This is a genomic window from Vibrio sp. R11-SG3-ISO9 (genome assembly GCF_059834255.1).
Window position 1 is genome coordinate 1 of the sequence record NZ_JCBDGU010000002.1, and the last position, 99,086, is coordinate 99,086.

The window sequence follows — 99,086 nt, forward strand, 5'->3', positions numbered from 1 at the left end:
CGTTAGCACCCGCCGTGTGTCTCCCGGATAGTACTTACTGGTATTCGGAGTTTGCAAAGGGTTGGTAAGTCGGGATGACCCCCTAGCCTTAACAGTGCTCTACCCCCAGTAGTATTCGTCCGAGGCGCTACCTAAATAGCTTTCGGGGAGAACCAGCTATCTCCAGGTTTGATTGGCCTTTCACCCCTAGCCACAAGTCATCCGCTAATTTTTCAACATTAGTCGGTTCGGTCCTCCAGTTGATGTTACTCAACCTTCAACCTGCCCATGGCTAGATCACCTGGTTTCGGGTCTATATCCAGAGACTGAACGCCCAGTTAAGACTCGGTTTCCCTACGGCTCCCCTAAACGGTTAACCTTGCCACTGAATATAAGTCGCTGACCCATTATACAAAAGGTACGCAGTCACCCTCGAAGGGCTCCTACTGCTTGTACGTACACGGTTTCAGGTTCTATTTCACTCCCCTCACAGGGGTTCTTTTCGCCTTTCCCTCACGGTACTGGTTCACTATCGGTCAGTCAGTAGTATTTAGCCTTGGAGGATGGTCCCCCCATATTCAGACAGGATATCACGTGTCCCGCCCTACTCGATTTCACTGATTATGATGTGTCGGTTACGGGGCTATCACCCTTTATTGCGAGACTTTCCAGACTCTTCACCTGCATCATTAAAAGCTTAAGGGCTAATCCAATTTCGCTCGCCGCTACTTTCGGAATCTCGGTTGATTTCTCTTCCTCGGGGTACTTAGATGTTTCAGTTCCCCCGGTTTGCCTCTTGTTGCTATGTATTCACAACAAGATACTTACTTATGTAAGTGGGTTTCCCCATTCGGAAATCCCAGACTCAAAAGGTTTTTACTACCTAATCTGGGCTTATCGCAAGTTAATACGTCCTTCATCGCCTCTGACTGCCAAGGCATCCACCGTGTACGCTTAGTCACTTAACCATACAACCCGAAGAGGTCTTTATGTATGGTAAACAACCAAGGTTTTTGGTTGTAATAAGAAGGGTTAATTCTTATTACGTGTTTGCCGGACTCAATTTTTGCTCTTTATTTTCACTTTTAAAAAGTGAAGACAAAAAGCCAAGACACTTGAATGTGTTTGTGTTGTGTTTATCCTAATAAGGATAAACATTGAGAACTTTTAATTTGATTTAAATAACTGTGTTATTTAAATCAGTCAGCTTTCCAAATTGTTAAAGAGCTAGATCACTTCTTAATGAAGTAACCATTTTTAAAAGCACTACTTGAAAATGCGCTTAAAGATGGTATCCCGTAGGGGAGTCGAACCCCTGTTACCGCCGTGAAAGGGCGGTGTCCTAGGCCTCTAGACGAACGGGACACTAAGATATCTCTTAACTTTCTAAACCATATCAATCTGTGTGGACACTTATCGTGAATATCTTCGTATAAGGAGGTGATCCAGCCCCAGGTTCCCCTAGGGCTACCTTGTTACGACTTCACCCCAGTCATGAACCACAAAGTGGTGAGCGTCCTCCCGAAGGTTAAACTACCCACTTCTTTTGCAGCCCACTCCCATGGTGTGACGGGCGGTGTGTACAAGGCCCGGGAACGTATTCACCGTAGCATTCTGATCTACGATTACTAGCGATTCCGACTTCATGGAGTCGAGTTGCAGACTCCAATCCGGACTACGACGCACTTTTTGGGATTCGCTCACTCTCGCGAGTTGGCTGCCCTCTGTATGCGCCATTGTAGCACGTGTGTAGCCCTACTCGTAAGGGCCATGATGACTTGACGTCGTCCCCACCTTCCTCCGGTTTATCACCGGCAGTCTCCCTGGAGTTCCCGACATTACTCGCTGGCAAACAAGGATAAGGGTTGCGCTCGTTGCGGGACTTAACCCAACATTTCACAACACGAGCTGACGACAGCCATGCAGCACCTGTCTCAGAGTTCCCGAAGGCACCAATTCATCTCTGAAAAGTTCTCTGGATGTCAAGAGTAGGTAAGGTTCTTCGCGTTGCATCGAATTAAACCACATGCTCCACCGCTTGTGCGGGCCCCCGTCAATTCATTTGAGTTTTAATCTTGCGACCGTACTCCCCAGGCGGTCTACTTAACGCGTTAGCTCCGAAAGCCACGGCTCAAGGCCACAACCTCCAAGTAGACATCGTTTACGGCGTGGACTACCAGGGTATCTAATCCTGTTTGCTCCCCACGCTTTCGCATCTGAGTGTCAGTATCTGTCCAGGGGGCCGCCTTCGCCACTGGTATTCCTTCAGATCTCTACGCATTTCACCGCTACACCTGAAATTCTACCCCCCTCTACAGTACTCTAGTTTGCCAGTTTCAAATGCAGTTCCGAGGTTGAGCCCCGGGCTTTCACATCTGACTTAACAAACCACCTGCATGCGCTTTACGCCCAGTAATTCCGATTAACGCTCGCACCCTCCGTATTACCGCGGCTGCTGGCACGGAGTTAGCCGGTGCTTCTTCTGCAGCTAACGTCAAGAAATGCCGCTATTAACGACACCCCCTTCCTCACTGCTGAAAGTACTTTACAACCCGAAGGCCTTCTTCATACACGCGGCATGGCTGCATCAGGCTTGCGCCCATTGTGCAATATTCCCCACTGCTGCCTCCCGTAGGAGTCTGGACCGTGTCTCAGTTCCAGTGTGGCTGATCATCCTCTCAGACCAGCTAGGGATCGTCGCCTTGGTGAGCCATTACCTCACCAACTAGCTAATCCCACCTAGGCATATCTTGACGCGAGAGGCCCGAAGGTCCCCCTCTTTGGCCCTTAGGCATTATGCGGTATTAGCCATCGTTTCCAATGGTTATCCCCCACATCAAGGCAATTTCCTAGGCATTACTCACCCGTCCGCCGCTCGACGCCGTTATCGTTCCCCGAAGGTTCAGATAACTCGTTTCCGCTCGACTTGCATGTGTTAGGCCTGCCGCCAGCGTTCAATCTGAGCCATGATCAAACTCTTCAATTTAAGATTTTGTCGACTCAATGAATACTGATTACATTCCCTATTCTTACGAATAGTGACTGTGAATTGACTGTGCCGATAATAAATTATCGATTGGTCACTCAGTTCATTGATATCATTTTGATACCGAAGTATCTGTTTGCCTTTGCTTTTAAAAGCGAAAACAAACTTAGTGATATTCATCAACGAGTGCCCACACAGATTGATAGGTTTAAATTGTTAAAGAGCTTCTCTTCGTTGTGACTTACATCACTTCGGAAGAGGCGGCCATTCTAGCGACTTAATTCTCAGTGTCAAACACTTTTTGAAAATTAATTTCTACTTTCTAAAAGTAGGAGCGAAATATCGCTTTAAGCTAGTTGCCGAACTAACATTCTTCGCTGAAGCCTTGTGGCGTCTGCCGTGTCAGTGAGGCGGCATTATAGAGATGCTCCTCACATTGGCAAGCATTTATTGAAGAAAAATAGAAAAATAGAGGCTAAGAGACCAAATAACGCTCAAAGGTTTATTTGTACAAAAATATACGCATTTTTATACAAAATACTCACAACACCCTGTGGATAAGTTAAGCGTTATTATCGAAAAAGTACGTAATCCTAGCTCTTGGATTTAAGTACTCTTGTACTTGTTGTGGCAATTTACTCGGATGAACCGCACTAGAGATCTTTATATCTTTACTTGCTAGATCGATGATCGGAGCTTGAGTACTAGGTACACTCGGGTCATAAATCAAAACATTAGGGTAAAGGATATGATCTGCATTTACTGAGATAACAATACCGATAGAGTCATTGGATAACTGGACTACCGTTCCTGGAGGATACACTCCCATTAACTTAACCAAGTGATTCAAATTCTCGTGGCTATATAGGTGCTTACAACTCTTATATAGATGAGACAATGCTAAGTATGGAATTTTTTGATCCGCTAGAATCCTATTGTGGCACAGAGAATCAAAAGCATTCGCCACGGCGACAACTTTGGCGAACTCATCGATCTCATTCTCTTTGAGCCCTTCAGGGTATCCAGAACCATCATTCATTTCGTGATGCTGAGCAATCACTTTATGAACGCTTTCAGGCATACCTTCTATAGCACCCACAATATCTACACCGTATTTGGTATGCAGCTTTAAGTAGTTTGCTTCTGGCACAGTCAGAGCTGTTTGCTTTCGAAGAATCGCCACTGGGATTTTCACTTTGCCGATATCATGGAAAAGTGCACCCAACGCCAACTCTTTTAATTGCTCACTACTATACCCTTTAGCTTTACCGATCATCAAAGCAATGACCGAGACATTAAGTGAGTGAAAATAGAGATCTTCAAATTCACCCTTACCCGTCATTAAGTGCAGTGAAACATTATCATCACTCAAAAACTTATCGACGATATCATCAACTAAAGACTTTACTTCTTCAGCGGCATCTAAAGGACGATTTCTGATTTTGGTCATAATGGCGCGCATTCGAGCGAGAGAGCGTTCAAACTCTTTTTCACAATGACTCACTTTACGACGGTAAGAGCTTAAAGTTTCGATTCGCTCACGTTTATGTTTCCACATAGCCTCAGCTTCTAACGAAACGTCTGACATTTCATCTAGAGGTTCTAAAGCGGCTTGCTCTACAGGAAGAGGGGTTGTATCACTCTGACTTGGGTTTATATAGACGTGCTTAATGCCGAGATGACGAATGACTCGAACTTGTTCTTCATCTTTGATTTTAAAGCTATTAAATAAAAATGGGTGTTCATTCCACTTAACCGGTAATCGTATGTGTAGGCCCGGCTGAATACGGTCCACTGTAATCTTTATGCTGCCCATTTTATATATAACTTTGATTATAAAACTCTATTTATAATTCTAATCAAATGGGACAGCAATTTCATTATGCAACTTTACACATTTAACTCATTGAGTCGCAATGTATCATCCAGCGAATACCAAACTTGTCTTCTACTTTGCCAAACCTCGCTCCCCAAAAGGTGTCTGCCAATGGCATCATTACTCTGCCGCCCTGCTTCAAACTCTCAAAGATCTGTTCCTGTGTGGCAATATCTTCTGTAACTAATGAGAGCGCGAGGTTATTACCTTGTAGTTCCTTGGCATGCACGCCATCGGACATCATTAGCTTCATACCAAAAGCTTCAAATTCTGAGTGCATAATCCAATCGGGTTCTGCCCCTTCGACCACTTGCGGTGCATCTTTAAAATATTGCTTAGATAGGATGACGCCACCAAAGCATTTTCTATAAAACTCTAAAGCTTCGTCGCAGCGTCCATCAAAAAAAAGGTAAGGGGTCAGTTTCAGCATAGATATCTCCTTGTTGTCTATTTAAAACATAGACAACAGAAGACAAATTGAAAGGTAATCTTATGATTTATTTAGGATAAAATTAGTATTACTTAGGGAAATCTATTCGAAAGGGAACAAAGACGTTTGATTACGCCCAGATTGCTTAGAACGATAGAGTGCCTTATCTGCAGATTCCAACCACTCCAAATGGCTAGCAATACAAGAAGAAAGCTCGCATACACCCAAGCTAACAGTAAAATTAATCGGACCAGATGAGGTATCAACCACGTACTTTTCGACTCTTTTACGCAGCCGCTCAGCAAAATAAAGTGCCTGATCAGCCGTCGTACCAGGAAGCAGCACCGTAAACTCTTCTCCTCCATAACGACCACATAAGTCTGAGTTTCTTGCTGTTTTTTTCAGTAACCGCGCTGTTTGTCGGATAACCTCATCGCCAGCGCCATGACCGTAGGTATCATTAACATTCTTAAAGTGGTCGATATCAAAGATCACTAATGCAGACGGCTGAGAAAGCAACTTTGCGCTTTCGTACTCTCGAGCTAAGCAAGACTCCCAATATGCTCGGTTGAATAACCCCGTTAGTCCATCTGTACGACTCATCGTTGACAAGCGCTCATTTGAATCACGCAGTTGCAGTTTGCTACTCGCCACATCGGATACATCCTGTACCATCAAACAGACGTGAGATACCCGACCATTCAACGACGTTAAAGGCGTCATCACTAGGTTTTGATACATATTGATACGTTGATGTGACAACGGAGAGTAGTTTTTGAAATCAAAGATATGCGGTCTATCTTCCCAGTTTGAAAAGATTCGACTTTTTAGTTCACTGCAGGCGGATATTTGAGCCTTAAGCCACTCTTGAGGAAGGTTAGGGACGACATCAAATAAGTTTTGATGAAGGATTCTGTCACCGTTGATGCCGCTGTAGCTCTGCATAAAGCTATTCCACAAACACACATTATGCTCGAGATCTAGCACCACCAGCCCGACATCAATAGTATCCATGACTTGCAAAGCCCAATGTAACTCATCCATTTCGAAGGTGATCTGACTCATTACAACACCTCCATTAAACGGTATAAAGTCTCAACTGACTCACCGTCTAAAAGCAGTAGCACTTCACATTCAAAATCTAAATGCTCTGCCAGGTAAGTAAACTCCACCGTGAATGCACTTTGCTCTACATGATGGATCGACAAAAATTCATCTTGCTCATTTTTAGAAACGGTAACAGGTTGACGCAGAGAAAAGTCGACCACCAGCTGGCTTGCCAAAGAGTTCAAATAAGTCGAGACCAATAAATTAGCGATGTTGAGAATCATCTCATTGTGGTTTGATTCGCTCGTCGGAAAGCCCAACGCATGCCCCAGTCCACCAATGTCTTGTCCTCGCATACATACCAAGGACTCGCCATGAATACCATTGCCCACAAACCGCTGAGTAACCGCATGTACCGAGTCTCTATGCAAGGCATCAGCAATGATCATATTCAGCTCACTCGCTTCAACAACACCGACATTCGGTACTGGTAGATCGATAAACTTACCAATACGATCGGAAATCACTGCAGCACCGCGCCCAAGAGCAATATTAGTAACCTCTCGGAACTTACTGAGCGGATCGATATCTGGCTCTTCTTGAATCGAATGTTGAGATTGGACTGCGGTAGGATTTTTGAAGACGTAGCTTTGAATAAGTTGAGTCACTTCGTCTTGATTAAATGGCTTAGCGATAAACGAAGAAGCGCCAAGCTCCATGCATCGCCTTTTCGCTTCTTGCTGAACATCCCCAGAAATCACCACTACATCGGTACTTATCCCGTAATCTTGCAAATACTGGAGTACTTCATAACCGTCCATCTCTGGCATAGTTAGATCAAGAAACATCAGATCGATACTATTTTCAATGACAGTCGCAATCGCTTCACGTCCGTTTGAACACATGAAGGTAACGATGCCGAAAGCTGCTGGCGAGATACAACGCTGAAGAGACTTTCTTGCTAGAGATGAGTCGTCACAAATGACTATGTTCATGCCAATACTCGTATTTTACGCGTAAGATTGAGAGCTTGTAGCAGAACAAGACTCGCGATTGGATCTATCTGTTGTTCAAACAATGCAAATATCAGCTTCAAAAGCTATTGTTTATACAAACGCCAAACTCTCGAGCATTATTTAAAGAAATTATGACAGCATTATTATGATACAAAGCACGAATGATACCAGTTTCACCCCTCCCCTTCTAAAGCGCACCTCTTAGTTTTCCCTCTCATTAATTATAAAACTATCAATAATTAGTAAGATCTTGCTTCCATTTATTAAACGAATGAAGAATCAATAAAAACTCATGGGTGAACAAAAAGTCTAAGCGACCCACGCCTAGACTAACTATTTTGATATACCGTTTAAAAACCATATTTTTGTTTGATTGGCTCGCAGACCAATTTGTATCTCGCATCGGCAGCTTCAGCTCCGGCAAACTCTACCATTGCTTCTGAATACCCCATAGCAGTGCCAAACTCTTCCATGATATATGGATCTTCTTTAACGCTCTTAGTTCGCTCTTTGGATAGTTCAACAATGAACTTTGCGTAATCTTGATTTTTATCTAGCCCTGCCGCCCAACCAAAGCAATGCGCTGCATCTTGTTTAGGAAACTCATTGAAGTCTTCACCCTTTACTTCTGCCATAGCGGTACCAGCTGTTAGCGCTGCGATTAGAGAAATGCCCATAACTCGTTTTTTCATCTTGTTTGCCTTATGTCTGAATATAAAGCGATGTTATCCCCCAGCGTATGAATCAGGCCTGAACACATTTGTTATGTTTATCTTTTGCCCCCCTGCACCTCCATGCTTTCCATATTGACCCTATGAATCAATTTTCAATTTGTTGGAACTGTGATGAAGCTAGAGTATTTACACTTAATTTAACAAAAAATTAACAAATGAAAATGCAATTGTCATAACTAGCTTCTAAGTTAATGTTTTTTTTAGAGTAATTAACCAAACACCTTCAATACCTAAATTGGCTCATTATTCCGCGCTGGAAAACGCGCATCAATAAAAACACAAAAACAAAGGAAGTTACTATGTCATTGTCTCGCAGAGACTTTATAAAAGTCGTCTCTTCAGGAGCCGTTGCTACTACACTGACTGCTTGTGGAGGTGACGATAACAACGCCGCCGTTGCATCTTCATTCGAGCATGGCATTGCCAGTGGTGACCCAACTCAAACTCAAGTGATTATTTGGACTCGAGTAACCACCGCAGCCAGCTACGTAGACGTAGCATGGCAGATCTCAAGATCTGAAGATTTTTCTATCATTGAGCAAAGCGGTACTTTTGCCACGGACACGAGTCGAGATTTTACGGTTAAGGTCGATGTGCAAAACCTCAACCCGAGCACTCAGTATTACTACCGCTTTATGGTGGGCGAGAACACCAGCAGCGTTGGGATGACACAGACTCTACCTGAGGGCAGCGTGGATAAAGCATCTATGGCTGTCGTGTCTTGTGCAAATTATCCCGCCGGTTATTTCAACGTCTATAAAGAGATTCTTAAGCAGAATCAAACAGAGTCGTTCGATGTAGTTTTACATCTTGGTGACTACATCTACGAATATGGCGCCGGTGGTTATGCCAGTGAAGATGCCGCTAAGTTAGATCGTGAGCCAAGTAAAGGCACCGAATGCATTACTATAGATGACTATCGAAAGCGCTATGCTCAATACCGCCAAGATCAAGACCTCCAAGCTTTACACGCTGCATTGCCAATGATTGCGGTTTGGGATGACCATGAACTCGCGAATGACGCATGGAAAAATAGTGCAGAAAACCACCAAGATAATGAAGGCAATTTTATCGACAGACGCGCCGCCGCCGCCGCCGCGTGGACTGAGTGGTTACCAGTTCGCGAGAATACCTTCTCGAATATGTTAATTTATCGTCAGTTCTCGTTTGGTGATTTGATCAACCTAATGATGCTCGATACTCGCTTAGTTGGGCGAGATCAGCCATTGGACTACTTTTCGCTTAGCGCACCGACGATGGAGGCGATTGGCGGACTCGTTGCACAATCACGCAGTGCTGATAGAGAATTACTTGGCACTGAACAACTGGCTTGGTTGATGAATGCGTTTAACAGCCAAGATGCCAAGTGGAACGTTCTTGGGCAACAAGTTCTTATGTCCCGTATGGAACTTCCGAGCTCGGTTATGTTAGCAATGTTTCAGCTATTCAATGCCACAGACGAGCAGAAAATGGATGCACTTCTCGCGGTGAACAATGCGATTTCAAATTACCTTGCAGATCCAAGCTCAGATACGATTAAGCTGCCATATAATCTCGATTCTTGGGATGGGTACTATGTTGAGCGAGAACGAGTGTATCAGATAGCCAAAGCGAGTGAGGGTCATTTTGTTTGCTTAGCAGGTGATACACACAATGCATGGACCAGTGAGTTAAAGGATGTGTCCAATAACTCTGTTGGTGTTGAGTTTGCGACAAGTTCGGTTAGCTCTCCAGGCTTAGAAGAATATTTATCGCTAGAACCTGTTGCGATCGCACAAATGGAGTACACATTGCCGCATTTGGTCTCTGAGTTGCAATGGACAGACATTAAACAACGCGGCTTTATGCGTGTAACCTTTACACCAGACAAAGCACAATCTACTTGGTACATGCTCTCTAGTGTTAAAGATAAAAACTATCAAGTGACCACAAAGACTGCATCAACAGCAGATGGTGTCACACTCACTCTTGAATAAGCTCTAGCTCATTTTTCTTAAACACTTTCCATACGCCAAATATAACAAAGCCCCAACGTGAATCGAGGCTTTGTCATATAGAATATGGTACCAGTAGGTGACTTGACTGGGCTTGCACTCAAGCCGACACGCTGGATTTCAAATTCACAAACGCCCAAAACGACGAAAGGTCGCTATAAAAGCGACCTTTCTATATATGGTACCGGTTAGGCGGACTGATTGGACAGGCATTCCTGCCGCCACCACGAAGGCAACGCTTTCCAGGCTCCAGATACAACAAAGCCCCAACGTTCGTTGAGGCTCTGTCTTAAAATATGGTACCGGTAGGCGGACTTGAACCGCCACGCCCGAAGGCAACGGATTTTGAATCCGTCGTGTATACCAATTTCACCATACCGGCATTATCTGGGGGCTATTGCCCTTTCGATGCTTGGCATTATACGTATGCTTATGAATGTCGCAAGTATAAAAACTTGAAATTACGTGTGTTTGCCGATAATTTCGCCACTAAGTTATAAGCTGTGCGCAATGTCTCTTTCCACTTTTGGGCTTAGCCTATATTCTGACGCCAAATTTTTAAAAGAAGTATTGTCATGACCTCTACTAATACACTACCACCAGCTGGTATGTTTCGCCGTTTAGGTGCTCTGTTCTATGATGCGCTGATTGTCCTTGCTATTGAGATGATGGCAGGTGGCGTAGTTGTTGCTCTGCTCCACGCCCTTATGGCAATGGGACTGTTTAGCCATGCAGGTTACGCAGACGTGAGCGACTTCTTGACTAACCATCCCATCTGGAGTCCAGCTTATACCTTTTATCTCGTAGCCGTTTGGTGTTACTTCTTTGTATTCTTCTGGACTCGCGCTGGACAAACTCTCGGCATGCGCGCTTGGAAGCTTCGCGTGCAAAACAGCGATGGCTCTGCAATTAGCGTCACTCAGGCTCTGATTCGTTTAGCTACATCAGGGTTTGGATTGGCCAACTTGTGTGTTCCGTTTGATCCTAAGAAGCGTGGCTTCCATGATATCTGGGCTAAGACCCAAGTTGTGGTGCTACCGAAAGCGCAATAGCTATAAAAGAATCACTTCAGAAATAAAAAAAGGGAAGGCACTCGCCTTCCCTTTTTCTCATCTATAGTTTTCGCCTTAACAGCATCAAGGCAATACCAAAGAATACGATACTTGGTGCGACCGCCCCAAACACAGGTGGTATCTGATAAACCAAACTGACCGGTCCAAAGAACTCACTGGATATGTAGAAAGTAAAGCCTGCAATCACACCCGATAAGATCCTCGCGCCCATGGTTACGCTTCGCAGTGGTCCAAAGATAAACGACAGAGCCATCAACATCATTACAGCAATCGACAGAGGCTGTGTTACCTTACGCCAGAAAGCGAGCTCATAACGAGACGCGTCTTGTTCAGAAGCTTGCAAATAAGAGACGTAATCATATAAACCACTTAATGAAAGCTCTTCTGGCTTCACGGTTACAATCGCCAGTTTGTCTGGAGCAAGCGAAGTTTGCCAAGAGTAACTCGGTAGGCTCTCTTTGGTAATTTGAACATCATCCTCGAATGAGGTGATCTGCACGTCTGACATTGTCCAAGTGTTATTACCGTCGTAATCAACCTGCTCAGCGAAGATGGTCGACTGAAGCTCTTTGTTTTGGTCAAAGCGCCACATGTTCATGCCATAAAGTCTTTCATCATCGACCTTGGCAATAAAGATAAAGTCATTGGCGTCACGAGCCCAAACACCACTTCGCGTCGAAACAATACTACCGCCAGAGATAGAGATAGCTCTTAAATCACGAGCCATCTTCTGCGCTTGCGGTGCACCCCATTGACCAAGCAAAGTTACGATGATCATCAAAGGTACTGCTGTTTTAAGCACCGATAGACCGATATCTAACTTAGAGAAACCTGCAGCTTGCATAACGACTAGTTCAGAACTGGCAGCTAGCATACCTAAGCCGATCAACGCCCCTAATAGCGCCGCCATTGGGAAGAACATTTCGATGTCACGCGGGATACTGAGAAGAACAAAGTACAAGGCCTGTAGCAAATCGTAAGTACCGCGACCGACCTTTCTTAGCTGCTCGACATATTTGATGATCCCAGACAGACCAACAAAAGTCACAAGCACCAAAGCAGTGGTAGAGATAATGGTTCTGCCAATATATAAATCGAGAATCTTAAACACGGCTTAGGCCAACCTTTTCTTCTTGAATTTTTCTTTCATGCGCCTTACTGGCACGCTATCCATAAAGTTTGCAGAGACAGCTACAATCAACAGCAAGGCATTGATTGGCCACATACCAATAGTGGCTGGGATGCTGCCCTCTTCTATTGACGACTTCGTTGCACTGATCGCTAAGAAGTACGTTAGATAAATCAGAATCGCTGGCCCCATTTTGGCAAAACGACCTTGTCGCGGGTTTACCGCAGACAACGGCACAACCAACATAGTTAGCAGCGGAATACAGATAACCAAAGAGATACGCCATTGCAGCTCTGCCTTGGCATTATTGTCTGGGTGGTTAATGAGATCCAGAGTCGGAATTGCTTCCCAGTCACGTCCTTTCTTCTTAACATCTCGCTGACCAATCAGGCCTTCGTACTCGTCGAAGTGCGTCATCATATAATCAACACGCGTCGGAACTCCCTCATAGCGCGTACCATCATACATAGCGATCACTTGTCGGCCATCACTTAGCTCTTTTACATCACCAGAGGACGAGAACATCACGCTTGGTAGAATCGAATCGCGAGGCGTAATCTGCGCAACAAAGACATTTTCCAGCTTATTACCTTTAATATCATCAATGAAGACAACTGAAGAACCGTCAGGGGTGCTTTCAAATTTGCCTTTAGGTAATAGATCGACACTGTTTTCTGCCGCTACTTTTTCGTAGAGCTGCTCAACCTTGTCTTGCGACCAAGGTGATAGCCATAGCGAGTTGAATGCCGCAACGCTCGCTGTAATCAAGGCTAGGTAGAGTGCAGCCTGAATTAAAAACTTATTACCGATACCAGTGGCGTTCATCACCACAATTTCACTTTCAGCGTAAAGTCGTCCAAATGTCAGCAAGATACCGATATAAATACTCAGCGGTAACATCAACAGCCCCATCGCAGGCATGTTCAGGCCAACAATCGATAAAATGAGACTTGCGGGAATATCACCGTCCGAAGCGTCAGCCAAAACACTGATAAATTTTTGGCTAAGAAATACAAGAAAAAGGACAAAAAAGATCGCAAATTGGCTCTTGATTGTCTCGCGGATCAAATATCTAACAATAATCACGCTGAAATTACCTATACAAAACTTGTTTTTTTGATTGAATCACTATAATTTCCCGTTGAACCTTTTATTTTTTAAATTTTTAGCTAAGTGTTAGCGCTCTTCTATAAGGTTAGTTCCATTGTAGGATCCAACAAGTAAGATCGCATTATCTAACATTTAGTTCTATTTGTCTTCAGGATGTAGGAGTACGCATGGAGTTCAGTGTAAAAAGTGGCAGTCCAGAGAAACAACGCAGCGCATGTATCGTTGTCGGTGTATTCGAACCACGCCGCCTTTCTCCTGTAGCCGAACAGCTAGATAAGATCAGCGATGGCTACATCAGTTCACTACTTCGCCGTGGTGACCTAGAAGGTAAACCAGGCCAGATGCTACTACTGCATCAAGTACCAGGTGTACTTTCAGAACGAGTTCTATTAGTAGGCTGTGGTAAAGAGCGTGAACTAGGTGAGCGCCAATACAAAGAAATTATCCAAAAAACCATCAGCACGCTTAACGAAACAGGTTCTATGGAAGCAGTATGTTTCCTAACTGAACTGCACGTTAAAGGCCGCGATACTTACTGGAAAGTTCGCCAAGCGGTTGAAGCGACTAAAGATGGCCTATACACATTTGATCAGTTCAAGAGCAACAAGCCTGAGACTCGTCGCCCACTACGTAAGCTGGTATTTAACGTACCAACGCGTCGTGAACTAAGCCTAGGCGAAAAAGCGATCTCTCACGGTCTAGCTATTGCTTCAGGTGTAAAAGCGTCGAAAGACCTTGGCAACATGCCACCAAACATCGCGAACCCAGCATACCTTGCATCTCAAGCTCGTCGCCTTGCTGACGATTTCGACACAGTGACGACTAAGATCATTGGTGAAGAAGAGATGGAAAAGCTAGGCATGACTTCTTACCTAGCGGTAGGTCGTGGCTCTAAGAACGAATCTATGATGTCTATCATGGAGTACAAGGGCGCACCAGATTCTGATGCAAAACCGATTGTACTTGTAGGTAAAGGCCTAACGTTCGATTCAGGTGGTATCTCACTGAAGCCAGGCGAAGGCATGGATGAGATGAAGTACGACATGTGTGGTGCTGCATCTGTATTCGGTACGATGAAAGCGCTCGCTAAACTGAACCTACCAATCAACGTTGTTGGTATTCTTGCTGGTTGTGAAAACATGCCAGGCAGCAATGCTTATCGTCCAGGTGACATCCTAACAACGATGTCTGGTCAAACTGTTGAAGTACTAAACACTGACGCGGAAGGCCGTTTGGTTCTTTGTGATGCACTCACTTACGTTGAGCGTTTCGAACCAGATTGCGTGGTTGACGTAGCAACGCTAACAGGCGCATGTGTTATCGCTCTAGGTCACCACATCAGTGGCGTTCTATCGAACCACAACCCACTTTCTCACGAGCTAGTTAACGCTTCTGAACAAGCAAGTGATCGTGCATGGCGTCTACCGATGGCAGACGAGTACCACGAGCAACTAAACAGCCCATTTGCTGACATGGCAAACATCGGTGGCCGTCCAGGCGGTACTATCACCGCAGGTTGTTTCTTGTCTAAGTTCACGAAGAAATACAACTGGGCACACATCGACATCGCAGGTACTGCGTGGAAGTCTGGTGCAGCGAAAGGCTCGACTGGTCGTCCAGTCTCAATGCTAGTCCAATTCTTATTGAACCGCAGCGGCCATGAGACTGAAGAGTAATCTTCAAAATAATAAAAAGGGCCTACGGGCCCTTTTTTAGTAACTTATGATGGGAAATTAGTCCCTCACTTATATCGAGTTTTAGTAGCGCTATGCAGACAGCCACTTTTTACATTGTGTCGCCAGACAGCCCTCAAGCAGAACCACAAGGTTTTGCCGAGTACGTGCTGTTTCTCGCTCATCACTTTGCTAAGCAAGGCGCAAAACTCTACCTAAACTGCTACAACAAAGCGCATGCCGAGAGCCTTGCAGAAATCTTCTGGCAAGTCGAACCCGAGCAGTTTATGGCGCACAACTTGGTTGGTGAAGGTCCAAAATATGCCACTAATATTGAAATTGGTTACGAGGGCGTTAAGCCCAATTGGAACCGTCAATTGGTAATAAATGTGGCCGATAATCATACAACCTTTGCGAACGCCTTTGCTCAGGTGATAGACTTCGTGCCTTGCGAAGAAAAAGCGAAGCAACTCGCGCGCGAAAGGTATAAAATTTACCGTCAAGCTGGGTATCAATTACAAACAATTGAGATTCAGCATCCATAGTCAAACCTCATAGTTAAAGCTATCTTTGAATTAAGGTTCAAGAAGCTTCACTTATGAAGTTTGACCAAGATTAACCATTCACAGTATCCGTAAAGAGCACTATGGAAAAGACATATAACCCAACATCAATCGAACAAGCCCTGTATCAGGCTTGGGAAGAGAAAGGCTACTTTAAGCCACACGGTGACACATCAAAAGAAGCGTACAGCATCATGATTCCGCCACCGAACGTCACTGGTAGCCTACACATGGGTCACGCGTTCCAAGACACTATCATGGATACTCTGATCCGTGCTGAACGTATGAAGGGCAAAAACACCCTTTGGCAAGTAGGTACGGACCACGCTGGTATCGCAACTCAAATGGTTGTTGAGCGCAAGATTGCTGCTGAAGAAGGCAAAACTAAACACGACTACGGTCGTGATGCTTTCATCGACAAAATCTGGGAATGGAAAAACGAATCCGGTGGCACAATCACTAAGCAGCTTCGTCGCCTAGGCGCTTCTGTAGATTGGGACCGCGAGCGCTTCACTATGGATGATGGCCTATCTAACGCTGTTCAAGAAGTGTTTGTTCGCCTATACGAAGAAGACCTAATCTACCGTGGTAAGCGTCTAGTAAACTGGGATCCAAAACTGCACACAGCAATTTCTGATCTTGAAGTTGAAAACAAAGACAAAAAAGGCCACATGTGGCACTTCCGCTACCCGCTAGCAAATGGCGTGAAAACAGCTGAAGGTAAAGACTACATTGTTGTTGCGACAACTCGTCCAGAAACCATGCTTGGTGATACTGGTGTTGCTGTAAACCCAGAAGATCCACGTTACAAAGATCTTATCGGTAAAGAAATCCTACTTCCTATCGTAAACCGTCTAATCCCTATCGTAGGCGATGAGCACGCGGATATGGAAAAAGGCACAGGTTGTGTAAAGATCACTCCTGCTCACGACTTTAACGATTACGAAGTTGGTAAGCGCAACAACCTACCAATGATCAACATCCTAACGTTCAACGCAGACATCCGTGATGCGGCTGAAGTATTCACTACTAACGGTGAAGCTAGCGATGTTTACTCTACTGAGCTACCTGCTAAGTACCACGGCATGGAGCGTTTTGCTGCTCGTAAAGCGATCGTTGCTGAGTTTGAAGAGCTAGGCCTTCTAGACGAAATCAAAGATCACGACCTAACGGTTCCTTACGGCGACCGTGGTGGCGTGGTTATTGAACCAATGCTAACTGACCAATGGTACGTGCGCGCTGCACCTCTTGCTGAGCCTGCAGTTAAAGCAGTTGAAGATGGTGAAATCCAATTCGTTCCTAAACAGTACGAAAACATGTACTTCTCTTGGATGCGTGACATTCAAGACTGGTGTATCTCTCGTCAGCTTTGGTGGGGTCACCGTATCCCGGCATGGTACGACAACGATGGCAACGTATACGTAGGCCGTACTGAAGAAGAAGTACGTGCAAACAACAATCTTGCACCTGTAGTCGTTCTTCGCCAAGACGACGACGTACTAGATACATGGTTCTCTTCTGCACTATGGACGTTCGGTACTCAAGGCTGGCCTGAGCAAACGGAAGATCTGAAGACGTTCCACCCTTCAGACGTTCTAGTAACAGGTTTCGACATCATCTTCTTCTGGGTTGCGCGTATGATCATGATGACCATGCACTTCAACAAAGATGAAAATGGTAAAGCTCAAGTACCATTCAAGACAGTTTACGTAACGGGTCTAATCCGTGACGAAAACGGCGATAAGATGTCTAAGTCTAAAGGTAACGTACTTGACCCTATCGACATGATCGATGGTATCGACCTTGAGTCTCTAGTAGAGAAGCGTTGTGGCAACATGATGCAGCCTCAACTAGCGAAGAAGATCGAAAAGAACACACGTAAGACTTTCGAAAACGGTATCGAACCATACGGTACTGACGCACTGCGTTTCACTCTTGCTGCTATGGCTTCTACTGGCCGAGACATCAACTGGGACATGAAGCGTCTTGAAGGTTACCGTAACTTCTGTAACAAGCTATGGAACGCAAGCCGTTACGTACTGATGAATACAGAAGAGCACGATTGTGGCATGTCACTTTCTGCTGAAGAGCGTGCAAACATGGAATTCTCTTTAGCGGATAAGTGGATTGAATCTCAGTTTGAGCTAGCAGCGAAAGAGTTTAATGCTCACCTAGACAACTACCGTCTAGACATGGCAGCGAACACGCTTTACGAATTCATCTGGAACCAATTCTGTGACTGGTACCTAGAGCTAACTAAGCCAGTTCTATGGAAAGGTACAGAAGCTCAGCAACAAGCGACTCGCTACATGCTGATCACTGTTCTAGAGAAGACACTACGTCTTGCACACCCAGTGCTTCCTTACATCACTGAATCTATCTGGCAGAGCGTTAAGCCACTAGTAGACGGTGTTGAAGGCGACACTATCATGACTCAAGCGCTTCCTCAGTTTAACGAAGAGAACTTCGATGCTGAGATCGTAGAAGACATCGAATGGGTTAAGACTTTCATCACAGCTATCCGTAACCTACGTGCGGAATACGACATTGCACCTAGCAAAGGCCTAGAAGTAATGATCAAAGTTGCTAACGAGAAAGATGCGGCACGTATCGAAGCGAACAAGGTAGTTCTAAACTCTCTTGCTAAGCTAGATAGCCTAACGGTTCTTGCAGACGACGCTGAGACGCCTGCATGTGCGACTAAGCTAGTTGGTCAATCTGAGCTGATGATCCCAATGGCAGGCCTTATCGATAAAGATGCAGAACTTGCTCGTCTTGATAAAGAAGTGAAGAAAACTCACGGCGAAATCAAGCGTATCGAAGGTAAGCTAGGTAACGAAGGTTTCGTTGCTAAAGCACCTGAAGCGGTTATCGCCAAAGAGCGTGAGAAGCTAGTAGGCTACCAAGAGACACTAGCTAAGCTTGAAGAGCAGAAAGCGACTATCGCTGCACTGTAATTGGTTAATTAACTTACCAATTCGAGCATATAAAAAGGGCAGATAATTCTGCCCTTTTTTGATCTTGTCGTTTATCGCTAATGAGCACTTTTTAGCGAATCTATACGCTCGGTTAACTCTGGATGGGTGCTTAACCACGCAGGTATTTCAGCCTCATTTTCAGAGCTCTCTCGTAACAACTCAAACATCTCAATCATAGGCTGATTGGTGCCGTGTATCTGCCACATTGAATCCGACGCAAACCTATCCGCTTCTCGCTCTGCCTGCTGCGACTGACCATTATTGGCGACGAAAACCCCGACCCCAGCTAAGTTATCGATCACACCTGAGCTCTCACCTGTCAACATTGCGACAGAGAGTGAAAGCAAGCTAGAACGAACAATCGCTTTCATGACGTGTTGTTGCTCAATATGCCCCAACTCATGCATCAGGATACTATCCAATTGCTGCTCGGTTTCCGTTAGCGCTACCAAGTCATCAAGCACGATGATGGTACTGTGGCTCAAGGCAAAAGCATTCGCACCGAGCTCAGAGGAGCGAAACAGCAAACGGACGTCCTCATCAATACCGATCGCTACCAAATGACTTTCAAAACGCTGGCGAATCATAGTTTGCTGCGACAGTGTTAAGTTCGATGGCTCAAACAATTGCTCATCCAAAGAGACTAACACCCTATCCTCTACCATCTTTGAGGCTGAGTCAGGAAGGTAAGCAACGACTTTCTCTGTTAGCCAAGGAATGCCGTGAGTAAATGTTCCAATGGTCAGCGCCAGTATGACGATACAAGATAGCAGAATCGCCGTAACATTCTTCTCTAGCTTGCCCATCCAATCATGCTGACCATGCTGTTTTAAAAACGCCGTCAGTTCATCACTCGGTTGCGCCACAAACAGCAAGCCGTCAGGAAATGCGATCTTACTTGGCGTTGAGCCAACACCGACACTGATTTTCACATCAGAAACGTTGGCCGAACTGCGTTGATTGCAGGCATTAATCACCAACATACCGTCGAGCGATATCTCTAATGTTGCCTCACAGCGTTCAGAGCTGCGAGGCGGATGAGCGACACCAGATAACATTAGCCAATACCAAGATCGACATCAAAGGCTTGTGCAACCTCATCAGAAACCGCTGACTTCACATCAGAGTCTTGGTCAGTAGCGACCAGCAAATCAAGATCGCCGTAAACAGAGGTATTGTCTGCTAAATAGTTCATCGTTCTTACCATAACCCAAGGACGAGCAAGACCTAGCGTGACGACTTGCAGCAAGAAGTTAACCACAACCAAGCTAACGTAGCCTTTAACCGTCAGAGTCGAAGCGAAAGTAAACTTCGGCTCACTCTCAGCTTCACTAGATTGAAGAACCAGTTGCGAGAATGTGTAGTTTCGAACACGCACTTTCAGGTACGCGCCTACGGCTAGACCGATAGCAATGAAACCAAAATAGTAGCCAATCATGATAACGGCTAGATCGCTATGTCCCATGAGATCAAGGTACGATTCTGGGTTACTCATCAGATTAACACCCGCCATCATAAAGAAAGCTCCGACTAAAACCGCAGTGATAACAAGCCACGCTATCGTCGCGATCATATAGGTCTTGAAGTAAAACGCGTTTTTGTAATCTGCGCTAAATTGGCGCTCACCATAGCGGTAGCCATTCGAGAAGTAATTAGCCATACCAACCAAAGACCAAGCCTGCAGGTAGACATAAGCAGGCAAGAGTATAAGGATGGCTGCTACACCAGCAGTCATATTAAGACTCATGGTAAAGATCACGGCAGCCATAGCTGCAACAAAACCAAGCATGGCAAGCATGCCACGACCTAATATAGACCAGTACGCACCAGCAACCGTGCCGTGAAACGAAAAGTGCACATTACGGAAGCTCGTCATTGCCGCGTCAAAGCGTGCATTGCTGCGAGCGAGTAAAGGTAGCAGCAGAACAAAAGCCACGATTAACCCCAAAGAAAGCTCAGGAGAAAACTGTTCTGCAATCGACCACACTAAGACACAAACAAGCGCAATAGCACGGCCTTTGAGAATCTGCATTGGCTGTCCATGGTACTCGAAGCTATCACCAGCTATCGATGTATGACCGTAGAAATAGCGCTTATTACGTACTTTGGCCCACGCTGAATAAATTCCAAGCGTAATCACTGATAGCAGGATATTGACTATCCATATGCCAAAGTACTCTTTACCTTTGCCACTAAAGTGAACTTTAGTTTCTAACCCTTTGGTTTCCATTTTTTACTCCATCTGACGTTTATCATTAAACCATGTACATCTAAGTGCACATTGGGAGAGAGCACGCTATAGAAACACGCCATGCTGATCAATCAGCTGAATTAATAAATCAAAGGAAGCTATCATAATTTTTACAAATAATTACAATAAGTTAGATAAGGACTAATGAGGTATTTATCACTAATAAACGCATACTATTTTTAAGACACCTTTTGCTTGTTCTTCTTTGATAGTTTCTACCTATCAAAACAATATTAACTTCCCATTAGATTTAATGATAATTATTCTCAATAATAAACATATCGAAACACATCAACGATTGAGTATTTATCATGAAAAAGACACTAACCTTTGCAGCACTTCATTTTACTATCGCGTTTAGTGTCGCTTACGTTCTGACTGGCGACATTCTAATTGGTAGTTTAATTGCCATGATTGAGCCTTCAGTGAATACCGTCGCTTTCTATTTTCATGAAAAGGCGTGGGCTCAGGTTCCAGCGCTAAAAGCTCGTCAATGGATGACCAAATTAAAAACGGCTAGCTTTGCTACCATTCACTTCAGCGTCGCGTTTACCGTAGTCTACTTACTAACAGGTGATGCCTTTGTGGGCGGCGTGATGGCGATGTTAGAACCAACATTGAATACAGTCGCTTACTACTTTCATGAGAAAGTTTGGCAGCGTAAATCAGAGGTCAATGTTCCTCAGTTCTGTCACCACCAGCACGCTTAAAGTAGAGAGATATGTCTAAGGAAAAGTCGAGAGTCTACTGGTGAATAAATGGCCGCCCTTGACAAAGTTGCGTACCGCAATTAGTTTAATTGCGGTACGCAACTTTATTTTAAGGAACAAGTCATCATGAATGCTCGTCAACTAAGACATTATTCTCGCCAAGCTGTGCGTTTGCTGGGGATGCTTGATAAACAGTGTGGCGAGATTGCGCTCACTCCAGTACAGGCACATGCACTTGGAGAGATCCAACTGCAGCCACTGACCATCAATCAACTGGCACAACGACTGAATGTCGATAAATCTAATGCAAGTCGTACTGTGTCTGGGTTAGGTAAACTTGGACTCGTGACAGGTATTGAGAATCCTCGCGACAAGCGCAGCCAAAATATAGCGCTGACTTCTCATGGTGCGTCCACCCTCTCGCAACTCGATCAACAACAAGACAGTTTCTTCGATTCTCTACTAAAGACACTTAATGAGGACGAACAGCAACAGCTCAAGCAGGGCTTAGAGGCATACCTCAAAGGTCTAACAAAAGTCTGCCAAAAGAATGAATTTGTGCTTCGTCCGATGACAAAAGCCGACAACTCACAAGTCGCTGAGGTTATTCGACAGGTGTCGGCCGAGCATGGCTTAACTGCTGACAAAGGATATGGTGTTGGAGATCCAACTCTGGATGATATGTATTCGGTCTACGCCCAAGACAATGCCATGTATTGGGTCATCGAGTACCAAGGTAAGGTTGTTGGCGGTGGCGGTTTTGCGCCATTAGCAGGTAAGCCTGAAGTGTGTGAACTACAAAAGATGTATTTCTTAGAGCAGACGCGTGGGCAAGGGCTAGCCAAACGTATTGTTGCCCTGAGTCTTCAGCTAGCGAAACAACAAGGGTACAAGCAGATGTACCTAGAAACGACAGAGTGTTTGGGGGCAGCTATCAAGCTCTATGAGTCTTTAGGTTTTGAGCACTTAGACGGCGCTTGGGGAGAGACCGGCCATGACGCATGCGAAGTTGTTATGGCCAAAGCGCTTTAATATATGGGGTAACCAAGTTACCCCTATCGAGATTAACGCAGAAAGTTGCTCACACACGAAGCTGGGTTAAGAGCAACAAAAGAGCTCTCTTTCTGCCCATCAAGCTCAACCTCTAACTCATACAAGTGCTTAGGGTTGGGCTTATTGATGTCAAATATCACCGGCGCTTCAACCTGAAAAACCACACCGGTGTGTTCAGCCCGCACATCAATAGGCATCACTAATGTCATCCCATTGAATTTGATCGATGCAGACACTAACCCAGATTTGAGAGTCTGGTAAATCACATCGACCTTGAACTCACAACCACCACCGTGGTGCCAGATCTGCTCTGTAACCACCTGTTCTAGTTTGATATGGCGAACAAACTGCAAGTAAGGAGCCTGCCAAATCCCAATACGTGAATCAGATTTAGCAACAGGCGTTGTTGGAGCGACTTCTTCCATATCCTCTTCCAACAATAATCCTTCTTCTTCCTCAAGGAATAAGATTTCAAAGCGATTACGGCCAGCTTGCATATATGGGCGGATATCTTTGCGATACTCTTCTTGGCTACCATCACAATCGAACACGGCCACACCGTTAAGGCGAACCTCGGCAAAGTAATCAATGCCAGCCATCACTAGCTCAACGAAGGGACACGCTAACATTGCATCATCGACTTCGATATCGTGCATTAAGTGCCACTCTTGAGCCGCAATCTCTTCTTCACTTAGCGTGTCTGGGAGTTTTGCGCTCAGCGGTGCAGGGAAAGTAATGTCATCTTGGGGTATAGAGAGGTCAGTGAGTGGCGATATTTGCCAAAGACCATCAAGTTGCAGCCGCATATCATTCCTTGAGCTAGATCAATTTTGACCGCATTATAATGAATACACGCACATAAAGACATTGGTTTTTATATGGGCAAAAAAATACCAGCAACTAGGTGCTGGTATCTTTCAATTCAGTAACGAGATTACTCTTCGTCTTCATCATCTTGTGGGTAGATAGCATCTTCACCTTCGTAGTAAGTGCCCCAACCGTCGTAAATGATGTCAAATTTTTCCGCTAGATTAACCAGCTTCTCAACTTGCTCGTCAATCGCTTCTGCATTAAGAGCCGACTGCATAGTCGCGTCGCAGCAAAGCAGCTTGTTGCCGTCTTCGTCTTCTGTCTCTTCTGCTTCTAATACTTCAAAGCCCATCTTGAATGCTTCAACAACCGCTTTCTCAAGTACATCGAAATCTTCAGCAAATAGGTGATGCTCAATTTCGTAAAGTGCATCAGGATCGCTACCGTCTTCGATCAGTGCTGCAATGATATCGCGAGTCTCTTCCTTTTGAATCTCAATTAATTCTTCTACTGATAGATATTCATCTTCGTGAGACATGTTTCTGCTCCAGAGTGTTGACTATGAAAGGATCAAATTTGATTGCCACGAAATATGGCATGGATCGCGCAGAAAAGCCACCTAGATCATCGGGCAACAGCAAACTTTATCCCTTATTAAAGACACTCAAACAGAGCCAAAAGTAAAATCGCAATCACAGAAACAAATATTCAACATATTATTAACCAAAAGCACTTTTAGCATTTCATTTCATCAGCTCATCAGGTTGTACTTGATTCGAAATGCCTGATTAATCACTGTGAATGCATACATACAATTTGTGTGACTTGCATAAGATCTCGCTCTATTCAATTAAAGTGCATATTAGTGAATAAAAAATCACTTTACCGATGTTTTTAATTTCTATTTCCTAGATGAATAGCAGCATAGAAACGCAGAAATCGATGATTTGTTTCCAAGCGGGTAAAATAGTCAAAAAATAACAAATGTGAACATATAGTAGGATTTTCATCCAAATTTAATCAAATAACCTATTTTTTCTATCTTTCACTGGGCTTGCATAATGCGATCAAGCTTGTCATAAATAGACGCTGGATTAAAAGTAAGGATGCAAAATGAGTAAGCTGTACGTTGGCTCCGAAGTCGGTCAATTAAGACGAGTTCTATTAAATCGACCAGAAAGAGCACTCACCCACCTCACCCCTTCAAACTGTCACGAACTTCTTTTTGATGATGTACTAGCAGTAGAAGCTGCGGGTGAAGAGCACGATGCCTTCGCATCAACACTTCGTAACCAAGGTGTCGAGGTGTTATTGCTGCACGACCTATTGGTCGAAACACTGGATGTTTCTGAAGCTCGTGAGTGGCTACTCAATACCCAAATATCAGATTTCCGCTACGGCCCAACCTTTGCGCGCGACCTAAGAAACTACTTAGCACAAATGGATAACGAACACCTCGCCACTATCTTGCTTGGCGGTTTGGCTTATTCAGAACTGCCAATTGCTTCATCGTCGATGCTGCCAAAGATGCACCGTCCATTGGACTTTGTGATTGAGCCGTTACCAAACCACCTATTTACCCGCGACACCTCTTGCTGGGTATATGGTGGTGTGTCGCTCAACCCAATGATGAAACCAGCGCGTCAGCGTGAAACTAACCATCTGCGTGCTATCTACCGTTGGCACCCAGTGTTCGCGGGCCAAGATTTCATTAAGTACTTTGGCGACGAAGACCTTCACTACGACAATGCCAATATTGAAGGCGGTGACGTATTAGTGATTGGTAAAGGCGCGGTTCTTATCGGTATCTCCGAGCGAACTAAGCCACAAGGTGTAGAAAACCTTGCTGCGAGCCTATTCAAGTCAGGCCAAGCAAAAGAAGTTATCGCGATCGATCTGCCTAAACACCGTTCGTGCATGCACTTAGATACCGTAATGACACACATGGATATTGATACCTTCTCTGTATACCCAGAGATCGTTCGCAAAGATCTTGATACATGGCGCCTCACGCCAAAAGAGAATGGTGAGATGCGTGTTGAGAAAGCGGATAACTACTTGTCAGCAATCGAAGGCGCGCTAGGTCTGGATCAACTGAAGATCATCACGACAGGTGGTGACAACTATGAAGCGGAGCGTGAGCAGTGGAACGACGCGAACAACGTTCTAACAGTAAAACCAGGCACAGTGATTGGCTACGAACGCAACGTTTATACTAATGAGAAGTATGACAAAGCCGGTATCGAGGTTCTGACAATTCCTGGTAATGAATTAGGTCGTGGACGTGGTGGGGCTCGTTGTATGAGTTGCCCAATCGAGCGTGACGGCATCTAATTTCAACCTCCTCCCTTCCCTTCTTAAAAGGTCAGCCAATATGTGCTGGCCTTTTTTATCAAATTAATAAAATAAATATTCACAAATATAGCATTTTTATGTTTAACTAAAGCCTTCATTGATTCTATTTGCTCAAGGAGCGAGATATGGCTTTTAATCTTCGCAATCGTAACTTTCTAAAATTGCTCGACTTTACTCCAAAAGAGATTCAATTCTTACTGGATCTGTCAGCAGATCTAAAGAAAGCTAAGTATGCAGGTACTGAACAGAAAAAACTGCTCGGTAAAAACATCGCACTGATCTTTGAAAAAGCCTCTACTCGTACTCGATGTGCCTTTGAAGTTGCCGCGTTTGATCAAGGAGCTCAAGTCTCTTACATCGGGCCATCTGGCTCCCAGATTGGTCAAAAGGAATCAATGAAAGACACGGCTCGAGTACTGGGTCGTATGTACGACGGCATTGAATATCGTGGCTTTGGTCAGAGTATTGTTGAAGACTTAGGTGCCTACGCAGGTGTTCCCGTTTGGAATGGCCTTACTGACGAATTCCACCCAACTCAGATCTTAGCTGACTTCCTGACCATGCTAGAACATGGTCGCGGAAAACAACTGCACCAAATCAGCTTTGCTTACTTAGGTGATGCACGCAACAACATGGGTAACTCGCTACTAGTTGGCGCAGCAAAGATGGGTATGGATATTCGCCTCGTGGCTCCGAAAGCTTTTTGGCCTGAAGAACAACTGGTTGAAGAGTGCCAAGCCATCGCACAAACAACAGGCGCGAAAATAACCTTAACGGAAGACGTAACTGAAGGCGTAAAAGGTTGTGACTACTTATACACTGATGTATGGGTCTCTATGGGTGAGTCACCTGAAGCTTGGGATGAGCGTGTTGCAGTTATGAAACCTTACCAAGTTAATATGGATGTAATTAAGCTTACTGGAAACCCACAAGTGAAGTTTATGCACTGCCTGCCAGCTTTCCATAATAACGAGACCGTGATTGGCCAGCAGGTCGCTGATAAGTACGGTATGAATGGACTGGAAGTGACCGACGAAGTCTTTGAGTCAGATTACTCTATTGTCTTTGATGAAGCTGAGAACCGCATGCACACCATCAAAGCGGTGATGGTTGCTACGCTTGGATAGGCCATTAATCTCATAACAATAAAAGGTTGATGTAATCGCTTGCGCTCACAAATTGAAAGCGTATAATTCTCGGCAATTTGTCTGAGAGTAGTGAAAATGACACCTATCAATATTATGACATCGTTGAATATTGCGCGTAAGCTGGCTGGCTTACAAGGTCGTCTATTCTGCTCAGAAACCTCTTTTTAAAGCCTCCCATTATGGGGGGCTTTTTTATGGTCATTACATTATTGTGGGGAAGAAGATCATGGCGAACTCGCTCTATCAAAAGCACATCATCTCAATTCCAGAGCTTTCTCGTGAAGAGCTAGAATTGATTGTTCAAACAGCTGGTCAGCTAAAAGCAGAACCGAATCCTGAGCTGATTAAAAACAAAGTTGTCGCGAGTTGTTTCTTTGAGCCTTCTACACGAACTCGCCTCTCTTTCGAAACGGCGATTCAACGTATCGGTGGCGACGTAATCGGTTTTGATAGCGGCGGTAACACCTCTCTAGCGAAGAAAGGTGAAACCCTAGCTGACTCTGTACAAGTTATCTCTTCTTACGTGGACGCTTATGTCATGCGCCACCCTCAAGAAGGTGCAGCACGACTGGCTTCTGAGTTCTCTAACGGTGTACCTGTGATTAACGCAGGTGACGGTGCTAACCAACACCCAACACAAACGCTTTTAGACCTATTCTCTATCGCTGAAACGCAAGGCCGTCTTGATAACCTTAACGTCGCGTTCGTCGGCGACCTAAAGTATGGCCGTACCGTTCACTCTCTGACTCAAGCTTTAGCTAAGTTCAATAACATCCGTTTCTACTTCATCGCTCCTGAAGCTCTAGCCATGCCAGACTACATCTGTGAAGAGTTAGACGAGGCTGGCATTGAGTATCAACTTCTAACTGATATGGACTCTGTGATTCCAGAACTGGATGTACTCTACATGACGCGTGTGCAGAAAGAGCGTTTCGATGAGTCTGAATATGCGCATATTAAGTCGGCTTACATCCTAACGGCTGCGCTGCTAGAAGGTGCAAGAGAAAACCTTAAGGTTCTTCACCCACTGCCACGCGTCGATGAAATCACTATCGACGTCGATAAAACGCCACACGCTTACTACTTCCAGCAAGCTGAGAATGGTGTTTACGCACGTGAAGCACTACTAGCCCTTGTTCTTAACGAAACGCTGTAATTGGAGAAATATCATGTCTAAAGGAACTCAGTTAAAAGTTGAAGCGATCAAAAACGGCACGGTAATCGACCATATTCCAGCAAACGTGGGTATCAAGGTATTAAAGCTCTTTGATCTGCATAACTCTCACCAGCGCGTAACTATCGGCCTTAACCTTCCCTCTTCTGCACTAGGTGGCAAAGACCTACTGAAGATTGAGAATGTGTTCGTGACAGAAGAGCAAGCGAACAAGCTAGCCCTTTACGCGCCGCACGCAACCGTGAACCAGATTGAAGAGTACGAAGTAGTAAAGAAGCTAGCTCTAGAGCTGCCAGACCAGATCAACGATGTATTTGAATGCCCGAATACCAACTGCATTACTCACAATGAGCCAGTCGAAAGCAGCTTTAAGATCTTTGAAAAGAATGACGATATTCGCCTGAAGTGCAAATACTGTGAAAAGGTTTTCTCTCGCGAGATCGTTACTGAGAGATAACATCTCCTTGTAGTACGTAAAGAATATGAAAACTATGAAATACCTCGCCTGTGCGGGGTATTTTATTCTTTACCTAATGCCGCTTTGAAGGCACACTGAATTTCGCTTTTTATCTAATAAAATGATGGAACCTATAATGACTAAAGTACTTCACACAGAATCAGCTCCAGCAGCAATCGGCCCATATGTACAAGGCGTTGACCTAGGCAACATGGTACTGACTTCAGGTCAGATCCCAGTAAACCCAGCTACTGGTGAAGTGTCTTCTGACATCGCAGAACAAGCTCGTCAATCTCTTGAAAACGTTAAAGCCGTTGTTGAAGCGTCTGGCCTAACAGTAAAAGACATTGTTAAGCTAACTGTATTCGTTAAAGACCTTAACGACTTCGGCACAGTAAACGAAGTTTACGGTAAGTTCTTCGATGAGCACGACGTAGCAAACTACCCTGCACGTTCATGTGTTGAAGTAGCACGTCTTCCTAAAGATGTTGGTATCGAAATCGAAGCTATCGCAGTTCGCAAATAGTCTCGCTCAGATACAAAAAAGGTTGCCACTGCGGCAACCTTTTTTAATATCTGAAAAACGCTAAAGCGATTGGTATTACTTGCTGTTCAGAGCTTTTACTTCTTCATCAAGCTCTGCCAGTTTTGCTTTCATCTGTTCGCGGCACTCATTCGCTAGCTCACGAACATTTGATTTATCAAAGCCTTCAACGCTAACTGGTGGTAGCATCTCTACGATAACGTGACCGTTATTCCAGCGGTTCAGTTTGATTCCACCCGTCGAGCTACATACGATTGGGATAATTGGTAAGCCAGCACCAATTGCTGCGTGGAATGCACCGGTTTTAAACGGCAATAGACCACGACCACGAGAGCGAGTTCCTTCAGGGAACATCCACACCGAAACATCACTGCCTTTTAGATTATCAACCACTTGATCAATCGTACCAACGGCTTTACTGCGGTTAGCGCGGTCAATCAGGATGTTGCCCGTTAGCCAGTAAAGCTGACCAAACAGTGGCATCCAAGCTAGGCTCTTCTTACCAACAGTAACCACTTTCGGTGTTACCGCCGAAGAAACTGTGAATAGGTCCCAGTTATTTTGGTGGTTAGCAATGTAGACGTGTTGACCACGAGAGTACGCGTCCTCTGGAATACGTAAGTCCAGAGTGATACCGAAGATCTTTGACATGCGGCCAAAGTAGCGACCGAAAGTGAATACGTGCTTTGGATTACGTGGGCTTAACAAGCAGTAACCACAACCAAACACAAACATGAAAATCGCAAATATTGCTACAGCGAAAATACGTAATATTGCTATCATTTTGTTCCTCAACAACCGCTTAACTAGGTCTGTTTTTATTACGCATGATGGTAACAGAGTCGCAAGCGGCAAAATACAATAAAAAAGCCGAAACCAAAGTTTCGACTTTCTTTTTTATTATCTCGTCATACGTCGTGGTATCGAGGCTTAGCTCGATTCACGAAAACGCGTGATGTTAGCGCCCAGTGCCGACAACTTATCTTCAATCTTATCGTAGCCACGATCGATGTGATAAATACGGTCAACAATGGTTTCACCTTGAGCGATACAGCCAGCAATCACTAAGCTTGCTGATGCACGTAGGTCCGTTGCCATCACTTGTGCACCACTCAGTTTTTCAGTCTCACCACAGATCGCAGTATTACCTTCAATCTCAGCTTTTGCGCCCATACGCTGTAGTTCAGGGATGTGCATGAAACGGTTTTCGAAAATCGTTTCAGTGATCACGCCACTGCCCTTCGCCATCATGTTTAGCAGCGTAAACTGAGCCTGCATATCAGTCGGGAAGCCTGGGTGTGGTGCTGTTACGATCTTAACCGCTTTCAGTTCACGGTCAGTCATATCAAGACTGATCCAATCTTCACCGGTTTCAATCTTAGCACCCGCCTCTTCAAGCTTAGCAAGAGCCGCTTCAAGTAGATGTGCGCTAGTATTGCGACAAACCACTTTACCGCCCGATACAGCAGCTGCCACTAGGAAAGTGCCAGTCTCGATACGGTCAGCAACTACAGCATGCTTACCGCCACCTAGACGCTCAACACCTTCAATGGTGATGGTGTCTGTACCAGCACCAGAAATCTTCGCGCCTAGCTTGTTTAGGAATTCAGCAGTATCGACAATCTCAGGTTCACGTGCTGAGTTATCGAGTACTGTTGTACCTTCTGCCAATGTTGCTGCACACATAATGGTGATGGTTGCGCCAACGCTAACCTTATCCATTACGATGTGAGCACCTTTTAGGCGACCATCAACATTCGCTTTCACATAGCCGTCTTCTAGAGTGATTGTTGCACCTAGCTGCTCTAGACCGTGAATGTGAAGATCCACCGGACGAGCACCAATCGCACAACCACCAGGCAGTGAAACTTGGCCTTGACCAAAACGTGCCACTAGTGGACCCAAAGCCCAAATTGAAGCACGCATTGTTTTTACTAGATCGTACGGTGCGCAAAACTCGTTAATTTCGCTACCATCGACATGTACGCTCCCGTTACGTGACACTTTTGCACCTAGGCGCTTAAGCAGCTCCATCGTCGTATCGATATCACGTAGGTGAGGAACATTACTTACTTCAACTGGCTCTTCCGCCAGAATTGAAGCAAACAAAATAGGTAGTGCAGCATTTTTTGCACCAGAGATCGTCACTTCACCGTTTAACGGCTGATCCGATCCAATAACTCGAAACTTTTCCATCATAAACCTTAAAGTGACATCAGTTTCTTATCACGTTCCCACTCTTCTGGCGTGTATGCCTTAATAGAAAGAGCATGGATGTCATTGCGTTGAATGTATTCCATTAGTGGGCCGTAGATCAGCTGCTGCTTCTTAACGCGGTTCATGCCGTCAAAACATGCGTCCACTGCAACAACTTCGTAATGGCTGCCTTCGCCCTTCACGATAATCTCTTGAAGGTTAAGTGCCTCTGCTAATAATTCTTGTACTTTTGTGCTGTCCACAAATAGCTCCTGCCTAATCTTTTAAGTGTTCTGCCATCATTGGCTGGATATTGCTCAATTGGAACAACGTTCGTAATTGTTCTGGCACGAAACTGAGCATTATATGACAGTTTTGATTTTTTGCATGCTCTATTAAGTGAATTAGCATCACCATTCCTGATGAATCGATGCGCTCAACCGTGTTGAGGTTCACTTGCACGCGAGATTCTGTCGTTTTCCATGCCTGCAATGTGCGCCAAATTGCAGGCACGCTGTCGCGGTCTAAATCACCACTCAGCTGAAACTCGACGGAGCTAAGCTCGCTCCATTGCGTTTGACTCATTTCTTCGAGCTCTCAAAACGAATAGGTTGTGCCGCTAGCTGATCTAATTCTTTAGCAACGGATAGAATTCCTTGTTGGCGAATCTTAGTGTTCCATTCTGACTGCTTACTTGAGAGTAGACTAATTCCCTCAGCGACCATATCAAAGGCTTTCCACTCACCAGTTTTCTTATCTTTGCGTAGCTTGAATTCAAGCTTGATGTTCGGTCTTGGCGAATCAATGATGTCGACCTTGATGCTAGTAATACGGCTGTCAGGTTTGATCTTCGGCTCTGGGCCAAACTGAATGGTTTGATCCGTGTATTGCGTTAGTACCTGAGCGTAAGAAGAAACGAGATATTTACGAAACGCACCAATGAAAACACGCACGTCATCTTTCTTGGCACCTTTCAGGTTTGGACCCAATAGTTTCAGCGCTGCGTATTGTGCGTTGACATAAGGCATCAGCTCTTCTTCAACAATCACCTTCAACAACTCAGGGTCTTGTTTGATGTTCTCTTGCTCCGCCTTCAAACGGTTAAATGCCACCTCAGAAACCTGAGCCATCATTTGATAAGGTTGTGTACGGTCGATGCTCTCTTCTGCCACAACATTGGTCGCAAAGATCATAGCTACGACCATCATAAACATTCTTTTTAACATGAATCTATTCCTCAGTTGTCGCTTCATCAGAGCCGCCAACGCTGTAAAGCACTTGGCCAATCAGATCTTCTAATACTAATGCAGATTTGGTGTCTTCGATAACATCACCATCAACCAGCATCTCTTCATCTTCAAAGACAAAGCCTGGTACAAGGCTAATGTACTGCTCACCAATCAAACCTGATGTCAAAATCTGTGCACTTGACGTTTCAGAGAACTGATCATATTTCGCATCAATCGATAACTCGACGACAGGCAGATAGCTTTCTGCATCTAGCTGAATGCTGTTTACACGACCAACAACAACCCCACCCACTTTAACAGGAGAGCGCACTTTCAAGCTGCCGATATTATCAAACGTCGCTTTCAGTGTGTAAGTATGGTTGGAACCTAGCCCTTTCACGTCAGCGACTTGAAAGATCATGATTAAGATTGCGCAAATTCCCGCGATAACAAAGCTACCGACCCATAATTCTAATTTTCGAGTTTGTTGCATGATTAATTCCCGAACATCAATGCTGTAAGAACAAAATCTAGCCCTAATACTGCTAGAGAAGAGTGCACCACGGTGCGCGTGGTTGCACGGCTAATACCTTCCGAGGTTGGTATTGCGTCATAACCATTAAACAGAGCAATCCAAGTCACGGTAATCGCAAACACCATGCATTTGATCATGCTGTTGCCAATATCTCGACCTAGCTCTACTGAAGATTGCATTGCCGACCAGAAGCTGCCGTGGTCGATGCCTTTCCAATCCACACCAACCAGTTGACCGCCCCAAATACCGACTGCCATAAAAATCATGGCCAACAGTGGCATTGAAATAAGACCAGCCCAAAGTCGCGGTGCGATAACGCGTTTTAGAGGATCAACTGCCATCATTTCAAGGCTGGAGATCTGCTCGGTCGCCTTCATCAAGCCAATCTCAGCCGTTAACGCAGAGCCTGCTCGCCCTGCAAAAAGTAGAGCTGTCACCACTGGTCCTAATTCACGTAGCAGTGACAGCGCGACCATCTGGCCAAGGTTACCTTCCGCACCATAATCAATCAGTACCACATAGCCTTGTAGGCTAAGTACCATACCGATAAACAGTCCAGAAACGACGATGATCGCCAGCGACTGAACCCCTACGCTATATAACTGCTTCACCAACAGCGGGAAGTTTTTTAAGCGCGGAATACCAAAGAAAGCGCCCCACAACATTAAGCTTGCACGACCAAATGCTTCGCACATAGCTAATGTTCGGCGACCGACTCCAGCGATATAATTTACAAACATCTAGAATAGATCCTTCTCTAAGCTTTGAGCTGGGAAACGAAACGGCACAGGGCCATCTGCTTCACCATTTAAGAACTGCTGCACTCGTGGATCTTCATTTTGTCGCAGCTCTTCAGGTGTCCCTTTCGCAATAATTTTGCCATCAGCGAGTAAGTAAACCCAATCGGCAATGCTCATTACCTCTGGAACATCGTGTGAAACCACAATTGAGGTGAGGCCCAGCGCTTGGTTAAGATTACGAATCAGCTCAACCAAAACCCCCATGGTGATAGGGTCCTGCCCCACAAAGGGTTCATCGTACATAATAAGGTCGGGATCGAGAGCGATTGCTCGCGCCAAAGCCGCACGCCTTGCCATACCACCGGACAGTTCACTCGGCATCAACTGTGCTGCGCCACGCAGTCCAACGGCCTCAAGTTTAAGCAGCACAATGGTACGAATCAGCGACTCATCCAGTTCAGTGTGCTCACGCAGCGGAAAGGCAACGTTATCGAAGACATTGAGATCAGTAAAAAGTGCCCCGGACTGGAACAACATGCTCATTTTTTTACGAGCTTGGTAGAGCTTACGGCGCGACAAACTAGGAATGTTGTCGCCATCAAACCAAATTTCACCTTGATCTGGAGGGAGCTGACCACCAATTAAGCGCAGCAAGGTCGTTTTACCGATCCCTGATGGTCCCATGATGGCTGTCACTTTTCCTTGAGGAACTTCGAGATCGATATTATCGAAGATCACTCGTTCCCCTCGAGAAAAGCTGAGGTTCTTAACTTTCACAAGCTCATTCTTTAGCATGCTTTTGTTATTTCCTTGCTCTAAAAAACGCCAATAATTGTGCCCATGATAAGTAGTCTGAATGAGAATTAAAAGCACTGTTCGATTAATTGTAGCAAATCGAAACATCGAGCAGGGAATTGAAAGTATTAAGAAATATCCCTACAAATGCACTTTCTTTACAACTTAGTCAGAATTAATTGAATCCGTGACTTCCCTTTTATCTAGCAACACGTCAAAATTAGCGGTTAATTGTCCATTTTTTATTAATTTTTAGGAATCATCATGCTTGAAGCGATTGCGTTTCTTATTATCGGCCTAGGTTTTTTGGTGTGGAGTGCAGATAAACTGGTTTACGGTGCTGCGGCATTGGCTCGCAACTTCGGAATCTCTCCCCTAGTTATCGGTATGACGATTCTTGCAATGGGTTCTTCAGCCCCTGAAATGATGGTTTCTGCAACCGCAGCACTTGACGGAAAAACTGATACTGCCGTAGGTAACGTGCTTGGCTCAAACATCGCCAACATCGCGCTGATTTTAGGTATTACTGCGCTTATCAAGCCGCTTTCTATTAGTTCTGCAGTGATCCGCCGTGAACTGCCGTTAATGATAGGTGTCACTCTATTAGCTGGTGCACTTCTGTGGGATAGCTACCTTGGCTTCTACGAAGGTATTCTTCTATTTGTACTGTTTGCTGCGTTCTTGTTTGCAATGCTGCAGATTAGCCGTCGTGAAAAAACCAACGGCGATGCCTTTATCGAAGAGCAAGAGTCTGAGATTCCTGAAGGTGTTAGCAACATCAAAGCCGCAATGTGGGTGGTTGTTGGTCTGATTGTTTTGCCTATCTCAGCGGATATGTTGGTGAACAACGCCGTCGTTATTGCGAAATACTTCGGTATGAGTGACCTTGTTATCGGTCTAACCATTATCGCTGTGGGTACGAGTCTTCCTGAATTGGCCGCTTCACTTGCAGGCGTAATGAAGGGTGAAGATGATATGGCTGTTGGCAACATCATCGGCTCTAACGTATTCAACATCCTTGCGGTTATGGGTATCCCTGGCATCCTAAACCCTTCTATTCTAAGCGAGTTCGCAATGGGTCGTGACTTCTGGGTCATGCTCGGTGTTTCTCTGCTATTGGTTGTTATGGCGCTTGGCAAATCACGCAGCGTCAACCGTATTGAAGGTGGCGCACTTGTGGTCTGCTTCTTGGCATACCAAGGCTACCTGCTGATGAACATGTCAGCGTAATCACAAACCAAGTATTCCTTTTATAAGACTCTGGAGTATCTGATGTCTCAGTCATTCGATTACCGTAGTGTTGCTAAACAAGTATTAGAGATTGAGGTTGCTGGCCTCAATCAACTAGACCAGTACTTTAATGAAGACTTCTGTCGCGCTTGTGATCTCATCCTCAACAACCAAGGCAAAGTGGTTGTGATGGGCATGGGTAAATCTGGCCACATCGGCAATAAGATTGCTGCAACACTGGCGAGCACTGGCACCTCTGCGTTTTTTGTTCACCCAGGTGAAGCCGCACATGGTGATTTAGGTATGGTTGAACCGGGCGACATCGTGCTTGCGATCTCTAACTCCGGTGAATCAGATGAAATTCTTAGCCTATTCCCAGTGCTAAAGCGCCTGAACATCAAGATCATCAGTATGACTGGCAAGCCAAAGTCAAACATGGCGACCCTGTCAGATATCCATCTTCAAATTACCGTACCAGAAGAAGCGTGCCCACTTGGCCTTGCACCAACCAGCAGTACAACAGCGACTCTTGTTATGGGTGATGCACTGGCTGTCGCTCTGCTGCAAGCTCGTGGCTTTACAGCGGAAGATTTTGCTCTGTCACACCCAGGTGGTGCGCTTGGCAGACAACTACTATTGAAGCTTGAAGATATTATGCATACCGGTGATGCACTACCTATGGTATCTCCGAATGCTCTAGTCCGTGATGCCCTGCTTGAGATCTCTCAGAAAGGCTTAGGCATGACTGCTGTTGTTGATGACCAAGGCAAAATGCTCGGTATCTTCACCGATGGGGATTTACGCAGAATCCTCGACAAACGCATCGATATTCACACTACTCAGATTGGCGATGTGATGACTCAAAACCCAACTGTGGCTGATCCAAACATGTTGGCAGTCGAAGGCCTTAACTTAATGCAAGAAAAAAGCATCAACGGGTTAATGCTTTGCCAAGATGGTGCGCTTGTTGGTGCGCTAAATATGCACGACCTACTGAAAGCAGGAGTAATGTAATGACTCAGACAGTATCAACACTTTATGGCTCAGTAGATGCGGACGTTTTTCAGATCGCGAAAGAGATAAAGCTGCTAATCTGTGATGTAGATGGTGTGTTTTCTGATGGCCTTGTTTACATGGGTAACCAAGGTGAAGAGCTTAAAACCTTTCATACCCGCGACGGCTACGGTGTTAAATCTCTAATGAATGCAGGGATTGAAATCGCCATCATTACCGGGCGCCAATCACAAATTGTCGAAAACCGCATGACAGCTCTCGGTATTAAGCTGATCTATCAAGGTCAAGACGACAAGGTTAAAGCTTATCAAGATATCTGCGATAAACTGAATATAGCTCCAGAACATACTGGCTACATCGGCGATGACCTGATTGACTGGCCAGTGATGGAAAAAGTGGCATTGAAAGTGTGTGTCGCGGATGGACACCCACTACTGGTTCAACGAGCAAACTACGTTACCAATATCAAGGGTGGTCATGGCGCGGTACGTGAAGTCTGTGACCTTATTTTACAAGCAAGGGATGAGCTAGACGTGCACAAAGGTCTAAGCATATGAGTTTAACTCGTATTATCTATTTAATTCTGTTGTTTATTGCTTCTTGGTCAGCTTATTACCTGTATGACAAAGAGCAAAGCACCGCAATTCAGGTTGCTCCTAACCTGGAATTGCCTGTATTCAGCGGAAGAAATCTAGATAATATCAGCTACGACCAAGCAGGCATTCGTAGCTATCAAATAGAATCAAGTCATCTAGAACACTACTCCAAAAGTGGCGATACCATTTTTGAAAACCCGGTGCTCTCGGTATTTCGTGATGGCCACACAATCGAGTGGCAGATGACCGCAAGGCGTGCGGTACTCGACGACGACCAAACGTTGACACTTTATGATAATGTAATAGTGAAAAACCTATTACCAGAAGCCAGCTTCGACAACATGACTATGGATAAGTTGGTTGTTGAGCTCACTAGCCGAGACTTTCATTCCGAAAGTACAGTTCGTCTGATCGGCCCATTATTTGAAACTGAGGGACAAGCTATGAAGGGCAACTTCGATAGCAACACTGCAACCCTCTTTGAAACTGTTCAAGGTAGATATGAAACTCTTACACCTTAGTTTACTTGCTTTCACGTTTGCAGCGCCAAACGCCCTTGCTCTGTCATCAGATACGGAGCAGCCTGTTTACATCGATTCAGACAGCCAACAGCTCGATATGAAGAGCAACAAGGTTACGTTTGAAGGCGATGTGAAACTTAAGCAAGGCAGCATTAATATTAACGCTGACAAAATCATCGTTACGCGTAATGCAAGCAGCGGTGAAATCGAGGCGATTCAAGGTTTTGGTAAACCAGCGCTTTTTTCACAGCTTACTGACGATGGTAAAACGCTAAGCGGACAGGCGTTTGAGCTGAATTATCAGCTGAGTACAGACAAGCTGATCATGACCAAAGAGGCACAACTGTCTCAAGACGGTAACCTAATTCGTGGTTCTAAGATCACCTATCAGATCTCTTCACAAAAACTGGTTGCTGACAGCGATAAAAACGAGCGTGTTTCAACCGTTCTTCAACCAGCACAAGTGAACAAATAACTATGGCAGTCTTAAAAGCGCAAAACTTGGCTAAGACCTACAGCAAACGTAAGGTTGTAACAGACGTAAGCCTGCAAGTTGAATCTGGACAAATCGTCGGCCTGCTGGGCCCTAACGGTGCCGGTAAGACCACTTCTTTCTACATGATCGTTGGTTTGGTTGCGCGTGATGAAGGCACCATCAGCATCGATGATAATGACATCAGTATTCTACCGATGCATAGCCGCTCACGTTTAGGTATCGGCTACCTACCTCAAGAAGCGTCGATCTTCCGTAAGCTCTCAGTTGAAGACAACATCATGTCGGTACTACAAACGCGCAAGGAATTAACGCCAGAAGAGCGCCAAGATAAGCTAGAAGACCTGCTTGAAGAGTTCCATATCCAACACATTCGTACCAGCAACGGTATGGCACTGTCTGGTGGTGAGCGACGCCGTGTTGAGATTGCTCGCGCTCTGGCTGCAAATCCTCAGTTTATTCTGCTCGATGAACCATTCGCGGGTGTCGACCCAATCTCAGTTATCGATATCAAGAAAATCATTGAACACCTACGAGATCGCGGTCTGGGTGTATTGATCACTGACCACAACGTTCGTGAGACGTTAGACGTGTGTGAAAAGGCTTATATCGTGAGCCAAGGACACTTGATTGCGGAAGGTTCACCGGAGGATGTTCTCAATAACGAACAGGTGAAACAAGTTTATCTAGGCGAACAATTCCGTCTATGATTATATAGAGCGTATCGAGAATTCTAAGAATAATAACTAGGTAAGTAATACTGAATGAAACCCTCATTACAACTTAAGCTAGGCCAGCAATTAGCAATGACCCCTCAGCTACAACAAGCGATACGTTTGTTGCAGTTGTCTACGTTGGATTTGCAACAAGAGATTCAAGAGGCTTTGGAATCGAACCCACTTCTCGACGTAGAAGAAGGGAATGATGACGCTCCTGCAAACTCTGAAGAAAAGCCAAGTCGTGACGAGAAAGAAGCAGCAGAAGCCACTGCTGAACCAGACTTACCTGACAGCTCAGATCTGATTGAAAAATCTGAGATTGGCAACGACTTAGAAATCGATACCACTTGGGAAGACGTTTACAGTGCCAACACCGGTAATACTGGTATTGCTATCGATGATGATATGCCAGTTTACCAAGGCGAGACCACCCAAAGCCTGCAAGATTACCTACTGTGGCAATTAGACCTGACACCATTTTCAGAAACCGACCGTACTATTGCGTTAGCGTTGATTGATGCTATCGACGACTACGGTTACCTCACTGTTTCAAGTGAAGACATTCTTGAGAGCTTCGACAACGAAGAGATTGAACTCGACGAGATTGAAGCCGTTCGCAAACGTATTCAACAGTTTGATCCGCTTGGTGTTGGCTCACTGAACTTGCAAGACTGTCTACTGCTACAACTTGCGACCTTCCCTGAAGATACGCCATGGCTTAAAGAGGCTAAGTTAGTACTTACTAGCCATATAGACCAACTAGGTAATCGTGATTACAAGCTGATCATCAAAGAGACTAAGCTTAAAGAGGCAGAGCTACGTGAAGTCCTGCAGCTTATACAGCAACTAGACCCGCGTCCAGGCAGCAAAATCACTCCGGATGAAACCGAATATGTAGTGCCTGACGTATCGGTGTTTAAAGACCTAGGTAAGTGGTTAGTTACTATTAACCCAGATAGCGTACCAAAGCTGAAAGTGAACCAGCAGTACGCCGATCTAGGCAGTAAAGGAAACAGCGCTGACAACCAATACATTCGCTCCAACTTGCAAGAGGCAAAATGGCTAATTAAGAGCCTAGAGAGTCGAAATGAGACGCTACTCAAAGTTGCGCGATGCATTGTTGAACATCAGCACGATTTCTTCGAACATGGTGAAGAAGCCATGAAACCTATGGTGTTAAATGATGTTGCTCTCGCAGTCGACATGCATGAATCGACAATCTCTCGTGTTACGACACAGAAGTTCATGCACACACCACGAGGCATCTTCGAACTGAAATACTTCTTCTCTAGCCATGTCAGCACTGATAATGGCGGAGAGTGTTCATCAACAGCAATTCGCGCTCTGATTAAGAAACTGGTGGCCGCTGAAAACACAGCTAAGCCGCTCAGCGATAGCAAGATTGCTGCTTTACTGGCTGACCAAGGAATTCAGGTAGCTAGAAGAACCATAGCAAAATACCGTGAATCTTTAGGCATTGCCCCTTCGAGTCAGCGTAAACGCCTACTGTAGGGCACCAACTGAAAAGGAAAGTCTATGCAAATCAATATTCAAGGCCATCACGTTGATCTTACCGATTCAATGCAAGACTATGTTCACACCAAATTTGAAAAGCTTGAACGCTTTTTTGAACACATTAATAACGTTCAAGTTGTATTAAAAGTTGAGAAAATTAACCAGATTGCAGAAGCAACACTGCATGTTAATCAAGGCGACATTCATGCGACAGCTACCGATGAAAATATGTATGCTGCAATTGATTCATTAGTTGATAAACTCGTCCGCCAACTCAACAAGCACAAAGAAAAGCTAAGTAGTCACTAACATGCAATTAAGCGAAGTACTTTCATTGGACTGCACCAAAAGTGCAGTCCAATGCACGAGCAAAAAAAGAGCCCTAGAAATCATCAGCCAGATTGCAGCCGAGAGCTGTGGTCAAGACTCAACAGAACTGTTCGAGTGCATGCTGAGCCGAGAGAAAATGGGCAGTACCGGCATCGGAAATGGTATCGCTATTCCCCATGCCCGTATGAATGTCAGCGACAAAGCGATCGCTGTTCTATTGCAGTGCCAAGACCCTATCGAGTTTGATGCAATCGATAACCGCCCTGTCGACCTACTATTTGCACTTTTGGTTCCTAGTGAGCAATGTAAAGAGCATCTAAAAACCCTTTCTTGTATGGCAGAGCGACTCAACGACAAACAAACACTGAAACAACTGCGTAATGCGCAAAGCGATCAAGAGCTTTACGACATTATGATCCAAGTGCCGACTTGCGAGCAATAACATGCGCCTTATCGTAGTTAGTGGTCAATCAGGAGCTGGTAAAAGTGTCGCTTTGCGAGTTCTTGAAGATCTCGGTTATTACTGCGTTGATAACTTACCTGTCGACCTGCTCGGCAACTTTGTTGAGTCAGTCAAAGAGAGCAACCAAAACGTTGCAGTAAGCATCGATATACGCAACCTGCCTAAAGAGCCTCATCTTGTCACAGAGACGCTGGTTCAATTAGAAGATGCCGCCAATATCGATGTTAGCGTATTGTTCTTGGATGCAAGCAAACAAACCCTGCTCAAGCGCTACAGCGAGACTCGTCGTATCCACCCGCTTTCGCAAGGTGACGACAAACTCTCTTTAGAGCAAGCCATCGACCTCGAGAAACAACTGCTTTCTCCACTGTCTGATCAAGCCGATATCTTGATCGATAGTAGCGATTGCAACCTCTATGAATTGAGTGAGCAAGTACGCCTTAAAATTGAAGGCAAAGAGAAGCAAGAGCTGATCATTGTTTTCCAATCCTTTGGTTTTAAGTACGGTTTACCTAGCGATGCTGACTATGTGTTTGATGTTCGCTTCTTGCCTAACCCGCATTGGGAACCCGACCTAAGACCGCTCACTGGACTTGATGCTCCGATTCACTCTTACCTAGAGAAACATCAGGAAGTGATCGAGTTGAAGCAGCAGATTCAAGGCTTTGTCGAGCAATGGCTACCGATGTTAGAAAAGAACAATCGCAGTTACCTCACGGTAGCGATTGGTTGTACTGGTGGTAAGCACCGCTCAGTATATCTGACTCAAAAAATTGGTGAGTACTTTGACCAACTGGGTCACCAAGTACAAATTCGACACGCTTCATTAGAAAAAAACCAACAGGCCTAAATCATGGAATTGACCCGCACTGTACTCATTCAAAACCGTTTGGGGCTTCATGCTCGCGCAGCAGTAAAACTGGTGGAGCTTGCCCAAAGCTTCAATGCAACCCTGACGATTCATAGTGAAGATGAGAAAAACGCAACAGCAGACAGTGTCATGGGGTTACTCATGCTTGAATCGGCCCAAGGTCAACACATTCGCATTCAGGCAGAAGGCGATGATGCCCAGCAGGCACTTGATGCCGTGTGTCACCTAATCGAAGACAAATTTGACGAGGGCGAGTAACTGGAACGGGGTAATGCCCCAACTGTTATCTCGCTATACAACGCCTACCAAGCCTAAATCTTAGTTCTCTATAAGTTAATGATTTAAATACGTCATAGAATTAAGTTACTATTCCTAGCATCCATAGAATAATGAGAAGAGGAGGAAAACATGGCAGAGCAATTAGAATTTGACCAAGCTCACCAAACCCTCCAAGAAGTCAGCGAAGCCCTTGAAAACGGCCGATTTGTTCACGTACGTCGACAACTTCAGGACATGGAACCTGAAGATATTGCACACCTTTTAGAAGCCTCCCCTCGCAAGAGTCGTGACGTACTTTGGCAACTTACCGATCCTGAAGACTACGGTGAAATTCTTGATGAGCTGAACGAAGACGTTAAGGATGCGTTGGTGTCAAAAATGGCACCAGAGACCCTCGCAGAAGCAACCGAAGGCATGGAGACCGATGATGTCGCCTACGTACTTCGAAGCCTACCAGATGACGTTTCTCGTGAAGTTCTATCCCAGATGGACTCAGCAGACCGAGCCTTGGTTGAGAATGCCCTTTCTTACCCAGAGGACTCTGCAGGTGCATTGATGAACACCGACGTGATCACCATTCGTGGTGATGTCGACGTCGACGTAGTTCTACGTTATTTACGCATTCGAGGCGAACTGCCAGATGCTACCGATGCTCTATATGTTATTGATGAAGATGAGCGCTTAATCGGCAATCTCTCTCTAACAACGCTGATTACAACGCAACCTGAAACCCTTGTCTCTGAAGTGATGGATGACGCTGATGAAGCGATCGCTGTTGAGACCAGCGCCTCTGACATTGCAAGCCTGTTTGAACGTCGTAACTGGGTATCGGCTCCGGTTGTTGATGAAAACCAACACCTTGTTGGCCGTATCACCATCGATGACGTGGTTGACGTGATTCGTGAAGATGCCGAGCACTCAATGATGAGTATGGCGGGTATGGACGATGACGAAGATACCTTCGCACCGGTTGTAAAGTCTGCACGTCGTCGTAGTGTCTGGCTTGGTGCAAACGTGTTAGCCGCACTGGCAGCAGCATCAGTATCAAATATGTTTGAGGCAACCCTCGACCAAATGGCAGCCATTGCGGTACTGATGACCATTGTGCCTTCAATGGGTGGTGTGGCAGGTAACCAAACCGTTGCTCTGGTTATCCGCGGCCTAGCGCTTGGTCACATCGGTGACAGTAACAAGCGAGAGCTATTGCTAAAAGAAGCTGCGATCGGCTTCCTTAACGGTATTCTGTGGGCATGTATCATCGGCGGTATTGTGGTTGCTTGGAAAGGCAATTGGATACTCGGCGGGATCATCTCAGCAGCAATGATGACCAACCTAATCGTGGCAGGTATCGCCGGGGTAACCATCCCTGTGATGCTGAAGAAGATGAATATCGACCCGGCATTGGCTGGCGGTATGGCGTTGACTACCGTGACCGACGTGATTGGTCTATCGGTGTTCTTGGGCTTAGCTACGATACTTATCTAGTTTGAAAAATAACTTGCTTGAAGTAAGAAGACAGATAACAAAAGGGAGCCTGCGGCTCCCTTTTTAATTATTCAGATTTGCGAGAGTTGAATTACTCACCCGCTACTTTCATAGATTCTAATAGGATAGAGCCAGTTTGAATCTGTGAGCGTGTCTCTACGTCACTACCAACCGCAACAATTTGATTGAACATATCTTTCAGATTACCTGCAATCGTCACCTCAGACACTGGGTATTGGATTTCACCATTCTCAACCCAGAAGCCAGCTGCGCCGCGAGAGTAATCACCCGTCACAGTGTTCACGCCTTGTCCCATCACTTCGGTCACAAGAAAACCTGTGCCTAACTCTTTCAGCATTTGCTCGAAGCTTTGACCCGTAGACTGTACAAACCAGTTATGGATACCACCAGCATGACCTGTTGGGGTCATATCCATCTTGCGAGCTGCGTAGCTAGTCAACAGGTAAGTCGCAAGCACACCGTCAGTAATAATCTCGCGGTCTTGTGTGTAGACACCTTCACTATCAAATGGGCTTGATGCTAAGCCGCGTAAGATATGAGGACGCTCAGAGATATTGAACCATTCTGGTAAGATTTTCTCGCCTAGGTGATCCAACAGGAATGACGCTTTACGGTAAAGGTTGCCACCACTGATCGCCATAACGAGGTGCCCAATAAGGCCCGTTGCGACATCGGCTGCAAACATGATTGGGTATTGACCTGTTGGTAGCTTCTTAGCATCCAAGCGACTAATGGTCTTCTCTGCCGCCTCTTGACCAACACGCTCAGGCGTCCACAGCTCGTCACGGTGACGTGCAACTGTGTAGCTATAGTCTCGCTCCATTTCACCGTTAACGCCCTGTCCAATCACACAACAGCTGGTGCTGTGGCGGCTTGAAGCATAGCTTGCAAGCAGACCGTGACTATTACCATATACCTTTACGCCGTAGTGGCTATCGTAGCTAGCACCATCGCTTTGCTTGATCTTATCGCTGTACGCGAGTGCTTGCTTCTCAGCCGCGATCGCGATCTCAGCTGCGTAGTCAGGGTTTGGCTCATCAGGATGGAATAGATCCAAGTCTGGAATCTCTTTTACCATGAACTCTTTAGGAGCAGGTCCTGCGTGAGGATCTTCAGATGTGTATTGAGCGATATCTAAAGCCGCAGCTACGGTTTGGGCAATCGCCTGTTCACTCAAATCAGATGTAGATGCACTGCCTTTTTGTTGGCCGCGATAAACAGTAATACCAAGGGCACCATCACTATTAAATTCAACGTTTTCAACCTCACACATGCGTGTAGAGACACTCAAACCCGTTGATTTAGTAATAGCCACCTCTGCAGCATCCGCACTGACTGAAGCCATATCTAACGCTTTTGCTACCGCTGCTTCTAACTCAACACGTTGCTGAGCGACTTGCTGTTTTACATCCATATCTATTCTATTTTTGAAGGTCAATATTACGTAGGATAACAAGAATTTCGCTTTCTCCCCAAGATTCTTGCTAAAATAGCGGATATATTCGATTGAGATAGTGATATAGGCAGAAAAGATGGCTCGCAAAAACCAAAAAGCCCCATGGGAACCAGAAGAAGAAATCATCTGGGTAAGTAAGACGGAAATGAAAGAGGACATGGAAGCGCTACAAAAGTTGGGCGAAGAGCTCGTAGAACTTAAGCCTTCTGTACTAGAGAAATTTCCTCTGTCTGAAGATTTGGCGGAAGCGATTAAAGATGCACAACGCTTTAAAAATGAAGCGAAACGTCGTCAACTGCAATACATCGGTAAAGTGATGCGTAACGAAGATCCAGAGCCAATTCAAGCGGCTCTAGATAAGGTTCGCAACAAACACTCTCAAGCAACAGCCGAGCTGCACAAGCTTGAGCAATTGCGCGACCGTATTGTTGAAGACGGTGATGCGGCTATCTCTGAAGTTGTTGAAGCGCACCCTGAAGCAGACCGTCAGCGTCTACGTCAATTGGCGCGTCAAGCAAACAAAGAGAAAAAAGCAGGTAAGCCAGCGAAAGCGTACCGCGAGATCTTCCAAGTTCTTAAAGAACTTAAGCAAGACGAGCTATAAGACTCATCACGCGATCAAAAAGGCCTAGCTTCTGCTAGGCCTTTTTCATATCTGCGTATTTATTACCGAACCGCATTTTAGGACCCGTATTTTAGAACTAGGGGTTACTCACCGGCTCGGACAAAGGCGGCTAATTCAGGCTGTGAATGCTGCGCAGTCAGCGCATATATCGCATCCGCAACCAACACCTGTCCTTTAGCCACAAAGGCAAATTTATTGGCAATACTGCGAGCATCTCCCAAATGGTGAGTCACCATGATCACTGTAATATTGCGCTCAGCCGCGAGCTGCTTCACCAAGGCTAACATCTCTTCTCGCAACAAAGGATCCAGCGCAGAGAAGGGCTCGTCTAACAACCAAATGGGATGTGGCTGTACAAAACATCGAGCCAATGCGACACGCTGACGCTGTCCGCCAGAAAGATGCTCCGGCAATCGATCAAGATACTGATCGACACCGACCTGCTCTGCCGCTTGTTGCACTTGCTGTTGCTGCTCTTTGGTTAATTTAAGACCTGGGTGCAGCCCTAAGCCGATATTTTCTCTAACCGTAAGGTGAGCAAACAAATTGTGCTCTTGGAATAACATAGCAAGTGGACGCTGGTAAGCATCCAAACCAACAAGCGATTGACCGGAGACCGAAATGGCTCCTGATGACGGTTCAATGAACCCCGCAATCAATGCCAACAATGTTGACTTCCCTGCGCCACTCGGCCCCATCAAGGCAACAACATCACCCTGTTCAGCCATAAAATCAAAATGAAACAGCTCCTGATGATAGTGGTAATCAACATCTTGCATCACTAACATTAGGCACCTCTCTGGTTAGATGTTCGAGTAAATAAGAATTCAATTAAACTAAAACTGCCAACGCTCAGGATCAGCAAGCTCACTGAAACCACGGCGGCAGCCTCCATCTGATAACTGCCTAGTAACTGGAATAGATACAAAGGGAGAGTTCTAAAATCGGCACTGCCAAACAGTGCAATGGCACTCAAATCCCCCATCGACAACATGAAACTTATCGAGAAGGCCTGCGCCATAGGTTTACGCAGCGCTCGCCACTCCACCAGCTTAAACCGGTGCCAACCTTTCATACCTAAACTCGCGCACAAATACTGATATTGCTGGGCAACGTGTAGCATCGGCTGAGCTAAATTTTTGATCACATACGGGAGCGCCATTAGGCTATTAACGGCAATCACAACAAAAAAGGCTAAGCTAAACACATCAGTGATTGAACGCAGCAACAAGAAGATTCCAGTGCTCACCACTAAGCCGGGAGTTACCAAAATAATGGTGCCAATAAGCTCAATCTTATCTGCGCGAAATGTCTTGTTTTGCAAGCGCCATGCTCGACTGGTCATCAAAATAACCACTCCAACCAAAAGCGCAATCACACTCGCACTGATCGCTACTTTCAGTGAGTTAAATAGCGCTAGCCAAAACGGTTCACTGGTTAACACCGCCATCGCTTCACTGTTTAAGCCACCCACAATGACCATCAACAGTGGCGGTAAAACCAGTAATGAGGCTACGATGATCCAAAAGCTGTCCCAAGCTTTTGACCTATAGGTGTCCTTAACCAAAAACTTCGCTTCAGACAGTTGACCAACGCTTACAGAAACAGGCTTAGAAAGGCGTTGAATACTCACCGCTAATACACCACACAGTAGCATCTGCCAGATCGCTAACAGAGCACCAGCTTGAAGATCAAAATCAAATTTAATCGCTTGATAGATAGCAAGCTCGATAGTTGTCGACTTAGGACCGCCGCCCAATGCCATCACAGTCGCAAAACTGGTAAAGCAGAGCATAAAGACTAAACCACACACATGCGGTAGCTGTTGCTTAAGACGTGGCCATTCAACCCACTTAAATTTATCCCAGTGACTCATTCCAAGGTGTGCACATAACTTGTGTTGCTCCACTGGAACCGTGTCCAAGGCTTGTAACAACAATCGACTTGCATAGGGCAAATTGAAAAAGACATGCGCAAGCAAAATGCCATTCAATCCATAAATGGAGAATGGCAGCTCTACGTCAACAGCTTGAAGCAGTTTTGCCAGCCAACCACTGTTGCCATAGATAGCCAAAATACCAAAAACACCGACTAACACGGGCAGAACCAAGGTGGAAGCAAACAATCTCAGCAGCAGAGAACGCCCTGGGAACTGGCGGCGAGATAAGGCATGAGCCACAGGAACTGCAAATACGACGCTCAATAACATGGATAGCGTCGCTTGGTAGAAACTGAATTTGGTAACGTGCCAATAGTACGGATCAGACCATACTTGGCTGATATCAAGAGAAGGGGCATTGCTAAGCAATGCCCCTACCGATGAAACCACAAAGGCAGTAATGGTCAATGCGACCCAGATACCCACCTTAGGTGTATTCTTTAACATAAAGAGTGATTGTCTCGATGTTTAGCCCCTAATTGAGATAGAGGCTTAATGCCCGACGTTGGGCACTCAATTAAAAAGTCAGGGCGTTTTGCCACTCACGAATCCATGGCTTACGCTTCTCAGCCACTTCTTCAGAAGTAAAGCTCAGAGATTTCTTAGGCATCGTCAGTTGCTCAAAGCCTTTTGGTAGCTCGACATCCGTCACTGGGTACATCCAGTTGCCCGTTGGCATCGCCGATTGGAATTCGTCACTTAGAATGAATACCATAAACTCATCCGCTAGCTTCTCATTATCGCTGCCTTTCACTTTTGCTGCCACTTCCACTTGCGTGTAGTGACCTTCAGCAAAGTCAGCAGACGCGTACTTAGTGTCGCTTTCAGCGATGATGTGGTAAGCCGGTGAGGTCGTGTATGAAAGCACCATATCTGACTCGCCCTCAAGGAACATTGAGTAAGCCTCAGACCAGCCTTTGGTGACAGTAACGGTTTTCTTGGAAAGCTGTTTCCACGCTTGAGTTGCATCGTCGCCATAAACCGACTTCATCCACAACATCAGACCTTGGCCTGGTGTTGAAGTACGAGGATCTTGGTAAATCACCTTAAGATCATCACGCTGCTCAACCAACTCTTTCAAGCTCTTAGGTGGGTTTGATAGCTTTTCTGTGTTGTAGATAAATGAGAAGTAACCGAAATCATAAGGAACAAAGGTGCTGTCGTCCCAGCCATTAGGTAGCACAACAGAAGAAGTATCGACGTTGTGTTCAGATAGTAGGCCTGTTTTCTTAGCTTCCGCCATTAGGTTTTGGTCAAGACCAAGCACAACATCGGCTTTGCTATTGCCACCCTCTAGACGCAAGCGGTTAAGAATTGAAACACCGTCTTCCAGCGCAACAAAGTTCACGTCACAACCACATTTCTCTTCAAATGCTTTCTCGACAGCAGGACGCGGGCCCCAATCTGCAGCGAAAGAGTCATAGGTATAAACAGTTAGAGTATTATCGGACGCTAGTGCGGAAAAAGAAGCTACTGTAGTAACAGCAAGAGTGGTTAATGCAAATTTCACTGGACGCTCTCCATGGTCTGAGCGGCACAGGCTTGAGGGAGGACAATGGAAAAGTACTGCCTAACTCAATTCCTACGCCAGCATTATCTGGTTCAGGTTTACGGGTCCCAAGTTGACACTTGATCTCAGCCGCCATTCATAATTTGAATGTTTAGCTCCCCGATGAGTGAGCAGAATTGTAATTGTATTTTAACCAATAAGCTACAAAGTTCGCCTTAATGGCGCTGATCGTAGCCCCATCTTGGTACTAAACCCTGCTCAATACCTAGGTGGTCAAGAATACGAGCCACCATGAAATCGACAAGGTCATCGATCGATTTTGGCTGATGATAAAAACCAGGAGCTGCGGGCATGATGGTCACTCCCATAGTCGAGAGTTTGTGCATATTTTCCAAGTGTAGCGTCGAGAATGGCGTCTCTCGAACCACTAACAGCAGTTGGCCGCGCTCTTTCATGACAACATCCGCAGCGCGTTCAATCAAGTTATCTGACATACCGTGGGCAATTGATGCAACACTCCCTGCCGAGCATGGACAAACCACCATCTGCTTCGGTGCAGCAGAGCCTGACGCAACAGGAGAGAACCAATCGTCTTTACCACACACAACCAAACGCTCAGGGTCGCAATTTAGGTGTTTAACCAATGCTGCTTTGGCCGCATCGGGACCTGAAGGCAGTTTGAGATCATGTTCGGTTGCAAGCACCACTCTGGCGGCTGACGATATCAACAGGTACACCTGATAGTCAGCGGCGAGTAGGCACTCTAGTAAGCGCAAACCATATGGGGCACCAGAAGCGCCAGTGAATGCGAGGGTAATCGCTTTACTCTGTTTGGTCATGATCTCTTGTACTTCTTAAATCGATTAGAACGCGTGTATTTAACCTTTGGCCGCCAATCCATCAAGTAATTTCTGATGAATACCACCAAAACCACCATTGCTCATCACCAAAATTTGGTCACCAGATTGCGCTTGCTCAACAATACTTGCGACTAAGGCATCTAGGTTGTCACTGACAACAGCGGGCTGATGACAAGCGTCTGCGACATCTTTAACCGACCAATCGATGTTGTCTGGTTGGAATAAGAAAGTGCTGTCTGCTTGCTTCAATGAATCAGCAAGGGTTTCTTTGTGCACGCCTCGTTTCATCGTAGCAGAGCGAGGCTCTAACACTGCGATAATTTTGTTGTTGCCGACCTTATTACGTAAGCCACCCAAAGTTAGTTCAATTGCAGTTGGGTGATGCGCAAAATCGTCGTACACCGTTACTCCAGCAACTTCCCCTTTTAGCTCTAAACGACGCTTGGTATTGATAAACTTCGCCAAAGACTCACATGCTAGATCTGGAGTCACACCAACATGTCTTGCAGCTGCGATCGCCATCAGAGCATTATTGACGTTATGATCACCCACCAGCGGCCAATCAACCATTCCGACACACTCACCTTGGAAGAACACGTTGAACTGCGAGCCATCTTTGACTAGCTTTTCCGCACGCCAATCCGCCTCTTCCCCAGCAAATTCCGTTTCACTCCAACAGCCGCGAGACAATACATCCTCAAGAGCACGGTCCTGTTGAGGAGCAAAAATTCGCCCATTGCCTGGAACAGTGCGAATCAAATGGTGGAACTGGCGCTTAATCGCCTCAAGATCGTCGAAAATATCCGCATGATCAAACTCAAGATTGTTCATCACCAAAGTGCGTGGGTGATAATGAACAAACTTAGAACGCTTATCAAAAAAAGCACTGTCATACTCGTCAGCTTCAACGACAAAGAACATGCTCTCACCTAGGCGAGCAGAGATACCAAAGTTACCCAACACCCCGCCGACTAAGAAGCCCGGCGCATAACCACAATCCTCTAAGATCCATGCCAGCATGCTGGCCGTTGTGGTTTTTCCATGCGTACCCGAAACAGCTAGAACCCAGCGGTCATGCAGCAGGAACTCTTGTAGCCATTGAGGTCCCGAGGTGTACTTGAGGTTGTTATTTAGTACATATTCAACACAAGGATTGCCACGACTCATCGCATTGCCAATCACCACCAGATCAGGTCTTGGCTCTAGTTGGCTTGGGTCAAAACCTTCAATGATTTCGATGCCTTGCGACTCTAATAGTGTACTCATTGGCGGGTAAACATTGGCATCACAACCTGTCACTTTGTGACCTAATTGACGGGCTAACACCGCTGCACCACCCATAAAGGTGCCGCAAATTCCTAAGATATGAATATGCATATATCGCTTCCAAAAAACGGGCAAAAAGACTGATTTCTTAATCAAGATTATGTGCATTTCTTATCATGAATCGCCCAACAAAAGCGAGTCACAATGTAAAACAAATTTAGTCGACATTCTAAGTGAGATCTGTGTCGCTTACTTCATTACCATTAAAAAGATCTAAAGCTTAGAATTTACGTAAGCGACTAGATGAATAATGCCCACTTAAGAGGCAGCCCAATAGCGCTTGAATCCCCCAATTATTCAGAGAAGTTTAAGGAAATAACATGTCTGAGATGCGCACCCTTGGTGAGTTCATTGTTGAGAAACAAAGTGACTTTCCCCATGCAAGTGGTGATCTATCATCCCTTTTATCGTCGATCCGTCTTGCTGCGAAAATCGTTAACCGAGAAATCAATAAAGCGGGTCTTGTCGACATTACTGGTGCTGTCGGCACCGACAACGTACAAGGTGAAGCACAACAGAAGCTTGATCTTTACGCGAATGACAAATTCAAAGCAGCTCTGGAAGCTCGTGACCAAGTATGTGGTGTAGCGAGTGAAGAGGAAGACGAAGCGGTAGCATTCAACAAAGAGTTGAACAAAAACGCTAAGTACGTGGTGCTAATGGACCCACTAGATGGTTCATCAAACATCGATGTGAACGTGTCTGTGGGTACGATCTTCTCTATCTACCGTCGTGTATCACCTATTGGTACGCCACCAACCCAAGAAGACTTCCTACAGCCTGGTAACAAGCAGGTTGCAGCGGGCTACGTAATCTACGGCTCTTCAACTATGCTGGTTTACACAACTGGTAATGGCGTGAACGGCTTTACTTACGACCCATCGCTGGGTACTTTCTGTCTTTCTCACGAAAACATGATGATCCCAGATGAAGGTAAGATCTACTCAATCAATGAAGGCAACTACATTCGTTTCCCAACGGGTGTGAAAAAGTACATTAAGTACTGCCAAGAGAATGAGCCTAGTGACAACCGTCCATACACTTCACGTTACATTGGTTCTCTGGTATCAGACTTCCACCGTAACCTGCTAAAAGGTGGTATCTACCTGTACCCGAGCACGCAAAGCCACCCGAACGGTAAACTGCGTCTTCTATATGAGTGCAACCCAATTGCTTTCATCATGGAACAAGCAGGTGGCGTAGCTTCTGATGGTGTTCAGCGTATTATGGACATCAAGCCAACTGAACTACATCAGCGTGTACCATTCTTTGTTGGTTCAAAGAACATGGTAAACAAAGTAGAAGAGTTTCTTGAGCTAAACCGAGATGAAGCTTAACGCTTAGTTTGCTCAGATACTAAAAAGCCAGTACTCGCGTACTGGCTTTGTTGTATTTGGACTTATTCTCGTTTACACCAGTCACCAGAAAGAATCTCTCGTTGCTCAGTTAAATCAAACTGATACAAATAAACCCACGCTAATCCAAATATAGTCTCAATTTGTTCACGACGGTACTCAATAGGTACATCTTCGAGCCGATCGAGCGAAGCCAAAACATCGTCGTTGACTATATAGACCTCCCCAACCACTTTTTTCTTTCCGAAAATCATGCCTGGATATCGGCCTAAATCGTACAGTGTAAATTGAGGTGGGGTTATCCAATCACCTAACTTCTTACTCTGCTTTAAAAAATGGTGGTTATGCTGCCCTTTTCTCAGCGTCCCATACACAAACACCAGGTGTGACATCACTAACCCCACTCAATCAAACAATTATTCAAACTCGAATTGATAGAGTAGGTCTACCGCGCTGTCTACGCCAGAAACCGCTTCTACGTACAGGTCCTGCATCAAACGATAACGCACCGTGAATTCACCCAAAGAGTCGAAGATACCAACACCGTATTTCACTTGTAAGCCTGGGAGAATATAGCCGCTTACCGTGACTTGTGAATCTTCACCTGAACCTGCAGTATCAAGCTGAAGATCTTGAACACCAAAGGCCTCACCAATCTCTCCCACCACTTTACCGCTCTTAGCTAAACTCAGGCCGATTAAGGTTGTAGTCATCGAGCCACTGCCCGCCTCACCATCGATATCTTGTCCACGAAGCAAGTAAGACAATGCATTGGCTTGTGGCATTGAAGGATCGGAGTAAATATCAATTTTTGGCTCCGTTGCTGGGCCTGTCACTCTAACCCCCGCCGTCACATCATCTTGTGTATTGTCAGGATTTCGAATCGCATTGATCGCGACATAAGGTTGATCTGGTGGACCATTCATTAGGATCTTGCCCTCTTTGATGATCAGGTCCTGCCCAAATGATTGATAGGTACCATCAACGATGTTGACCTCACCGGTAATGAACGGCCCTTGGTCTCGCTGAGCAACATTCAACTTACCCACTAGGTCACCCTCAAGGCCAAACGCTGCAAGTTTAAAGTCATCACCAATCGAAATATTAATATTGGTTTCGACATTAAACGGAACTTTAGTTTCGCCTTCAGGTTGCAGATCTTTATTGAGGATAACCTGATCAGAAGAGACACCAACGGCACTCGGTGGTAGCTCTTCAACAACAATGCGTCCCCAAGGCAGTGAAATATCACCAGTAATACGCGCAAGCTTTGGAGAGACATCTATCGTCATGTCTGGCACAACTTTCACTTTGACCATTGGCGGCACATCGACCATCAAGTCATCCGCAAACACTCGCACCTGAGTGCTCCATGCTTCAAGATCTTGCCATTGCCCTTTACCTTCAACGTCCAACTGACCGTCAGGGGTAACAATCGCTGCATCGAGATTGGCACTGTAACCATCAAAGTCGAGCCCAATACGACCGTCTTTGATATCCACAGGCGTGATGTCTCCTTTCATTTGCATGTCATCTACCGCAAATGAGCCGAAGACTTGCGGGTGCATCAGCGAGCCTTGTACCTTAAGATCACTCGACAAATTGGCTTGCAACAGGCTGTATTCACCTAACAGTGGAGCTAAGAAATCAAGATGGAACGTACTGAGCTGCAGCGCCGCCTCAACTTGCTTATCTTCAACAACTACATCAGGAAGAACCAAGGAACCGCTCAGGTCTCCGTTATCAGTCACGTCAAGTAACCAGTCAGCCTCAAGTCGATTGTCTTTTAGCTTGGCATTTACTTTAATGCTCTCCCAACCTAATGTGATCGACTCGCCCGCATCTTGAATGACTTGCCCTTTTGGCAGTTCAACTTGAGCACTAACTTGAGGTGCCAGTTTCTCATCCCACTTAGCCTCAGCTTGAACATTAACTGAGCCTGTTAGTTGTGTTGCCTTAGGGATAAACTGTTTAACCTGTTCAAAGTCAAAATCAGTAATCGCAAGCTTGGCCGTACCAGATTTGCCCGCTCGAATATCTTCGGTCAGACAGACACTTGAATCAGCTTGCAACCAACAGTGTGCCGCGACATCCGCAAACTGCTTATCAATATCCGCTGTGATAGCCACGGGCTTCTCAAGTCGCCATGGTCCCTGCTCCGTTGAAAGCGTCACGCGCTCCAGTGCACCTTTCCAAACCATTGATGGCTTCTGAACCAATTCACCTGAGATAGCGAGGCTGGTTGATACGATATCGGAAACAACATCCAGAGTGAGCTTGTGACTCTTCTCACCACCATCCACTTTTAACTCAACACTTTCCACCTTTTGTTCTTGGTAGCTGATGCCATTAGCTTTAAGCACAATATCTGCTTGAGGTGCTGGCAACGGCGTTACAGAGCCATTCAGAGCTAAACTGTCCAGTGTTGCTTCGTCTTTCCATTTAACGCTATTAATGTTCAGGCCTAAATCGACACTTGGCTCTTTCATAGGCCCTGATAGCGCGATATCACCAACCAACGTACCTCTCAAGTCAGGGACACTTTTCACCAGCTCTGGAAAATCAATAGCAACATCCATATCCCATTGCTTATCCAGCTTACCAACCACATTAATCGCATTGACACCGTGCGATAGGCGAAGCCCTGAAGTTTCAACACTCGGTTCCCCGGAGGCTGCTTTATCTGATGCAGAGAGCTGACCTTTAATGTTGAGTGGGTACTCTCTTAAGATGCCATCGATATCTAAAGTTGGTAGCTCCACTTGCCAGCCACCTGCCTCAGTTAAGCTGCCAGATGTCTTGAGGTTACCACTGATGTCCCCTTCAGCTTCTGGCCATTGCAAACCGGGCTGAATATGCTGCAAACCAATGTCGGCCTGCCAGTTCACTAGTTCTTTCCAGTTGGCCTTAACTGCACCAGTGACATGCCCGCCCAAAGTCGCAATATCAAGGCGCTGTAAATCAATATGCTCAGTGCTACCTGCACCTTCAACATCAAGACTGATATTTGGAATATCTTTACCCTTGGCGTTGGCGTCTAGGTTTAGCTGAAAACCTTCCAATGAACCGTTGGTTTTTAACTGTTTAATGGCAACCTGATAGTCACTATTGCCCTTCAATGGCCATTGCGCTTTACCGTCATTCAATTCGAGATCAAAAGGCAGTGTTGGCTCTAAAGGTTTAAGCTCGCCCAATAGCTTTGCTTCAATCAACTCCGATAGCGTAGCATCCAGCGTTAGCTCTTCCACACTACCTTTTGCTGATAGTTGGAGCTTCTGCCCCGCCACGTCGGTCTCTTTAACTAGGGCTGAGAGGTCAAGTTCAAGAGGATAACCGCCCTTCAGTTGTACCTTTGCTTTAAGGTCTGCCTCAGCCTGTGGCATATCCAGCTCAAGTGCTTGTACATCGACATCATGTTCACCCACTTTCGCTTCAAGCCCTAGGTGATTGACGATGATTGGCGTCTCTTGTTCAAGTTTAAAGCGATTCAAATCAAAGCGTTCCAGAGCGACCGTCAACGGAATCCATACTTCTGGTAAAACAATCGCTTCAGCTTCCTTAGCCGTTTCCGGTTTTGCATCCTCTTCAACCGAAGGCTCTTTTTCAGCGAGCTTAACGGAAAGATCATCGAATACGGTAGGAGAGATAGTTAACACGTCCCCCTTCATATTCATCGCCGTTGAAAAACGTTGCCAATCGATCTTGTTTCCCAGAATATCGAGAGAGATATCCTCAAAGTTGATTCGATTCAACGTGATAGGTAATGGCGTCGAGATAGAGGTTAGTGGCTCAGTTGGTTCTAGCTCTTCCTCCGATGGTGGCGGCAATTCAGTAAAGGCGAAATCGAGCCCTCGTAGAGTCAGCTCATCAACACAGACTTGAGGGTCCAACAGACATCTTGGATTGATCGCCAACTCAATCTTGTCGAGTTGAGTGTTGATGTGCAGGCTTTCATCGACAAATTGGACGTTATGAAGGCTAAAACGAGGGAAAAGCGCGCCTTTAGTGCTCTCAACTTTGAGTTGTGGTAAAGCCTTTTCAGCCCCCCAAAGTACGGCATTTAAGCCCGGATTGGTGAATAGAGCGAGACCAACTAAGGTCAAGATAAGCAGCAAAATAGAGACGATAGAGATCGAAGACCATTTGAAAATTTTGCCGATCACTTTAATCATAACTCAGGTCCTAAAGTGAAATGTATTTGGAATTCATCACCTGGGTCGGCATCCAGCCCCCAAGCAAAGTCAAGACTCACAGGCCCTACCGGAGAAGCCCAACGGATACCGACACCGGTACCCGCTTTTAAATCAGGCGTATCATTGAAGGCATCACCGATGTCATAAAACATCGCCCCCCACCAGTTGCCATAAAGACGATATTGGTACTCAAAGCTTGCAGTGGTCATAAACTTCGCACCAGTTAGAGCGTTGCTCTCATCTACAGGTGAGATAGACTCATACCCATAACCACGAAGGCTATTATCACCACCCACAAAGAATCGCAGAGATGGAGATAGCTTTTCAAACTCATCCGCAAAGTTGGCACCATATTCTAAGCGCGTTAGGCCACGATGGTTTTCGCCAAGGCTACGAATCCAAGCCGTCCTGCCCTGAAAACGAATCACCTTAGTTTCAGAAAGCAGCGAATCATCACCCGCTTCTAGCATTATGGTCTGCTTATCACCCCACATCGGCATCGCGCCACCGCGAGTGCGCGTACGAGAAAAAGAGATACCCGGCAACACAAACTGCGCAACATCATCTTGTAGGCCTTGTTCATAGTTCTCCAATAGATAACGAACAAACACCGTGCGCTGCCAACCGTTATCTAAACGCCAAAAACGCTCAAGTTTCAGGTTGGATTCCAAGCTCTTGGTATCTCGATTATCGACATTCTTCATACCGTAAGTAACTTGATAGTAGTCATTGAGTACGTCGTCAAGCGGTATTCTGTAGCTGGCAGTAATGGTCTGTTCTGGCTTCGAGATCGACAGGCTGCTATTGAAGCTGTGACCGCTGCTGTTCACCCACGGCTTTTTCCACTTCAGGCTGCCTTTAACCCCTAAGTCGGTAGAGACACCAATACCTGTTTCGAGCTGATTTCGAGCCTGAGGCGCTAAGCTCACCTTCATTGGTATTTCACGACCACTACCCAATTCGGCAAGGTCGGGTTCAACAAATACAGAAGAGAACCAATCGGTATTGGACAAGTTCTGATTGTATTCACCGACCTTGGCGATCTCATAAGGCTGACCTTGCTCAAACGGCTTCAATGACTGAACCTTATCTTCTTCAATCTGACTGCCTGTTACGGTCGTTTCACCAAAATGATAACGAATACCACTGTCGTAATGTAAACGAACATAGGCACGATTAAGTTCAGGGGCAACCTCAAGACGACTCAGTTCGTAGTTACCATCAAAGTATCCCTTGGCTAACCCTAAGTTACGCATTGATGATTTGAGCGAGTCGTAGTGACTATGATTCAGCACCTTGCCTTTTTGAAGATTGCTTTTTGCAACGAGGGCTAAGAAGTCAGGATCGTTTTCCGCTTCTCCGGAGATAACGATATCAGAGGTGTAGATAACAACAGGCTCACCAGGCTTTACGTTCACCAAGAGTTCGCTGTCATCTTCAGAAGACGTAAAGGTGATTTCAGGGTGGTAATAACCTAAAGCACTCACCGCTTCTTTGATCATTGATTCTAAACGAGATTGAAAACGCAGAGATACAGAATACTCTTCTTCCGGAATAGCGCTCAGGTAGGCATCGACATTATCTTCAAGTGCCCCATCCAGCCCCTCAATTTCAAGAGAGACATCGGCAAAGGCAAAGCTTGAGGAGAGCAAGGTGCCAATCAGAACTGGTAAAGTTTTTCTTATCATGATTAATTGGGAGAAGTTATCAATACGTTAAGAATCAAAGGGAAATCATACCGCTAATTCAATAGCGCGTCTGTAATAATTCAAGCAATAAAACGGTCTAATTTAAAGAGTTACTCGTATATTTAAAGACAGTTAACGCGTATATATACCTCTAAAAGGAACATAGCAATGCTCAATAAACAACAAATGGTTTCTGAAGCAACAGCCTTGCCCGGGAACCCATACCCAATCACAGTTTCAGAACCACATTTCGTTAATCAAAGTGATTTGCTTGCTCCACCCGCTTCAGGGCAACAAGAGATACTGCTTGGCCTTGGATGTTTTTGGGGTGCTGAGCGTTTGTTCTGGCAACTTGAAGGGGTCGTTTCAACCTCTGTAGGGTATGCTGGCGGCTTCACTCATAACCCGACATACCAACAAGTCTGTACAGGTCAAACAGGTCATACGGAGGTCGTGCGTGTGGTCTTTGACCCAAGTATCTTACCTCTTGAAGCACTGCTTAAAACTTTCTGGGAAAGCCATGACCCAACCCAAGGCATGCGTCAAGGAAATGATCTCGGCACTCAATACCGTTCTGCGGTCTACACCTTTAGCGGCGAACAGCAATCCATTGCTGAATCTTCAAAGCAGAGCTATCAACAAGCGATGCAAGCTGCGCGAGGTTCAGAGATTACAACGGAGGTACAACCAGCCGGAGAGTACTTCTATGCCGAAGATTACCACCAACAATATCTTGCTAAAAATCCAAACGGTTATTGCGGATTAGGCGGAACTGGAGTCTGCTTCCCACCTCAGTAAATAAATCATTAACCGATACAAACAAAAAAGGGCTTTGATACATCAAGCCCTTTCATTCCAATCACTGAAATCAATGCATACTACATCGACATGCAAGCGATGGTGCCATTCACTTCTTTAAATACATTAAGTTTTTTTTGATCCGTCACTTCAGGAAGAAGGACTTTTCCTTGGTCGAATCTGAATTCACCGATACCTTCGATGCTGAATTGACCTTTGAACAGGACTTTAACGAAACGCGCCACTTGACGAGGGCGGTAAGTAGAAAATTTACGTAGCATAGACAACCTCAATTCCTTTGAGTACAACAGTTTGTGATCAGCTCTTCACTTTTGAGCAAAGCACAAATAACAGCCATTTCCGTTGGCTGACAGCAAGAAAATCTGTCGATTCCCTTGATATAGTTGCATTATACCCTTTAGTAACAACTCCGCAACACCTTTCAACGACGTACGATAAAAAAGTAAGCGAGGCATTTTATTTATTTCATATTATACTTCGAGGGCAAACCAACAAGCGGAACAAAAATATAATGAAAAACAAAACTCTACTGGCTTTATTAGCTGCAGCCTCTCCAATCTTCGCCAATGCTCACAACCTATCTGTCGGCGAAACCCTACCACCGGTTAGCGTCACTGCTCACGGTGAAATCACTCTAAATGACGGTTCAACAGGCTATCAAGCTTGGGCAACCACAGACATGCTAGGTAAAGTTCGCGTTGTTCAAGCGATTGCCGGACGCAGCAGCTCTAAAGAGCTCAACGCGCCTCTAATGGCAGCAATTACCGCGTCTAAATTCCCAGAAGATGCATACCAAACCACGACCATCATCAACCAAGATGATGCGATTTGGGGTACTGGATCTTTTGTAAAATCTTCAGCTGAGAGCAGCAAGGAAGAGTTTCCTTGGTCTTCAATGGTACTGGATGAAGAAGGTACCGCGGCATCGGCTTGGGCTCTAAAAGAGGAGAGCTCTGCAATTATCGTTCAAGACAAACAAGGTAAGGTCCTGTTTGTAAAAGAAGGGGCGTTAAACGAAACCGAAGTCTCTGAAGTTATTCAACTTATTAAAGCAAATCTTTAATAATAATTACTCTCTTTACGAGATTTCTTGAAAGGACGTTGTTATATTATAACAACGTCCTTTTTCTTTTTCGGTTTAACTCATCATGATCTGGCGAGCCCACTCACTCACAATTAGACGTTCAGTCCTTTGCATGCTCGGGTTAATGATCATGTTGTCGTGGTCCGTGGCGCACCACATCGTAGATGCCGATCCGGAACATCACGCTCACCATCAATGTGAACTGTTTTCAGCCAGTCAGTTGGGGTTCGCGCACGATTTACCACAACTTCCTGAATTAAATATCGATTTCATTGTCCTATCCAATGAACCAGCTCGTAAGCTACAAAGACTGTACTTTGCTTATCTCGCCCGTTCACCACCCATGAAGATGACTTAATCATTTAATCTGTTTTTAATTTATCTTTTTATTTAGGAATACCCAATGAAACCTTCTATTTTAGCCGTTGTTATCGGCATGACAGTATCTGCTACCGCTATCGCCGAGGATCACTTTCGCTCTCATGATGCTCACGTTCACGGAGAGGTTGAAGTCAATATCGCTCAAGACGGCCAAGAGCTTTTGGTTGAAGTAACCGCTCCGGGTGCAGACGTTGTTGGTTTTGAGCACGCGCCGCAAACACCAGAGCAAGTGGCGGCACTAGAAAAAGCAACAGCACTACTGAACCAACCGAGCAAGCTATTCGCGTTTGAAGGCGCGGATTGTACGCTAGAGTACAAATCTGTGACTCATACTTTGGGTGAAGATGATCATGAAGGCCATGACCACGACCATGAAGGTCACGATCACGACAAACATGATCATGATGACCACGAAGGTCACGACCATGACAAACACGATCATCATGACCACGAAGGTCACGACCATGACAAACATGATCATGATGACCACGAAGGTCACGACCATGACAAGCACGATCATCATGACCACGAAGGTCACGACCACGACAAACACGATCATGATGACCACGAAGGTCACGACCACGATAAACACGATCATGATGACCACGAAGGTCACGACCACGACCATGCTGCAGGTGGCCACGGTGAGTTCACAATCGAATACCACTACCAATGTTCAAACGTGGCTAAGCTAGACACAGTTGAAACACAATGGTTCTCTAACTTTGCCAATACAGAGTCTATTACTGTGAACCTATTAACGGATCGCGCACAGACTCAACAGAAGCTAACGCCAAGCAACACTAGCTTCCGTTTCTAATATTTCATTGATATAGAAACACAACGTACAGCAGCCAAGTGAGCACTCACTTGGCTGCCTTGCTCTCATACAACCAGAGTCGCTCAAGTAGTGATTCATAGAGCAATTCCCTAGAATATCGATTTAAGCAAAACCGCTTAGCGAGTAGGAGCTTATATGTCCTTTGACCAATCATCGCTTGTCGTTAAATTGGAAAACGTCAGTTTCCGTTGGAAGCCAGACCTTCCACCAACGCTCGAAATACCCTCTCTTCATATCCATGCCAAAGAGCACCTTTTTATTAAAGGACCAAGTGGTTGTGGCAAGTCGACACTACTAGGGTTGTTAACGGGGATAAATCAAGCACAACAAGGTGAAGTTTCCATCTTAGGTCAAGACCTTAACCAACTATCGCCACGTCAACGCGACAAGTTTAGAGCCGACCATATAGGCTATATCTTCCAACAATTTAACCTGCTGCCATACCTATCAGTGACGGACAACGTGACCCTACCTTGTCAGTTTTCCAACATCAGAAAACAGAATGTCACCCAAGGGAATAACGAATTAAAAGCCACGGCTGAAACGCTTCTACAGAGACTGAAACTCCCAGAGGCATTGATGAATAAGCCCGTAACCGAACTCAGCATCGGGCAACAACAGCGGGTAGCGGCCGCAAGAGCTTTAATGGGTCATCCACAAATCATTATTGCCGATGAACCAACATCCGCACTCGACCATGACAACAGAGAAGCCTTCATTGAACTGCTGCTTGAGCAGGCTGACCAAGCCAACTCCACGCTGATCTTTGTGAGTCATGACCCAACGCTAGAAAAGCTGTTCACTCGCAGCATCGACCTCACGACCGTTAACCAAGCGAAGGCTATCGTATGAAAGTAATCACTCACTTAGCGCTCAAAAGTGTACTCAACCGTAAGGCCACAGCCATTCTTACGATTCTAACCGTAGCGGTTTCCGTCATTCTTCTGCTTGGTGTAGAACGCGTGCGCACAGAGGCAAAAAGCAGCTTCGCCAATACCATTTCTGGAACCGACCTGATTGTCGGTGGTCGTTCTGGGCAAGTGAACCTACTGCTCTATTCTGTGTTCAGAATCGGCAACGCAACCAATAACATCGACTGGAAGAGCTACCAAGAGTTCAGCCAGCATAAAGCGGTAAAATGGGCGATTCCAATCTCTCTGGGTGACTCGCATAAAGGCTTCCGTGTAATGGGCACCAACCACAGCTACTTTGAGCACTATCGCTATGGAAGTAAGCAACCACTTACTCTACAACAGGGCCGTAAGTTTAATGAGCTGTTTGATGTGGTGATCGGTGCGGATGTAGCAAAACAACTCGACTATGAGATTGGTGATCAAATCATCCTAGCGCATGGTATTAGTGATGTGGCATTCAGCCGCCACGACAACCTACCATTTACGATCGTCGGTATCATTGCGCCAACAGGAACACCGGTAGATAAAACGGTGCACGTATCACTTGAGGCTATTGAAGCCATTCACGTTGGTTGGGAATCTGGGGCTAATCTTGGTCATACACCGGATGCCGAAACACTGAAAACCTACGACTTCCAGCCAAAACAGATCACTGCAATGATGCTGGGCCTGAACTCAAAGATTCAAACATTCGCACTGCAACGCGAAATCAATACCTACCGACAAGAGCCATTGAGCGCGATCATGCCAGGCATTGCACTGCATGAATTGTGGGGCATGATGGCGGTTGCTGAGCAAGCACTGCTAGTCGTATCTGGCTTTGTCGTTGTGGCAGGTCTACTCGGGATGCTCAGCAGTCTACTGACTAGCTTACAAGAGCGTCGTAGAGAGATGGCTATCCTACGAGCGATGGGCGCGAGACCAAGACACGTATTCGGTTTATTGATCAGTGAAGCCAGTGCGCTTACTTTCCTTGGTATTACGTTAGGCGTCGGATTGCTCTTTGGTTTAATTGCAGTAGTTGCTCCTATCGTGCAACAAAGTTATGGTATCAACATATCAATATCCGCAATCACACCACATGAGTGGAAACTCATTATGATGGTTCAAATTGCTGGAATTATCATTGGCTTTATTCCCGCATTCCGCGCGTATCGTCAATCACTTGCTGATGGCATGACCATTCGAATTTAATATAGGAACACATTATGCAGCACAAACTCTTGCTGATCCTTGGGTTGCTTCTGTTTCCGTTTGCGACAACCGCATACGCAGAAGCACCATCATCAGAGGAATCAGTCCTTACTTTGGAATGGATCGACCTAATTCCAGAATCGGAACGCGCTCAGCTCGATCCCTTCGGCATGCCAACCGTCGATCACAGCCAAGAGAACCCTCAGCAATCTAAGCTTGGTGCTATCCGCCCAGAGCTGAATGGAAGCAAAGTAAAGATTCCTGGTTTTGTTATCCCTCTAGAAGGGGATGAGAATATGATCACTGAGTTTCTACTGGTGCCATATTTCGGGGCATGTATTCACGTACCGCCGCCACCACCTAACCAGATCATCTATGTGAAATTTCCAAAAGGCGCACCGATCCAACAGCTGTGGGATGTTATCTATCTAGTGGGAACTCTGAAAACAGAGACCATTACGCACGATTTGGCGCAGACTGGCTATCTTATTGAAGGGGTAGCAATCGAAGAATACGACGATATGTAGGGATATCGTTCTAACGAATATGAAGATGGTAGCTCACTTGGGCTGCCATTTTTTATAGGCAACATTTATAAGCTAGGTTCTATAAGCAACTGGTATTATAACAATTTTCTAACGATGAAATATCGCTAGGTTACGCAATGTATTTAGACAGATACGCTAGGATAGCAACATAACTAACGAGTAATAGTCCAATTGCCAGCTGTTTTTTCAGCTTATTATCATTCACCTGATTCATAACTCCTCCTTGGATTACACAACAAATTTAACATTTTATTATCATCATAAAAAGTAAATTTTGTTTAATCCTTCAACTTTATTCGTAATATTGAAGTTACTCGCCCCTTTCTGAGCCTAAAACAATTTTGACTAGGCGCATCCATCTGAACAAATTTAGTCTCGAAAGATCGACAGCCCCTAGTCACAAGTTCCATAAAGAGTTACATTTTAACCAGTTACATTTCTGTCTTAAGGTTTGTAGGTATCGCTATGTCTGACTCGCAACAGCCCGTGATCATTGAACATGTGAATGACACTGCTCCAAAGCAAGAGAAAAAGCCCCATATTGCCGACAGCGCCAGTCGAATGCTCAATATCGCCCAGAACTTTGGTTTGGATGCATTGCTTAGCCCAGAAAGTAAAACATCTGATAAAGCAGAGAAATCACTGATAGAACGGGCACTGCTGCGAGAGAAAAAGCGCAAAGAGCTGCGTCAGAAGAACCTTGAGCAGATTCTGAAACTAGCACATATGTCCTGCAAAGATGAAGCGGCTGGCGATCCTGATCAAGATTGGCTGTATCGGTTCTTCGATATGGCTCAAGAGATCCACAACAGCTCGATGCAGAGGCTGTGGGCTCAAGTGTTAAAGAGAGAGGTAACTAACCCGGGGTCGACCTCAATGAAGGCGCTGCAAATCCTGCAAGATATGACCCCTAAAGAGGCGTTGACTCTGCAACGTGCTGCTTCATTAGCGTGTAGCTTTGGCAGCGACAATAGCCGCAAGCTGCTACTCGGTTTCAAAACCCAGGCGGGCTTATTCAGTTTTGGGAAAAGAACGGGGGCTAGCACCATCAACTTAGGCAGTCATAACCTGCCCTACTCAAGCTTATTGCATCTTATTGAGCTAGGCATTCTGCATGGTACTGAATTGGAGTCGGGAGAGATCGATTTCGATCCAGCACTCAATCTCACCTACCAAGGTAAACAGATGGCAATTACACCGCTCTCAAAAGGGGTGAAGTTGGTCTACTATCGCTTCAGTCCAACGGGGAATGAGCTGTGTGTACTGCTCGGCAATAAGCCAAATAGTGCCTATTATGAGCAGCTCATCGCCCTGCTCAGTCAGAAGTTTACGGTGCAAGCCGAAGCAAAACCTGGCAGCGTAAACCACACCGTATAAAACAACATAGCCTTGGTGATGAACCAAGGCTACATAGAGTTAGTTGACGATAATTTAGTGTTAGTTAGCAATAATCTTGCGGGCTTCTAGCGCTTCAATACACTGTTCCACAAGTTCATCCAATGTCTTATCGCCAGCAGGTAGATCGATTTCTGGCGTTTCAGGTGCCTCATATACCGAACTGATACCAGTGAAATTCGGGATCTCCCCTGCTCGCGCTTTCTTATAAAGCCCTTTAGGGTCACGCTGCTCACACACCTCAATTGGCGTATTCACGTAAACCTCTAAAAACTCACCATCTGGTAATAGATTTCGTACCAACTCACGCTCCGCTTTATGAGGAGAGATAAAAGCAGAAAGTACGATGAGGCCTGCATCGGCCATCAGCTTAGCAAGCTCACCAATACGACGAATGTTCTCTCGACGATCTTGCTCAGAAAAGCCGAGATCGCTACACAATCCATGACGAACATTATCGCCATCCAGAAGATAAGTATGGTAACCCAGTTGCGCTAAACGTGTTTCTAACGCGCCAGCAACCGTTGATTTACCTGAACCCGATAACCCCGTAAACCACAATACCGCAGGTTTTTGTGACTTAAGTTGAGAGCGAAACGCTTTATCAACAGAGTGCTCATGCCACACGATATTCTCGTCTTTTGGTTTCACTGCAGTGGTCATAATTAGTCCTTTAAATAAACAGCATTAAAATGGGAAAAAGTAAGGGATTAGCGTGAGAACAAGCCCTGAATAAACTATAGAAATCGGAATGCCGATACGCAGGTAATCTGTCAGGTGGTAGTTGCCCACGCTGTACACTAATAAGTTGGTTTGATAGCCATAAGGGGAGATGAAACTCGCACTCGCTCCAAACAGAACCGCCATAATAAATGGCATAGGATCAACACCATAGCCAACTGCCATGCTGTAGCCGATAGGAAAAGAGAGTGCAGCGGCGGCGTTGTTTGTCACTAGCTCGGTCAAAACTAAGGTCATCAAATAGGTCGCCACCAGCGCACCAAACACACCCCAACCATTAAAAGCTTCAATAAACATCAGCCCCATCTGCTCAGACAAACCTGATGAGATCATCAATTGTGCAATCGACAATGCTGAACCAACGATCACCACAATATCAACTGGGAAACGACGTCTTAGCTCGTTCAGCTGTACCACTCCAAACGCAACCAACAGTAATAGAAAACCTGCTAACCCTTTGATGATCGGCAGCATGTTGGCCAACGCTAAGCCAATTACAGCGGCAAATCCGAGTAAAACCAAGGCTGATTTATCCGCATCCAGTTTAGCGCTCGAGTCCAAATCATTCATCAACACAAACTCTTTACTGTGTTGCTGACGCTGCTCTTCAAAGCGTTTGCCCGGTACTAGCACTAACGTATCACCTGCCGTTAACGTGATGTTTCCCAACCCACCTTCAAGGCGTTCATGGCCACGGCGAATCGCTACTACTACCGCGTCAAAACGGTCTCTAAACTGGCTGGTTTTCAATGTCTTATTGCACACACTCGCCGATGAACTTACCACTACTTCAACAAAGTTCTGACCATTAAGGTGATGTTGTCCAAACAGTGTTAGTCCTTGGATCTCTTGCAGAGTTGCAACACTCTCGACATCGCCACAAAACAAAAGGCGATCGCGTGCTTGTAGCACGAAGTCTGGGTCAATTGAAGCCGTTGTCTTACCATCACGAATCACTTCCGCAAGAAACAGCTTACGCAGTGCTCTAAGGTTATTTTCACTTACGCTACGTCCCACCAGCGGTGAACCGGGTTCAACGCGAGCCTCCAAGAAATAAGGCAATTCATCTTGTGAACCATCATCGTAACTAGGCAGGAAGTAACTCAGTGGGATCAAGATCAACACACCACCGACCAATACCGCCAAACCGATCAACGTCGGTGTAAAGAAGTTCAAACTCGGTAAGCCTGCATCTTCAACAAAGCTGTTGATGATCAAGTTGGTTGAGGTGCCGATCAATGTCAGGGTTCCACCCAAAATCGCAGCGTACGAAAGTGGGATCAGTAGCTTAGAGGGTGCATGTTGCTGATTGCGTTTGATCGCACCGATCAATGACACGACAACAGCAGTATTATTAGTAAAGGAAGAAAGTAACGCTGTGGAAACACCCAACTTTGCCACCACTGTACCAAGCCGACCTTCTGAAATGTTTCGGCTTACCCAGCTGATTAAGCGAGTTTTCTCCAACGCACTTGAAGCGAGAATTAGCAACACTAAAGTGAGTAGTGAAGAGTTAGTGAAGTTGCCTGCCAGACTGGATACATCAATCATTCCAGCCATAAACGCAATGAAAGCTGCACCAGCAAAAATAAAGCTCGGCTTAATACGCGTCGTTAGAAGGCAAGTTACGATGCCAAGCAATAGCGCTAATACAAATCCTTGTTGCCACATATACCTGTCCTTGGATAGCGAGAGCCGAAGCTCCCGCCTATTGCTTTACATCGAGACTTGATACCAATCGTAGTAAATAACTGCTCGCCCTAGCTTGTTAAAATGCTCGATAACTGCGTTAGAATTTTTGATTGTAGAATAACTACTTATCGAAAAATCCTGCCTTGTTCTCAAGCCTTTTTTCTGCGCTATTACTGATCATTTATTTACTGTGATTGGTATGATTACTTAAGTAATTGACTGATATCTTTGGCATCCCAGTGTGGGAAGTGCTTACGAACCAGAGCATTGAACTCGATTTCAAACGCTGAGAAGTCACCGACTTTCTGCTCAACAGAATCTAAACGTTCACGGATTAGACCTGCACCAACAGTGACGTTGGTTAGGCGGTCAATCACGATAAAGCCACCGGTATCCGCACTATCACGGTATTTATCCAGTGCCACGGTCTCGTTCAGTGACCACTCACACAGACCGATACCATTGAGAGGCAGCTCTGATGCTTCATGAGTCGCAAGATTGTTGATGTCATATTGATGACGAACAGCCGTCACTTGACCTACAGTCTTCTTGCCAGCGATTTTGATATCGTACTCACGACCCGGTTGCAGAGCTTGCTCCGTCATCCATACCACGTCCGCCAGAATGTGATTGGTAGATGCGACTTCAGCATTCTCAAGCACAATCAAGTCACCACGACTGATGTCGATTTCGTCTTCAAGCGTCAAAGTCACAGCAAGACCAGCCTGCGCCGACTCTAGGTCGCCATCAAAAGTAACAATGCGTGCCACTTTCGAGGTTTTACCTGAAGGAAGTGCCTTGATTTCATCACCGACTTTTACGCTGCCAGAAGCAATCGTGCCGGCAAAACCGCGGAAATCTAGGTTTGGACGGTTCACGTATTGAACAGGGAAGCGGAACTCGCCTGCTGAGCGTTTCTGATCGATATCAACGTTCTCAAGCACTTCAAGTAGCGATGGACCTTCAAACCAAGCCAGCTCTTTGCTCGCCGCTGCAACGTTGGCACCTTCTAACGCTGAAACCGGTAGGATCTGAATGTTAGTTTCACCCTCTAGGTTTTCCGCAAACTCTAGGTATTCATCGCGAATCTCTTCAAAGCGATCTTGTGAGTATTCCACGAGATCCATCTTGTTAACCGCAACCACAAAGTGCTTCAAACCCAGCAGGTTAGAAATGAACGAGTGACGACGAGTTTGATCCAGTACGCCTTTACGCGCATCAATCAAGATCACAGCTAGATCACACGTCGATGCACCAGTAGCCATGTTACGTGTGTACTGCTCATGTCCTGGGGTATCCGCAATAATGAACTTACGTTTTTGAGTCGAGAAATAACGGTACGCCACATCAATGGTGATACCTTGCTCACGCTCAGCTTGCAGGCCATCAACAAGTAGTGCTAAGTCTGGCTTCTCACCTGTTGTACCTACACGTTGGCTATCGTTATGAACCGCTGCTAGTTGATCTTCATAGATCTGTTGGGTGTCATGGAGCAAGCGACCGATCAAAGTGCTCTTACCATCATCAACCGAACCACAGGTTAGGAATCTAAGCATCGATTTATGTTGGTGCTGACTTAGGTAACCTTCGATCCCAAGTTCAGCCAATTCAGCTTCTACTGCACTATTCATTTTTCTTTCCTTAGATCCTTAGAAATAACCTTGACGCTTTTTCAATTCCATTGAGCCTGATTGATCGTGGTCGATCGCTCGCCCTTGACGCTCACTGGATGTCGCCACCAGCATCTCTTCAATGATGCCTGTTAATGTATTAGCCTCAGATTCAATTGCCCCTGTCAGTGGGTAGCAACCGAGAGTACGGAAACGCACACTCTTCTCTTCAATCACCTCACCTTCTTGCAGCTCCATGCGGTCGTCATCAACCATAATCAGCATGCCATCACGCTCAACAACTGGGCGCTTCTCTGAAAGGTAAAGCGGTACAATCTCGATATTTTCTAGGTAGATGTATTGCCAGATATCCAGTTCAGTCCAGTTTGAAAGCGGGAATACACGAATGCTCTCGCCTTTGTTTACCTGACCGTTGTAGGTTTTCCATAGCTCTGGACGTTGGTTTTTTGGATCCCATGTATGGTTCTTGTCACGGAAAGAGTAAACACGCTCCTTCGCACGCGACTTCTCTTCGTCACGACGAGCACCACCAAAGGCAGCATCAAAACCGTACTTGTTTAACGCCTGCTTCAAACCCTGAGTCTTCATGATATCGGTATGCTTTGATGAGCCGTGTACAAACGGGCTACAACCCATTGCTAAACCTTCAGGGTTCTTGTGAACCAAAAGATCGAAGCCGTACTTCTCAGCAGTGCGATCACGAAACTCTATCATTTCACGGAATTTCCAATCGGTATCCACGTGTAGAAGAGGGAAAGGGATTTTGCCCGGATAAAACGCTTTGCGAGCTAGGTGAAGCATCACAGAAGAGTCTTTACCGATGGAGTACATCATCACTGGGTTATCAAACTCAGCCGCCACTTCACGGATGATATGTATACTCTCCGCTTCAAGCTGTTTTAGGTGGGTTAAACGTTCTTGGTCCATTTCAGTGCTTCCTTTAAGGCTCGTATCACGAGCGATGCAATACTTGGTTCAACCAAGCATGGGAGTTAACTCATTCACCGTGATGTGAATTGGCGTATTGGATAACAACACAAATTCTTTGCGATGCATTTGAGCCCAATGCGCCCTCAATGAAAGCATTATGACGAGCCTCTCATATTACTGGAAATTCTAAAATTTCATTTTTTATTCGAAAAGCTGATAAGGAATAGTTGTAACATTTATTCCTTATAAAAATGAATGAACTACCTTTAATAAACGCTTGTTGTGTATGGTTTGAACGGTTTGAGGTAAGGGTGGCAGAACAGCATAAAGTAATAGATCCATATCACGAATTAACACATGTTGTACTCATTGTTTCATCCCACTTTGTTACATTACGCAACAAATTCTTCCCCATCCAATCTTGGAGCTCCATAATGAAAGTTGCAATGAAACCTTTATCGCTAGCGGTACTGGCTGGACTAGGTTTTACTCTAGCTGGCTGTACAACCACCCCAGACACAGATGAAGTAATCAAGCTGCGCGTCGTAGAAACGACTGACATTCATACTAACCTAATGGATTACGACTACTACAAAGACAAGCCATCGCAAAAGATCGGTTTGGCGCGTACTGCAACTCTTGTAAAAGAAGCTCAAAGCGAAGTAACAAACAGCATTCTTGTTGATAACGGTGACTTGCTGCAAGGTAGCCCTATGGGTGACTACATGGCAGACAAAGGCATCGTTGCAGGTGAAGTACACCCAGCATACAAAGCAATGAACCAGCTAGATTACGATGCAGCAAACATCGGTAACCACGAATTCAACTACGGCCTTGAGTTCCTAGAAGAGTCAATCAACGACGCAGATTTCCCATACATCAGCGCTAACGTTTACGACGCGGAAACGAAAGAGCACTACTTCACGCCATACATTATCAAAACGCACAAATTTGCAGATACTGCAGGTGTAGAACATGAAGTAAAAGTGGGTTACATCGGTTTTGTTCCACCACAAATCATGACTTGGGATAAGAAGAACCTTGAAGGCAAGGTTATCGCTCGCGACATCCTAGAGACGGCGAATGAACTGGTTCCTCAAATGAAGGCTGAAGGCGCAGAAGTTATCGTTGCGATCCCTCACTCTGGCGTTTCTCAAGACCCATACAAAGCAGGCGAAGAGAACTCAACGCTTTACCTATCTGAAGTAGAAGGCATCGATGCGATTGCATTTGGTCACTCTCACGCAGTATTCCCAGGCAAAGGTTTTGACAACATCCAAGGCGTTGATAACCAAGCGGGCACAATGAACGGTGTTGCTGCGGTTATGCCAGGCCGTTGGGGTAGCCACGTAGGTATTATGGACCTTACGCTGGCACAGAAAGACGGCAAATGGGAAGTAGTAAAAGGTCAATCTGAAGCGCGTCCTATCTACGACAAAGTAGAGAAGAAATCACTGGCTGCAGCTGATGAAGGCATCGTAACTGCACTAGAAAAAGATCACGCGGGTACTCGTGACTTTGTAAACCAGCCAATTGGCCAAGCTGACGACGTGATGTACAGCTTCCTATCACTGGTACAAGACGATCCTACAGTTCAAATCGTTAACCTTGCACAGAAAGATTACGTTGAGCGCTTCATTCAAGGTGACCCAGATCTAGACGGCACACCAGTACTTTCTGCAGCGGCACCATTTAAAGCGGGCGGCCGTAAGAATGACCCAGCAAACTTCACTGAAGTAGAAGCTGGTCAACTGACTTTCCGTAACGCAGCAGATCTATACCTATACCCTAACACGCTTGTTGCGATGAAGGTAAAAGGTAAAGAAGTGAAAGAGTGGCTAGAGTGTTCTGCAGGTCAGTTCAACCAAATCGACGCTAACTCTACGGCTCCACAATCATTGATCGAGTGGGATAACTTCCGTACTTACAACTTTGATGTTATCGATGGTGTGAACTACCAAATCGATGTGACACAACCTGCGAAATACGACGCGAACTGTAAAGTGGTTAACCCAGAATCTGAGCGTATCGTAGGCCTGACTTACCAAGGTCAGCCAATCGATATGGAACAAGATTTCTTGATTGCAACCAACAACTACCGTGCATACAGCGCGAAGTTCCCGGGCACAGGTGTTGAGTACATCGCTTTTGATGCACCAGACGAAAACCGTACTGTTCTAGCAAACTACATCTCTCGCGTGAGCAAAGAGCAAGGTAAAGTCAGCCCAACAGCGGACAACAACTGGTCTTTCGCTCCTATCGAAACGAGCAAGAAGCTAGACATCCGTTTTGAAACATCGCCAAGTGAGAAAGCAGCACAGTTCATCAAAGAAAAGGGTCAATACCCAATGAAACGCGTTGCGACTGATGATGTTGGCTTCGGTGTTTACCAAATCGACCTAACTAAATAAGATTTTTCAATAATCTTTAGTTAATGTTTCAAAAGGCTGAATTTAACGATTCAGCCTTTTTTCATATTGGTAAATCGCCCCTGTAAAAGTCTTTATTTTTCTGTACGTTAATCATCAATAGCGTTTAATTTCAAGCAAGTCCCTCAACCCATAAATTCACAATTCCCTACCCCATTTCAACGCCCTAGCGTGCACAGTAAGCACAAAAATCCCACAGCTCACTGCAAGTTTTTATCCACTGCCCGTGTCTATTTCATTTACTACACTCAATGAGTGGTCAATAAGCCATTCATCTATAGGATAGATAGGGACATTTGATGGGCACCGTCGAAAGTATTCAAACATGGTTAAATTCAGGAGAAGAGTCGCTGCTATGGCTAATGCTCGGCATTATTGCGCTCTCTTATCTGCTTGAAGATTTAGCGATTGTGTCTGCGGCAGGGTTAGCGACTCAAGGTCTCATCCCACCGCAATATGCTCTACTTGCCATTTTCATCGGTATCGCAACCGGTGACTTAGGGCTTTACTACCTCGGTAAGTCAGGGCGTTACTTTAGAGGTGTTCGTTACAAAGCGCTGACCAATCGATACTTTCGCACACTTAGAACCAAACTACGCCACAACGCATTCAGTAGTCTTTTTATCATCCGCTTTGTTCCAGGGTTGCGCACGGTTGGTTTTACCTTGAGCGGTTTTTTCGTCATCCCTCTTCCTACTTTCTTATTCGCCGTGATTAGTGCGACTGCGCTCTGGACTGGCATTGTCTTCTCGACCATCTACTATTTAGGGACGTCAGCGTGGCTGCAAGCCTCTGAATATCAATGGATCGTTATCCCGTGTGCTATCGCATTGTTGTTTATCAGCAATCGGTTAATGAATAAAACCTACTCTAGAGGATTATCATGAGTTCACCGCAAGATATTCACGTCATTCCAGCACATCAAATCAACGCTGGTATGCCTTTACTCGAAAAAGATACCGTGCGTAGCGTGTCTCCCTATGAGTTTCTCCCTGCTTGGTTTTTCTACACGCCAGTGGTAGCACAGAGCTTGATGCAAGGCTTACGGCATTTTGACTGGGCGCTGCCGCTCATTGCTAATCCAAGCATTAAGCTTAGTGGCATGGTGGGAGAGTCAAAACACGATATCTTGAGCCTTGCTGGATCATCCAGTCAGCGCTGGATCTCGCCTTTTATCACACTGACCAAAACCGATCTCAACACCAAAGTGCAAGCCGAGGATGCTCGTCGTATTTTGATCCAATCAAGCCTTGATTTCCCCGTCGTTGCTAAGCCTGATCTTGGTTGTCGAGGTGCTGGCGTGAAGCTGATCAACACCCAAGATCAACTCGAAGAATACATATCATCCTTTCCTCAGGGTGCTCGTTTTCTGCTGCAGGAAAAAGCGCCTTATCAAGCTGAAGCTGGGCTTTTTTACGTCCGTTATCCAAACCGTCGTCAAGGTGAAATCATCTCGATCACTCTCAAGTATGCCCCTATGGTGACGGGCGATGGCACCTCTACACTCAAGCAGTTAATTGAAAACGATCCAAGAGCCGGACAGTTAAGTCACCTTTACCTGCCAAGGCATCAAGATAAGTTGGAGCATGTGCTTGCAGAGGGCGAAGAGTTTCAACTGGCGTTCGCAGGCAGTCATAGCCGTGGGTCTATCTTCCGAGATGGCAATCAATACATCACCAAAGCGCTAACTGAGCGTCTCGATGAGATATTTAACGACTTCGATGGATTCCACTACGGACGATTGGACGTCAAGTTCAGAGACATTCATAGCCTGATGCAGGGCGAAGATTTTACGATTCTTGAGGTCAATGGCGCGAGCAGTGAAGCGGCACATATCTGGGATCGAAACACCCCACTAAGAGAGATATTTTCTACGCTACTCCAACAATATCGCATTCTTTTTGATATCGGTGCTCAGCAGAAACAGCGAGGCTACAAGCCGCCTTCATTTAAAAGTTTATTTGCGGCGTGGCAAGAAGAGCGACGCTTAGTTCAACAATATCCGACCACCGATTAACTCTATACGAGGATCATGAATGAACCCGATAGCCCAACCTAGCGCCTTCACTTCTGTGTCTCCTAGTATTCAAGGAGCCGTTGAAATATTGAATCAAGGTCGAGACTTTTTGTTAGCCATTTCCGATAGTGACTACCTAACGCGTGCCAAGCCGCATGTCTCTAGTTCAATTGGTGAGCACACTCGTCACACACTCGATCTTTTTCATGCTCTGATTTTAAAAGAGAACGAGATCATTGATTACAACACCCGTCGTCGTGGTCATCCAGTCGAGTTCGATCGTTCGATTGCCTTAAAAGAGATCCAATATGTGATCAACTGGCTAGAGCGATTAGACCATGATGATCTCCAAGCACCGATTACGATCCAAACCGAGGTCTCAATGGATGCTCAGGTATTCGCAAATCTGCCATCGACACTCGAGCGAGAGATCACTTTTGCAGCGCTGCACGCCAATCATCACTACGCCATGATCAAGGTGATCACCACCTTCCTCGATGTCGAAACCTGCAACACCTTTGGCTATGCGCCAACCACGAGCAGCTACTTGAGGGAGCAATAATCATGTGTTCAGTATCTTGGCTGCTTGAAGAAAATGGCTATCAAGTCTTTTTTAATCGTGATGAACAGAAAGCACGAGCGTTAGCTATGCCACCTAAACAGTATCAAGTGAATGGTGTCGATATCATCATGCCGCTCGATCCTACTGGTGGGGGAAGCTGGATCAGCATCAACGAGTTCGGTCTTTCACTGTGCCTGCTTAATAACTACCAAGGCCTTGTGCCAGATGGTCCATTGATTAGCCGTGGCTTACTGCTCAAGAACATGTCATCAAGCCGCAATATCGCACAGCTCACCGAGGCATTTCATCGTTTAGAGCTAAGCTCTTTTGCACCATTTACTCTGCTGGCTTTCGCTCCCAATTTGACGCAACACAACGGCGTGGTCGTCGCTTATAAGTGGGATGGAGTTCAGCAAAGTATTGTTGAGACCGATTCACCACTATTCTCATCGGGAGTCGACTTGGCGAGAGTACAAGCCTACCGACAAGCAAAATACGATCAACTTATCTCTACGGGTAAAAACCAGCAAAACTTGCTGATGTTCCACTCTCATCATCATAGTGAACAACCCCATTTAGGTACCTGTATGCATCGCTCAGATGCCCACACAGTCAGCTTCACCCATTTACGTAATCGACATGGCCAAGCTTCAATGTTCTATGCACCGGGTGCTCCCTGTGAGCCGATAAAACCAGAACAGATAAATCAGCAGCGCTTTACCTTCGATTTTGCCCCAGCAATCAACTTATAGATGGAGTCTATTATGAGAAAACTACTCACAATGATCATGCTACTTGTTAGCCCTTATGTACTTGCCGCCGATGAAATCTATACCGGCTTTTTCAGTAATAAAGCACTCGATGGCTACGATACGGTCGCTTATTTCACTTCCGGTAAGCCCGTTGAAGGCAGCAAGAAATTCAGCACTGAATACAAAGGCGCAGATTGGTACTTCTCTTCTGAAAAGAATCTGACTTTATTTGTTAATAATCCTGAAAAGTATGCACCTCAGTATGGTGGTTATTGCGCATGGGCGGTCTCTGCCAAAAACGACTTTGCACCTGGCGACCCACAGTATTGGACCATAGTTGATGACAAACTTTACCTTAACTACGACCAAGAGATTCAAGAGACTTGGGAACAAGACCGTGCACAACACATTCAACAAGCCGATAAAGCTTGGCCGCAGCTGATCAAGTAAGGGGATAACCATGACATTCAGCCCTGCTAAACATCTTCCTGCTGCATTTATCGCTTTCGTCTTCGTGCAGTCGTTATTTTTCAAGTTTACCGGCTCTTACGAGACAGACCACATCTTCGGCACGTTAGCGACATGGTCTGGCTTAAGTTGGTTTGGGATCTATGGCGGCTACATCATCGGTATCGCTGAATTGATTGCCGCAATTTTGCTGTTTACACGTTGGCACGGACTTGGCGCGATCATGAGCGTCGGCATCATGAGTGGTGCGATTTTCTTCCACCTATTTACCCCGTTAGGTATTCCAATGCCTGAATTTAGTGCTGCGGGAGAAATTGTAGGAGATGACGGCGGATTGCTGTTTGGTATGGCATGCCTAGTGTGGCTATGCGGTGCGTTTTTGAGTGTGAAAGATTTCAAGAATCAAGATGGTTTCTTATACAACTTTAGTCAATAAGGTAGCTACATTATGATTGATAGTCCTTTTCGTTTACCACGTTACACGCCTTTTGGTTTGGGTGAGTCTGTTGTCGAGTGGGCAACTGGGCTATCTAAGCTAGACCGACTCTATCAAGAAAGACAAAACGAGTTATCTAGCTTCGAATTCATGAATTACACCCTTTCGGCGCTCAACATCGACTACTCCATTGCATCAGGAAGCACGGGAAACATCCCCGAAGAAGGTCCGGTCGTGATTGTCGCGAACCACCCACTTGGTGCGATTGAAGGGGTGATCCTTGCTGATCTCGTAGGATCGGTAAGAAAAGATGTAAAAGTATTGGCTAACGAGCTTCTTAAGCGACTGCCTGAATTGGATGATCTTTTCATTGGTGTCGATGTCTTCAATGGTAAAGAGTCAAAGCGTACTAATGCCAAGGCGATTCGAGATGCCAATCGTCACCTAGCTGATGGTGGGTTACTGATTGTGTTCCCTGCTGGCGAAGTGTCTAGTTATCGCAAAGGGGCTAAAACACTCACCGATATTGAATGGAGCAAGTCGGTGGCTAAGTTTGTTAAGCGCCATCAAGCGACAACCGTGCCTATCTTCATCAATGGTAAAAACAGCGAGCTTTTCTACCAAGCCGGCCGTGTGCATCCACTATTGAGAACAGCTCTACTCGGTCGTGAGCTTCTGAATAAGCAAGCGACAACCATCTCCATTTCCATTGGCGCTTCGATCCCTTATTCAGAGATAAAATCGTTTGAACAAGAGATGGATATCGTCAACTACCTGAGACTCAACACCTACCTAATGAGTCAACAAGAGGGCTCAGAGAACACAACCCAAGCCCCCTTTTTTGACACTCAGGTGATAGCGCCGATGCCACCCGAAGTATTGGCGATAGAGGTGGGCTCACTCCCTGCTGAAATGAAGCTTCTTGAGCAAGGAGAGTTTGAGGTCTACTGTACACCAAGCCAATCTATTCCAAACCTGATGCGTGAAATTGGCCGAGTCAGAGAAGAGAGCTTTCGCGAAGTAGGCGAAGGCAGCGGGCTGGCCTGTGATTTGGATGAGTATGACCTTTATTATCATCAACTGTTTGTATGGAACAAAGCGAAGTCGGAGCTTGTTGGGGCCTATCGCTTGGGCATGGTTGATAAACTGATCGCAGAGCATGGGCTTGATAAGCTCTACTCCCGCAGTTTGTTCAACTACAATCAAGAGTTCATCGATACCCTAGAAAACAGCGTTGAACTTGGGCGTTCAGTGGTGAGTAAGCCATATCAGAAGAGCCTTAACTCACTGTTGCTGCTATGGAAAGGTATCGCGACCTTTGTATCTCGCAATCCACAATATACGCATCTCTTTGGCCCTGTCAGCATTAGTAATGATTACAGTCATAACGCACGACTGTTGATCGCGACGACCTTGTCGATTCACCACTACGATGAAGAGAAGGCTAACCTAGTTTCACCATCATCACCTCTGAACAGCAGCAATCATGTGTTCTGGCAAAACCATCTGCTCTCTTCTCTGGCGAGTGTACCGCTGCTATCTAAAGTACTGGCGCGTATGGAACAAGGAAAAGGCTTGCCTGTATTGCTTCGCCAATACCTCGGAATGAACGGTAAACTGGTATGCTTTAACGTTGACCCATCCTTTAATGACGCCTTGGATGGTTTAATTGTCGTTAACCTGAAGAAAGTGTCAGTGAAGACTCTGGGTAAATACATGGGCAGAGAACAGGCTCAAGATTACTTAGATCGTCATAATCACTCACAAACCCAATAGCTCGACTTAAGCTAGCGCTATACCTAAGCCATAGAAAGTGCGATTATCTTCGCATCGAAATGGCTTAGGTAGTGACCATGCACCACGCACTGACAGAACAACTAGAAAGCTTTGGCTTTACCCCATCCCAGATAGAATCTCTTCTTGAGATTGCAAAACCGCTCGAGTTACCAACACGGCACATTCTCACGAATCAAGGAGAGATGCCTGATTCGTTTTACTTCATCGTTGAAGGGTTATGCCACGCGTGCTACCTAACTGAAGAAGGTAAGCAGTTCAGCAAAGAGTTCTACTGGGAACATGACTGGGTGATAGGCTTTGAGAGCTTGATAAAACAACAACCTTCCCCATACCTACTGGAGACGCTGACCCCTATCTCACTGTTTGAACTGCCAATGCAAGCCCTTACAGGGTGGCGCGAGACCAATAATCCTCTGTACCTCAAGTTGCTTGAAACCCAACTGATGCACAAAGAGAACAAAGAGCGTTTCATGCTGCTTTACACGCCAGAGCAGCGCTACCAACTGTTCTGTGAACATTACCCTGATTTGCTGCAGCGCTTGAACGATAATCAAATCGCGGCCTACCTTGGTATTACAGCGATCAGCCTAAGCAGAATCAAAAGCAGAATTAACAATGGTTAATGCACAGCATCATTGTCCTTGTTAGATTAGCGCCAAGTACAGTTATAGGAAGTTATTATGATCACTTGGTCGACCCCAACCTTTGCCGAATTAACCACAATTGAGCTTTATGAACTGCTGAAACTGCGAGTCGATGTGTTTGTTGTCGAGCAAACCTGCCCGTATCCAGAGCTTGATGGTAAAGACACCCAACCCGGTGTGCGTCATCTTTTGGGATATGAAGAGGGGCAACTGGTCGCTTGCGCTCGTCTACTGCCTGCGGGCACTACTTATGACAACGTCAGTATTGGTAGAATTGCGACCAAAGCCGAAGCTCGAGGTGCCGGTTTAGGCCATAAGCTATTAACTGAAGCCATCAAGCATAGCCATGAGTTGTGGCCAAATAGCACCATTGATATTGGTGCTCAACAACACTTAGAAGCCTTTTATCAAAGTCACGGCTTTGTGACGATCTCAGAGATGTACCTTGAGGACGATATTCCACATATCGATATGAGATTGCAGGGCTGATGTCCAACATCACGCTTGGAATCTTACTGCTTGTTGCGGGCAACTTTTTTGCCTCGCTCTCTGACGTGGCGGTGAAACTGCTCAATGGTGAAGTGCCGCCACTGCAATACATCTTCTTTCGCCAGCTATTGTCACTGCTTTTAATTACGCCATTGTGGTTAAAACAAAGCAAAGTGCAGCGCCAACTCAAACAGGCAAAGATCACCTTTGCTCGCGGCCAACTGATATTAATTGGTAGTGGATGTATGGTTGTGGCGATTACCCACTTGCCACTAGCGACGGCCAACGCTGTGTTTTACGTAGCACCACTGCTGATGTTACCACTATCAATCCTGTTATTAGACGAACGCCCTGCTCTGGGGAAAGTCATCGCTACCACAATAGGTTTTATCGGTGCGCTGATCGTTCTCAGACCATCGCAATTTCATTGGGCGGCAGTATTTGCGCTTGGTACGGCATGTACCCTAGCGCTGTTCAATGTCTTGGTTCGCAAGCTCCCGAGTGAGCAATCGGTAGTGACGACACTTTGGTGGACTACTCTGTTCTCGCTACCCGTTTCTTTAATACTTTGCGTACTATTTTGGTCACCAGTGTCTTGGGGGCACCTTGGTTATATCGCCTTAAGCGCGACTCTAATATTGGCTTACAATGGATTGGCTGTTTCAGCGTACCAAAAAGCACACTCTAGTCAGATTGCACTGGCTGAGTACTCGGGCCTCGTCTTTGTAGCACTCATCGGGATGATTTGGTTTAACGAAATCCCGGATATCCTGACCTTTATCGGTATCCTGCTGATTGTGTTACCTCTGGCTCCGATTCCACGCATAAAAAAAGGAGCGAGATAATCGCTCCTTTGTGTCTCTATCGTTATTTATTTGCTGCGGCCAAAGCCACCGTCAGATAAACGGAAGAACATCACCGAACTCCCGCCTTTCTCAAGCTGAAGAATATCCAACTGACCGTTCTCTGCTAGCTTGAATCGAACTAGCTGCCCCTTTCGTATCTGGCTCAGCGGTTTATCGTCGCCCTCGATGCGCACAAGAGCATTAAGGTCAGACAATGGCAGTTGGTTATTACGAAATACCTGCGCCAAGGTATCGCCTTGTTGTACCAAGTACTCTTTCCAGTGACTTGATTTAAGAGACTGCTGTTGCTCATTCTGCTGCTCGCTCAAACCAACAGTATTGATCTCAAGCTCAACGCGGCTGGTTGTAGGTGCGCTTTGCTTAGTGTCCGCCTTTGGCAAAGGAATGATGAGTAGCAATAACACGACAGGCGTAAGAACCATCAAGGCGCGTTGATGTAATTTAGGCAAGCGCTGCCATAGGCCACGAATCTTATCTTTGGCGTCACCAAATTCGATAGCACTGAATTTATCTTTGCACAGCTGCAAATAATCTACTTGTTGTTTCTTCTTATGACGACGATTCATACTACTGCGCCCTAACTATTGATTAACTACAGTATAAAAACCAAAACTTGAACAGTATAGATTTTTCCTTCATTACGGGAGCAATGCAATAAAAATAGTGCCATTGTGATTTGAGTGCATGAAAGCTAGAGCGAATCAGGGTGTAGCCGTTTCTTCGAGCTGTTAATACTGGTATTCTTACCTTTTTCGTACTGACACAAAAAGAGTAACTTTCATGTCTGAAGTAAAATTTGAAACTGTAGAGCAAAAAGCTAGCTACGGTATCGGTCTACAAATGGGCCAACAACTAGCTGGTTCTGGTCTTGAAGGCCTAAACGTTGACGCAATCGCTGCGGGTATCGCAACTGCACTAACTGGCGACATGCCAGCTATCGAAGTTGACGAAATCAACAAAGCACTTCAAGAGCTTCACACTCGTGCTGAAGCGATCCGTCAAGAAGCAGCTAAAGCAGCAGCAGCTGACGGCGAAGCGTTCCTAACTGACAACGCTCTACGTCCAGAAGTAACGGTTCTTGAGTCTGGCCTACAGTACGAAGTAATCACTGAAGGTACTGGTGAAATCCCAACTGCTGACAAGCAAGTTCGTGTTCACTACCACGGTGAGCTAACAGACGGTACTGTATTCGACAGCTCTGTATCTCGCGGTCAACCAGCTGAGTTCCCAGTAACTGGCGTTATCCAAGGTTGGGTTCAAGCTCTACAAATGATGCCTGTAGGTTCTAAGTGGAAACTATACATCCCACAAGATCTTGCATACGGTGAGCGTGGCGCAGGTGCTGCTATCCCTCCATTTGCAGCTCTAGTATTCGAAGTAGAACTTCTAGCTATCCTTTAATTTTAAAAGCCTTGGTAAACAATCTACTAAGTGCGAACTAAAGTTAAATTAATCCAACGGCGATGTAACAACATCGCCGTTTTTCGTTTATAGTGAAAGTGACGATTACTTTATTACTTAAGGAAGAATAATGAAGAAAGCACTCATCACTGTATTCAGCGCATTGGCTGTTGCCTCTTGCGCAAGCACCTCCGACCAAGCTTCAACAAGCGCTGCCGCAACTACTGACTATTCTCAACTGACTCAAACAGCTCTAATGGCTGCGGTTAACTTATGGTCACAACAAAATGAATCGACACCGTTGGCTGATACAGTTGCCGAGCAAGCATCAGTGACTAGCGACCAGGCATTAGGTGGTATTGGCTCTATGCTAGCGCTGGCACAAAACTCGCTAGGTAGTGCTGATAACAAAGAACTCTCGTCACTGATCCCAGGCATGTCGACACTCGAATCCACCGGTCTTACATCTATCCTAAATTCACAGAGTGCTGTGGAAAGTGCATTCTCTGGTCTGGGTATGGATTCTTCAATGATCACGACCTTTGCACCAATCATTCTTCAAGCGCTTCAATCTCAAGGTGCAACCTCTGGTTTGCTTGACTCGTTGTCAGCAATTTGGAGTTAATCCTCCAAACGGACGCAACTTTAGATAGTTTGAATTAAGGGCACTTCGTGCTCTTTTTTGTGGGTGTAAGAAACTGAAATGCGGGATTGATGCGGGATATTTTGAGAAAGGAGCGTTATGAAGGCGAGGGAAAATGCCAAGTATCATGATGCAAGATTCAAAAGCAACAGATACAAAAAAGCCGAGCTAGGCTCGGCTTTTTGTATTAACAATCTAGTATAGATTACTCAGCAGCTTCTTCAGCAGCTGGGCGGTCTACAAGCTCAATGTATGCCATTGGAGCTTTATCACCAGTACGGAAACCACATTTAAGAATGCGAGTGTAACCACCTTGGCGAGCCGCGAAACGCGGGCCTAGTTCATTAAATAGTTTTGCAACAACTTCGTTATCACGAGTGCGTGCGAATGCAAGACGACGGTTAGCAACACTGTCTGTCTTAGCTAGGGTAATCAACGGCTCAATTACGCGACGTAGTTCTTTTGCTTTTGGCACGGTAGTTTTGATAACTTCGTGACGAACAAGAGAGCTAGCCATGTTGCTGAACATCGCTTTGCGATGACTGCTGTTGCGGTTGAGTTGACGACCACTCTTACGATGGCGCATGACCTAATCCTTCTAACTTTTTCGATTAATCTTCAGCGATTGACGCTGGTGGCCAGTTTTCTAGACGCATGCCTAGAGATAGACCACGTGAAGCAAGCACATCTTTAATCTCTGTAAGAGATTTCTTACCAAGGTTTGGCGTTTTAAGTAGCTCAACCTCAGTGCGCTGTACAAGATCACCGATGTAGTGAATCGCTTCTGCTTTCAAACAGTTAGCAGAGCGAACTGTTAGTTCAAGATCGTCTACAGGACGTAGTAGGATAGGATCGAATTCTGGCTTCTCTTCCTTCTCCTCAGGTACACGTACATCACGTAGATCTACGAACGCATCCAGTTGTTCAGCTAGGATAGTAGCTGCGCGACGGATTGCTTCCTCAGGTTCTAGAGTACCGTTCGTTTCCATATCGATAACAAGCTTGTCTAAGTCAGTACGTTGCTCTACACGTGCCGCTTCTACAGCATAAGCGATTTTATCAACCGGGCTGTAAGTAGCGTCAACTAGTAGACGACCGATTGGACGCTCATCTTCTTCAGTATGGATACGAGCTGAAGCTGGAACGTAACCACGACCACGTTCTACTTTGATACGCATAGCGATCTCAGCGTTGTCATCCGTTAGGTGACAAATTACGTGCTCAGGGTTAGCGATCTCTACATCACCATCGTGGGTGATGTCACCTGCAACAACAGGGCCTGAGCCTGATTTATTCAGTGTAATAAACACTTCATCTTTGCCTTCAGCAACGCGTACAGCCAAACCTTTTAGGTTTAGAAGGATTTCAAGGATATCTTCCTGAACGCCTTCTTTCGTGCTGTATTCGTGTAGCACACCTTCAATTTCAACTTCTGTTACGGCACAACCCGGCATAGAAGATAGAAGAATGCGGCGAAGAGCATTACCTAGAGTGTGGCCGAAACCGCGCTCTAATGGCTCAAGAGTTACTTTTGCGTGTGTCGTATTGATCTGTTCAATGTCAACAAGACGCGGCTTAAGAAATTCTGTTACAGAACCCTGCATTGTGTCCTCTCTTTTTTTAACCTTACTTAGAGTAAAGTTCGACGATCAAGTGTTCGTTGATGTCAGCTGATAGGTCAGAACGCTCAGGCATACGCTTGAATGTACCTTCCATTTTGCCAGCATCTACTTCAATCCAAGTTGGTTTTTCACGTTGTTCAGCAACTTCTAGAGCCGCTTTGATACGAGATTGCTGTTTAGCTTTCTCGCGGATAGAAACAACGTCATTAGCCGCTACTTTGAAAGAAGGAACGTTTACAACTTTACCGTTAACTAGGATAGCTTTGTGGCTAACTAGTTGACGAGATTCAGCGCGAGTTGCACCAAAGCCCATGCGGTAAACTACGTTATCAAGACGACCTTCAAGAAGCTGAAGTAGGTTTTCACCTGTGTTGCCTTTAAGACGTGCAGCTTCTTTGTAGTAGTTACGGAATTGTTTTTCTAGAACGCCGTAGATACGACGAACTTTTTGCTTCTCACGAAGCTGAACGCCATACTCAGATAGACGACCGCGACGAGCGCCGTGTACACCTGGTGCGTTATCAATTTTACACTTGGTATCGATCGCGCGAACACCAGACTTAAGGAATAAGTCAGTGCCTTCACGACGGCTAAGCTTCAGCTTAGGACCCAAATATCTTGCCATGATCTTTCTCCAATTATCCTAGAAACGAATTAAACGCGACGTTTCTTAGGTGGACGACAACCGTTATGAGGGATTGGAGTCGCATCAACAATGTTTGTGATACGGAAACCAGCAGCGTTCAGTGCGCGAACAGTAGATTCACGACCTGGACCTGGACCCTTAACCATAACTTCCAAGTTCTTTAGGCCATATTCTTTAGCCATTTCACCACAACGCTCAGCTGCAACTTGTGCTGCGAACGGAGTAGATTTACGAGAACCACGGAAACCTGAACCACCTGCTGTAGCCCATGCAAGAGCGTTGCCTTGACGGTCAGTGATAGTTACGATTGTGTTGTTGAAAGAAGCATGGATGTGCGCTACGCCATCAGCTACTTGCTTGCGTACGCGCTTACGAGCGCGAGTTGGTTGTTTTGCCATTGTACTCTACCTTATCCGATTATTTCTTGATCGGCTTGCGCGGACCCTTACGGGTGCGAGCGTTGGTTTTAGTACGCTGTCCACGTAGTGGTAGACTGCGACGATGACGAAGACCGCGGTAACAGCCAAGGTCCATAAGACGCTTGATGTTCATCGATACTTCACGACGTAGATCACCTTCTACAGTGTACTTAGCTACACCATCACGCAGTTGATCGATCTGCTCTTCAGTTAGTTCACTGATCTTAGCATCTTCAGCAATACCCACTTCAGCTAGGATAGCTTGAGAACGAGTTTTACCGATACCGTAGATTGCAGTAAGTGCAATCACAGAATGCTTGTGATCAGGAATGTTAATGCCTGCTATACGGGCCATTATTCACTCCAATGTTTCATAAAAGAATTATCCGCAGCAAAGCCCGTTATGGATACGCTGCGGCATACTACTTCTTTTGCACGCAAAAGGTAGGCCGAGAAATATACTCGACTCTACCTTGTATTTCAAGTAAAAATTTCTGCTAATTAGCCTTGGCGTTGCTTATGCTTTGGCTCACTGCAAATCACGCGAACGACACCGTTACGCTTGATAACTTTACAGTTACGGCAGATTTTTTTAACGGAAGCACGAACTTTCATTGCTAAACTCCGTAAATGGAACTGAACGTTACCGCCGGATTAACGGCCGTAACCTTTCAGATTCGCTTTCTTTAACACAGAATCATACTGTTGGGACATCAGATGAGTCTGTACCTGTGCCATGAAATCCATGATAACAACAACTACGATTAGTAGTGATGTACCGCCGAAGTAGAAACGTACGTTCCACGCGACCATCATGAATTCAGGAATCAGACAGATAAAGGTAATGTATAGAGCGCCCGCTAGGGTCAATCTTGTCATCACTTTATCGATATACTTCGCTGTCTGCTCACCTGGGCGGATACCGGGTACGAATGCACCAGACTTCTTCAAGTTATCAGCTGTTTCACGTGGGTTAAACACCAACGCTGTATAGAAGAAACAGAAGAAGATTATAGCTGCAGCATATAGCATTACATACAGAGGTTGACCTGGGCTAAGAGCCAATGACACGTCAGTTAACCAACCGAACGCGCTGCTCTCACCATTCTGACCAAACCACTGAGCCAATGTTCCTGGGAACAAAATAATGCTCGATGCAAAGATTGCTGGAATTACACCTGCCATGTTGATTTTCAACGGTAGGTGCGAGCTTTGTGCTGCAAATACTTTACGACCTTGTTGACGCTTAGCGTAGTTAACGACGATTCGGCGTTGACCACGTTCCATGAAAACAACGAAGTAAATTACAGCAAAAGACAGTACAGCAATTAACAGCAGAAGAAGCACATGCAATTCACCTTGACGCGCTTGCTCGATTGTTTGACCGATTGCAGAAGGCAATCCAGCAACAATACCTGCAAAAATCAGAATGGAAATACCATTACCGATTCCTCGCTCAGTGATTTGTTCACCTAACCACATTAAGAACATGGTACCAGTTACTAAACTCACGGTAGCAATAAGCGTAAACATGGTTTGGTTGATAACAACCAGATTATCGACCATGTTTGGTAAGCCCGTTGCAATACCAATAGCTTGGAATGTTGCAAGTACAAGCGTGCCGTAGCGTGTATATTGGCTGATCTTACGACGGCCTGCTTCACCCTCTTTCTTGAGTTCCGCTAACGCTGGATGAACTACAGTTAACAATTGGACTACGATCGATGCCGAAATATACGGCATGATACCCAATGCTAATATAGATGCACGCTCAAGAGCACCACCGGAGAACATGTTAAACATTTCAACGATGGTACCTTTTTGCTGTTCGAACAAATCGGCAAGTACAGCAGCGTCAATACCAGGGATCGGCACAAAAGAGCCTGCTCGGAATACTAAAAGTGCACCAATTACGAATAATAAGCGCGACTTTAGTTCACTTAAGCCGCTCTGAGCACTACGAAAATCTTGTCCTGGTTTCTTAGCCATCTGTACCTCGTTCCTCGAGATTATTCCTCGATTTTACCGCCTGCAGCTTCGATTGCAGCTTTAGCGCCTTTAGTCACGCGTAGACCTTTAACAGTCACAGCTTTGCTAAGTTCACCAGAAAGAACGATCTTAACGAATTCGATGTTCTTAGTGATAACGTTAGCAGCTTTTAGGCTGTTCAGATCAACTACGTCACCAGTTACTTTCGCTAGCTCAGCTAGACGAACTTCAGCAGACACTAGGCTCTTACGAGAAGTGAAACCGAATTTTGGTAGACGCTGTTTCAGAGGCATTTGACCGCCTTCGAAACCTGGACGAACTGAACCGCCAGAGCGTGATTTTTGACCTTTGTGACCACGGCCACCTGTTTTACCAAGGCCAGAACCGATACCACGACCTACACGCTTCTTAGAAGGTTTAGAGCCAGCAGCCGGTGATAGAGTATTCAAACGCATTCTGATTACTCCTCAATCTTAACCATGTAGTAAACCTTGTTGATCATACCGCGTACGCACGGAGTATCTTCAAGTTCTACTGTATGGTTGATGCGACGAAGGCCTAGACCTTTAAGACACGCTTTGTGCTTAGGTAGGCGACCAATTGAGCTTTTAGTTTGAGTTACTTTAATAGTTGCCATCGTGTGCTTACTCCGAAATAGATTCAACAGTTAGACCACGTTTAGCAGCAACCATTTCTGGTGACTTAACGTCTACTAGAGCACCAATCGTTGCACGAACGATGTTGATTGGGTTCGTAGAACCGTATGCTTTAGAAAGTACGTTGTGTACACCTGCAACTTCAAGTACAGCACGCATTGCACCACCGGCAATTACACCTGTACCTTCTGCAGCTGGCTGCATGTAAACTTTAGAGCCCGAATGACGACCTTTCACCGGGTGGTGAAGTGTGCCTTCGTTCAGCGCAACAGTAACCATGTTACGACGCGCTTTTTCCATTGCTTTTTGGATCGCTGCAGGTACTTCACGAGCTTTGCCGTAACCGAAACCTACACGACCGTTACCGTCACCAACTACTGTTAGTGCAGTGAAGCTCATGATTCGACCACCTTTAACCGTCTTAGAAACACGGTTAACTGCGATCAGCTTTTCTTGCAAATCATTAGCTTGTTGTTGTTCTTTAGCCATCTTCCAACCCTACCTTAGAATTTCAGACCAGCTTCGCGAGCAGAATCTGCTAGCGCCGCTACTCGACCGTGGTATTGGAAACCAGAACGATCAAATGCAACAGCAGTTACGCCTTTTTCAAGAGCGCGCTCAGCAACAGCTTTACCTACTGCTTTAGCTGCATCGATGTTACCAGTGTTCTTAACTTGCTCACGGATCGCTTTTTCTACAGTAGAAGCAGCTGCGATAACCTCAGAGCCGTTTGCCGCGATAACTTGTGCGTATACGTGACGAGGAGTACGGTGTACTACTAGACGCTCAACGCGAAGTTCTGCAATCTTACGACGTGCACGTGTAGCACGACGGATGCGAGATGCTTTCTTATCCATAGTGATACCTTACTTCTTCTTAGCTTCTTTAGTACGCACATTTTCATCTGCGTAACGTACACCTTTGCCTTTGTATGGCTCAGGTTCACGGTAAGAACGAATGTCAGCCGCAACTTGACCAACTAGTTGCTTGTCACAACCAGTTACAACGATCTCAGTTTGGCTAGGGCACTCAGCTTTAATACCTTCAGGTAGAGCGTGCTCTACTGGGTGAGAAAAGCCAAGAGTTAGAGCTACAGAGTTGCCTTTCATAGCAGCACGGTAACCAACACCCTTTAGAGTTAGCTTCTTAGTGAAGCCCTCAGTAACACCCACAACCATGTTGTTAACTAGAGCGCGAGCTGTACCAGCTTGTGCCCATGCGTTAGCAACACCTTCTTTCGGACCGAAAGTTAGGTTGTTTTCTTCCTGTGCGATAACTACGGCGTCGTTTAGAACGCGAGTAAGCTCACCTTTACCACCTTTTACAGTGATTTCTTGGCCGTTTAGTTTCACCTCTACGCCAGCTGGAATAGCGACAGGTGCTTTAGCAACACGAGACATAATCTACTCCTTATTAAGCTACGTAACAGATGATTTCACCGCCAAGACCTGCTTTGCGAGCAGCACGGTCAGTCATAAGACCCTTGGAAGTAGAAACAACTGCAATACCAAGACCACCCATCACTGTTGGTAGCGAGTCTTTATTTTTATAAACTCGTAGACCAGGGCGTGATACGCGCTTGATTTGCTCGATTACAGGTTTAGCTTGGAAGTACTTAAGAGTAACTTCTAGCTCAGGTTTTGCTTCGCCTTCTACAGCGAAGTCAGTGATGTAACCTTCAGCTTTTAGTAGTGCAGCAATTGCAACTTTAAGCTTTGAAGAAGGCATTTTAACAGCAACTTTGTTTGCTGCCTGACCGTTACGAACGCGGGTCAGCATATCCGAAATCGGATCTTGCATGCTCATAAGATTTACTCCAAATGATTAAGTGGCAATTACCAGCTAGCCTTACGAAGTCCAGGAATCTCGCCTTTCATGCAAGCTTCACGAACTTTGATACGGCTTAGACCGAACTTACGTAGGTAACCGTGTGGACGACCAGTTTGGTTACAACGGTTGCGCTGACGTGATGCACTTGAATCACGTGGAAGAGCTTGCAGTTTAAGTACTGCGTTCCAACGATCTTCTTCAGATGCGTTTACATCGCTGATTAGAGCTTTAAGTGCTGAACGCTTTTCAGCGAATTTAGCAACTAGCTTCGCACGCTTAGCTTCACGTGCTTTCATTGATTGTTTAGCCATAACAGTAACCCTTCACCTTACTTACGGAATGGGAAGTTAAAGGCAGCCAGCAGAGCACGGCCTTCCGAATCAGTGCCAGCAGACGTCGTGATAGTAATATCAAGACCGCGTACACGATCGACTTTATCGTAGTCGATTTCCGGGAAGATGATTTGCTCGCGAACGCCCATGCTGTAGTTACCGCGACCGTCAAAAGACTTAGCGCTAACACCACGGAAATCACGTACACGTGGAAGAGCGATAGAGATAAGACGCTCTAGGAACTCCCACATACGTTCGCCACGTAAGGTTACTTTACAACCAATTGGGTAGCCTTCACGAATTTTGAAACCTGCAACAGATTTACGCGCTTTAGTGATAAGTGGCTTTTGACCAGAGATCGTTGCCATATCAGCTGCTGCGTTTTCTAGCAGTTTCTTATCGTTGATTGCTTCACCAACGCCCATGTTTAGGGTGATTTTCTCAATCCTAGGGACTTGCATGACGCTTGTGTAGCCGAACTCTTTGGTAAGCTCAGCGACTACAGACGACTTGTAGTAATCATGCAGTTTCGCCATAGTAGAACTCCAAATTACTTCTAATTAGTTAGAAACAGTTTCGCCGTTAGACTTAAAGAAACGAACTTTCTTACCATCTTCGATACGGAAACCGATACGGTCTGCTTTACCAGTAGCCGCGTTAAAGATTGCAACGTTAGAAGCATCGATTGCTGCTTCTTGTTCAACGATGCCACCTTGCTGACCTAGAGCCGGTTGAGGCTTTTGGTGCTTCTTCACAAGGTTGATACCTTCAACGATAACTTTACCAGTTGTCAGAACCTTAGTTACTTTACCTTTCTTGCCTTTATCTTTACCAGCAAGAATGATTACTTCGTCATTACGACGGATTTTAGCTGCCATGTTGCCGCTCCTTACAGAACTTCAGGTGCTAGTGACACAATTTTCATGAATTTCGCGTTACGAAGTTCACGAGTCACAGGACCAAAGATACGTGTGCCGACTGGTTGCTCAGTAGTGTCGTTTAACAATACACAAGCATTACTGTCGAAGCGAATGACAGAACCGTCTGGGCGACGAACGCCTTTACGGGTGCGCACTACAACCGCCTTCAGAACATCACCTTTTTTTACTTTACCGCGAGGAATTGCTTCCTTAACTGTAACTTTGATGATGTCACCGATATGTGCATAACGACGGTGAGAGCCACCCAGAACCTTAATACACATTACCTTGCGCGCGCCAGAGTTATCTGCTGCGTCAAGTGTACTTTGCATCTGGATCATTGTTAGTGCTCCGCTAAATATTAAAACTAGACCCTCTCGGGTCGGGCTGCCTCTTTAAAAGGGACGCGAATTGTACCACCCTTTTTTGGAATTGGGTAGACAAAAAACAAGCGGCCCCAAAAAATATTTTGGAGCCGCTTATAAGTTATAGAATTACAAAGATTAAATCTTCGCTTTTTCTAGAACTTTAACCAATGTCCAAGACTTAGTCTTAGACAGAGGACGACACTCAGCGATTTCAACTTTGTCGCCTAGGCCACAAGTGTTGTCTTCGTCGTGTGCGTGTACTTTAGTCGTGCGCTTAACGTATTTACCGTAAATTGGGTGTTTTACAGTACGTTCGATAGCAACAACGATAGACTTGTCCATCTTGTCACTAATTACACGACCTTGCTGGATGCGGTTAGTTTCGCTCATTATGCGCCTGCCTTTTCAGTCAAAACAGTTTTCACACGTGCGATATCACGGCGTACAGCTTTTAGAGTATGAGTTTGCTGAAGCTGACCAGTAGCAGCCTGCATGCGCAGGTTGAACTGTTCGCGTAGCAAATTCAATAGCTCAGCGTTAAGCTCTTCAACGTTCTTTTCGCGTAGATCTTGTGCTTTCATTACATCACCTGCTTAGTTACAAAAGTAGTTTTAACAGGCAGTTTACGTGCCGCTAGGCGGAACGCTTCACGTGCCAACTCTTCTGGTACGCCATTCATTTCGTACATAACCTTACCAGGTTGGATTTGTGCTACCCAGTACTCAACGTTACCTTTACCTTTACCTTGACGAACTTCAAGAGGTTTTTCAGTAATCGGTTTGTCTGGGAAGATACGAATCCAGATTTGACCTTGACGCTTAATGTGACGTGTCATAGCACGACGAGCCGCTTCGATTTGACGAGCAGTAATACGTCCGCGACCAACAGCTTTAAGACCGAATTCGCCGAAGCTTACTTCAGTGCCTTTAGCTAGACCACGGTTACGACCAGTCTGAACCTTGCGGAACTTAGTACGTTTTGGTTGTAGCATCGTTCGACTCCTTACTTACGGCCTTTACGCTGCTTCTTAGGCTTATCGCCTTTAGGCTCTACTGCGTTAGCAGCTGGCATACCGCCTAGAATCTCACCTTTGAAGATCCAAACTTTAATGCCGATCACACCGTATTGAGTGTGAGCCGAAGAAGTTGCGTAATCAATGTCTGCACGTAGAGTGTGTAGAGGCACACGGCCTTCACGGTACCACTCAGAACGTGCGATTTCAGCGCCGCCTAGACGACCGCTTACTTCCACTTTGATACCTTTAGCGCCTAGACGCATTGCGTTTTGTACTGCGCGCTTCATAGCACGACGGAACATAACACGACGCTCTAGTTGAGACGCGATGCTATCAGCTACTAGCTGACCATCTAGCTCAGGCTTACGTACTTCAGCGATGTTAATCTGCGCTGGTACACCTGCGATTTTAGCTACAGCTGCGCGTAGCTTCTCAACGTCTTCACCTTTCTTACCGATAACAACGCCAGGACGAGCAGTGTGAATTGTCACACGGATGCTCTTAGCTGGACGCTCGATAACGATACGAGATAGTGATGCTTTTTGTAGTTCCTTAGTAAGGAACTGACGTACCTTGAAGTCGCCGTCTAGGTTGTCAGCGAAATCTTTGGTGTTAGCAAACCATGTAGCATTCCAAGGCTTAACGATGCCAAGACGAATACCATTAGGATGTACTTTCTGACCCATTGCTTACTCTCCTAGTCTCTAGCGATCTGCTACAACAACAGTGATGTGGCTTGAACGCTTCAAGATACGATCCGCACGGCCTTTAGCACGAGGCATAATACGCTTCATGATAGGGCCCTCATCTACGAAGATTTTAGCGACATTTAGATCGTCGATATCTGCACCTTCGTTATGCTCCGCGTTTGCGATAGCTGACTCTAGAACTTTCTTAACTAGAACAGCAGCTTTTTTGTTGCTGAAAGTTAGAATTTCTAGAGCTTGGTCTACCGACTTACCGCGAATTTGGTCTGCAACTAAGCGAGCTTTCTGTGGAGAAATACGAGCAAAGTTATGTTTAGCTAAAGCTTCCATCATCTACTCCTTACTTCTTCTTAGCTTTCTTATCTGCAGCGTGACCGCGATAAGTACGAGTTGGTGCAAATTCACCCAGTTTGTGACCGATCATTTCTTCGGTAACGAAAACTGGAACGTGCTGACGACCATTATGGACAGCGATGGTCAAACCAATCATTGTTGGGATGATCATTGAGCGACGGGACCAAGTCTTAATAGGCTTTTTGTCTCCGCTTTCCACCGCTTTCTCTACCTTCTTCAGCAAGTGTAGGTCAATAAAAGGACCTTTCTTGAGAGAACGTGGCATGGCGATTCCTCTTTATATAGATTACTTGTTACGACGACGTACGATGTACTTGTCAGTGCGCTTGTTCTTACGAGTCTTGAAGCCCTTAGTAGGAACGCCCCAAGGAGAAACTGGGTGACGACCACCAGATGTGCGGCCTTCACCACCACCGTGTGGGTGATCAACCGGGTTCATTACTACACCACGTACGGTTGGACGTACGCCGCGCCAGCGTGAAGCACCAGCTTTACCAAGTTCACGTAGCATATGCTCAGAGTTACCAACTTCACCGATCGTTGCACGACCTTCAGAAAGTACTTTGCGCATTTCACCAGAACGTAGACGGATAGTTACGTATGCACCGTCGCGAGCAACGATTTGAGCATAAGCACCAGCCGAACGAGCTAGTTGAGCACCTTTACCAGGCTTAAGTTCAACACAGTGTACAGTAGAACCTACTGGGATGTTGCGCATCGGCAGAGTGTTACCTGCTTTGATTGGCGCATCTACACCAGATTGGATCTGGTCACCTGCGTTAACACCTTTTGGTGCAATGATGTAACGACGCTCACCGTCTGCGTACAGAACTAGAGCGATGTTAGCGCTACGGTTTGGATCGTATTCTAGACGCTCAACTTTCGCTGGGATACCGTCTTTAGTACGTTTGAAGTCAATTACACGGTAGTGGTGCTTGTGACCACCGCCGATGTGACGTACTGTGATACGACCGTTGTTGTTACGACCACCGTTCTTAGAGTTTTTCTCTAGAAGTGGTGCGTATGGCTTACCCTTGTGTAGGTCAGCGTTAACAACTTTAACGACGTGACGACGACCAGGGGAAGTCGGCTTACATTTAACAATAGCCATTTTTAACTACTCCTGTTATTCCGCGCCGCCAACGAAGTCAAGATCTTGACCTTCTTTCAAAGTAACGTAGGCTTTCTTAACGTCTGAACGACGGCCTTCACGCATACCTTGACGTTTGGTCTTACCCTTAAGAACAAGAGTATTTACAGACTTAACTTCAACTTCAAATAGCTTTTCTACAGCTGCTTTGATCTCTTTTTTAGTCGCATCTTTAGCTACTTTGAAAACGATAGTGTTCGCTTTCTCAGCTGCCATAGTTGCTTTTTCAGAGATGTGCGGAGCACGTAGAACTTTTAAGATACGCTCTTCAGTGATCATGCTAGCGACTCCTCAACTTGCTTAACTGCGTCAGCAGTCATTAGAACCTTGTCAAACGCAATTAGAGATACTGGGTCGATACCAGCAACGTCACGCGCGTCAACTTTGTAAAGGTTACGAGCAGCTAAGAATAGATTTTCATCTACTTCGCCAGTAACAATCAGAACGTCGCTTAGCTCAAGCTCTTTAAGCTTAGCTACAAGTTCTTTTGTTTTTGGTGCTTCTACTGAGAAGTTATCAACAACGATTAGACGCTCTTGACGAACAAGCTCAGAAAGAATGCTCTTCATAGCACCACGGTACATTTTCTTGTTTACTTTTTGGCTGTGATCTTGAGGTTTCGCAGCAAAAGTAACACCACCTGTACGCCAGATTGGGCTACGAATTGTACCAGCACGTGCGCGGCCAGTACCTTTTTGACGCCATGGCTTAGCGCCACCGCCAGATACTTCAGAACGAGTCTTTTGAGCACGAGTACCTTGACGAGCACCTGCTGCGTATGCAACAACTACTTGGTGTACAAGAGCTTCGTTGAAGTCACGTCCGAAAGTAGTCTCGGAAACAGTTAGTGCATCAGCACCTTTAACCATCAATTCCATTACTTACTCCTAGACGTTATGCTTTAACAGCAGGTTTTACGATCACGTTGCCGCCTGTTGAGCCTGGTACTGCACCTTTAATAAGAAGCAGATTGCGCTCAGCGTCAACACGTACGATCTCTAGGTTTTGAGTCGTTACACGCTCAGCACCCATGTGACCTGCCATTTTCTTGCCTTTAAACACGCGACCTGGAGTTTGACATTGGCCAATTGAACCCGGTGCACGGTGAGACAAAGAGTTACCGTGAGTCATATCTTGAGTAGAGAAGTTCCAACGCTTAACTGCGCCTTGGAAGCCTTTACCTTTAGATGTACCAGTAACGTCTACTTTTTTAATTTCGTTGAAAAGTTCTACGTTTAGCTCAGCGCCAACTTCAAACTCTTCGCCGTTTTCTAAACGGAATTCCCAAAGACCGCGGCCTGCTTCAACACCCGCTTTCGCGAAGTGACCAGCTTCAGGCTTAGTTACACGGTTAGCTTTCTTAGCACCAGTAGTTACTTGGATTGCTGCGTAGCCGTCGTTCTCTAGAGTTTTAACTTGAGAAATACGGTTCGCTTCAACCTCAACAACAGTTACTGGGATAGAAACGCCTTCTTCAGTAAATACGCGGGTCATACCCACTTTACGTCCGACTAGACCAATCATTATTCTTATCTCCCTTAACCTAGGCTGATTTGAACATCAACGCCAGCAGCAAGATCAAGACGCATTAGAGCATCAACAGTTTTATCTGTTGGCTCAACGATGTCGATCAAACGCTTGTGAGTACGGATTTCGTACTGGTCACGTGCATCTTTGTTGACGTGTGGAGAGATAAGAACAGTGAAACGCTCTTTACGAGTAGGTAGTGGGATAGGACCACGAACCTGTGCGCCAGTACGTTTTGCTGTTTCAACGATTTCCGCAGTAGAAGCGTCGATTAGCTTGTAATCGAAAGCTTTTAGGCGGATACGAATACGTTGGTTCTGCATGAGACAGAGCTCCAATTATTAAAAATTACACAAACAATATCGCCACTCAAACTCGAAAAGACGAGAGAATGCCGATTGATTTATGTGAAACCGTAGTATCCAAAATTAGGACACATTGTCAGTTAACTTTTGAAGTAAGATAAACTTACTATTTTTATTAACCGCGAACATAAGCTGAGTATACATTACTAGGCAAAGCCTACTCCTCAGTGCTCATTGGTTCACAACCAGCTTAAGCCAGTGCGGTGCATTATACAGATCACACTTTGGTATGCAAGTGGTGTTTGAAAATTAATCGCGAAAACTTAAGCTGCACTCCTGACTCGCCACAAAACGCAAAAAGCAGAGGCCGATGCACTCTGCTTTTATTACTACCTTTTCGACTCTAGTTTTTTGCTTTTAACCATCGTCGTCTTCATCGACATACTGCGCTTGCAGGTAATTTTGGATGCCGGTCATCTTCACAAGGCCAAGTTGAGTTTCTAGCCAGTCAACGTGTTCTTCTTCATCTTCTAAGATTTCAAGAAACAGATCGCGTGATACATAATCATGAATGTCTTCAGCATACGCGATGGCATTTTTCAGGTCCGGAATGGCTTCCATCTCCAAAGCTAGGTCGCACTCTAGCATCTCTTGTGTATCTTCGCCTATTTTGAGTTTGCCAAGATCTTGCAGATTAGGTAACCCTTCGAGAAACAAGATTCGTTCTATCAGGTGGTCGGCATGTTTCATCTCATCAATAGATTCATGATATTCCTTATCAGCCAAATGCTTTAGACCCCAGTCTTTGTACATTCGCGCATGAAGAAAATATTGGTTAATGGCAACTAACTCGTTACCAAGAATTTTATTGAGATGTTGAATTATGATTGGATCGCCTTTCATGAGCACACTCTCCTCTTCGGTTCTTCTAACTGTAGAACCAAATCGAGAAGTGTCAAAAAGCTTGGTTGAGTTTTAAGTAACTAACCAGCTTGCTTAAACAGTGTGGCGGCGCTTTCGTTGATGATTTCTTTTGCTGAACGTACACATTTTCCGCATTGACTGCCGAGTGCTGTACATTTCTTAATTCCTTTTATATCGGTAATGCCTTCTTCGACAACGAGTTTTCGGATTTTCTTATCCGATACCCCATGGCATAAACAGACGTACATATTCAAACCTAAACTTTTAACTTGAGATTAAATATAAAGAGGAATCATTCTTATTACCAGTCTTATCTTTTACTACTGTTAGACCGTTTTGTTATAGAAAAATCGTGCTTTTCATAGGTGGGAACACTTAGCGAAACAGCGTTGAGACTACATTGTGCTAAGTAATTGTATTACTGGGTATTAGAGGTATGCGTTAAGTGCGCATTTCAAAGTTTTCTTATAACCACTCGTATTTTACTGAAAATAAAAAAGGGAAGCCGAAGCCTCCCTTTTTGTGATGCGCCTCTTCTAATGAAGAGAGAGCAAAATCATTCGTTATTAAGCGA

The 99,086-nt window shown here is 45.5% G+C and carries 111 protein-coding genes, 2 tRNA genes, 2 rRNA genes and 1 riboswitch; of the genes, 47 read left to right on the forward strand and 68 right to left on the reverse strand.

The genetic code is table 11. The features are described 5' to 3' along the window. From AC6R05_RS00050 to AC6R05_RS00085, 8 genes are all read right to left on the reverse strand, one after another. Positions 1–947 (reverse strand): 23S ribosomal RNA (locus tag AC6R05_RS00050); the annotation flags it as partial. A gap of 321 nt (positions 948–1,268) precedes the next feature. Beyond that, a tRNA-Glu gene (locus AC6R05_RS00055) sits at positions 1,269–1,344 on the reverse strand. Positions 1,345–1,412: 68 nt separating this feature from the next. Continuing rightward, a 16S ribosomal RNA gene (locus AC6R05_RS00060) occupies positions 1,413–2,965 on the reverse strand. A gap of 562 nt (positions 2,966–3,527) precedes the next feature. Continuing rightward, positions 3,528–4,781, reverse strand: a complete 1,254-nt coding sequence (locus tag AC6R05_RS00065) for an HD-GYP domain-containing protein (RefSeq protein ID WP_500646217.1) — start codon at positions 4,779–4,781, stop codon at positions 3,528–3,530. An 82-nt stretch (positions 4,782–4,863) separates the two neighbouring features. Then, positions 4,864–5,271, reverse strand: coding sequence for a VOC family protein (locus AC6R05_RS00070; RefSeq protein WP_500646218.1), 408 nt, complete (start codon positions 5,269–5,271; stop codon positions 4,864–4,866). 102 nt (positions 5,272–5,373) lie between these two features. Next, entirely contained in the window at positions 5,374–6,336 is a 963-nt protein-coding gene (locus tag AC6R05_RS00075; protein ID WP_032553230.1) for a sensor domain-containing diguanylate cyclase, read from the reverse strand. Continuing rightward, on the reverse strand, positions 6,336–7,313 hold the full coding sequence (locus tag AC6R05_RS00080) for a response regulator (RefSeq protein ID WP_500646219.1): 978 nt from the start codon (positions 7,311–7,313) through the stop codon (positions 6,336–6,338). The genes AC6R05_RS00075 and AC6R05_RS00080 overlap by 1 nt, the downstream gene beginning before the upstream one ends. Positions 7,314–7,684: 371 nt before the next feature. Further along, complete coding sequence (locus AC6R05_RS00085) at positions 7,685–8,026, reverse strand: hypothetical protein (RefSeq protein WP_331440732.1); 342 nt, start codon at positions 8,024–8,026, stop codon at positions 7,685–7,687. Positions 8,027–8,367: 341 nt separating this feature from the next. On the opposite strand from AC6R05_RS00085, the gene AC6R05_RS00090 reads away from it, so the two are divergent. Continuing rightward, entirely contained in the window at positions 8,368–10,044 is a 1,677-nt protein-coding gene (locus AC6R05_RS00090; protein WP_500646220.1) for an alkaline phosphatase D family protein, read from the forward strand. A gap of 315 nt (positions 10,045–10,359) precedes the next feature. Here the strand turns inward: AC6R05_RS00090 and AC6R05_RS00095 are convergent. Next, positions 10,360–10,444 (reverse strand) — tRNA-Leu (locus AC6R05_RS00095). Between the two features lie 193 nt (positions 10,445–10,637). On the opposite strand from AC6R05_RS00095, the gene AC6R05_RS00100 reads away from it, so the two are divergent. Further along, a complete protein-coding gene (locus AC6R05_RS00100) occupies positions 10,638–11,114 on the forward strand; it encodes an RDD family protein (protein ID WP_032553236.1) in 477 nt (158 codons plus the stop codon). A 61-nt stretch (positions 11,115–11,175) separates the two neighbouring features. Here the strand turns inward: AC6R05_RS00100 and lptG are convergent, their stop codons facing one another. After that, on the reverse strand, positions 11,176–12,246 hold the full coding sequence (gene lptG, locus AC6R05_RS00105; RefSeq protein ID WP_150869323.1) for an LPS export ABC transporter permease LptG: 1,071 nt from the start codon (positions 12,244–12,246) through the stop codon (positions 11,176–11,178). A gap of 3 nt (positions 12,247–12,249) precedes the next feature. Further along, entirely contained in the window at positions 12,250–13,350 is a 1,101-nt protein-coding gene (gene lptF, locus AC6R05_RS00110) for an LPS export ABC transporter permease LptF (RefSeq protein WP_032553238.1), read from the reverse strand. Positions 13,351–13,541: 191 nt separating this feature from the next. Here lptF and pepA point away from each other — a divergent pair, with 191 nt between their 5' ends. The 3 genes from pepA to AC6R05_RS00125 all read left to right on the forward strand — a co-directional run bounded on the left by pepA (position 13,542) and on the right by AC6R05_RS00125 (position 18,567). Further along, a complete protein-coding gene (gene pepA / locus AC6R05_RS00115; RefSeq protein ID WP_032553239.1) occupies positions 13,542–15,050 on the forward strand; it encodes a leucyl aminopeptidase in 1,509 nt (502 codons plus the stop codon). A 92-nt stretch (positions 15,051–15,142) separates the two neighbouring features. Continuing rightward, complete coding sequence (locus AC6R05_RS00120) at positions 15,143–15,592, forward strand: DNA polymerase III subunit chi (RefSeq protein WP_500646221.1); 450 nt, start codon at positions 15,143–15,145, stop codon at positions 15,590–15,592. Between the two features lie 101 nt (positions 15,593–15,693). Next, on the forward strand, positions 15,694–18,567 hold the full coding sequence (locus tag AC6R05_RS00125) for a valine--tRNA ligase (protein WP_500646222.1): 2,874 nt from the start codon (positions 15,694–15,696) through the stop codon (positions 18,565–18,567). Between the two features lie 77 nt (positions 18,568–18,644). On the opposite strand, the gene AC6R05_RS00130 is transcribed toward AC6R05_RS00125, so the two are convergent. Both AC6R05_RS00130 and AC6R05_RS00135 read right to left on the reverse strand, forming a co-directional pair. Further along, a complete protein-coding gene (locus AC6R05_RS00130; protein WP_500646223.1) occupies positions 18,645–19,646 on the reverse strand; it encodes a M48 family metallopeptidase in 1,002 nt (333 codons plus the stop codon). Further along, positions 19,646–20,818, reverse strand: a complete 1,173-nt coding sequence (locus AC6R05_RS00135; RefSeq protein ID WP_152469334.1) for a YjgN family protein — start codon at positions 20,816–20,818, stop codon at positions 19,646–19,648. The genes AC6R05_RS00130 and AC6R05_RS00135 overlap by 1 nt, the downstream gene beginning before the upstream one ends. A 332-nt stretch (positions 20,819–21,150) precedes the next feature. Between AC6R05_RS00135 and AC6R05_RS00140 the strand changes: the two genes are divergently transcribed. After that, positions 21,151–21,549 (forward strand): DUF2061 domain-containing protein, encoded by a 399-nt coding sequence (locus AC6R05_RS00140; RefSeq protein ID WP_150893351.1) that lies wholly within the window; start codon positions 21,151–21,153, stop codon positions 21,547–21,549. Positions 21,550–21,675: 126 nt separating this feature from the next. Next, positions 21,676–22,581: a bifunctional helix-turn-helix transcriptional regulator/GNAT family N-acetyltransferase gene (locus AC6R05_RS00145; RefSeq protein ID WP_500646224.1), complete on the forward strand. Its 906-nt coding sequence runs from the start codon at positions 21,676–21,678 to the stop codon at positions 22,579–22,581. A 32-nt stretch (positions 22,582–22,613) separates the two neighbouring features. Here AC6R05_RS00145 and AC6R05_RS00150 read toward each other — a convergent pair whose 3' ends face one another. Beyond that, positions 22,614–23,408 carry a glycosyl hydrolase 2 galactose-binding domain-containing protein gene (locus tag AC6R05_RS00150; protein WP_500646225.1) on the reverse strand — a complete coding sequence of 265 codons (795 nt, stop codon included), beginning with the start codon at positions 23,406–23,408 and terminating at the stop codon, positions 22,614–22,616. A gap of 128 nt (positions 23,409–23,536) precedes the next feature. Further along, entirely contained in the window at positions 23,537–23,950 is a 414-nt protein-coding gene (gene rraB, locus AC6R05_RS00155; RefSeq protein ID WP_032553248.1) for a ribonuclease E inhibitor RraB, read from the reverse strand. A 575-nt stretch (positions 23,951–24,525) separates the two neighbouring features. Between rraB and arcA the strand changes: the two genes are divergently transcribed. From arcA to AC6R05_RS00180, 5 genes are all read left to right on the forward strand, one after another. After that, complete coding sequence (gene arcA / locus AC6R05_RS00160; protein WP_032553249.1) at positions 24,526–25,746, forward strand: arginine deiminase; 1,221 nt, start codon at positions 24,526–24,528, stop codon at positions 25,744–25,746. A gap of 146 nt (positions 25,747–25,892) precedes the next feature. After that, a complete protein-coding gene (locus AC6R05_RS00165; protein ID WP_285466054.1) occupies positions 25,893–26,894 on the forward strand; it encodes an ornithine carbamoyltransferase in 1,002 nt (333 codons plus the stop codon). A gap of 247 nt (positions 26,895–27,141) precedes the next feature. Next, positions 27,142–28,071, forward strand: a complete 930-nt coding sequence (gene pyrB / locus AC6R05_RS00170; protein WP_150893343.1) for an aspartate carbamoyltransferase — start codon at positions 27,142–27,144, stop codon at positions 28,069–28,071. A gap of 13 nt (positions 28,072–28,084) precedes the next feature. Then, positions 28,085–28,546, forward strand: a complete 462-nt coding sequence (gene pyrI / locus AC6R05_RS00175) for an aspartate carbamoyltransferase regulatory subunit (protein ID WP_032553254.1) — start codon at positions 28,085–28,087, stop codon at positions 28,544–28,546. 136 nt (positions 28,547–28,682) lie between these two features. Then, positions 28,683–29,072, forward strand: a complete 390-nt coding sequence (locus AC6R05_RS00180; RefSeq protein ID WP_032553255.1) for a RidA family protein — start codon at positions 28,683–28,685, stop codon at positions 29,070–29,072. Between the two features lie 75 nt (positions 29,073–29,147). On the opposite strand, the gene AC6R05_RS00185 is transcribed toward AC6R05_RS00180, so the two are convergent. From AC6R05_RS00185 to mlaF, 8 genes are all read right to left on the reverse strand, one after another. After that, complete coding sequence (locus AC6R05_RS00185; protein WP_032553256.1) at positions 29,148–29,873, reverse strand: 1-acylglycerol-3-phosphate O-acyltransferase; 726 nt, start codon at positions 29,871–29,873, stop codon at positions 29,148–29,150. 147 nt (positions 29,874–30,020) lie between these two features. After that, entirely contained in the window at positions 30,021–31,286 is a 1,266-nt protein-coding gene (murA, locus tag AC6R05_RS00190) for a UDP-N-acetylglucosamine 1-carboxyvinyltransferase (protein ID WP_032553257.1), read from the reverse strand. Between the two features lie 8 nt (positions 31,287–31,294). Then, positions 31,295–31,549: a BolA family iron metabolism protein IbaG gene (gene ibaG / locus AC6R05_RS00195; RefSeq protein WP_032553259.1), complete on the reverse strand. Its 255-nt coding sequence runs from the start codon at positions 31,547–31,549 to the stop codon at positions 31,295–31,297. A gap of 13 nt (positions 31,550–31,562) precedes the next feature. Further along, a complete protein-coding gene (locus AC6R05_RS00200) occupies positions 31,563–31,871 on the reverse strand; it encodes an STAS domain-containing protein (protein WP_032553260.1) in 309 nt (102 codons plus the stop codon). Next, on the reverse strand, positions 31,868–32,500 hold the full coding sequence (locus tag AC6R05_RS00205) for an ABC transporter substrate-binding protein (protein ID WP_500646251.1): 633 nt from the start codon (positions 32,498–32,500) through the stop codon (positions 31,868–31,870). Before AC6R05_RS00205 ends, AC6R05_RS00200 begins: the two co-directional genes overlap by 4 nt. A gap of 16 nt (positions 32,501–32,516) precedes the next feature. Beyond that, positions 32,517–33,008 (reverse strand): outer membrane lipid asymmetry maintenance protein MlaD, encoded by a 492-nt coding sequence (mlaD, locus tag AC6R05_RS00210; protein WP_150893337.1) that lies wholly within the window; start codon positions 33,006–33,008, stop codon positions 32,517–32,519. A 2-nt stretch (positions 33,009–33,010) separates the two neighbouring features. Beyond that, entirely contained in the window at positions 33,011–33,790 is a 780-nt protein-coding gene (mlaE, locus tag AC6R05_RS00215) for a lipid asymmetry maintenance ABC transporter permease subunit MlaE (protein ID WP_032553263.1), read from the reverse strand. Further along, a complete protein-coding gene (mlaF, locus tag AC6R05_RS00220) occupies positions 33,791–34,585 on the reverse strand; it encodes a phospholipid ABC transporter ATP-binding protein MlaF (RefSeq protein WP_150893334.1) in 795 nt (264 codons plus the stop codon). Positions 34,586–34,849: 264 nt separating this feature from the next. Between mlaF and AC6R05_RS00225 the strand changes: the two genes are divergently transcribed. From AC6R05_RS00225 to mgtE, 12 genes are all read left to right on the forward strand, one after another. Continuing rightward, positions 34,850–35,815, forward strand: coding sequence for a calcium/sodium antiporter (locus AC6R05_RS00225; RefSeq protein WP_500646226.1), 966 nt, complete (start codon positions 34,850–34,852; stop codon positions 35,813–35,815). Positions 35,816–35,857: 42 nt separating this feature from the next. Beyond that, positions 35,858–36,829 (forward strand): arabinose-5-phosphate isomerase KdsD, encoded by a 972-nt coding sequence (gene kdsD / locus AC6R05_RS00230; RefSeq protein WP_285466065.1) that lies wholly within the window; start codon positions 35,858–35,860, stop codon positions 36,827–36,829. Further along, positions 36,829–37,386: a 3-deoxy-manno-octulosonate-8-phosphatase KdsC gene (gene kdsC, locus AC6R05_RS00235; RefSeq protein ID WP_150869337.1), complete on the forward strand. Its 558-nt coding sequence runs from the start codon at positions 36,829–36,831 to the stop codon at positions 37,384–37,386. Before kdsD ends, kdsC begins: the two co-directional genes overlap by 1 nt. Continuing rightward, positions 37,383–37,946 (forward strand): LPS export ABC transporter periplasmic protein LptC, encoded by a 564-nt coding sequence (gene lptC, locus AC6R05_RS00240; protein ID WP_032553268.1) that lies wholly within the window; start codon positions 37,383–37,385, stop codon positions 37,944–37,946. Before kdsC ends, lptC begins: the two co-directional genes overlap by 4 nt. Beyond that, entirely contained in the window at positions 37,927–38,421 is a 495-nt protein-coding gene (lptA, locus tag AC6R05_RS00245; protein ID WP_500646227.1) for a lipopolysaccharide transport periplasmic protein LptA, read from the forward strand. The genes lptC and lptA overlap by 20 nt, the downstream gene beginning before the upstream one ends. Before the next feature lie 2 nt (positions 38,422–38,423). After that, positions 38,424–39,149: an LPS export ABC transporter ATP-binding protein gene (gene lptB, locus AC6R05_RS00250; protein ID WP_032553270.1), complete on the forward strand. Its 726-nt coding sequence runs from the start codon at positions 38,424–38,426 to the stop codon at positions 39,147–39,149. 54 nt (positions 39,150–39,203) lie between these two features. Continuing rightward, positions 39,204–40,670: an RNA polymerase factor sigma-54 gene (locus AC6R05_RS00255; protein ID WP_150869338.1), complete on the forward strand. Its 1,467-nt coding sequence runs from the start codon at positions 39,204–39,206 to the stop codon at positions 40,668–40,670. A 24-nt stretch (positions 40,671–40,694) separates the two neighbouring features. Then, a complete protein-coding gene (gene hpf / locus AC6R05_RS00260; protein ID WP_032553272.1) occupies positions 40,695–40,982 on the forward strand; it encodes a ribosome hibernation promoting factor in 288 nt (95 codons plus the stop codon). Position 40,983: 1 nt separating this feature from the next. After that, positions 40,984–41,445, forward strand: coding sequence for a PTS IIA-like nitrogen regulatory protein PtsN (gene ptsN / locus AC6R05_RS00265; protein ID WP_032553273.1), 462 nt, complete (start codon positions 40,984–40,986; stop codon positions 41,443–41,445). 1 nt (position 41,446) lies between these two features. Beyond that, a complete protein-coding gene (rapZ, locus tag AC6R05_RS00270) occupies positions 41,447–42,316 on the forward strand; it encodes an RNase adapter RapZ (protein WP_032553274.1) in 870 nt (289 codons plus the stop codon). Between the two features lie 3 nt (positions 42,317–42,319). Then, complete coding sequence (locus AC6R05_RS00275) at positions 42,320–42,595, forward strand: HPr family phosphocarrier protein (RefSeq protein WP_500646228.1); 276 nt, start codon at positions 42,320–42,322, stop codon at positions 42,593–42,595. 150 nt (positions 42,596–42,745) lie between these two features. Continuing rightward, positions 42,746–44,101, forward strand: a complete 1,356-nt coding sequence (gene mgtE / locus AC6R05_RS00280; protein WP_032553276.1) for a magnesium transporter — start codon at positions 42,746–42,748, stop codon at positions 44,099–44,101. Positions 44,102–44,192: 91 nt separating this feature from the next. Here the strand turns inward: mgtE and pmbA are convergent, their stop codons facing one another. Further along, complete coding sequence (gene pmbA, locus AC6R05_RS00285) at positions 44,193–45,536, reverse strand: metalloprotease PmbA (RefSeq protein WP_500646229.1); 1,344 nt, start codon at positions 45,534–45,536, stop codon at positions 44,193–44,195. 118 nt (positions 45,537–45,654) lie between these two features. On the opposite strand from pmbA, the gene yjgA reads away from it, so the two are divergent. Further along, complete coding sequence (yjgA, locus tag AC6R05_RS00290) at positions 45,655–46,182, forward strand: ribosome biogenesis factor YjgA (protein ID WP_032553278.1); 528 nt, start codon at positions 45,655–45,657, stop codon at positions 46,180–46,182. A 104-nt stretch (positions 46,183–46,286) separates the two neighbouring features. On the opposite strand, the gene thiQ is transcribed toward yjgA, so the two are convergent. The 5 genes from thiQ to mpl form a co-directional block, all read right to left on the reverse strand. Further along, positions 46,287–46,991: a thiamine ABC transporter ATP-binding protein gene (gene thiQ, locus AC6R05_RS00295; protein ID WP_500646230.1), complete on the reverse strand. Its 705-nt coding sequence runs from the start codon at positions 46,989–46,991 to the stop codon at positions 46,287–46,289. After that, positions 46,991–48,589, reverse strand: a complete 1,599-nt coding sequence (gene thiP, locus AC6R05_RS00300) for a thiamine/thiamine pyrophosphate ABC transporter permease ThiP (RefSeq protein WP_500646231.1) — start codon at positions 48,587–48,589, stop codon at positions 46,991–46,993. Before thiP ends, thiQ begins: the two co-directional genes overlap by 1 nt. Before the next feature lie 70 nt (positions 48,590–48,659). Continuing rightward, on the reverse strand, positions 48,660–49,652 hold the full coding sequence (thiB, locus tag AC6R05_RS00305; protein WP_500646232.1) for a thiamine ABC transporter substrate binding subunit: 993 nt from the start codon (positions 49,650–49,652) through the stop codon (positions 48,660–48,662). 52 nt (positions 49,653–49,704) lie between these two features. After that, positions 49,705–49,824, reverse strand: a riboswitch (TPP riboswitch). Between the two features lie 43 nt (positions 49,825–49,867). Further along, positions 49,868–50,491, reverse strand: coding sequence for a flavin prenyltransferase UbiX (locus tag AC6R05_RS00310; RefSeq protein ID WP_032553282.1), 624 nt, complete (start codon positions 50,489–50,491; stop codon positions 49,868–49,870). Positions 50,492–50,530: 39 nt separating this feature from the next. Next, positions 50,531–51,889, reverse strand: coding sequence for a UDP-N-acetylmuramate:L-alanyl-gamma-D-glutamyl-meso-diaminopimelate ligase (mpl, locus tag AC6R05_RS00315; protein ID WP_500646233.1), 1,359 nt, complete (start codon positions 51,887–51,889; stop codon positions 50,531–50,533). Between the two features lie 269 nt (positions 51,890–52,158). On the opposite strand from mpl, the gene fbp reads away from it, so the two are divergent. Beyond that, positions 52,159–53,175, forward strand: coding sequence for a class 1 fructose-bisphosphatase (gene fbp, locus AC6R05_RS00320; RefSeq protein ID WP_032553284.1), 1,017 nt, complete (start codon positions 52,159–52,161; stop codon positions 53,173–53,175). A 62-nt stretch (positions 53,176–53,237) separates the two neighbouring features. Here fbp and AC6R05_RS00325 read toward each other — a convergent pair whose 3' ends face one another. Genes AC6R05_RS00325 through tamA form a run of 3 tightly spaced genes read right to left on the reverse strand, consistent with a single transcriptional unit; the run spans position 53,238 to position 59,074 of the window. Next, positions 53,238–53,585 carry a gamma-glutamylcyclotransferase family protein gene (locus AC6R05_RS00325; protein WP_500646234.1) on the reverse strand — a complete coding sequence of 116 codons (348 nt, stop codon included), beginning with the start codon at positions 53,583–53,585 and terminating at the stop codon, positions 53,238–53,240. Between the two features lie 24 nt (positions 53,586–53,609). Further along, on the reverse strand, positions 53,610–57,365 hold the full coding sequence (gene tamB, locus AC6R05_RS00330) for an autotransporter assembly complex protein TamB (protein WP_500646235.1): 3,756 nt from the start codon (positions 57,363–57,365) through the stop codon (positions 53,610–53,612). Then, a complete protein-coding gene (gene tamA / locus AC6R05_RS00335) occupies positions 57,362–59,074 on the reverse strand; it encodes an autotransporter assembly complex protein TamA (RefSeq protein WP_500646236.1) in 1,713 nt (570 codons plus the stop codon). Before tamA ends, tamB begins: the two co-directional genes overlap by 4 nt. A gap of 168 nt (positions 59,075–59,242) precedes the next feature. On the opposite strand from tamA, the gene msrA reads away from it, so the two are divergent. After that, positions 59,243–59,872, forward strand: a complete 630-nt coding sequence (gene msrA / locus AC6R05_RS00340; RefSeq protein WP_500646237.1) for a peptide-methionine (S)-S-oxide reductase MsrA — start codon at positions 59,243–59,245, stop codon at positions 59,870–59,872. Positions 59,873–59,952: 80 nt separating this feature from the next. On the opposite strand, the gene AC6R05_RS00345 is transcribed toward msrA, so the two are convergent. Beyond that, positions 59,953–60,153: a DUF1107 family protein gene (locus tag AC6R05_RS00345; RefSeq protein WP_500646238.1), complete on the reverse strand. Its 201-nt coding sequence runs from the start codon at positions 60,151–60,153 to the stop codon at positions 59,953–59,955. Positions 60,154–60,404: 251 nt separating this feature from the next. On the opposite strand from AC6R05_RS00345, the gene AC6R05_RS00350 reads away from it, so the two are divergent. The 7 genes from AC6R05_RS00350 to AC6R05_RS00380 all read left to right on the forward strand — a co-directional run bounded on the left by AC6R05_RS00350 (position 60,405) and on the right by AC6R05_RS00380 (position 66,232). Beyond that, positions 60,405–60,956 (forward strand): YtfJ family protein, encoded by a 552-nt coding sequence (locus AC6R05_RS00350; RefSeq protein WP_032553293.1) that lies wholly within the window; start codon positions 60,405–60,407, stop codon positions 60,954–60,956. 151 nt (positions 60,957–61,107) lie between these two features. Continuing rightward, complete coding sequence (locus tag AC6R05_RS00355) at positions 61,108–61,335, forward strand: DUF2607 family protein (protein ID WP_253895348.1); 228 nt, start codon at positions 61,108–61,110, stop codon at positions 61,333–61,335. A gap of 45 nt (positions 61,336–61,380) precedes the next feature. Further along, positions 61,381–62,178, forward strand: coding sequence for a zinc uptake protein ZrgA (gene zrgA, locus AC6R05_RS00360; RefSeq protein WP_500646239.1), 798 nt, complete (start codon positions 61,381–61,383; stop codon positions 62,176–62,178). Positions 62,179–62,334: 156 nt separating this feature from the next. Continuing rightward, entirely contained in the window at positions 62,335–63,051 is a 717-nt protein-coding gene (locus tag AC6R05_RS00365) for an ABC transporter ATP-binding protein (protein WP_152469353.1), read from the forward strand. After that, complete coding sequence (locus AC6R05_RS00370) at positions 63,048–64,307, forward strand: ABC transporter permease (protein WP_285467414.1); 1,260 nt, start codon at positions 63,048–63,050, stop codon at positions 64,305–64,307. Before AC6R05_RS00365 ends, AC6R05_RS00370 begins: the two co-directional genes overlap by 4 nt. A 14-nt stretch (positions 64,308–64,321) precedes the next feature. Beyond that, the gene (locus AC6R05_RS00375) at positions 64,322–64,834 is read left to right on the forward strand and encodes a DUF3299 domain-containing protein (RefSeq protein WP_500646240.1); all 513 of its coding nucleotides are present in this window, start codon (positions 64,322–64,324) and stop codon (positions 64,832–64,834) included. A gap of 486 nt (positions 64,835–65,320) precedes the next feature. Continuing rightward, on the forward strand, positions 65,321–66,232 hold the full coding sequence (locus AC6R05_RS00380) for a TIGR03899 family protein (protein ID WP_390521368.1): 912 nt from the start codon (positions 65,321–65,323) through the stop codon (positions 66,230–66,232). A 60-nt stretch (positions 66,233–66,292) separates the two neighbouring features. Here the strand turns inward: AC6R05_RS00380 and cysC are convergent, their stop codons facing one another. The 4 genes from cysC to cysD all read right to left on the reverse strand — a co-directional run bounded on the left by cysC (position 66,293) and on the right by cysD (position 71,277). Then, a complete protein-coding gene (gene cysC / locus AC6R05_RS00385) occupies positions 66,293–66,913 on the reverse strand; it encodes an adenylyl-sulfate kinase (RefSeq protein ID WP_032553300.1) in 621 nt (206 codons plus the stop codon). Between the two features lie 24 nt (positions 66,914–66,937). Then, positions 66,938–68,662, reverse strand: a complete 1,725-nt coding sequence (locus AC6R05_RS00390) for an SLC13 family permease (protein WP_032553301.1) — start codon at positions 68,660–68,662, stop codon at positions 66,938–66,940. 224 nt (positions 68,663–68,886) lie between these two features. Next, positions 68,887–70,314, reverse strand: a complete 1,428-nt coding sequence (cysN, locus tag AC6R05_RS00395; protein WP_032553302.1) for a sulfate adenylyltransferase subunit CysN — start codon at positions 70,312–70,314, stop codon at positions 68,887–68,889. Positions 70,315–70,332: 18 nt separating this feature from the next. After that, the gene (gene cysD / locus AC6R05_RS00400) at positions 70,333–71,277 is read right to left on the reverse strand and encodes a sulfate adenylyltransferase subunit CysD (RefSeq protein WP_225310897.1); all 945 of its coding nucleotides are present in this window, start codon (positions 71,275–71,277) and stop codon (positions 70,333–70,335) included. 401 nt (positions 71,278–71,678) lie between these two features. On the opposite strand from cysD, the gene AC6R05_RS00405 reads away from it, so the two are divergent. From AC6R05_RS00405 to AC6R05_RS00455, 11 genes are all read left to right on the forward strand, one after another. After that, positions 71,679–73,655 (forward strand): bifunctional 2',3'-cyclic-nucleotide 2'-phosphodiesterase/3'-nucleotidase, encoded by a 1,977-nt coding sequence (locus tag AC6R05_RS00405; RefSeq protein ID WP_331439890.1) that lies wholly within the window; start codon positions 71,679–71,681, stop codon positions 73,653–73,655. 317 nt (positions 73,656–73,972) lie between these two features. Further along, positions 73,973–74,560, forward strand: a complete 588-nt coding sequence (locus AC6R05_RS00410) for a DedA family protein (RefSeq protein WP_150869352.1) — start codon at positions 73,973–73,975, stop codon at positions 74,558–74,560. Further along, a complete protein-coding gene (locus tag AC6R05_RS00415; RefSeq protein WP_500646241.1) occupies positions 74,557–75,690 on the forward strand; it encodes a D-alanine--D-alanine ligase in 1,134 nt (377 codons plus the stop codon). The genes AC6R05_RS00410 and AC6R05_RS00415 overlap by 4 nt, the downstream gene beginning before the upstream one ends. Before the next feature lie 19 nt (positions 75,691–75,709). Continuing rightward, positions 75,710–76,252, forward strand: a complete 543-nt coding sequence (locus tag AC6R05_RS00420) for a DinB family protein (protein WP_500646242.1) — start codon at positions 75,710–75,712, stop codon at positions 76,250–76,252. Between the two features lie 2 nt (positions 76,253–76,254). Continuing rightward, positions 76,255–77,004, forward strand: coding sequence for an NRDE family protein (locus tag AC6R05_RS00425; protein ID WP_500646243.1), 750 nt, complete (start codon positions 76,255–76,257; stop codon positions 77,002–77,004). 12 nt (positions 77,005–77,016) lie between these two features. Further along, positions 77,017–77,454, forward strand: coding sequence for a YHS domain-containing (seleno)protein (locus tag AC6R05_RS00430; RefSeq protein ID WP_150869356.1), 438 nt, complete (start codon positions 77,017–77,019; stop codon positions 77,452–77,454). 10 nt (positions 77,455–77,464) lie between these two features. Then, the gene (locus tag AC6R05_RS00435; RefSeq protein WP_500646244.1) at positions 77,465–77,908 is read left to right on the forward strand and encodes a hypothetical protein; all 444 of its coding nucleotides are present in this window, start codon (positions 77,465–77,467) and stop codon (positions 77,906–77,908) included. 12 nt (positions 77,909–77,920) lie between these two features. Continuing rightward, positions 77,921–79,684, forward strand: coding sequence for a bifunctional lysophospholipid acyltransferase family protein/GNAT family N-acetyltransferase (locus AC6R05_RS00440; protein ID WP_500646245.1), 1,764 nt, complete (start codon positions 77,921–77,923; stop codon positions 79,682–79,684). A 77-nt stretch (positions 79,685–79,761) separates the two neighbouring features. Continuing rightward, positions 79,762–80,328, forward strand: coding sequence for a Crp/Fnr family transcriptional regulator (locus AC6R05_RS00445; protein WP_500646246.1), 567 nt, complete (start codon positions 79,762–79,764; stop codon positions 80,326–80,328). A 57-nt stretch (positions 80,329–80,385) separates the two neighbouring features. After that, positions 80,386–80,838, forward strand: coding sequence for a GNAT family N-acetyltransferase (locus tag AC6R05_RS00450; RefSeq protein WP_500646247.1), 453 nt, complete (start codon positions 80,386–80,388; stop codon positions 80,836–80,838). Further along, positions 80,838–81,683 (forward strand): DMT family transporter, encoded by an 846-nt coding sequence (locus AC6R05_RS00455; protein ID WP_500646248.1) that lies wholly within the window; start codon positions 80,838–80,840, stop codon positions 81,681–81,683. Before AC6R05_RS00450 ends, AC6R05_RS00455 begins: the two co-directional genes overlap by 1 nt. 26 nt (positions 81,684–81,709) lie before the next feature. Here AC6R05_RS00455 and AC6R05_RS00460 read toward each other — a convergent pair whose 3' ends face one another. Then, positions 81,710–82,270, reverse strand: a complete 561-nt coding sequence (locus AC6R05_RS00460) for a LysM-like peptidoglycan-binding domain-containing protein (protein WP_500646249.1) — start codon at positions 82,268–82,270, stop codon at positions 81,710–81,712. Positions 82,271–82,484: 214 nt separating this feature from the next. Here AC6R05_RS00460 and bamJ point away from each other — a divergent pair, with 214 nt between their 5' ends. After that, entirely contained in the window at positions 82,485–83,105 is a 621-nt protein-coding gene (gene bamJ / locus AC6R05_RS00465; RefSeq protein ID WP_032553319.1) for a BamJ family beta-barrel-assembly machinery protein, read from the forward strand. Positions 83,106–83,235: 130 nt separating this feature from the next. Continuing rightward, the gene (locus AC6R05_RS00470; protein WP_500646250.1) at positions 83,236–83,730 is read left to right on the forward strand and encodes a DUF2780 domain-containing protein; all 495 of its coding nucleotides are present in this window, start codon (positions 83,236–83,238) and stop codon (positions 83,728–83,730) included. Between the two features lie 223 nt (positions 83,731–83,953). On the opposite strand, the gene rplQ is transcribed toward AC6R05_RS00470, so the two are convergent. From rplQ to AC6R05_RS00620, 30 genes are all read right to left on the reverse strand, one after another. Beyond that, positions 83,954–84,334, reverse strand: a complete 381-nt coding sequence (gene rplQ, locus AC6R05_RS00475; protein WP_004729812.1) for a 50S ribosomal protein L17 — start codon at positions 84,332–84,334, stop codon at positions 83,954–83,956. A 25-nt stretch (positions 84,335–84,359) separates the two neighbouring features. Continuing rightward, complete coding sequence (locus AC6R05_RS00480; protein ID WP_004729813.1) at positions 84,360–85,352, reverse strand: DNA-directed RNA polymerase subunit alpha; 993 nt, start codon at positions 85,350–85,352, stop codon at positions 84,360–84,362. Between the two features lie 22 nt (positions 85,353–85,374). Continuing rightward, positions 85,375–85,995: a 30S ribosomal protein S4 gene (gene rpsD / locus AC6R05_RS00485; protein ID WP_032553321.1), complete on the reverse strand. Its 621-nt coding sequence runs from the start codon at positions 85,993–85,995 to the stop codon at positions 85,375–85,377. Positions 85,996–86,024: 29 nt separating this feature from the next. Further along, complete coding sequence (gene rpsK, locus AC6R05_RS00490) at positions 86,025–86,414, reverse strand: 30S ribosomal protein S11 (RefSeq protein WP_004738778.1); 390 nt, start codon at positions 86,412–86,414, stop codon at positions 86,025–86,027. A 19-nt stretch (positions 86,415–86,433) separates the two neighbouring features. Continuing rightward, positions 86,434–86,790 (reverse strand): 30S ribosomal protein S13, encoded by a 357-nt coding sequence (gene rpsM, locus AC6R05_RS00495; RefSeq protein WP_004738779.1) that lies wholly within the window; start codon positions 86,788–86,790, stop codon positions 86,434–86,436. A 146-nt stretch (positions 86,791–86,936) separates the two neighbouring features. Then, on the reverse strand, positions 86,937–87,050 hold the full coding sequence (gene rpmJ, locus AC6R05_RS00500; protein ID WP_000868186.1) for a 50S ribosomal protein L36: 114 nt from the start codon (positions 87,048–87,050) through the stop codon (positions 86,937–86,939). A gap of 39 nt (positions 87,051–87,089) precedes the next feature. Further along, positions 87,090–88,424: a preprotein translocase subunit SecY gene (gene secY, locus AC6R05_RS00505; RefSeq protein WP_032553323.1), complete on the reverse strand. Its 1,335-nt coding sequence runs from the start codon at positions 88,422–88,424 to the stop codon at positions 87,090–87,092. A 20-nt stretch (positions 88,425–88,444) separates the two neighbouring features. Then, on the reverse strand, positions 88,445–88,879 hold the full coding sequence (gene rplO / locus AC6R05_RS00510; protein WP_032553324.1) for a 50S ribosomal protein L15: 435 nt from the start codon (positions 88,877–88,879) through the stop codon (positions 88,445–88,447). Positions 88,880–88,884: 5 nt separating this feature from the next. After that, positions 88,885–89,061: a 50S ribosomal protein L30 gene (rpmD, locus tag AC6R05_RS00515; protein WP_004736756.1), complete on the reverse strand. Its 177-nt coding sequence runs from the start codon at positions 89,059–89,061 to the stop codon at positions 88,885–88,887. 7 nt (positions 89,062–89,068) lie between these two features. Continuing rightward, entirely contained in the window at positions 89,069–89,569 is a 501-nt protein-coding gene (rpsE, locus tag AC6R05_RS00520) for a 30S ribosomal protein S5 (RefSeq protein WP_004738783.1), read from the reverse strand. Positions 89,570–89,583: 14 nt separating this feature from the next. After that, positions 89,584–89,937 (reverse strand): 50S ribosomal protein L18, encoded by a 354-nt coding sequence (gene rplR, locus AC6R05_RS00525; protein ID WP_032553325.1) that lies wholly within the window; start codon positions 89,935–89,937, stop codon positions 89,584–89,586. A gap of 9 nt (positions 89,938–89,946) precedes the next feature. Then, entirely contained in the window at positions 89,947–90,480 is a 534-nt protein-coding gene (gene rplF, locus AC6R05_RS00530; RefSeq protein ID WP_032553326.1) for a 50S ribosomal protein L6, read from the reverse strand. Between the two features lie 13 nt (positions 90,481–90,493). Further along, on the reverse strand, positions 90,494–90,886 hold the full coding sequence (gene rpsH / locus AC6R05_RS00535; RefSeq protein WP_032553327.1) for a 30S ribosomal protein S8: 393 nt from the start codon (positions 90,884–90,886) through the stop codon (positions 90,494–90,496). A gap of 29 nt (positions 90,887–90,915) precedes the next feature. Next, positions 90,916–91,221, reverse strand: a complete 306-nt coding sequence (gene rpsN / locus AC6R05_RS00540; RefSeq protein ID WP_032553328.1) for a 30S ribosomal protein S14 — start codon at positions 91,219–91,221, stop codon at positions 90,916–90,918. A 17-nt stretch (positions 91,222–91,238) separates the two neighbouring features. Continuing rightward, complete coding sequence (gene rplE, locus AC6R05_RS00545) at positions 91,239–91,778, reverse strand: 50S ribosomal protein L5 (protein WP_032553329.1); 540 nt, start codon at positions 91,776–91,778, stop codon at positions 91,239–91,241. Positions 91,779–91,802: 24 nt separating this feature from the next. Then, positions 91,803–92,120: a 50S ribosomal protein L24 gene (rplX, locus tag AC6R05_RS00550; protein ID WP_032553330.1), complete on the reverse strand. Its 318-nt coding sequence runs from the start codon at positions 92,118–92,120 to the stop codon at positions 91,803–91,805. Between the two features lie 11 nt (positions 92,121–92,131). After that, entirely contained in the window at positions 92,132–92,503 is a 372-nt protein-coding gene (rplN, locus tag AC6R05_RS00555) for a 50S ribosomal protein L14 (protein ID WP_004738793.1), read from the reverse strand. A 162-nt stretch (positions 92,504–92,665) separates the two neighbouring features. Further along, positions 92,666–92,920: a 30S ribosomal protein S17 gene (gene rpsQ / locus AC6R05_RS00560; RefSeq protein WP_032553331.1), complete on the reverse strand. Its 255-nt coding sequence runs from the start codon at positions 92,918–92,920 to the stop codon at positions 92,666–92,668. Continuing rightward, on the reverse strand, positions 92,920–93,111 hold the full coding sequence (gene rpmC / locus AC6R05_RS00565) for a 50S ribosomal protein L29 (protein WP_004736737.1): 192 nt from the start codon (positions 93,109–93,111) through the stop codon (positions 92,920–92,922). The genes rpsQ and rpmC overlap by 1 nt, the downstream gene beginning before the upstream one ends. Then, positions 93,111–93,521 carry a 50S ribosomal protein L16 gene (rplP, locus tag AC6R05_RS00570; protein WP_004398466.1) on the reverse strand — a complete coding sequence of 137 codons (411 nt, stop codon included), beginning with the start codon at positions 93,519–93,521 and terminating at the stop codon, positions 93,111–93,113. The genes rpmC and rplP overlap by 1 nt, the downstream gene beginning before the upstream one ends. Positions 93,522–93,532: 11 nt before the next feature. Continuing rightward, positions 93,533–94,231 carry a 30S ribosomal protein S3 gene (gene rpsC / locus AC6R05_RS00575; RefSeq protein WP_004738797.1) on the reverse strand — a complete coding sequence of 233 codons (699 nt, stop codon included), beginning with the start codon at positions 94,229–94,231 and terminating at the stop codon, positions 93,533–93,535. A gap of 18 nt (positions 94,232–94,249) precedes the next feature. Further along, complete coding sequence (rplV, locus tag AC6R05_RS00580) at positions 94,250–94,582, reverse strand: 50S ribosomal protein L22 (RefSeq protein ID WP_032553332.1); 333 nt, start codon at positions 94,580–94,582, stop codon at positions 94,250–94,252. A 10-nt stretch (positions 94,583–94,592) separates the two neighbouring features. After that, complete coding sequence (gene rpsS, locus AC6R05_RS00585) at positions 94,593–94,871, reverse strand: 30S ribosomal protein S19 (protein WP_004736729.1); 279 nt, start codon at positions 94,869–94,871, stop codon at positions 94,593–94,595. 21 nt (positions 94,872–94,892) lie between these two features. Continuing rightward, positions 94,893–95,717, reverse strand: a complete 825-nt coding sequence (gene rplB / locus AC6R05_RS00590) for a 50S ribosomal protein L2 (protein WP_032553333.1) — start codon at positions 95,715–95,717, stop codon at positions 94,893–94,895. Between the two features lie 15 nt (positions 95,718–95,732). Then, positions 95,733–96,035: a 50S ribosomal protein L23 gene (gene rplW, locus AC6R05_RS00595; RefSeq protein ID WP_004736765.1), complete on the reverse strand. Its 303-nt coding sequence runs from the start codon at positions 96,033–96,035 to the stop codon at positions 95,733–95,735. Further along, the gene (rplD, locus tag AC6R05_RS00600) at positions 96,032–96,634 is read right to left on the reverse strand and encodes a 50S ribosomal protein L4 (RefSeq protein WP_032553334.1); all 603 of its coding nucleotides are present in this window, start codon (positions 96,632–96,634) and stop codon (positions 96,032–96,034) included. The genes rplW and rplD overlap by 4 nt, the downstream gene beginning before the upstream one ends. A gap of 16 nt (positions 96,635–96,650) precedes the next feature. Continuing rightward, positions 96,651–97,280, reverse strand: coding sequence for a 50S ribosomal protein L3 (gene rplC / locus AC6R05_RS00605; RefSeq protein WP_004738804.1), 630 nt, complete (start codon positions 97,278–97,280; stop codon positions 96,651–96,653). Between the two features lie 14 nt (positions 97,281–97,294). Next, positions 97,295–97,606, reverse strand: a complete 312-nt coding sequence (rpsJ, locus tag AC6R05_RS00610; RefSeq protein WP_001181007.1) for a 30S ribosomal protein S10 — start codon at positions 97,604–97,606, stop codon at positions 97,295–97,297. Positions 97,607–98,005: 399 nt separating this feature from the next. Next, positions 98,006–98,491: a bacterioferritin gene (gene bfr, locus AC6R05_RS00615; protein WP_032553335.1), complete on the reverse strand. Its 486-nt coding sequence runs from the start codon at positions 98,489–98,491 to the stop codon at positions 98,006–98,008. Between the two features lie 80 nt (positions 98,492–98,571). Continuing rightward, positions 98,572–98,760, reverse strand: a complete 189-nt coding sequence (locus AC6R05_RS00620; protein ID WP_032553336.1) for a (2Fe-2S)-binding protein — start codon at positions 98,758–98,760, stop codon at positions 98,572–98,574. Between the last annotated feature and the right edge of the window lie 326 nt (positions 98,761–99,086).

Coding starts and splice junctions, on each gene's coding strand:
- AC6R05_RS00065 (WP_500646217.1), bottom strand. CDS start 4,781: ATGGGCAGCATAAAGATTACAGTGGACCGTATTCAGCCGGGCCTACAC.
- AC6R05_RS00070 (WP_500646218.1), bottom strand. CDS start 5,271: ATGCTGAAACTGACCCCTTACCTTTTTTTTGATGGACGCTGCGACGAA.
- AC6R05_RS00075 (WP_032553230.1), bottom strand. CDS start 6,336: ATGAGTCAGATCACCTTCGAAATGGATGAGTTACATTGGGCTTTGCAA.
- AC6R05_RS00080 (WP_500646219.1), bottom strand. CDS start 7,313: ATGAACATAGTCATTTGTGACGACTCATCTCTAGCAAGAAAGTCTCTT.
- AC6R05_RS00085 (WP_331440732.1), bottom strand. CDS start 8,026: ATGAAAAAACGAGTTATGGGCATTTCTCTAATCGCAGCGCTAACAGCT.
- AC6R05_RS00090 (WP_500646220.1), top strand. CDS start 8,368: ATGTCATTGTCTCGCAGAGACTTTATAAAAGTCGTCTCTTCAGGAGCC.
- AC6R05_RS00100 (WP_032553236.1), top strand. CDS start 10,638: ATGACCTCTACTAATACACTACCACCAGCTGGTATGTTTCGCCGTTTA.
- pepA (WP_032553239.1), top strand. CDS start 13,542: ATGGAGTTCAGTGTAAAAAGTGGCAGTCCAGAGAAACAACGCAGCGCA.
- AC6R05_RS00120 (WP_500646221.1), top strand. CDS start 15,143: ATGCAGACAGCCACTTTTTACATTGTGTCGCCAGACAGCCCTCAAGCA.
- AC6R05_RS00125 (WP_500646222.1), top strand. CDS start 15,694: ATGGAAAAGACATATAACCCAACATCAATCGAACAAGCCCTGTATCAG.
- AC6R05_RS00130 (WP_500646223.1), bottom strand. CDS start 19,646: ATGTTATCTGGTGTCGCTCATCCGCCTCGCAGCTCTGAACGCTGTGAG.
- AC6R05_RS00135 (WP_152469334.1), bottom strand. CDS start 20,818: ATGGAAACCAAAGGGTTAGAAACTAAAGTTCACTTTAGTGGCAAAGGT.
- AC6R05_RS00140 (WP_150893351.1), top strand. CDS start 21,151: ATGAAAAAGACACTAACCTTTGCAGCACTTCATTTTACTATCGCGTTT.
- AC6R05_RS00145 (WP_500646224.1), top strand. CDS start 21,676: ATGAATGCTCGTCAACTAAGACATTATTCTCGCCAAGCTGTGCGTTTG.
- AC6R05_RS00150 (WP_500646225.1), bottom strand. CDS start 23,408: ATGCGGCTGCAACTTGATGGTCTTTGGCAAATATCGCCACTCACTGAC.
- rraB (WP_032553248.1), bottom strand. CDS start 23,950: ATGTCTCACGAAGATGAATATCTATCAGTAGAAGAATTAATTGAGATT.
- arcA (WP_032553249.1), top strand. CDS start 24,526: ATGAGTAAGCTGTACGTTGGCTCCGAAGTCGGTCAATTAAGACGAGTT.
- AC6R05_RS00165 (WP_285466054.1), top strand. CDS start 25,893: ATGGCTTTTAATCTTCGCAATCGTAACTTTCTAAAATTGCTCGACTTT.
- pyrB (WP_150893343.1), top strand. CDS start 27,142: ATGGCGAACTCGCTCTATCAAAAGCACATCATCTCAATTCCAGAGCTT.
- pyrI (WP_032553254.1), top strand. CDS start 28,085: ATGTCTAAAGGAACTCAGTTAAAAGTTGAAGCGATCAAAAACGGCACG.
- AC6R05_RS00180 (WP_032553255.1), top strand. CDS start 28,683: ATGACTAAAGTACTTCACACAGAATCAGCTCCAGCAGCAATCGGCCCA.
- AC6R05_RS00185 (WP_032553256.1), bottom strand. CDS start 29,873: ATGATAGCAATATTACGTATTTTCGCTGTAGCAATATTTGCGATTTTC.
- murA (WP_032553257.1), bottom strand. CDS start 31,286: ATGGAAAAGTTTCGAGTTATTGGATCGGATCAGCCGTTAAACGGTGAA.
- AC6R05_RS00200 (WP_032553260.1), bottom strand. CDS start 31,871: ATGAGTCAAACGCAATGGAGCGAGCTTAGCTCCGTCGAGTTTCAGCTG.
- AC6R05_RS00205 (WP_500646251.1), bottom strand. CDS start 32,500: ATGTTTATGATGGTCGTAGCTATGATCTTTGCGACCAATGTTGTGGCA.
- mlaD (WP_150893337.1), bottom strand. CDS start 33,008: ATGCAACAAACTCGAAAATTAGAATTATGGGTCGGTAGCTTTGTTATC.
- mlaE (WP_032553263.1), bottom strand. CDS start 33,790: ATGTTTGTAAATTATATCGCTGGAGTCGGTCGCCGAACATTAGCTATG.
- mlaF (WP_150893334.1), bottom strand. CDS start 34,585: ATGCTAAAGAATGAGCTTGTGAAAGTTAAGAACCTCAGCTTTTCTCGA.
- AC6R05_RS00225 (WP_500646226.1), top strand. CDS start 34,850: ATGCTTGAAGCGATTGCGTTTCTTATTATCGGCCTAGGTTTTTTGGTG.
- kdsD (WP_285466065.1), top strand. CDS start 35,858: ATGTCTCAGTCATTCGATTACCGTAGTGTTGCTAAACAAGTATTAGAG.
- kdsC (WP_150869337.1), top strand. CDS start 36,829: ATGACTCAGACAGTATCAACACTTTATGGCTCAGTAGATGCGGACGTT.
- lptC (WP_032553268.1), top strand. CDS start 37,383: ATGAGTTTAACTCGTATTATCTATTTAATTCTGTTGTTTATTGCTTCT.
- lptA (WP_500646227.1), top strand. CDS start 37,927: ATGAAACTCTTACACCTTAGTTTACTTGCTTTCACGTTTGCAGCGCCA.
- lptB (WP_032553270.1), top strand. CDS start 38,424: ATGGCAGTCTTAAAAGCGCAAAACTTGGCTAAGACCTACAGCAAACGT.
- AC6R05_RS00255 (WP_150869338.1), top strand. CDS start 39,204: ATGAAACCCTCATTACAACTTAAGCTAGGCCAGCAATTAGCAATGACC.
- hpf (WP_032553272.1), top strand. CDS start 40,695: ATGCAAATCAATATTCAAGGCCATCACGTTGATCTTACCGATTCAATG.
- ptsN (WP_032553273.1), top strand. CDS start 40,984: ATGCAATTAAGCGAAGTACTTTCATTGGACTGCACCAAAAGTGCAGTC.
- rapZ (WP_032553274.1), top strand. CDS start 41,447: ATGCGCCTTATCGTAGTTAGTGGTCAATCAGGAGCTGGTAAAAGTGTC.
- AC6R05_RS00275 (WP_500646228.1), top strand. CDS start 42,320: ATGGAATTGACCCGCACTGTACTCATTCAAAACCGTTTGGGGCTTCAT.
- mgtE (WP_032553276.1), top strand. CDS start 42,746: ATGGCAGAGCAATTAGAATTTGACCAAGCTCACCAAACCCTCCAAGAA.
- pmbA (WP_500646229.1), bottom strand. CDS start 45,536: ATGGATGTAAAACAGCAAGTCGCTCAGCAACGTGTTGAGTTAGAAGCA.
- yjgA (WP_032553278.1), top strand. CDS start 45,655: ATGGCTCGCAAAAACCAAAAAGCCCCATGGGAACCAGAAGAAGAAATC.
- thiQ (WP_500646230.1), bottom strand. CDS start 46,991: ATGTTAGTGATGCAAGATGTTGATTACCACTATCATCAGGAGCTGTTT.
- thiP (WP_500646231.1), bottom strand. CDS start 48,589: ATGTTAAAGAATACACCTAAGGTGGGTATCTGGGTCGCATTGACCATT.
- AC6R05_RS00310 (WP_032553282.1), bottom strand. CDS start 50,491: ATGACCAAACAGAGTAAAGCGATTACCCTCGCATTCACTGGCGCTTCT.
- mpl (WP_500646233.1), bottom strand. CDS start 51,889: ATGCATATTCATATCTTAGGAATTTGCGGCACCTTTATGGGTGGTGCA.
- fbp (WP_032553284.1), top strand. CDS start 52,159: ATGTCTGAGATGCGCACCCTTGGTGAGTTCATTGTTGAGAAACAAAGT.
- AC6R05_RS00325 (WP_500646234.1), bottom strand. CDS start 53,585: ATGTCACACCTGGTGTTTGTGTATGGGACGCTGAGAAAAGGGCAGCAT.
- tamB (WP_500646235.1), bottom strand. CDS start 57,365: ATGATTAAAGTGATCGGCAAAATTTTCAAATGGTCTTCGATCTCTATC.
- tamA (WP_500646236.1), bottom strand. CDS start 59,074: ATGATAAGAAAAACTTTACCAGTTCTGATTGGCACCTTGCTCTCCTCA.
- msrA (WP_500646237.1), top strand. CDS start 59,243: ATGCTCAATAAACAACAAATGGTTTCTGAAGCAACAGCCTTGCCCGGG.
- AC6R05_RS00345 (WP_500646238.1), bottom strand. CDS start 60,153: ATGCTACGTAAATTTTCTACTTACCGCCCTCGTCAAGTGGCGCGTTTC.
- AC6R05_RS00350 (WP_032553293.1), top strand. CDS start 60,405: ATGAAAAACAAAACTCTACTGGCTTTATTAGCTGCAGCCTCTCCAATC.
- AC6R05_RS00355 (WP_253895348.1), top strand. CDS start 61,108: ATGTTGTCGTGGTCCGTGGCGCACCACATCGTAGATGCCGATCCGGAA.
- zrgA (WP_500646239.1), top strand. CDS start 61,381: ATGAAACCTTCTATTTTAGCCGTTGTTATCGGCATGACAGTATCTGCT.
- AC6R05_RS00365 (WP_152469353.1), top strand. CDS start 62,335: ATGTCCTTTGACCAATCATCGCTTGTCGTTAAATTGGAAAACGTCAGT.
- AC6R05_RS00370 (WP_285467414.1), top strand. CDS start 63,048: ATGAAAGTAATCACTCACTTAGCGCTCAAAAGTGTACTCAACCGTAAG.
- AC6R05_RS00375 (WP_500646240.1), top strand. CDS start 64,322: ATGCAGCACAAACTCTTGCTGATCCTTGGGTTGCTTCTGTTTCCGTTT.
- AC6R05_RS00380 (WP_390521368.1), top strand. CDS start 65,321: ATGTCTGACTCGCAACAGCCCGTGATCATTGAACATGTGAATGACACT.
- cysC (WP_032553300.1), bottom strand. CDS start 66,913: ATGACCACTGCAGTGAAACCAAAAGACGAGAATATCGTGTGGCATGAG.
- AC6R05_RS00390 (WP_032553301.1), bottom strand. CDS start 68,662: ATGTGGCAACAAGGATTTGTATTAGCGCTATTGCTTGGCATCGTAACT.
- cysN (WP_032553302.1), bottom strand. CDS start 70,314: ATGAATAGTGCAGTAGAAGCTGAATTGGCTGAACTTGGGATCGAAGGT.
- AC6R05_RS00405 (WP_331439890.1), top strand. CDS start 71,679: ATGAAAGTTGCAATGAAACCTTTATCGCTAGCGGTACTGGCTGGACTA.
- AC6R05_RS00410 (WP_150869352.1), top strand. CDS start 73,973: ATGGGCACCGTCGAAAGTATTCAAACATGGTTAAATTCAGGAGAAGAG.
- AC6R05_RS00415 (WP_500646241.1), top strand. CDS start 74,557: ATGAGTTCACCGCAAGATATTCACGTCATTCCAGCACATCAAATCAAC.
- AC6R05_RS00420 (WP_500646242.1), top strand. CDS start 75,710: ATGAACCCGATAGCCCAACCTAGCGCCTTCACTTCTGTGTCTCCTAGT.
- AC6R05_RS00425 (WP_500646243.1), top strand. CDS start 76,255: ATGTGTTCAGTATCTTGGCTGCTTGAAGAAAATGGCTATCAAGTCTTT.
- AC6R05_RS00430 (WP_150869356.1), top strand. CDS start 77,017: ATGAGAAAACTACTCACAATGATCATGCTACTTGTTAGCCCTTATGTA.
- AC6R05_RS00435 (WP_500646244.1), top strand. CDS start 77,465: ATGACATTCAGCCCTGCTAAACATCTTCCTGCTGCATTTATCGCTTTC.
- AC6R05_RS00440 (WP_500646245.1), top strand. CDS start 77,921: ATGATTGATAGTCCTTTTCGTTTACCACGTTACACGCCTTTTGGTTTG.
- AC6R05_RS00445 (WP_500646246.1), top strand. CDS start 79,762: ATGCACCACGCACTGACAGAACAACTAGAAAGCTTTGGCTTTACCCCA.
- AC6R05_RS00450 (WP_500646247.1), top strand. CDS start 80,386: ATGATCACTTGGTCGACCCCAACCTTTGCCGAATTAACCACAATTGAG.
- AC6R05_RS00455 (WP_500646248.1), top strand. CDS start 80,838: ATGTCCAACATCACGCTTGGAATCTTACTGCTTGTTGCGGGCAACTTT.
- AC6R05_RS00460 (WP_500646249.1), bottom strand. CDS start 82,270: ATGAATCGTCGTCATAAGAAGAAACAACAAGTAGATTATTTGCAGCTG.
- bamJ (WP_032553319.1), top strand. CDS start 82,485: ATGTCTGAAGTAAAATTTGAAACTGTAGAGCAAAAAGCTAGCTACGGT.
- AC6R05_RS00470 (WP_500646250.1), top strand. CDS start 83,236: ATGAAGAAAGCACTCATCACTGTATTCAGCGCATTGGCTGTTGCCTCT.
- rplQ (WP_004729812.1), bottom strand. CDS start 84,334: ATGCGCCATCGTAAGAGTGGTCGTCAACTCAACCGCAACAGCAGTCAT.
- AC6R05_RS00480 (WP_004729813.1), bottom strand. CDS start 85,352: ATGCAGGGTTCTGTAACAGAATTTCTTAAGCCGCGTCTTGTTGACATT.
- rpsD (WP_032553321.1), bottom strand. CDS start 85,995: ATGGCAAGATATTTGGGTCCTAAGCTGAAGCTTAGCCGTCGTGAAGGC.
- rpsK (WP_004738778.1), bottom strand. CDS start 86,414: ATGGCAAAACAACCAACTCGCGCTCGTAAGCGCGTACGCAAGCAAGTA.
- rpsM (WP_004738779.1), bottom strand. CDS start 86,790: ATGGCCCGTATAGCAGGCATTAACATTCCTGATCACAAGCATTCTGTG.
- rpmJ (WP_000868186.1), bottom strand. CDS start 87,050: ATGAAAGTTCGTGCTTCCGTTAAAAAAATCTGCCGTAACTGTAAAGTT.
- secY (WP_032553323.1), bottom strand. CDS start 88,424: ATGGCTAAGAAACCAGGACAAGATTTTCGTAGTGCTCAGAGCGGCTTA.
- rplO (WP_032553324.1), bottom strand. CDS start 88,879: ATGCGTTTGAATACTCTATCACCGGCTGCTGGCTCTAAACCTTCTAAG.
- rpmD (WP_004736756.1), bottom strand. CDS start 89,061: ATGGCAACTATTAAAGTAACTCAAACTAAAAGCTCAATTGGTCGCCTA.
- rpsE (WP_004738783.1), bottom strand. CDS start 89,569: ATGGCTAAAGAACAACAACAAGCTAATGATTTGCAAGAAAAGCTGATC.
- rplR (WP_032553325.1), bottom strand. CDS start 89,937: ATGGATAAGAAAGCATCTCGCATCCGTCGTGCTACACGTGCACGTCGT.
- rplF (WP_032553326.1), bottom strand. CDS start 90,480: ATGTCTCGTGTTGCTAAAGCACCTGTCGCTATTCCAGCTGGCGTAGAG.
- rpsH (WP_032553327.1), bottom strand. CDS start 90,886: ATGAGCATGCAAGATCCGATTTCGGATATGCTGACCCGCGTTCGTAAC.
- rpsN (WP_032553328.1), bottom strand. CDS start 91,221: ATGGCTAAACAATCAATGAAAGCACGTGAAGCTAAGCGTGCGAAGCTA.
- rplE (WP_032553329.1), bottom strand. CDS start 91,778: ATGGCGAAACTGCATGATTACTACAAGTCGTCTGTAGTCGCTGAGCTT.
- rplX (WP_032553330.1), bottom strand. CDS start 92,120: ATGGCAGCTAAAATCCGTCGTAATGACGAAGTAATCATTCTTGCTGGT.
- rplN (WP_004738793.1), bottom strand. CDS start 92,503: ATGATCCAGATGCAAAGTACACTTGACGCAGCAGATAACTCTGGCGCG.
- rpsQ (WP_032553331.1), bottom strand. CDS start 92,920: ATGAGCGAAACTAACCGCATCCAGCAAGGTCGTGTAATTAGTGACAAG.
- rpmC (WP_004736737.1), bottom strand. CDS start 93,111: ATGAAAGCACAAGATCTACGCGAAAAGAACGTTGAAGAGCTTAACGCT.
- rplP (WP_004398466.1), bottom strand. CDS start 93,521: ATGCTACAACCAAAACGTACTAAGTTCCGCAAGGTTCAGACTGGTCGT.
- rpsC (WP_004738797.1), bottom strand. CDS start 94,231: ATGGGTCAGAAAGTACATCCTAATGGTATTCGTCTTGGCATCGTTAAG.
- rplV (WP_032553332.1), bottom strand. CDS start 94,582: ATGGAAGCTTTAGCTAAACATAACTTTGCTCGTATTTCTCCACAGAAA.
- rpsS (WP_004736729.1), bottom strand. CDS start 94,871: ATGCCACGTTCTCTCAAGAAAGGTCCTTTTATTGACCTACACTTGCTG.
- rplB (WP_032553333.1), bottom strand. CDS start 95,717: ATGGCTATTGTTAAATGTAAGCCGACTTCCCCTGGTCGTCGTCACGTC.
- rplW (WP_004736765.1), bottom strand. CDS start 96,035: ATGATCACTGAAGAGCGTATCTTAAAAGTTCTACGTGCTCCGCACATC.
- rplD (WP_032553334.1), bottom strand. CDS start 96,634: ATGGAATTGATGGTTAAAGGTGCTGATGCACTAACTGTTTCCGAGACT.
- rplC (WP_004738804.1), bottom strand. CDS start 97,280: ATGATTGGTCTAGTCGGACGTAAAGTGGGTATGACCCGCGTATTTACT.
- rpsJ (WP_001181007.1), bottom strand. CDS start 97,606: ATGCAGAACCAACGTATTCGTATCCGCCTAAAAGCTTTCGATTACAAG.
- bfr (WP_032553335.1), bottom strand. CDS start 98,491: ATGAAAGGCGATCCAATCATAATTCAACATCTCAATAAAATTCTTGGT.
- AC6R05_RS00620 (WP_032553336.1), bottom strand. CDS start 98,760: ATGTACGTCTGTTTATGCCATGGGGTATCGGATAAGAAAATCCGAAAA.